Source organism: Pseudomonas sp. GL-B-26, assembly GCF_019947405.1.
Taxonomy (GTDB): domain Bacteria; phylum Pseudomonadota; class Gammaproteobacteria; order Pseudomonadales; family Pseudomonadaceae; genus Aquipseudomonas.
Genome location: NZ_JAGYGJ010000019.1, coordinates 1 through 106,797 on the forward strand (window position 1 = coordinate 1; position 106,797 = coordinate 106,797).

Annotated in this window: 105 protein-coding genes; 23 read left to right on the forward strand and 82 right to left on the reverse strand. The window is 59.6% G+C overall.

Translation table 11 applies throughout. The features are described from left to right. A partial coding sequence (locus KGB23_RS14320) for a DUF808 domain-containing protein (RefSeq protein ID WP_223431571.1) occupies positions 1-848 on the reverse strand: 848 nt, incomplete at its 3' end. Positions 849-982: 134 nt separating this feature from the next. Between KGB23_RS14320 and KGB23_RS14325 the strand changes: the two genes are divergently transcribed. Beyond that, complete coding sequence (locus KGB23_RS14325) at positions 983-1,591, forward strand: TetR/AcrR family transcriptional regulator (RefSeq protein WP_046054318.1); 609 nt, start codon at positions 983-985, stop codon at positions 1,589-1,591. 112 nt (positions 1,592-1,703) lie between these two features. Here KGB23_RS14325 and KGB23_RS14330 read toward each other — a convergent pair whose 3' ends face one another. Together KGB23_RS14330 and KGB23_RS14335 are read right to left on the reverse strand one after the other, a co-directional pair. Continuing rightward, complete coding sequence (locus KGB23_RS14330) at positions 1,704-2,162, reverse strand: REP-associated tyrosine transposase (protein ID WP_223431572.1); 459 nt, start codon at positions 2,160-2,162, stop codon at positions 1,704-1,706. A 199-nt stretch (positions 2,163-2,361) separates the two neighbouring features. Next, positions 2,362-2,802: a GlcG/HbpS family heme-binding protein gene (locus KGB23_RS14335; RefSeq protein WP_223431573.1), complete on the reverse strand. Its 441-nt coding sequence runs from the start codon at positions 2,800-2,802 to the stop codon at positions 2,362-2,364. 266 nt (positions 2,803-3,068) lie between these two features. Here KGB23_RS14335 and gcl point away from each other — a divergent pair, with 266 nt between their 5' ends. From gcl to KGB23_RS14375, 8 genes are all read left to right on the forward strand, one after another. Beyond that, on the forward strand, positions 3,069-4,844 hold the full coding sequence (gcl, locus tag KGB23_RS14340; protein WP_008145572.1) for a glyoxylate carboligase: 1,776 nt from the start codon (positions 3,069-3,071) through the stop codon (positions 4,842-4,844). A 181-nt stretch (positions 4,845-5,025) separates the two neighbouring features. Further along, positions 5,026-5,808 carry a hydroxypyruvate isomerase gene (hyi, locus tag KGB23_RS14345; protein WP_223431574.1) on the forward strand — a complete coding sequence of 261 codons (783 nt, stop codon included), beginning with the start codon at positions 5,026-5,028 and terminating at the stop codon, positions 5,806-5,808. 160 nt (positions 5,809-5,968) lie between these two features. Then, the gene (locus KGB23_RS14350; RefSeq protein ID WP_223431575.1) at positions 5,969-6,859 is read left to right on the forward strand and encodes a 2-hydroxy-3-oxopropionate reductase; all 891 of its coding nucleotides are present in this window, start codon (positions 5,969-5,971) and stop codon (positions 6,857-6,859) included. A 155-nt stretch (positions 6,860-7,014) separates the two neighbouring features. After that, positions 7,015-8,295 carry a glycerate kinase gene (locus tag KGB23_RS14355; RefSeq protein WP_223431576.1) on the forward strand — a complete coding sequence of 427 codons (1,281 nt, stop codon included), beginning with the start codon at positions 7,015-7,017 and terminating at the stop codon, positions 8,293-8,295. Beyond that, positions 8,285-9,700 carry a pyruvate kinase gene (gene pyk / locus KGB23_RS14360; protein WP_223431577.1) on the forward strand — a complete coding sequence of 472 codons (1,416 nt, stop codon included), beginning with the start codon at positions 8,285-8,287 and terminating at the stop codon, positions 9,698-9,700. Before KGB23_RS14355 ends, pyk begins: the two co-directional genes overlap by 11 nt. Positions 9,701-9,846: 146 nt before the next feature. Next, entirely contained in the window at positions 9,847-10,761 is a 915-nt protein-coding gene (locus KGB23_RS14365) for an urea transporter (RefSeq protein ID WP_223431578.1), read from the forward strand. Positions 10,762-10,782: 21 nt separating this feature from the next. Beyond that, the gene (locus KGB23_RS14370) at positions 10,783-11,607 is read left to right on the forward strand and encodes an ion transporter (protein ID WP_223431579.1); all 825 of its coding nucleotides are present in this window, start codon (positions 10,783-10,785) and stop codon (positions 11,605-11,607) included. Positions 11,608-11,721: 114 nt separating this feature from the next. Further along, complete coding sequence (locus tag KGB23_RS14375; protein WP_223431580.1) at positions 11,722-12,720, forward strand: sulfate ABC transporter substrate-binding protein; 999 nt, start codon at positions 11,722-11,724, stop codon at positions 12,718-12,720. Between the two features lie 186 nt (positions 12,721-12,906). On the opposite strand, the gene KGB23_RS14380 is transcribed toward KGB23_RS14375, so the two are convergent. Continuing rightward, positions 12,907-13,536 carry a hypothetical protein gene (locus KGB23_RS14380; RefSeq protein WP_223431581.1) on the reverse strand — a complete coding sequence of 210 codons (630 nt, stop codon included), beginning with the start codon at positions 13,534-13,536 and terminating at the stop codon, positions 12,907-12,909. A gap of 235 nt (positions 13,537-13,771) precedes the next feature. Between KGB23_RS14380 and KGB23_RS14385 the strand changes: the two genes are divergently transcribed. From KGB23_RS14385 to KGB23_RS14400, 4 genes are all read left to right on the forward strand, one after another. After that, positions 13,772-14,977 (forward strand): MFS transporter, encoded by a 1,206-nt coding sequence (locus tag KGB23_RS14385; RefSeq protein ID WP_223431582.1) that lies wholly within the window; start codon positions 13,772-13,774, stop codon positions 14,975-14,977. A gap of 247 nt (positions 14,978-15,224) precedes the next feature. Then, on the forward strand, positions 15,225-15,944 hold the full coding sequence (locus KGB23_RS14390) for an SDR family oxidoreductase (RefSeq protein ID WP_223431583.1): 720 nt from the start codon (positions 15,225-15,227) through the stop codon (positions 15,942-15,944). 147 nt (positions 15,945-16,091) lie between these two features. Then, positions 16,092-16,979 (forward strand): LysR family transcriptional regulator, encoded by an 888-nt coding sequence (locus tag KGB23_RS14395; RefSeq protein WP_223431584.1) that lies wholly within the window; start codon positions 16,092-16,094, stop codon positions 16,977-16,979. A gap of 59 nt (positions 16,980-17,038) precedes the next feature. Next, positions 17,039-17,506, forward strand: a complete 468-nt coding sequence (locus tag KGB23_RS14400) for a helix-turn-helix domain-containing protein (protein ID WP_223431585.1) — start codon at positions 17,039-17,041, stop codon at positions 17,504-17,506. A gap of 220 nt (positions 17,507-17,726) precedes the next feature. Here the strand turns inward: KGB23_RS14400 and KGB23_RS14405 are convergent, their stop codons facing one another. From KGB23_RS14405 to ccmA, 10 genes are all read right to left on the reverse strand, one after another. Then, positions 17,727-18,131, reverse strand: a complete 405-nt coding sequence (locus tag KGB23_RS14405) for a hypothetical protein (protein WP_056742060.1) — start codon at positions 18,129-18,131, stop codon at positions 17,727-17,729. A 14-nt stretch (positions 18,132-18,145) separates the two neighbouring features. Continuing rightward, complete coding sequence (gene ccmI / locus KGB23_RS14410; protein WP_223431586.1) at positions 18,146-19,348, reverse strand: c-type cytochrome biogenesis protein CcmI; 1,203 nt, start codon at positions 19,346-19,348, stop codon at positions 18,146-18,148. After that, the gene (locus KGB23_RS14415; RefSeq protein WP_008145552.1) at positions 19,341-19,814 is read right to left on the reverse strand and encodes a cytochrome c-type biogenesis protein; all 474 of its coding nucleotides are present in this window, start codon (positions 19,812-19,814) and stop codon (positions 19,341-19,343) included. Before KGB23_RS14415 ends, ccmI begins: the two co-directional genes overlap by 8 nt. Then, the gene (locus KGB23_RS14420; protein ID WP_223431587.1) at positions 19,811-20,347 is read right to left on the reverse strand and encodes a DsbE family thiol:disulfide interchange protein; all 537 of its coding nucleotides are present in this window, start codon (positions 20,345-20,347) and stop codon (positions 19,811-19,813) included. The genes KGB23_RS14415 and KGB23_RS14420 overlap by 4 nt, the downstream gene beginning before the upstream one ends. Beyond that, positions 20,344-22,332 carry a heme lyase CcmF/NrfE family subunit gene (locus KGB23_RS14425; RefSeq protein ID WP_223431588.1) on the reverse strand — a complete coding sequence of 663 codons (1,989 nt, stop codon included), beginning with the start codon at positions 22,330-22,332 and terminating at the stop codon, positions 20,344-20,346. The genes KGB23_RS14420 and KGB23_RS14425 overlap by 4 nt, the downstream gene beginning before the upstream one ends. A 3-nt stretch (positions 22,333-22,335) precedes the next feature. Further along, positions 22,336-22,791 (reverse strand): cytochrome c maturation protein CcmE, encoded by a 456-nt coding sequence (gene ccmE, locus KGB23_RS14430; RefSeq protein ID WP_056742064.1) that lies wholly within the window; start codon positions 22,789-22,791, stop codon positions 22,336-22,338. Next, on the reverse strand, positions 22,788-22,964 hold the full coding sequence (ccmD, locus tag KGB23_RS14435; protein ID WP_150655118.1) for a heme exporter protein CcmD: 177 nt from the start codon (positions 22,962-22,964) through the stop codon (positions 22,788-22,790). Before ccmD ends, ccmE begins: the two co-directional genes overlap by 4 nt. Beyond that, on the reverse strand, positions 22,961-23,716 hold the full coding sequence (locus KGB23_RS14440; RefSeq protein WP_223431589.1) for a heme ABC transporter permease: 756 nt from the start codon (positions 23,714-23,716) through the stop codon (positions 22,961-22,963). The genes ccmD and KGB23_RS14440 overlap by 4 nt, the downstream gene beginning before the upstream one ends. Positions 23,717-23,793: 77 nt before the next feature. Beyond that, the gene (gene ccmB / locus KGB23_RS14445; protein WP_008155797.1) at positions 23,794-24,462 is read right to left on the reverse strand and encodes a heme exporter protein CcmB; all 669 of its coding nucleotides are present in this window, start codon (positions 24,460-24,462) and stop codon (positions 23,794-23,796) included. Next, complete coding sequence (gene ccmA / locus KGB23_RS14450) at positions 24,459-25,094, reverse strand: cytochrome c biogenesis heme-transporting ATPase CcmA (protein WP_007894233.1); 636 nt, start codon at positions 25,092-25,094, stop codon at positions 24,459-24,461. The genes ccmB and ccmA overlap by 4 nt, the downstream gene beginning before the upstream one ends. 197 nt (positions 25,095-25,291) lie before the next feature. On the opposite strand from ccmA, the gene KGB23_RS14455 reads away from it, so the two are divergent. After that, positions 25,292-26,866 carry a flagellar hook-length control protein FliK gene (locus KGB23_RS14455; RefSeq protein WP_223431590.1) on the forward strand — a complete coding sequence of 525 codons (1,575 nt, stop codon included), beginning with the start codon at positions 25,292-25,294 and terminating at the stop codon, positions 26,864-26,866. Then, on the forward strand, positions 26,863-27,192 hold the full coding sequence (locus KGB23_RS14460) for an EscU/YscU/HrcU family type III secretion system export apparatus switch protein (protein WP_150655116.1): 330 nt from the start codon (positions 26,863-26,865) through the stop codon (positions 27,190-27,192). Before KGB23_RS14455 ends, KGB23_RS14460 begins: the two co-directional genes overlap by 4 nt. A gap of 117 nt (positions 27,193-27,309) precedes the next feature. Here the strand turns inward: KGB23_RS14460 and KGB23_RS14465 are convergent, their stop codons facing one another. From KGB23_RS14465 to KGB23_RS14780, 64 genes are all read right to left on the reverse strand, one after another. Continuing rightward, complete coding sequence (locus KGB23_RS14465) at positions 27,310-27,702, reverse strand: DUF2802 domain-containing protein (protein ID WP_056742068.1); 393 nt, start codon at positions 27,700-27,702, stop codon at positions 27,310-27,312. Then, the gene (locus KGB23_RS14470; protein ID WP_008155806.1) at positions 27,703-28,188 is read right to left on the reverse strand and encodes a chemotaxis protein CheW; all 486 of its coding nucleotides are present in this window, start codon (positions 28,186-28,188) and stop codon (positions 27,703-27,705) included. A gap of 87 nt (positions 28,189-28,275) precedes the next feature. After that, positions 28,276-29,160, reverse strand: a complete 885-nt coding sequence (locus KGB23_RS14475; RefSeq protein ID WP_223431591.1) for a CheW domain-containing protein — start codon at positions 29,158-29,160, stop codon at positions 28,276-28,278. Between the two features lies 1 nt (position 29,161). Further along, complete coding sequence (locus KGB23_RS14480) at positions 29,162-29,950, reverse strand: ParA family protein (protein ID WP_046046365.1); 789 nt, start codon at positions 29,948-29,950, stop codon at positions 29,162-29,164. 43 nt (positions 29,951-29,993) lie between these two features. Next, positions 29,994-30,884, reverse strand: a complete 891-nt coding sequence (motD, locus tag KGB23_RS14485) for a flagellar motor protein MotD (RefSeq protein ID WP_008155811.1) — start codon at positions 30,882-30,884, stop codon at positions 29,994-29,996. 15 nt (positions 30,885-30,899) lie between these two features. Then, positions 30,900-31,640 (reverse strand): flagellar motor protein, encoded by a 741-nt coding sequence (locus KGB23_RS14490; protein WP_223431592.1) that lies wholly within the window; start codon positions 31,638-31,640, stop codon positions 30,900-30,902. Beyond that, the gene (locus KGB23_RS14495) at positions 31,640-32,770 is read right to left on the reverse strand and encodes a chemotaxis response regulator protein-glutamate methylesterase (RefSeq protein ID WP_223431593.1); all 1,131 of its coding nucleotides are present in this window, start codon (positions 32,768-32,770) and stop codon (positions 31,640-31,642) included. The genes KGB23_RS14490 and KGB23_RS14495 overlap by 1 nt, the downstream gene beginning before the upstream one ends. 49 nt (positions 32,771-32,819) lie before the next feature. After that, positions 32,820-35,063 carry a chemotaxis protein CheA gene (locus KGB23_RS14500; protein ID WP_223431594.1) on the reverse strand — a complete coding sequence of 748 codons (2,244 nt, stop codon included), beginning with the start codon at positions 35,061-35,063 and terminating at the stop codon, positions 32,820-32,822. A gap of 37 nt (positions 35,064-35,100) precedes the next feature. Beyond that, positions 35,101-35,889 carry a protein phosphatase CheZ gene (locus KGB23_RS14505; protein ID WP_223431595.1) on the reverse strand — a complete coding sequence of 263 codons (789 nt, stop codon included), beginning with the start codon at positions 35,887-35,889 and terminating at the stop codon, positions 35,101-35,103. 30 nt (positions 35,890-35,919) lie between these two features. Further along, the gene (locus KGB23_RS14510) at positions 35,920-36,291 is read right to left on the reverse strand and encodes a chemotaxis response regulator CheY (RefSeq protein ID WP_003183998.1); all 372 of its coding nucleotides are present in this window, start codon (positions 36,289-36,291) and stop codon (positions 35,920-35,922) included. Between the two features lie 167 nt (positions 36,292-36,458). After that, entirely contained in the window at positions 36,459-37,199 is a 741-nt protein-coding gene (fliA, locus tag KGB23_RS14515) for an RNA polymerase sigma factor FliA (RefSeq protein WP_095080132.1), read from the reverse strand. Continuing rightward, positions 37,196-38,026 carry a flagellar synthesis regulator FleN gene (fleN, locus tag KGB23_RS14520; RefSeq protein WP_008001746.1) on the reverse strand — a complete coding sequence of 277 codons (831 nt, stop codon included), beginning with the start codon at positions 38,024-38,026 and terminating at the stop codon, positions 37,196-37,198. Before fleN ends, fliA begins: the two co-directional genes overlap by 4 nt. Before the next feature lie 116 nt (positions 38,027-38,142). Next, positions 38,143-39,471, reverse strand: a complete 1,329-nt coding sequence (flhF, locus tag KGB23_RS14525) for a flagellar biosynthesis protein FlhF (RefSeq protein ID WP_008155822.1) — start codon at positions 39,469-39,471, stop codon at positions 38,143-38,145. Positions 39,472-39,482: 11 nt separating this feature from the next. Then, entirely contained in the window at positions 39,483-41,612 is a 2,130-nt protein-coding gene (gene flhA / locus KGB23_RS14530; protein ID WP_033053491.1) for a flagellar biosynthesis protein FlhA, read from the reverse strand. A 262-nt stretch (positions 41,613-41,874) separates the two neighbouring features. Then, on the reverse strand, positions 41,875-43,014 hold the full coding sequence (flhB, locus tag KGB23_RS14535) for a flagellar biosynthesis protein FlhB (protein ID WP_223431596.1): 1,140 nt from the start codon (positions 43,012-43,014) through the stop codon (positions 41,875-41,877). Positions 43,015-43,017: 3 nt separating this feature from the next. Continuing rightward, entirely contained in the window at positions 43,018-43,800 is a 783-nt protein-coding gene (gene fliR, locus KGB23_RS14540; protein WP_223431597.1) for a flagellar biosynthetic protein FliR, read from the reverse strand. Between the two features lie 3 nt (positions 43,801-43,803). Continuing rightward, positions 43,804-44,073, reverse strand: a complete 270-nt coding sequence (gene fliQ, locus KGB23_RS14545) for a flagellar biosynthesis protein FliQ (RefSeq protein WP_007948918.1) — start codon at positions 44,071-44,073, stop codon at positions 43,804-43,806. Further along, positions 44,070-44,828 (reverse strand): flagellar type III secretion system pore protein FliP, encoded by a 759-nt coding sequence (gene fliP, locus KGB23_RS14550; RefSeq protein WP_223431598.1) that lies wholly within the window; start codon positions 44,826-44,828, stop codon positions 44,070-44,072. The genes fliQ and fliP overlap by 4 nt, the downstream gene beginning before the upstream one ends. Then, positions 44,828-45,274 (reverse strand): flagellar biosynthetic protein FliO, encoded by a 447-nt coding sequence (gene fliO / locus KGB23_RS14555; protein ID WP_149629157.1) that lies wholly within the window; start codon positions 45,272-45,274, stop codon positions 44,828-44,830. Before fliO ends, fliP begins: the two co-directional genes overlap by 1 nt. Then, the gene (gene fliN, locus KGB23_RS14560; RefSeq protein ID WP_008151080.1) at positions 45,275-45,733 is read right to left on the reverse strand and encodes a flagellar motor switch protein FliN; all 459 of its coding nucleotides are present in this window, start codon (positions 45,731-45,733) and stop codon (positions 45,275-45,277) included. A 72-nt stretch (positions 45,734-45,805) separates the two neighbouring features. Beyond that, positions 45,806-46,774: a flagellar motor switch protein FliM gene (gene fliM, locus KGB23_RS14565; RefSeq protein WP_008151077.1), complete on the reverse strand. Its 969-nt coding sequence runs from the start codon at positions 46,772-46,774 to the stop codon at positions 45,806-45,808. Positions 46,775-46,783: 9 nt separating this feature from the next. After that, entirely contained in the window at positions 46,784-47,284 is a 501-nt protein-coding gene (fliL, locus tag KGB23_RS14570; protein ID WP_033055987.1) for a flagellar basal body-associated protein FliL, read from the reverse strand. A 254-nt stretch (positions 47,285-47,538) separates the two neighbouring features. Next, entirely contained in the window at positions 47,539-48,921 is a 1,383-nt protein-coding gene (locus tag KGB23_RS14575; protein WP_223431599.1) for a flagellar hook-length control protein FliK, read from the reverse strand. An 83-nt stretch (positions 48,922-49,004) separates the two neighbouring features. Next, positions 49,005-49,373: an Hpt domain-containing protein gene (locus KGB23_RS14580; RefSeq protein WP_223431600.1), complete on the reverse strand. Its 369-nt coding sequence runs from the start codon at positions 49,371-49,373 to the stop codon at positions 49,005-49,007. Between the two features lie 30 nt (positions 49,374-49,403). Continuing rightward, positions 49,404-51,110, reverse strand: coding sequence for a fused response regulator/phosphatase (locus KGB23_RS14585; protein WP_223431601.1), 1,707 nt, complete (start codon positions 51,108-51,110; stop codon positions 49,404-49,406). Positions 51,111-51,115: 5 nt separating this feature from the next. Then, on the reverse strand, positions 51,116-51,415 hold the full coding sequence (locus KGB23_RS14590; RefSeq protein ID WP_223431602.1) for an STAS domain-containing protein: 300 nt from the start codon (positions 51,413-51,415) through the stop codon (positions 51,116-51,118). 87 nt (positions 51,416-51,502) lie between these two features. Beyond that, positions 51,503-51,952, reverse strand: a complete 450-nt coding sequence (gene fliJ / locus KGB23_RS14595) for a flagellar export protein FliJ (protein WP_150655101.1) — start codon at positions 51,950-51,952, stop codon at positions 51,503-51,505. A 6-nt stretch (positions 51,953-51,958) separates the two neighbouring features. Then, entirely contained in the window at positions 51,959-53,317 is a 1,359-nt protein-coding gene (gene fliI / locus KGB23_RS14600) for a flagellar protein export ATPase FliI (RefSeq protein WP_223431603.1), read from the reverse strand. Further along, entirely contained in the window at positions 53,307-54,116 is an 810-nt protein-coding gene (gene fliH, locus KGB23_RS14605) for a flagellar assembly protein FliH (protein ID WP_223431604.1), read from the reverse strand. Before fliH ends, fliI begins: the two co-directional genes overlap by 11 nt. Positions 54,117-54,123: 7 nt before the next feature. After that, a complete protein-coding gene (gene fliG / locus KGB23_RS14610) occupies positions 54,124-55,143 on the reverse strand; it encodes a flagellar motor switch protein FliG (protein ID WP_007894195.1) in 1,020 nt (339 codons plus the stop codon). Continuing rightward, positions 55,136-56,920, reverse strand: coding sequence for a flagellar basal-body MS-ring/collar protein FliF (gene fliF, locus KGB23_RS14615; RefSeq protein ID WP_150655099.1), 1,785 nt, complete (start codon positions 56,918-56,920; stop codon positions 55,136-55,138). The genes fliG and fliF overlap by 8 nt, the downstream gene beginning before the upstream one ends. Positions 56,921-56,934: 14 nt before the next feature. Then, positions 56,935-57,264, reverse strand: a complete 330-nt coding sequence (gene fliE, locus KGB23_RS14620; protein WP_008151056.1) for a flagellar hook-basal body complex protein FliE — start codon at positions 57,262-57,264, stop codon at positions 56,935-56,937. A 130-nt stretch (positions 57,265-57,394) separates the two neighbouring features. Then, positions 57,395-58,780: a sigma-54-dependent transcriptional regulator gene (locus KGB23_RS14625; RefSeq protein ID WP_223431605.1), complete on the reverse strand. Its 1,386-nt coding sequence runs from the start codon at positions 58,778-58,780 to the stop codon at positions 57,395-57,397. A gap of 5 nt (positions 58,781-58,785) precedes the next feature. Continuing rightward, complete coding sequence (locus KGB23_RS14630) at positions 58,786-59,991, reverse strand: sensor histidine kinase (protein ID WP_223431630.1); 1,206 nt, start codon at positions 59,989-59,991, stop codon at positions 58,786-58,788. Positions 59,992-60,119: 128 nt separating this feature from the next. Then, complete coding sequence (locus tag KGB23_RS14635) at positions 60,120-61,595, reverse strand: sigma-54 dependent transcriptional regulator (RefSeq protein ID WP_150655096.1); 1,476 nt, start codon at positions 61,593-61,595, stop codon at positions 60,120-60,122. A 169-nt stretch (positions 61,596-61,764) separates the two neighbouring features. Next, on the reverse strand, positions 61,765-62,061 hold the full coding sequence (locus KGB23_RS14640; RefSeq protein WP_150655095.1) for a flagellar protein FliT: 297 nt from the start codon (positions 62,059-62,061) through the stop codon (positions 61,765-61,767). Between the two features lie 10 nt (positions 62,062-62,071). Continuing rightward, positions 62,072-62,467: a flagellar export chaperone FliS gene (gene fliS / locus KGB23_RS14645; RefSeq protein ID WP_150655094.1), complete on the reverse strand. Its 396-nt coding sequence runs from the start codon at positions 62,465-62,467 to the stop codon at positions 62,072-62,074. A 131-nt stretch (positions 62,468-62,598) separates the two neighbouring features. Continuing rightward, complete coding sequence (gene fliD, locus KGB23_RS14650) at positions 62,599-64,020, reverse strand: flagellar filament capping protein FliD (RefSeq protein WP_223431606.1); 1,422 nt, start codon at positions 64,018-64,020, stop codon at positions 62,599-62,601. Between the two features lie 82 nt (positions 64,021-64,102). Next, the gene (locus KGB23_RS14655) at positions 64,103-64,468 is read right to left on the reverse strand and encodes a flagellar protein FlaG (protein WP_150655092.1); all 366 of its coding nucleotides are present in this window, start codon (positions 64,466-64,468) and stop codon (positions 64,103-64,105) included. Between the two features lie 73 nt (positions 64,469-64,541). Further along, entirely contained in the window at positions 64,542-65,393 is an 852-nt protein-coding gene (locus KGB23_RS14660; protein WP_150655091.1) for a flagellin domain-containing protein, read from the reverse strand. Between the two features lie 253 nt (positions 65,394-65,646). Further along, the gene (locus KGB23_RS14665; protein WP_223431607.1) at positions 65,647-65,916 is read right to left on the reverse strand and encodes a hypothetical protein; all 270 of its coding nucleotides are present in this window, start codon (positions 65,914-65,916) and stop codon (positions 65,647-65,649) included. Beyond that, positions 65,913-67,205, reverse strand: a complete 1,293-nt coding sequence (locus KGB23_RS14670) for a motility associated factor glycosyltransferase family protein (protein ID WP_223431608.1) — start codon at positions 67,203-67,205, stop codon at positions 65,913-65,915. The genes KGB23_RS14665 and KGB23_RS14670 overlap by 4 nt, the downstream gene beginning before the upstream one ends. 97 nt (positions 67,206-67,302) lie before the next feature. Further along, a complete protein-coding gene (locus KGB23_RS14675) occupies positions 67,303-68,229 on the reverse strand; it encodes a ketoacyl-ACP synthase III (protein WP_134421374.1) in 927 nt (308 codons plus the stop codon). Between the two features lie 229 nt (positions 68,230-68,458). Next, positions 68,459-69,511: a pseudaminic acid synthase gene (gene pseI / locus KGB23_RS14680; protein WP_223431609.1), complete on the reverse strand. Its 1,053-nt coding sequence runs from the start codon at positions 69,509-69,511 to the stop codon at positions 68,459-68,461. After that, positions 69,504-71,009 carry a UDP-2,4-diacetamido-2,4,6-trideoxy-beta-L-altropyranose hydrolase gene (pseG, locus tag KGB23_RS14685; RefSeq protein ID WP_223431610.1) on the reverse strand — a complete coding sequence of 502 codons (1,506 nt, stop codon included), beginning with the start codon at positions 71,007-71,009 and terminating at the stop codon, positions 69,504-69,506. Before pseG ends, pseI begins: the two co-directional genes overlap by 8 nt. Next, complete coding sequence (gene pseF, locus KGB23_RS14690; protein WP_223431611.1) at positions 71,006-71,701, reverse strand: pseudaminic acid cytidylyltransferase; 696 nt, start codon at positions 71,699-71,701, stop codon at positions 71,006-71,008. The genes pseG and pseF overlap by 4 nt, the downstream gene beginning before the upstream one ends. Before the next feature lie 6 nt (positions 71,702-71,707). Then, on the reverse strand, positions 71,708-72,871 hold the full coding sequence (gene pseC, locus KGB23_RS14695) for a UDP-4-amino-4,6-dideoxy-N-acetyl-beta-L-altrosamine transaminase (RefSeq protein ID WP_223431612.1): 1,164 nt from the start codon (positions 72,869-72,871) through the stop codon (positions 71,708-71,710). After that, a complete protein-coding gene (gene pseB, locus KGB23_RS14700; protein ID WP_223431613.1) occupies positions 72,868-73,869 on the reverse strand; it encodes a UDP-N-acetylglucosamine 4,6-dehydratase (inverting) in 1,002 nt (333 codons plus the stop codon). The genes pseC and pseB overlap by 4 nt, the downstream gene beginning before the upstream one ends. 30 nt (positions 73,870-73,899) lie before the next feature. Continuing rightward, positions 73,900-76,833 carry a TIGR00180 family glycosyltransferase gene (locus KGB23_RS14705; RefSeq protein ID WP_223431614.1) on the reverse strand — a complete coding sequence of 978 codons (2,934 nt, stop codon included), beginning with the start codon at positions 76,831-76,833 and terminating at the stop codon, positions 73,900-73,902. 51 nt (positions 76,834-76,884) lie between these two features. Then, entirely contained in the window at positions 76,885-77,622 is a 738-nt protein-coding gene (locus KGB23_RS14710) for a cephalosporin hydroxylase family protein (RefSeq protein ID WP_150655081.1), read from the reverse strand. A gap of 17 nt (positions 77,623-77,639) precedes the next feature. Further along, positions 77,640-78,710, reverse strand: a complete 1,071-nt coding sequence (locus tag KGB23_RS14715) for a class I SAM-dependent methyltransferase (protein WP_223431615.1) — start codon at positions 78,708-78,710, stop codon at positions 77,640-77,642. Further along, on the reverse strand, positions 78,700-79,557 hold the full coding sequence (locus KGB23_RS14720; protein WP_223431631.1) for an NAD-dependent epimerase/dehydratase family protein: 858 nt from the start codon (positions 79,555-79,557) through the stop codon (positions 78,700-78,702). Before KGB23_RS14720 ends, KGB23_RS14715 begins: the two co-directional genes overlap by 11 nt. A gap of 11 nt (positions 79,558-79,568) precedes the next feature. Further along, the gene (gene rfbC / locus KGB23_RS14725; protein WP_223431616.1) at positions 79,569-80,129 is read right to left on the reverse strand and encodes a dTDP-4-dehydrorhamnose 3,5-epimerase; all 561 of its coding nucleotides are present in this window, start codon (positions 80,127-80,129) and stop codon (positions 79,569-79,571) included. Beyond that, positions 80,126-81,208, reverse strand: a complete 1,083-nt coding sequence (gene rfbG / locus KGB23_RS14730; protein WP_223431617.1) for a CDP-glucose 4,6-dehydratase — start codon at positions 81,206-81,208, stop codon at positions 80,126-80,128. Before rfbG ends, rfbC begins: the two co-directional genes overlap by 4 nt. Then, positions 81,190-81,963, reverse strand: a complete 774-nt coding sequence (gene rfbF / locus KGB23_RS14735) for a glucose-1-phosphate cytidylyltransferase (RefSeq protein ID WP_223431618.1) — start codon at positions 81,961-81,963, stop codon at positions 81,190-81,192. The genes rfbG and rfbF overlap by 19 nt, the downstream gene beginning before the upstream one ends. A 225-nt stretch (positions 81,964-82,188) precedes the next feature. After that, on the reverse strand, positions 82,189-85,761 hold the full coding sequence (locus tag KGB23_RS14740) for a glycosyltransferase (protein ID WP_223431619.1): 3,573 nt from the start codon (positions 85,759-85,761) through the stop codon (positions 82,189-82,191). Between the two features lie 93 nt (positions 85,762-85,854). Continuing rightward, positions 85,855-87,420 (reverse strand): flagellar hook-associated protein 3, encoded by a 1,566-nt coding sequence (locus KGB23_RS14745; RefSeq protein ID WP_223431620.1) that lies wholly within the window; start codon positions 87,418-87,420, stop codon positions 85,855-85,857. A gap of 13 nt (positions 87,421-87,433) precedes the next feature. Continuing rightward, positions 87,434-89,500, reverse strand: coding sequence for a flagellar hook-associated protein FlgK (flgK, locus tag KGB23_RS14750; protein WP_223431621.1), 2,067 nt, complete (start codon positions 89,498-89,500; stop codon positions 87,434-87,436). A gap of 23 nt (positions 89,501-89,523) precedes the next feature. Continuing rightward, positions 89,524-90,825: a flagellar assembly peptidoglycan hydrolase FlgJ gene (flgJ, locus tag KGB23_RS14755; protein WP_223431622.1), complete on the reverse strand. Its 1,302-nt coding sequence runs from the start codon at positions 90,823-90,825 to the stop codon at positions 89,524-89,526. An 11-nt stretch (positions 90,826-90,836) separates the two neighbouring features. Beyond that, entirely contained in the window at positions 90,837-91,925 is a 1,089-nt protein-coding gene (locus tag KGB23_RS14760; RefSeq protein WP_150655399.1) for a flagellar basal body P-ring protein FlgI, read from the reverse strand. A 27-nt stretch (positions 91,926-91,952) separates the two neighbouring features. After that, the gene (flgH, locus tag KGB23_RS14765; RefSeq protein WP_150655072.1) at positions 91,953-92,648 is read right to left on the reverse strand and encodes a flagellar basal body L-ring protein FlgH; all 696 of its coding nucleotides are present in this window, start codon (positions 92,646-92,648) and stop codon (positions 91,953-91,955) included. A 52-nt stretch (positions 92,649-92,700) separates the two neighbouring features. Beyond that, entirely contained in the window at positions 92,701-93,486 is a 786-nt protein-coding gene (gene flgG / locus KGB23_RS14770; protein WP_150655071.1) for a flagellar basal-body rod protein FlgG, read from the reverse strand. A 45-nt stretch (positions 93,487-93,531) separates the two neighbouring features. Further along, the gene (locus KGB23_RS14775; RefSeq protein WP_150655070.1) at positions 93,532-94,272 is read right to left on the reverse strand and encodes a flagellar basal body rod protein FlgF; all 741 of its coding nucleotides are present in this window, start codon (positions 94,270-94,272) and stop codon (positions 93,532-93,534) included. A 335-nt stretch (positions 94,273-94,607) separates the two neighbouring features. After that, positions 94,608-96,167: a sigma-54-dependent transcriptional regulator gene (locus KGB23_RS14780; RefSeq protein ID WP_223431623.1), complete on the reverse strand. Its 1,560-nt coding sequence runs from the start codon at positions 96,165-96,167 to the stop codon at positions 94,608-94,610. A gap of 280 nt (positions 96,168-96,447) precedes the next feature. Here KGB23_RS14780 and phhA point away from each other — a divergent pair, with 280 nt between their 5' ends. From phhA to KGB23_RS14805, 6 genes are all read left to right on the forward strand, one after another. Beyond that, positions 96,448-97,233, forward strand: a complete 786-nt coding sequence (gene phhA / locus KGB23_RS14785) for a phenylalanine 4-monooxygenase (protein WP_223431624.1) — start codon at positions 96,448-96,450, stop codon at positions 97,231-97,233. A 103-nt stretch (positions 97,234-97,336) separates the two neighbouring features. After that, a complete protein-coding gene (locus KGB23_RS14790; RefSeq protein ID WP_223431625.1) occupies positions 97,337-97,693 on the forward strand; it encodes a 4a-hydroxytetrahydrobiopterin dehydratase in 357 nt (118 codons plus the stop codon). Then, positions 97,693-98,886: an amino acid aminotransferase gene (locus KGB23_RS14795; RefSeq protein ID WP_263288624.1), complete on the forward strand. Its 1,194-nt coding sequence runs from the start codon at positions 97,693-97,695 to the stop codon at positions 98,884-98,886. The genes KGB23_RS14790 and KGB23_RS14795 overlap by 1 nt, the downstream gene beginning before the upstream one ends. Before the next feature lie 292 nt (positions 98,887-99,178). Further along, positions 99,179-99,310 (forward strand): hypothetical protein, encoded by a 132-nt coding sequence (locus KGB23_RS30150; RefSeq protein WP_263288625.1) that lies wholly within the window; start codon positions 99,179-99,181, stop codon positions 99,308-99,310. Positions 99,311-99,385: 75 nt separating this feature from the next. Beyond that, positions 99,386-99,583 carry a hypothetical protein gene (locus KGB23_RS14800; RefSeq protein WP_046046420.1) on the forward strand — a complete coding sequence of 66 codons (198 nt, stop codon included), beginning with the start codon at positions 99,386-99,388 and terminating at the stop codon, positions 99,581-99,583. Between the two features lie 104 nt (positions 99,584-99,687). Further along, positions 99,688-100,902: an MFS transporter gene (locus tag KGB23_RS14805; RefSeq protein WP_223431626.1), complete on the forward strand. Its 1,215-nt coding sequence runs from the start codon at positions 99,688-99,690 to the stop codon at positions 100,900-100,902. On the opposite strand, the gene arfB is transcribed toward KGB23_RS14805, so the two are convergent. Both arfB and KGB23_RS14815 read right to left on the reverse strand, forming a co-directional pair. Further along, positions 100,899-101,312 (reverse strand): alternative ribosome rescue aminoacyl-tRNA hydrolase ArfB, encoded by a 414-nt coding sequence (gene arfB, locus KGB23_RS14810; protein ID WP_008010994.1) that lies wholly within the window; start codon positions 101,310-101,312, stop codon positions 100,899-100,901. The genes KGB23_RS14805 and arfB overlap by 4 nt on opposite strands. Positions 101,313-101,451: 139 nt before the next feature. Continuing rightward, positions 101,452-102,873: an amino acid permease gene (locus tag KGB23_RS14815; RefSeq protein ID WP_223431627.1), complete on the reverse strand. Its 1,422-nt coding sequence runs from the start codon at positions 102,871-102,873 to the stop codon at positions 101,452-101,454. 930 nt (positions 102,874-103,803) lie between these two features. On the opposite strand from KGB23_RS14815, the gene KGB23_RS14820 reads away from it, so the two are divergent. Both KGB23_RS14820 and KGB23_RS14825 read left to right on the forward strand, forming a co-directional pair. Then, complete coding sequence (locus tag KGB23_RS14820; protein ID WP_010461921.1) at positions 103,804-103,941, forward strand: hypothetical protein; 138 nt, start codon at positions 103,804-103,806, stop codon at positions 103,939-103,941. 69 nt (positions 103,942-104,010) lie between these two features. After that, positions 104,011-104,976, forward strand: coding sequence for a leucyl aminopeptidase (locus KGB23_RS14825; RefSeq protein WP_223431628.1), 966 nt, complete (start codon positions 104,011-104,013; stop codon positions 104,974-104,976). A gap of 65 nt (positions 104,977-105,041) precedes the next feature. On the opposite strand, the gene rluB is transcribed toward KGB23_RS14825, so the two are convergent. After that, on the reverse strand, positions 105,042-106,340 hold the full coding sequence (rluB, locus tag KGB23_RS14830; RefSeq protein WP_008156114.1) for a 23S rRNA pseudouridine(2605) synthase RluB: 1,299 nt from the start codon (positions 106,338-106,340) through the stop codon (positions 105,042-105,044). A 155-nt stretch (positions 106,341-106,495) separates the two neighbouring features. After that, positions 106,496-106,687, reverse strand: a complete 192-nt coding sequence (locus tag KGB23_RS14835; protein WP_223431629.1) for a DUF1289 domain-containing protein — start codon at positions 106,685-106,687, stop codon at positions 106,496-106,498. Between the last annotated feature and the right edge of the window lie 110 nt (positions 106,688-106,797).

Sequence of the window (106,797 nt, forward strand, 5' to 3'; positions counted from 1 at the left end):
ACTATCCCCGCCACCGCATTCAGCAACGTCGGCACGACAAACCCGGCACCGCCCGCCCCTGCGCTGACGCTCTCAATCCAGTGATGAACCACCGGCACGCCGTGGGTGAGAATTCCGCCACCCACCAGGAACATCGCCGCCGTGCCGATCACCGACAGGCTTTTCATCATGTACGGAGCAGCACGCAGGATCCCGCCGCCGATGCTCTTGGCCATCTGTCCAGGCTTCTGAGTCAGCCACAAGCCGAGGTCGTCGAGTTTGACGATGCCAGCCACCAGGCCATACACGCCGATGGTCATGACGATGGCAATGCCCGAGAGGACGATGACTTGCTGGGTCAGCGGAGCATCTGCCACGGTGCCGAGAGTGATGGCGATGATTTCCGCCGAAAGAATGAAGTCAGTGCGGATGGCGCCTTTGATCTTGTCCTGCTCGAACGCCACCAGATCGACCGCCGGATCAGCCACGGCCTCGACCAGCTCTGCATGCTCGGCCTGGTCTTCAGCCTTGCTGTGCAGGAATTTATGGGCCAGTTTTTCGAAACCTTCAAAACACAGGTACGCGCCACCGATCATCAACAACGGTGTGACCAGCCAGGGAATGAACGCGCTGATGGCCAACGCCGAGGGCACCAAAATCAGCTTGTTGAGAAACGACCCTTTGGCCACCGCCCACACCACCGGGATTTCCCGCTCGGCACGCACACCGGAAACCTGTTGGGCATTGAGCGCCAGATCGTCGCCGAGCACGCCGGCAGTCTTCTTGGCGGCCATTTTGGTCATCAACGCCACATCGTCGAGTACCGCGGCAATGTCGTCGATCAGCAACAGCAAACTGCTTCCTGCCATGAATCAGGTTTCCTTCTTGAATGAATGCCGCGCAGCATAGCGCGGCCAGGGACCGCACGGGGCATTCTTGAGCGCCGCGCGAGGCCGGTGCTACCATGCGCAACCGCCAGAACAGGCAAGGAACCCCCTGGTTTATGAGCACTATCCGCGAGCGCAACAAAGAACTGATCCTGCGTGCCGCCAGTGAAGAATTTGCCGACAAGGGCTTCGCTGCGACCAAAACCAGTGACATCGCAGCCAAGGCGGGATTGCCCAAGCCCAACGTCTACTACTACTTCAAATCCAAGGAAAACCTCTACCGCGAGGTCCTGGAAAGCATCATCGAACCAATTCTGCAGGCCTCGACACCGTTCAACGCCGACGGCGTGCCCAGTGAAGTGCTGAGCGGCTACATCCGCTCGAAAATCCGCATCTCCCGCGACCTGCCCTTCGCCTCCAAGGTGTTCGCCAGCGAAATCATGCACGGCGCCCCGCACCTGAGTGCCGATCTGGTTGAACGGCTCAACGGCCAGGCCAAGCACAACATCGACTGCATCCAGACCTGGATCGACCGCGGCCAGATTGCCCCGATCGACCCCAACCACCTGATGTTCAGCATCTGGGCCGCGACCCAGACCTATGCCGACTTCGACTGGCAGATTTCCGCGGTGACCGGAAAGGCCAAGCTCGATGAGGCCGACTATGAAGCGGCGGCGCAGACGATTATCCGGTTGGTGCTTAAAGGGTGTGAGCCTGATCGATAGACCGCGGCGCCCCCATCGCCAGCAGGCTGGCTCCCACAGTGGATCTCTGACACTCAGATAATCCACCTGTGGGAGCCAGCCTGCTGGCGATGGGGACGACTCGGTTTTTGGATCAAACCCAAATCGCATCCCACAGCGGATAGTCGCCAAGCCGCTCGACCAACCCGGTCCGCAACGGGTTAGCCACAACATACCGGGCAACCTTTACCAAGTCCTCTTCACGACGCAGCGCTCGATCATGAAAACCTCGCTGCCAAAGACTGGCCCTACGGCCGCCAGACAGATTCACTGCCTTGCTACTCAACGACTTGGTCCTTTGCATCAGTCCGCACAGCGACCCCCGCTGCAATTCGATCAGCCAATGAAAATGATCCGGCATGACGACCCAGGCCAGTGAGTTTGCATAACCTTGGTCCTGCGCAGCGCGAAATTGCGAGACGACTAATCTGCCCAAGGTGAAGTCCTTGAAAACAGGTTCTCGGTCGAGTGTGTTTGTCGTTAAGAGATAGATGCGGTTTTGCTCGGCACAGCGGCCGATGCGCAGACGGTTTGAAGCTGGTAAATCCGGCATTCCATTGCCCTTTTCCTAATGAAATCAAAAAGAGCCTAGTCTTGTGATGACTAAAAGGCGGGGGCAGACTTTTGGCAGGATGTGTCTGGTAGAGCACCATCGCCAGCAGGCTGGCTCCCACAGTGGATCTCTGACACTCAGATAATTCACCTGTGGGAGCCAGCCTGCTGGCGATAGCGGTAGATCAATCACCCATTAATCAAGCAGTCACCCCAGCATCCGCCGTCAACCCCAGCGCCTCAATCGCGTTGATCGCACATTGCTCATCAACATCGGAAAGATCACCGCTGATACCAACAGCCCCCAGCACATTCCCGTCCTGATCCCGAATCAATACACCGCCCGGTGCCGGCACAACGCTGCCCTGCCCCAGACTGTTCAAAGCGGCGATAAACGCCGGTCGTTGTTGTGCGTCCAGCGCCAGCAGGCGTGAGCCTTTGCCCAGGGCGATGGCGCCCCAGGCTTTGCCGATGGCGATCTGCGGGCGCAGCAGGCTGGCGCCGTCTTCACGTTGCAGGGTGACCAAGTGCCCACCCGCATCCAGTACTGCGATGGTCAATGGAGCCGCCGAGATTGCACGCCCTGCGGAGATAGCCTGATTGGTCAGGTTGACTGCGACTTTCAAGGTTAAAGCGCTCATGGTGCCGTCCTCATTTTGTTATAGGGAAAGCTGCTGGACTGCGTTTTGTTCAGAAGTCCGATGCAACAAATAGAACACAATGAGTTATTTTTTTGTATACAATAATTTTCGAAAAGCGCCACATGCGACGAAAAGCCACAGTAGATTAGGCTTCCGACGAATGAAACGGCCGCTTGAGAAAATGGATTGACCTGCGCCGTCCGCCGTGAATACACTCTGCGCAAAGCCACTTGTATACAATTACAAAACGTAAGAGGCACAAAACCATGAGCAAAATGAGAGCAATCGAAGCCGCCGTTCTGGTGATGCGCCGCGAAGGGGTTGATACCGCTTTTGGCATCCCCGGCGCCGCGATCAACCCGCTGTACTCCGCCTTGCAGAAGGTCGGTGGCATCGATCACGTCCTTGCTCGCCACGTTGAAGGCGCCTCGCACATGGCCGAGGGCTACACCCGCACCAAGGCCGGCAACATCGGCGTGTGCATCGGCACTTCCGGCCCGGCCGGTACCGACATGGTCACCGGGCTCTACAGCGCCTCGGCCGACTCGATCCCGATTCTTTGCATTACCGGCCAGGCACCCCGCGCCCGTATGCACAAGGAAGACTTCCAGGCTGTCGACATCACCTCGATCGTCAAGCCAGTGACCAAGTGGGCAACCACCGTCATGGAACCGGGCCAGGTGCCTTACGCGTTCCAGAAAGCCTTCTACGAAATGCGCTCCGGCCGTCCAGGCCCGGTGCTGATCGATCTGCCGTTCGACGTGCAGATGGCTGAAATCGAATTCGACATCGACGCCTACGAACCACTGCCGCTGGCCAAGCCAACCGCTAACCGCGTGCAAATCGAGAAGGCGCTGGCCATGCTCGATCAGGCCGAGCGTCCGTTGCTGGTGGCCGGTGGTGGCATCATCAATGCCGACGCCAGCGAGTTGCTGGTGGAATTCGCCGAGCTGACCGGTATTCCGGTGGTCCCGACCCTGATGGGCTGGGGCACCATTCCGGACGATCACCCGTTGATGGTCGGCATGGTCGGTCTGCAAACCTCGCACCGCTACGGCAACGCCACGATGCTCAAATCCGACCTGGTGCTGGGTGTCGGTAACCGTTGGGCCAACCGTCACACCGGTTCGATCGACGTTTACACCGAAGGCCGCAAGTTCATTCACGTTGACATCGAACCGACCCAGATCGGCCGCGTGTTCACCCCGGACCTGGGCATCGTTTCCGACGCCGCTGCCGCGTTGACCGTGTTCATCGAAGTCGCTCGCGAATGGCAAGCCGCCGGCAAGCTGAAAAACCGCAGTGCCTGGCTGCAAGACTGCCAGCAGCGCAAATCCAGCCTGCAGCGCAAGACTCACTTCGACAACGTGCCGGTCAAGCCGCAACGCGTTTACGAAGAAATGAACCAGGTGTTCGGCAAAGACACGTGCTACGTCAGCACCATCGGTCTGTCGCAGATTGCCGGCGCGCAGTTCCTGCACGTCTACAAACCGCGTCACTGGATCAACTGCGGTCAGGCAGGTCCTCTGGGCTGGACCATTCCGGCAGCGCTGGGCGTGGTCAAGGCTGATCCGACCCGTAAAGTTGTGGCGCTGTCGGGCGACTATGACTTCCAGTTCATGATCGAAGAATTGGCGGTGGGCGCGCAGTTCAAGCTGCCGTACATCCACGTGGTAGTGAACAACTCGTACCTGGGGCTGATTCGTCAGGCTCAGCGCGGTTTCGACATGGACTACTGCGTGCAGCTGTCCTTCGACAACCTGAACGCTCCGGAACTCAACGGTTACGGTGTCGACCACGTTGCGGTCGCCGAAGGCCTGGGCTGCAAGGCGCTGCGTGTGTTCGAACCGAGCCAGATCCAGCCTGCCCTGCGCAGGGCTCAGGAGCTGATCGAAGAGTTCAAGGTGCCGGTCATCGTCGAGATTATTCTGGAGCGTGTGACCAACATTTCCATGGGCACCGAGATCAACGCCGTCAACGAATTCGAAGACCTGGCGCTGGTCGGCAACGACGCGCCAACCGCGATTTCGTTGCTGGATTGATTTGGCTTTTAGCTCCCTCTCCCCTCCGGGGAGAGGGCTGGGGTGAGGGGCAGTTTTGTGCCGTTCGCAGGATCTGGATCACACTCTTGATCCACCCCTCACCCTAACCCTCTCCCCCTGGAGAGGGGACTGATCGCGTTTAGCCGGGCCATCTGTATTTAATCTGCACGAGGAGACCACCATGCCGCGTTTCGCAGCCAACCTGTCCATGCTGTTCACCGAGCAGGATTTTCTTGCCCGTTTTGAAGCTGCCGCCAAGGCCGGCTTCAGTGGTGTCGAATACCTGTTCCCTTACGATTTCAGCTCCGCCGAGATCAAAGCCAAGCTCGATGCCAATGGCTTGACCCAAGTGCTGTTCAACCTGCCGGCCGGTGACTGGGCCAAGGGCGAGCGCGGTATCGCGTGCCTGCCGGATCGGGTTGAAGAGTTCCGTGCCGGTGTCGACCTGGCCATCGCTTACGCGCAAGTGCTGGGCAATACCCAGGTCAACTGCCTGGCCGGTATTCGTCCACAAGGCATCGACGATGCCACCGTGGAAAAAACCTTCGTCGCCAACCTCAAGTACGCCGCCGACAAGCTGCAAGCGGCGGGCATCAAACTGGTGATGGAAGCGATCAACACCCGCGACATCCCGGGTTTCTACCTGAACAACACCGCGCAAGCCCTGTCGATTCGCGAACAGGTCGGCAGCGCCAACCTGTTCCTGCAATACGACATCTACCACATGCAAATCATGGAGGGCGACCTGGCCCGCACCATGGCCGCGCACCTGGGCGAGATCAACCACATCCAGTTGGCCGATAACCCTGGGCGCAACGAACCGGGCACCGGTGAAATCAACTACCGCTTCCTGTTCGAACACCTGGACCGCATCGGTTATCAGGGTTGGGTTGGCTGCGAATACAAGCCGCTGACTACCACTGAAGCAGGTCTGGGCTGGTTGAAAACCCATAACGCAATCTGAAATTGAAGTGGCCCTTGTGGCGAGGGGATTTATCCCCGTTCGGCTGCGCAGCAGTCGTAAAACCTGGGGCCGCTTCGCTGCCCAACGGGGATAAATCCCCTCGCCACAAAAGCTCACCGACTCAGGGTCGGGAGCAACACAAAAACAAGAGGAATTTCTCATGGCTAAAATCGGATTTATCGGCACCGGCATCATGGGCCACCCAATGGCGTTGAACCTGCAGAAAGCCGGTCACAGCCTGTTCCTGTCGGCGCACCACGACCCTGCACCTGCTGACCTGATTGCCGGTGGCGCCGTCGCCCTGGCCAACCCGAAAGAAGTCGCGCAAGAAGCCGAATTCATCATCGTCATGGTGCCGGATACCCCACAGGTCGAAGACGTGCTGTTCCGCACCGACGGTATTGCGGCCGGTGTTGGCAAAGGCAAAGTCGTGATCGACATGAGCTCGATCTCGCCAACCGCCACCAAAGCCTTCGCTGCCAAAATCAACGAAAAAGGCGCTCAGTACCTCGACGCGCCAGTGTCCGGCGGTGAAGTCGGCGCCAAGGCCGCGACCCTGAGCATCATGGTCGGCGGCGATGCCGATGCCTTCGAACGCGTTCTGCCACTGTTCCAGGCGATGGGCAAGAACATCACCCTGGTCGGCGGCAACGGCGACGGTCAAACCGCGAAAGTGGCGAACCAGATCATCGTGGCGCTGAACATCCAGGCCGTGGCTGAAGCCCTGCTGTTCGCTTCGAAAAACGGTGCCGATCCAGCCAAGGTCCGTGAAGCACTGATGGGCGGTTTCGCATCCTCGAAGATCCTCGAAGTGCACGGCGAGCGCATGATCAAAGGCACTTTCGATCCAGGCTTCCGCATCAGCCTGCACCAGAAGGACCTGAACCTGGCCCTGGCCGGCGCACGCGAGCTGGGCATCAACCTGCCGAATACCGCCAACACCCAGCAAGTGTTCAGCACCTGCGCGGCCATCGGCGGCAGCAACTGGGACCACTCGGCGCTGATCAAGGGCCTGGAACACATGGCGAATTTCTCGATTCGCGATAAGTAAGCAGCCCCGCACAAAACCTTGTGGGAGCGGGCTTGCTCGCGAAAGCGGTGTGTCAGTCAACATCTCTGTTGAATGTGAAGCCGCCTTCGCGAGCAAGCCCGCTCCCACAAGGAACCGAGTCGCCCTCCAAATAACAAGAAATCCGGGAGCCCGCCATGTCGGTCAATCCGCAACAATTGCTGCGCGAGCTGTTTGCCACAGCCATCGACGCGGCCCATCCGCAGCAAGTCCTCGAAGCCCATTTGCCCAAAGACCGCAGCGGTCGGGTGATCGTCATCGGCGCCGGCAAAGCCGCCGCGGCCATGGCCCAAGTGGTGGAGCGTTGCTGGCAGGGTGAAGTATCAGGTTTAGTGGTGACGCGTTACGGTCACGGCGCCCCGTGTGAAAAAATCGAAGTGGTTGAAGCCGCTCACCCGGTACCTGACGCTGCCGGTCTGGAGGTCGCCAAACGCGTGTTGGAACTGGTCAGCAATCTGACCGAAGACGACCGCGTGATCTTCCTGCTCTCGGGCGGTGGCTCTGCCCTGCTGGCGTTGCCCGCGGCCGGCATCACCCTGGCCGACAAGCAGTCGATCAACAAAGCCCTGCTCAAATCCGGCGCCACCATCGGCGAGATGAACTGCGTGCGCAAGCACCTCTCGGCGATCAAGGGCGGCCGTCTCGGCAAAGCCTGCTGGCCTGCCACTGTTTATACCTATGCGATTTCCGATGTACCGGGCGACCTCGCCACGGTCATCGCCTCCGGCCCCACCGTGGCCGACCCGAGCACCTCCGCCGAAGCGCTGGCGATCCTCAAGCGCTACGCCATCGAAGTCCCGATCTCGGTGCGCAACTGGCTGCAAAGCCCAGAATCGGAGACGGTCAAACCCGGCGACCTGAGCCTGGCGCGCAGTCATTTCCAACTGATCGCTCGTCCACAACAGTCGCTTGAAGCCGCTGCGGTGAAAGCACGTCAGGCCGGTTTCAGTCCGCTGATCCTCGGCGACCTGGAAGGCGAATCCCGCGAAGTGGCCAAGGTTCACGCCGGTATCGCCCGTCAGGTCGTGCTGCACGGTCAGCCACTGGCGGCGCCCTGCGTAATCCTCTCGGGCGGTGAAACCACCGTCACCGTACGCGGCAATGGCCGTGGCGGACGCAATGCCGAGTTCCTGCTGAGCCTGACCGACAGCCTCAAGGGCCTGCCCGGCGTCTACGCGCTGGCCGGCGACACCGACGGCATCGACGGCTCCGAAGACAACGCCGGCGCAATCATGACCCCGGACAGCTACGCCCGCGCCGCCGCCCTCGGTCTGAGCGCCAGCGACGAGTTGGACAACAACAATGGCTACGGATATTTCGAGGCGCTGGACGCGCTGATCGTCACTGAGCCGACCCGCACCAACGTCAACGACTTCCGTGCCATCCTGATTCTCGAGAGCCCTAAAAATGACGCCTGACAAGAAGGTTAAAATCCTCGCCACCCTCGGTCCTGCCACTAACGGGATCGACGACATCCGTGAGCTGGTGCAGGCCGGGGTCAACATCTTTCGCCTGAACTTCAGCCATGGCGATCACGCCGACCACGCTCAGCGCTATCAGTGGATTCGTGAAGTCGAGCGCCAGCTGAATTATCCCTTGGGCATTCTGATGGACCTGCAAGGCCCGAAACTGCGGGTCGGCAAGTTCGCCGAGGGCAAGGTGCAACTGCATCGCGGTCAGGCCTTGCGCCTGGACCTTGACCCGACGCCGGGCGATGAGCGCCGGGTCAACCTGCCTCACCCGGAAATCATCGCCGCACTCGAGCCGGGCATGGACCTGCTGCTGGACGACGGCAAGCTGCGTCTGCGCGTGGTCACCAAGTACTCCGACGCCATCGACACCACCGTGCTCAATGGCGGCGAGCTGTCGGACCGCAAAGGTGTGAACGTGCCGCAAGCGGTGCTCGACCTGAGCCCGCTGACCGCCAAGGACCGTCGTGATTTGAGCTTCGGTCTGGAGCTGGGTGTGGACTGGGTCGCGCTGTCGTTTGTGCAGCGTCCGGAAGACATCCGCGAGGCCCGCGAACTGATCGGCGACAAAGCGTTTTTGATGGCCAAGATCGAGAAGCCATCGGCCGTGACGCAACTGCGCGAGATCGCTGAATTGAGCGACGCGATCATGGTTGCTCGCGGTGACCTGGGCGTGGAAGTGCCGGCCGAAAGCGTGCCGCAGATTCAGAAAAACATCATCACCATTTGCCGTCAGCTCGGCAAACCGGTGGTGGTGGCGACCCAGATGCTGGAGTCGATGCGCTTCTCCCCGGCCCCTACCCGCGCCGAGGTGACCGATGTTGCCAACGCCGTGGCCGAAGGTGCGGATGCGGTGATGTTGTCGGCGGAAACTGCCTCTGGCGAGTACCCGCTGGAAGCTGTGCAGATGATGAGCAAGATCATTCGTCAGGTGGAAAATGGTCCGGACTATCAGGCGCAACTGGACGTGAGCCGGCCGAAGGCTGAGGCGACTGTTTCTGATGCGATCAGCTGCGCGATTCGTCGCATCAGCAATGTGCTGCCGGTGGCGGTGCTGGTGAATTACAGCGAGTCCGGCACCTCGAGTTTGCGTGCGGCGCGGGAACGGCCGACGGTGCCGATCCTCAACCTGACACCGAACCTGCAAACCGCTCGCCGATTGACGGTGGCGTGGGGCGTGCACTCGGTGGTCAATGACCGCCTGCGTCAGGTGGATGAAGTGTGCTCGACGGCGCTGGAGATTGCCCAGGCGCAGGGCATGGCCAAGCGTGGCGACACGTTATTGATCACGGCGGGTGTGCCGTTTGGGCAGCCGGGGTCGACTAACTCCTTGCGTATCGAGACGTTGATTTAGCGCCTGCACCGGCCTCTTCGCGAGCAAGTCGAATCGTCGCACCGCCGCTCCCACATTTAATCTGTGATCGACACAAAACTAATGTGGGAGCGGGCTTGCTCGCGAAACAGGCAACTCGGTCCCCCTGACACACCACAGACTTCATCATGCCTGCCAACCACTTCAACACCCACTGCCCCGACTGGGCGACTGCCCTGCTCAACGGTTTCAGTCAGATCTTTCTCCAGCGTCATCCGCTGTGCGGTCTGCTGTGCCTGTTGGCCATTCTTTTCACCGCGCCTGCCCTGCTCGGCGGTGCACTGCTGGGCGGTGTCGCCGGGTTACTCACCGCGCAACGACGCGGCTACGCCAAGGCCGATCGACAGGCCGGGCTCTTCAGTTACAACGGTGTCTTACTCGGCTTACTGCTGAGCCTCTACTTCCCCTGGTCAGCGATGTTGCCGCCGCTGATCATTGCCGCGGGCGGCCTGAGCGCGATGTTCACTCAACAGTGGCTCAAACGCGTCCGGGTCAGCCAATTCTTACCTGCCTATACGGCGCCCTTCGTGGGGCTGGGCTGGTTGCTGCTGTGCTTCGCCACGCCCTCGACAAATCCACACTTGATCGAAATCAACACACTGAACATGCTCGCCGCACCACTGAAAGGCCTCGGCCAGGTGATGTTCCTCGGTCATCCGCTGGCCGGCGGGCTGATTGCCGTGGGATTGCTGATCGCTGATCGCCGCGCATTCTGCTGGGCGTTGTTGGCGTCAGTCGCGGGCATGGGCTGGAGCATGCTGCATCACGACTTCTATACCGCATTGATCGGCCTCGGTGGCTATAACGCCGTACTCGCCGCCCTCACCTTCAGCTCGCAGCGCCAGAAGCCTTGGCTGCCGCTCATCGGTATTGCATCAGCGCTGTTGCTGACGCCGGTGTTTGCCGCCATCGGTCTGCCAACGCTGACCGCGCCGTTCATTCTCTCCTGCTGGCTGATCCGTACGATTGTTCAAATGCTCGGCAAGACCACTGTCGCCCGTACGCCTTGCACTCTGGAGGAGAATCAACCTAGGCTGCGCTGATCATTGGTTCAGGCGGTATCCATGGACAGCAGCAAAAACTGGCGTGAAGAGCTTTACGTCATGGTTTTCCAGAGCGACACCAAGGCCGGTCGGCGCTTCGACGGCATCCTGCTATTGATCATCCTCGCCAGCATTGTGATCGTGATGCTCGACAGCATCGACGCGGTTCACCAGAACTACGCCAACGTACTGGCGTACATCGAGTGGGGCTTCACCGTCATCTTCGCCATCGAATACGGCCTGCGGCTGTACTGCTCACCCAAGCCGTTGCGCTATGCGTTCAGCTTTTATGGACTGGTGGATTTGCTGGCGATCGTGCCCGGCATTCTTGCTCTGTATTACGCCGATGCGCAGTACCTGCTGATTATCCGGATCATTCGGATGCTGCGGATCTTCCGCGTACTCAAGCTCAGCCCGTACCTCAAGCAAGCCAACTATCTGATGTCCGCATTGCGCGGCAGCAAGCAGAAGATCGTGGTGTTTCTGCTCAGCGTCTGCACCTTGGTGACGGTCTTTGGCACCTTGATGTACGTGATCGAAGGCCCGGAGCACGGCTTTACCAGCATTCCCAAAGGGATCTATTGGGCTATCGTCACGCTGACCACCGTGGGCTTCGGCGACATCGTGCCGAAGACGCCGCTGGGTCAGGTGATTTCATCCTTGGTGATGATCACCGGTTACTCGATCATCGCCGTGCCGACGGGAATTTTCACCGCCGAACTGGCCAACGCGATGCGCGGCGAACAACTGCAACATGACTGCCCGGTGTGCAAGAAAAACAGCCACGAACATGGGGCGGCTTTCTGCTCACGGTGCGGTAATCAGCTATTCAAGAAAATGGAATAAGCAAAGTGCTTTTTAATCTTTAAAGGACTATGCGAGCCCCGTTATAGTCGCGGGCAAATTGCCTCTTTTAAATAAAAACTTTATGAACACTCTTTTTAAAACAAGGACTGCGCAGTGAAAAAACTCTTTGGCGCCTCACTTCTGGCCGCTGGCCTGGCTCTGGCCAGCGTGGCTCAGGCCGCACCGACCCTGCTTAACGTTTCCTACGACGTGATGCGCGATTTCTACAAGGACTACAACACTGCCTTCCAGAAACACTGGCAAGCCGAGCACAACGAAAACATCACCCTGCAGATGTCCTTCGGCGGCTCCAGCAAACAGGCGCGTTCGGTGATCGATGGCCTGCCGGCTGACGTCATCACCATGAACATGGCCACCGACATCAACGCCCTGGCGGACAACGGCAAACTGGTCCCGGATAACTGGGTCACCCGCCTGCCGAACAACAGTGCGCCGTTCACCTCGGCGACCGTGTTCATCGTCCGCAAAGGCAACCCGAAAGCCCTGAAAGACTGGCCCGACCTGCTCAAGGACGGCGTGCAGGTGATCGTGCCAAACCCGAAAACATCGGGTAACGGCCGCTACACCTACCTCTCGGCCTGGGGTTATGTGCTGAAAAACGGTGGTGACGAAAGCAAAGCCAAAGACTTCGTCGGCAAGCTGTTCAAACAAGCGCCGGTGCTGGATACCGGTGGCCGCGCAGCCACCACAACCTTCATGACCAACCAGATTGGTGATGTGCTGGTGACCTTCGAAAACGAAGCGGAGATGATTGCCCGTGAGTTTGGTCGTGATCAGTTCGAAGTCATTTACCCAAGCGTCTCCGCCGAAGCCGAGCCGCCAGTGTCGGTGGTCGACAAAACCGTCGATAAGAAAGGCACTCGCGCTGCTGCCGAGGAATACCTGAAGTACCTGTGGTCGCCGGAAGGTCAGGAGATTGCGGCGGCGAACTACCTGCGTCCGCGTGATCCGGCGGTGCTGGCCAAGTACACCGATCGTTTCCCGAAAGTGGATTTCCTGTCGGTAGAGAAGACCTTTGGTGACTGGCGAACTGTGCAGAAGACCCACTTCAATGATGGTGGGATCTTTGATCAGATTTACAGCGGTCAGTAACTCCTGAGCCCAATGAAAAAGGCGACCTGAGAAGGTCGCCTTTTTTGTGCCCGAACATCATGTTCGCTGAAGATCCCCTGTGGGAGCGGGCTTGCTCGCGAAAGGAGTGTGACAGTCAACATAGATGTTGAATGTTATGGCGCCTTCGCGAGCAAGCCCGCTCCCACAGGGGGCTATCACCCGCCATTACATCGGCGGTGTCACGCCGTCCTTGCCCGCCGCAATCGACTGAGCCGTCAGCGTCCCATCGGCACTCTGCGTCACAAACGTCACGATCTTCACCCCCACCTTCAGCAAGCTCCGATCCCCCGGCACCAGGTTCACGATCGGCACATCCTCCGGCACCAGAATCTTCTGCTGCCCGCCCTTGTAGTTGACGGTCAAGACCCGACCATTGCTAACCACCAGATCGCCCACGCTGCAATTGGTCATGCTACTGCCCTTCGCCAAATCAAATGGCCGATGACCGTCGCCGCTACCGGCCAGTTCCGGCGGGAAGACATGGACTTCCAGTGCCTTGAGCGTGCCGTCTTCCTGCGGTATGGCTGCCGAGCCGATGTAGCTGCCGGGTTTGATGTCTTCAATGTTGGCCAGAGTGACGGCGTGAACTTTGGTGTCTTTGCTCAGGTTGATGACCACGTTTTCACCACTGTTGACATGCACTTTCAGCGCGTCGGGACTGCCCCCTGTGATCTCGCCGCGAACGCCGATGCGCATGCCCGGCGCGTCAGCAGCCTGGGCAAGACCTGCCGTGAACAAGCCGATCAAGGTAACCACTGAAGCGCCGCGAATCAGGTGACGAAACATCGCATTCATGAAGTGCCTTCCGTTTTATGAAACGTGAATAGAGAACATAAGCACGCTATCGAACAGGATGTAAGTGAATGTATCATCGGACCTCGATATTTTGACGCAAGGTTCCTCGATGGACATCACACACGTCCGTCACTCATTCCGCAACGGAATGATTGCTATCACTCCAAACCCTCTTCTGCCCATTCCGATAGCTCTTTAGCCTGCGCGCATTCTCTTTTGCTCAGCGAGACCCGTTATGAACCCAGCGACCCAGGTGCCCCACGGCACCGCAACAATGACCCGAGGCATGGTGCTGCTATTTGCCTTCTGCTGCGGCGCCATCGTTGCCAACATTTACTACGCCCAACCGATCATCGGCCTGATCGCACCCGACATAGGCCTCACCAGCACCATGGCCAGCCTGATCGTTTCACTGACCCAGATCGGTTACGCGTTGGGTCTGTTCTTCCTGGTGCCGCTGGGTGATCTGCTGGAAAACCGTCGTTTGATGATAATCACCACGGTGGTGGCGATTGCCAGTCTGCTGGGCGCTGCGTTCACCGATCAGCCAAATGTGTTTTTGCTGATCTCGTTGCTGGTGGGGTTCAGTTCGGTGTCGGTGCAAATCCTGATTCCGCTGGCCGCGCATCTGGCACCGGAGGAGTCTCGCGGGCGTGTGGTCGGCGGGATCATGGGCGGTTTGCTGCTGGGGATTCTGTTGGCGCGGCCGGTGTCCAGCGTGGTGGCTGACCACTTCGGCTGGCGTGCGATGTTTGTGATTGCAGCGGTGTTGATGGCGGCGATCAGCATGGTGTTGGCGCTGACGATTCCCAAGCGCCAGCCTGATCACAGTGCTTCTTATGGTCAGTTGCTGGGGTCTCTGTGGACCCTGTTGCGTCAACAACCGGTGTTACGTCAGCGCGCGTTTTACCAGGGGTGCATGTTCGCCACGTTCAGCCTGTTCTGGACCGCCGTACCGCTGGAACTGGCGCGCAATCATGGCTTGTCGCAAACCCAGATCGCAATCTTCGCCCTGGTCGGGGCCATCGGCGCCATCGCGGCACCCATTGCCGGTCGACTGGCCGATGCCGGCCACACTCGCATTGCTTCACTGCTGGCCCTGCTGTTCGCCAGCCTGAGCTTCCTGCCCGCCTTCATCCACCCGGCCTACAGCGTCATCGGCCTCGCGGTCACCGGCGTGGTGCTCGACTTCTGCGTGCAGATGAACATGGTCCTCGGCCAACGCGCTGTCTACGCCCTCGACGCCAAAAGCCGCAGCCGCCTGAATGCGTTGTACATGACCAGCATCTTCATCGGCGGCGCGTTTGGTTCCTCGGTGGCCAGTGCGGTATATGAACACGGCGGCTGGTTGTGGATCGTGATTGTGGGTAGCGCGTTTCCGCTGTTGGCGTTGTTGCGGTTTTTGAGTGTTTCAGAGAAGCGTTTGTTGGCGACGGCATAGTCCACCAATAGCTTCGCGGGCAAGGGGTAGGCGCCCGCGAAGGCAATGGGCTTGATATCACTCAGTGCCGAACCAGGCCGCGGCATTCGCCCCAAGAATGAATACTTTCGCTCAGCCTGATCCGTTACCCCGAGGTCAACCCGGATTACACTCAGCGTCCTGAGCCTGACGCGATGCTGGATGCGATTCGCGGCTGAACCGATCAAATGCCGCCTGAGCCGCGACATGTTCTTTCAAGGAGTGTGTAATGACCCGACGTACCTTTCTAATCACCGGCGCTAGCAAAGGTATCGGCCGCGCGGTCGCCGAGCACCTGGACCGCGCGGGTCATCGTGTGGTCGGAATCGCCCGTTCGCCCGACCTGAGCTTTCCCGGCATTCTGTTTCCGCTGGATCTGAGCGACAGGGCACTGACTCAGGAAGTGCTGGCGGAGCTGGCCAGGACTTATGAGTTCGACGGGCTGGTGAACAACGTCGGCCTGGTGCGCCCGCAGGTGCTGGGGGAAATCGACCTCGACACGTTCGACGACGTGATGCGGGTCAACCTGCATTCGGCCTTGCAGGCTACTCAGGCACTGCTGCCGAATATGCGCGCCAAGGCCTGGGGTCGGGTAGTGAACATCTCCAGCCTGACTGTGCTGGGTATCACGCAGCGCACCGCCTACGCGGCGGCCAAAGCCGCGTTGATCAGCTTCACGCGATCCTGGGCGCTGGAACTGGCGCAAACCGGCGTGACGGTGAACGCCGTGGCCCCGGGCCCGACCGAAACCGAACTGTTTCGCACCAACAATCCACCGGGCAGCGAAGGTGAAGCGCGTTACCTGGCCGGCGTGCCGATGGGTCGGCTGGGGCAGCCGCAGGAGATCGCGGCGGCGATTGCGTTTTTGTTGTCTGAGCAGAGCGGATTCATCACCGGGCAAACCTTGTTTGTCGACGGTGGCGCATCTGTGGGCAAAGCAGCTTTCTGATAAACAACACCAATCAAATGTGGGAGCGGCGATGCGGCGATCCGACTTGCTCGCGAAGACGGACTGACATTCACCATTGATGTCGACTGATACACCGCTTTCGCGAGCAAGCCCGCTCCCACAATTCGATCTCCACAAGGACTCAAAATGGACCGCCTCGCCGCAATGGAAACCTTCGTCTACGTGGTGGAAACCGGTTCGTTTTCCGCCGCCGCCCGGCGCTTGAATATCGGCCAGCCCGCCGTCTCGAAAGCCATCGCGCATTTGGAGGCGCGCCTCGCGGTCAGGCTGCTGTTGCGCTCGACCCGAGGCCTGACGCCGACCGAGGCGGGCCTGGCCTTTTTCGAACGGTCCAAGCGTGCCATCGAAGAAGCGGACGAGGCCGACAACGCCGCTCGCGGTGCCGCCAGCGGCCTGACCGGCAACCTGCGCATCTGCGCCGCCGTGACCTTCGGCCGACTGCACATCGTTCCGCACCTGGGACCCTTTCTCGATCAGAACCCGGACCTGAACATCGATTTGATGCTGGACGATCGCAACGTCAATCTGGTGGAAGAAGGCGTCGACATCGCCCTGCGCATGGGCGCCTTGAGCGACTCCGGCCTCACCGCCCGCAAGATCGCCGAGTGTCGGCGCATGGTGCTGGGCACGCCCACCTATTTCGAAAAACATGGCGAGCCTACCTGCCCTGCCGATCTGAGCAAACACCATGCAATCGTCTACACCTTGGGTGGCGGAGCCGATTGGCAGTTCCGCAACGGGACAGATGATCAGTCAGTCATCATCAGCGGGCGAATCCGCGTCAACGCCGCCGAAGGTCTGCGTGCAGCCGTGCTCGCCCATCAAGGGCTGACCATGGCGTCCGAATGGATGTTTGCCCCGGAACTGGCCAACGGCGCGGTCAGGGAAGTGATGAAGGATTGGACATTGCCGAATCAGGACCTTTGGGCGGTGTTTCCCACGGGCAGAATGGCCAGTGCGAAGGCCCGGGCGTTTGTGGAGTATGTGCAGGGGTTGTTAGCGAAAGAGACCTGATGTTTCGATTAATTCGAATAGCCTGCCAACTTCGATTATTCAGAATATTGGAAACCGCCATGTCGCCTGTCATCCACCCGCCGATTACCTTGCCTATGGAGCGCGAAGTACAAGCTGCCATCGAGGGGCAGCGCGCCTTGGCGGCCTATCTTGCGACTCAATTCGAAACTCAGCACATCCAGATTTTCGACGAGCAGAATGAAGCTCATACCGTCGAACTGCCCACCTCAGCCCTCAGGTTGTTGGTCGACATTCTGGCTGAGCTAGCAGCAGGCAACGCCGTCAAAGTGGTCCCGGTTCACGCCGAATTGACCACCCAGGAAGCCGCCGACCTGCTTAACGTCTCACGCCCACACCTGATCAAGCTGCTTGAATCCGGCGAGTTGTCCTACCACAAAACCGGCAAGCACCGACGTGTGCGCTTTGCCGATTTGATGGACTATAAAAACCGGCGCGACACTGCCAGCGAGCAAGCAATGACGCTTCTCGCCGAGCAGGCACAAGCATTAAGGACAGGATACGAGTGAGGCACTCCTCTTTTACCGCTGTATATGACGCCTGTGTTCTGTACCCCGCACCCCAGAGCTACGCAATCAAGATCAAAAGATCGCAGGCTTCGCCAGCGCCTACCTTTACCGCATGCACCCGCCGGTCTCTGTCGTACACGATCCTGTAGGAGCTGGCGAAGCCTGCGATCTTTTCAGACGCCAAAAAGCAAAACGGCGATCCTTAGATCGCCGTTTTTGTTTACTGCCCGAATTGCCGTCCCAACCCGCCCGGCACGCCATGGATGTCTGTCTCTTCCCATGGCCCGTTCGGGCTGATCGACCGGCTCCAGCCGTTATCCCAGCGGTAGTACGTACGCTGGCGGTAGAAGGTGTTGGTCTGATCATCGAGTACGTACACGCCGAGCTTGGCGTCCCAATGGCTGTTGCCACCCGGTGGCGGCGCGAAGCTGGCGGAGGTGCGTGGCAACGGTTTGGCGGGCTTGGCCGGAATGCCCGGCTTGCCCGGTGTCGGTGTCGTGGACGGCGTCGGACGCGGCTGCGACGGCGGGATCGGTGGCAGCCGTTCAGGCTGCTGCGGTTGGACCACGCAAGCGCTTAACCCCAAAACCATACTGAGCAGGGTGATACGAGCGATGGCGGTCATAGTGGCGATTCCTGTCATTTGTCCGGGCTGTCGATGGTCAGTGTTTGCGGCGCAGTGGTGCTGCTGGCCAGAGGCTGGCTGCGACCGATCCATTCGCCGGCAGTGGGTTTGCCGGCGCGGGAGACGCGTGCAACCAGTTGGACTTCAGGGAAGTTCGACAGTTTCAACTGCGGCATCATTGCGTCGGCGTCGCCCAGTTCAACGGTCGCCGGCAAGTCGGCCACGGTCAGCCGTTTGGCGGCCAATGGCGCAGGAGGCCCTGCGGTGGCGCGGGCGAAAATGAATACGCTGTCGCCCGGCTGGACCTTGGCTTTCAGCTCTGGCGCCAGATCCACGCGCACCTTGAGCAGTGCCGCCACCTTGGCGGCGGGCGCCTGGGCCACCTTGCCGCCGCTGGCTTCGAGTTTCTCGGTGGCCCGAGTGATGCCGCCTTGCAGCGCGGCGCGGGAACTGTCCTCCGGTGGCAGTTGCACCAGCAGGCGATTCCAGTAGTCGATGGCGTCCTGATAACGCTGGCTTTCAAAGGCAGCAATACCGAGTAACCCAAGGCTGGTGACTTCTTTCGGATCGGCTTTCAGTGCTTCGTCGGTCAGGGCCTGAACCTTGTCCGACCACTTCTTGCCGTCGGCGAAGTACTGGGCCTGCGCCCATTGGCCCAACAGTTCCGGCTGACGACCGGCCAGGTTCACCGTGCGTTCGAAGATCTTCGCCGCATCGCCAGGACGATCCTGAGCCATGTACGTGCGACCGAGGAAATACAGGCCTTCAGCCGAATCCGGCTGAGCCGCGACTGCACGCTCCAGGCGGCGGGTCATCTCTTCCATCGACTGCGGCGCCTGGGAGAATTCGCGGGTCAGTTCGACCTTGTCGCTCGCCCCGAAATGCAGGTACAGACCGAGGCCCAACACCGGCACCAGAATCGCCGCCAGCAACGGCCACGGCTTGCCCAGGCGGGACACGCGCGGCGCCTCGACGCCTTCGGTGTCGGCGAGCAACTCACGGGCGGCTTCGGCGCGACCGGTGTCCATTTGCGCGGCGTCGAGAACGCCCTCTTCCTGCTGAGTCTGCAACTCAGCCACGCGTTCCTGATACAGCGCGACATTCAGGGCCGTACGATCCTCTTCAAGCTGGGCGCGGCGGCCACGCAGAACAGGGATCAGCAGAAAACTCAGGGCAACCAGAAGTAGCAGACCTGCAGCGAGCCAGAAATCAATCATTCTTGGTTTTATCCAACAGGTGGTCGAGGCGCTCACGCTCCTCGGCGGAAAGCTCATCCTTGGTGTCAGCGCGTTGCACGCGACGACGGCGGACGATCACGGCGATGATCACAAAACCGCCCAGCAACAGGCCGGCAGGGCCGAACCAGAGCACAGCAGTCTTGGCGTTCAGAGCGGGTTTGTAGCGGACGAAATCACCGTAGCGGTCGACCATGAAGTCGATGATTTGCTGGTTGTCCTTGCCCTCGCCGAGCATGCGAAAAATCTCTTTGCGCAGGTCGGCGGCGATCGGTGCGTTGGAATCGGCAATGTCCTGATTCTGGCACTTGGGGCAACGCAGCTCTTTGGTCAGCTCGCGAAAACGCTCGCGATCACCTTCTTTTGCGAACTCGTAGGTGTCGATGGCCGCGTGCGCCACGCCGGCCATGCTCAAACCCAATACCGCGGCGGCTATCCAGCGCTTCATGGCTTGGCCTCATCAACCAGCGCCTGATACTTGGCCGCCAGTTTTTCGCGCCAGACCTGTTCGTCGATCACGCCAACGAACTTGTCGCGGATGATGCCCTTGGCGTCGATGAAGAAAGTTTCCGGAGCGCCATAAACGCCGAGGTTCAGGCCCAGGGTGCCTGCATCGTCACGAATATCCAGCTGATACGGATTGTGGAATTCCACCAGCCACTTCAAGGCGTCAGCGTTAACGTCCTTGTAGTTGATGCCGTAGATCACCACGCCCTTCTCGGCCAGTTTGTTCAGCACCGGGTGCTCGACCCGGCAAGAAATGCACCAGGTGCCCCAGACGTTAACCAGCGCTGGTTTACCCAGAATATCCGCCTTGGTCAGGGTTTTTTCGCCCTGCACGGCCGGCAGGGAAAACTCCGGGAACGGCTTGTTGATCATCGCCGAAGGCAGCTCGGCCGGGTCCAGATAGAGCCCGCGGTAAAGGAAAACAGCCACCACCAGAAAAATCACCAGTGGCAACAGCATCAACCAACGTCTCATGCCGTGGCTCCCGTCATGCCCAGTGCTTCACGCACACGGCTGTTCACCTTGACCCGGTAACGGCGATCCAACGCCGCCAGCAACCCGCCCAAACCGGTGAGCAGACCACCGAACCAGATCCAGCGCACGAACGGTTTGACGTGGACGCGAACGGCCCAGGCGCCATCGCCCAACGGTTCGCCGAGTGCGACGTAGAGGTCGCGGGTGAAACCGGCGTCGATCCCGGCTTCGGTCATCACCGAGTTCTGCACGGTGTAGAGGCGTTTTTCCGGGTGCAGCACGCTGACTTCCTTGCCGTCGCGGATCACCCGAACGGTGCCCTTGTCGGAGGTGAAGTTCGGGCCTTCGAAATGCTTGGCGCCTTCGAACACGAAGTGGTAACCGGCCAGGTCCATGGACTCGCCCGGCGCCAGACGCAAATCGCGCTCGGCACTGTTCTGGCTCGACAGCACGACGCCGAGGGCACACACGGCGATGCCGAGGTGAGCGACCTGCATGCCCCAATAGCTGCGGGTCAGGGTCGGCAGGCCTTTGATCAGGCCTTTGTGGCGAGTCTTGTCGACGATGTCACGCACACCGGCCAGCAACACCCAGGCCGCGAGCATGAAGGTCGCGATCACCGCCCAGTTGAAATCGCCATAAGCAACACCCGCTACCACGGCTAAAGCGGCGCTGCCGAGCAACACCGGGGTCAGCATGCTCAACAGCCATTTGACCGGAGTGTCTTTCCAGCGCACCAGCATGCCGACTGCCATCACCATCATCAGCAAGGCCATCAACGGGATGAACAGTGCGTTGAAGTACGGCGGGCCGACCGACAGCTTGGCGCCGGTCATCGCATCGAGAATCAGCGGATACAAGGTGCCGAGCAGAATCATCGAGGCCGCCACCACCAGCACCAGGTTGTTACCCAGCAGCAGGGTTTCCCGGGACCAGAGGTTGAAGCCAACGTGGCTCTTCACCACGGGAGCGCGCAGGGCAAACAGCGTTAGCGAGCCACCGACCACGAACAGTAGGAAGATCAGGATGAACACACCGCGCTCAGGGTCGGACGCAAAGGCGTGAACCGACGTCAGCACGCCGGAACGCACGAGGAAGGTCCCCAGCAAGCTCAACGAGAAGGCAGCGATGGCCAGCAACACGGTCCAACTCTTGAACACGCCACGTTTTTCCGTGACCGCCAACGAGTGAATCAGCGCCGTACCCACCAACCATGGCATGAAGGAGGCGTTTTCCACCGGGTCCCAGAACCACCAGCCACCCCAGCCGAGTTCGTAGTACGCCCACCACGAACCGAGGGTGATGCCGATACCGAGGAAGGCCCAGGCGACGATGGTCCACGGACGGGACCAGCGAGCCCACGCCGCATCAAGACGACCGCCCAGCAGTGCAGCGATGGCGAACGCGAACGCCACGGAGAAACCGACATAGCCCATGTACAACATCGGCGGGTGAACGATCAGGCCGATGTCTTGCAGCAGTGGGTTGAGATCACGACCGTCCGCAGGAATCTGCGGCAGGATCCGTGCAAACGGGTTGGACGTGAGGATCAGGAACAGCAGGAAACCGGTGCTGATCATGCCCATCACCGCCAAAACCCGCGCCAGCATCACTTGCGGCAACTGCCGGGAAAACACCGACACCGCGAAGGTCCAGCCGCCGAGAATCAACGCCCAGAGCAGCAACGACCCTTCGTGAGCGCCCCACACCGCGCTGAACTTGTAGTACCACGGCAAGGCGCTGTTGGAGTTGCTGGCCACATAGGCGACGGAGAAATCGTCGGACATGAAGGCGTAAGTCAGGCAACCGAAGGAGAACAGCAGAAACGCGAACTGGCCCCAAGCCGCTGGTTGAGCGAGGCTCATCCACAAGCGGTCACCGCGCCAGGCACCAAGCAACGGCACCACGGCCTGAACCAGCGCGAAACACAGCGCCAGAATCATGGCCAGATGGCCGAGTTCAGGAATATAGAGTCCGGACGTCATCGATCAACCCTCCTTCGCGGGCGTTGGAGCAGATTGACCGCTGTCTTTCAAAGCCTTGGTCACTTCTGGCGGCATGTACTTCTCGTCGTGCTTGGCCAGCACTTCGTCAGCCACCACCACGCCGTCGGCGTTGAGCTTGCCCAGGGCAACGATGCCCTGCCCTTCGCGGAACAGGTCCGGAAGGATGCCGCGGTAGCTGATGGTCACGGATTTACTGAAGTCGGTGACGACGAATTTCACGTCCAGCGAATCGCCGGAACGTTGCAGCGAACCTTTCTCAACCATGCCGCCAGCGCGGATACGCGTGTCTTGCGGGGCTTCGCCGTTGGCGATCTGGGTCGGGGTGTAAAACAGATTGATGTTCTGCTGCAGGGCACTCAGGGCCAGGCCGACGGCAGCGCCGACACCGACCAGGATCGCGAGAATGATGATAAGACGCTTTTTGCGCAGCGGATTCACTTGCCGTTCTCCCGGCGCAGACGACGCGCCTCTTGTTGCAGATACCGCTTGCGGGCCAGGATCGGCGCCGCCACGTTGAGGGCCAGCACCGCCAGGCTAATGCCATAGGCTGACCAGACATACAGGGCATGATGGCCCATGGCGAGGAAGTCGCCGAATGAAGCAAAACTCATCGAGCGGCCTCCAGACTGTTCTGCACTTCGGCCTTGACCCAACTGGCGCGGGCTTCGCGTTTGAGCACTTCAAGACGCATGCGCAGCAGCAATACCGCGCCGAAGAAACAGTAGAACCCCAGCGCCGTCAGCAGCAGTGGCAGCCACATCTCGGCGGGCATCGCCGGTTTTTCGGTGAGGGTGAACGTCGCGCCCTGGTGCAGGGTGTTCCACCACTCCACCGAGTATTTGATGATCGGGATGTTGATCACGCCGACAATCGCCAATACCGCGCAGGCCTTGGCGGCACTGTCACGATTGCTGATCGCATTGCCCAGCGCAATAAGACCGAAGTACAGAAACAGCAGAATAAGCATGGACGTAAGTCGTGCATCCCAGACCCACCACGAGCCCCAGGTCGGTTTGCCCCAGATCGCGCCGGTGACCAGCGCCACGGCGGTCATCCAGGCGCCGATGGGCGCCGCGCATTGCAGGGCGACGTCGGCCAGCTTCATCTTCCACACCAGCCCGACGATGCCGCACACAGCCAGCATCACGTAGATGGACTGGGCCAGCATGGCGGCCGGAACGTGGATGTAAATGATGCGAAAGCTGTTGCCCTGCTGGTAGTCCGGCGGCGCGAAGGCCAGGCCCCACACTACACCAACGCTGATCAGCAGCAACGCCGCGACACTCAGCCACGGCAGCAGTTTGCCGCTGATGCCGTAAAACCATTTGGGCGAGCCGAGCTTATGAAACCAAGTCCAGTTCATTACTGTTTCCATCACGGTTGCTGCTCGCCATCACGAGCAGCCAGGGTCTTTACTGGTTAAAAAACAACCAGACCTCATTATTCGCCGACGCTGATCTTCAGGCCAGCAGCTATTGCAAAAGGTGTCAGGGTTATCGCCAGGGCGGTCAGGCTACCAAGCCACAGGAGATAACCGGTCGCCGGCATGCCCTGCAATGCCGCCTGCAAGGCGCCACTGCCGAGAATCAACACCGGGATGTACAACGGCAGAATCAGCAGCGCCAGCAACAGGCCACCGCGCTTCAATCCCACCGTCAGGGCTGCGCCCACCGCACCGAGCAGGCTCAGCACCGGTGTACCCAGCAACAAAGAAAGCAGCAACACCGGCAGACAGGCGGTTGGCAAACCGAGCATCAAAGCCAGTAATGGAGCGAGCAAAACCAGTGCCAGGCCAGAGAAGGACCAGTGTGCCAGTACCTTGGCCAAAACCAGAAGAGGCAGGGGGTGCGACGAAAGGACCCACTGCTCAAGCGATCCGTCTTCGAAATCACTGCGGAAAAGCCCGTCCAGCGAGAGTAAAACCGATAAAAGGGCCGCTACCCAGACCAGTCCCGGAGACAAGGTTTGCAACAATTGAGACTCGGGTCCGACCGCCAACGGGAACAGGGAAACCACGATCGCGAAGAATACCAGCGGATTGGCCAGTTCCGCAGGACGGCGGAACAGCAATCGGGCTTCACGGGCGACCAACAGGCCGAAAACACTCATACGGCCCAATTCCCCAGATCAATGTCGCGATAGCCGGCCGGCATCCGGGTCAGCGTGTGGTGAGTGGTCAAGACCACCATGCCACCGCGCTCGCAGTGTGCGGCCAGGTGTTCTTCGAGTTGCGCCACGCCTTGTTTGTCGAGCGCGGTGAACGGTTCATCGAGGATCCATAGCGGTGGGCTTTCCAGGTACAACCGCGCCAACGCGACCCGGCGTTGCTGCCCGGCAGACAGCGTGTGGCAAGGAACATCCTCGAAACCGCGCAGTCCGACAGCCGTCAGCGCCTGCCAGATCGCCTCATGGGAGGCCGGTTGATGCAAGGCGCACAGCCAGCTCAGGTTTTCTTCCGGCGTCAGCAGATCCTTGATCCCGGCGGCATGGCCGATCCACAGCAGGTTGCGCGCCAGCTCAAAGCGTTGCTCGTTCAATGGCTGGCCGTTGAGCAGCACCTGACCGGCAGTCGGCTGCATCAGACCGCAAAGCAGACGTAAAAGGCTGGTTTTGCCACTGCCGTTGGGGCCACTGATTTGCAACATTTCGCCACTGGCCAGTCTCAATTCGAGATTTTCGAAGAGCAGCCGAAGGTCTCGCTCACAGGCGAGGGCAACGGTTTGCAGGACAGGACTGGTCAAGAGATCACGGGCCTTTTGGGTTCAAGTCGGCAGTGGAGCGGCCGTTAAAGATATGCAGGATAAATGCATTGGCGGCCCGTTCTAAGGAGCTGGATCAAGTATTTGAAATGTTTTCAGCGCCCCGGATACAACGGGGCGGCATTATACATGCCATGCCCTACTCTAAAGAGGGCAATTTCCTCAGGTTGTGACCGCGTATGACAGGCGAAATGAACATCCTCCCGCTACCGCAAACCACGCCCGTGACTTCGCGGCCGCTGGTGGTGAGTGGCGACCTGCTGAAGTTACTGACGCCAATGGAGGGCCTGATCACTGCGGGCCAGACCGCCAAGGCCGAAGTGCTGTCGCTCAAGCAGGCGGATCAGACCTTTCAACTGTTGCTCAAGGTCACCCTCGACAGCGGCCGTCAGACCACGGTCCAGGCCACCAGCACGCAACCGCTGCCTCAGGGCACCAGCCTGGCGATTACCCAGCCGTCGGCGGGTAATCTGGCCGTCACCGTGCAACAGGCCATCGCCTCCAGCGTTGCCACCCTCACCCGTATCGACACCGCGCAACTGCCGGTCGGCACGCTGCTGCAAGGCAAAGTGCTGACCTCTCAGGTGTTGCCGCAAGTGCCGGGCCAGCCGACGGTGTTTCGCTCGATGGTGACTTTGCTCAACACCGCGTTGAGCGGCAGCACCCTGAACATCGACAGCCCGACGCCGCTGCGCATTGGCACCTTGCTGAGCGCGCTGGTGCAGGACACCCAAACGCTGAAGTTCGTGCCATTGAGCAGCCGCCAGGAGCAATTGGCCGTGACCCAACAACTGGTCAGTCAACAGAGCCGCCAAGGTTCGCTGGATGGCTTGCTCAAACTCCTGCAAAACCTGCCGTCCTCAAACCAGACGTCCAGTGATCTGCGTGCCGCCGTCGACAAGTTGCTTGCCGGCCTGCCCGATATTCAACAACTCAGCACACCAAAGGGACTGGCCCAGGCACTGGCCAATAGCGGACTGTTTCTTGAAGCCAAACTGCTCAGCGGTCAGAACCCGACACTGGCCCCAGACATGAAAGGCGATCTGCTCAAGCTGATCGCACAACTGACGCCAGGCCTGCCGGCCAACACCAATCTCAACGCGATCATTGCCGCCAACACACTGGCCCAGGTCATGCCGAACTTTGTACGCAGCGCCCTCGGCATGCTCGGTCAGGTCAGCGCCAAACCGCAGCCAACCAGCTTCCCGTTGCCCGAGCGCCTGCTACAAAACATGGACGGCGAAGGCGATCTCGAGCACTTGCTGCGTTTGGCAGCAGCGGCTGTTTCGCGCCTGCAAAGCCATCAACTGTCGAGCCTGGAACAGACTGGCGTCACCGACGACGGACGGTTGATGAGCACCTGGCAACTGGAAATCCCGATGCGCAATCTGCAGGACATCGTGCCGTTGCAGGTCAAGTTCCAGCGCGAAGAAGCGCCCGAGAAGGAACAGCAAAACGAACGCCGCGACGAGCGCGAACCCAAACAACAATTGTGGCGAGTGGACCTGGCGTTCGATATGGAACCCTTGGGCCCGCTGCAAATTCAGGCACAACTGATCAAAGGCAGCCTGTCCAGTCAGCTGTGGGCCGAACGCCCGTACACCGCGAGCCTGATCGAAAGCAATCTTGCTGAACTGCGCCAGCGGCTGCTGGCGTCCGGCCTGAATGTCGGCGATCTCGATTGCCATCTCGGCACACCGCCACAAGGCCCTCAAACCCGTCTTGAACAACGCTGGGTCGACGAAACCGCATGAAAAACCCCAACACCCCGCGCCAAGCCATCGCTCTCAAATACGACGGCAGCCACGCCCCTACCCTCACGGCCAAAGGTGACGAAGCACTGGCCGAAGCCATTCTGAAGATTGCCCGCGATTATGAAGTGCCCATCTACGAAAACGCCGAGCTGGTGAAACTGCTGGCGCGGATGGAATTGGGGGAGAGTATTCCGGAGGAGTTGTATCGCACGATTGCCGAGATTATTGCGTTTGCGTGGAATTTGAAGGGCAAGTTCCCCAAGGGGCAAGATCCGGATGCGCCGATGGTGGAGAAAGATATTACTGATCGCGGGGATGATTATTGAATCTTTGTTGAATGCAAAAAGATCGCAGCCTCGTTTCACTCGACAGCTCTTACATTGGAATGGTGTACGCCCTGTAGGAGCTGTCGAGTGAAACGAGGCTGCGATCTTTTGATCTTCTCAGTTCTTGTGCAACTTGCTCATCAACTCCGCCTCAGCCTGGGTCAAGCCACAAGACTGAGTCAGTTCATCGACGCTCGCGCCCATACCGACCAGTTTTGCCGCCTGGGCAAACGACAGGCTCGACGGATCGCGCTGTTCCAGCTGAGCCAGTTTGTCCGGCAACGGGCCAACCACCGCGCGCAGTTCGTGCAGGTCTTCACCCATGCGCACGTTACCGCTTTGGTAGTCCTCAACGCGCTTAGCCAAGTCCTTGATGCGCTGATCGCGCAGCGCATCGCCCTGGGCCTGTTGCGCGGCGATCAGTCGTTGGCCTCGTATGTACGCCAGAAACATCGCCAGCGTGCCTGCCCAAAAGAGGAACAGGACAATGACCGCTACCTCAAGAATCAATCAGATGTTCTCCAGGTCCGACCATTCTTCTTCGCTCATCATCTTGTCCAGCTCGACCAGGATCAGCAGTTCGTTGTTCTTGTTGCACACGCCTTGAATGAACTTGGCGGATTCTTCGTTACCGACGTTCGGCGCGGTTTCGATTTCCGACTGACGCAGGTAAACCACTTCGGCCACGCTGTCGACCATGATCCCGACCACTTGCTTGTCGGCTTCGATGATGACGATACGGGTGTTGTCGCTGATCTCGGCATTCATCAGGCCGAAGCGCTGACGGGTGTCGATCACGGTGACCACGTTACCGCGCAGGTTGATGATGCCCAGCACGTAGCTCGGGGCACCCGGGACCGGGGCGATCTCGGTGTAACGCAGGACTTCCTGAACGCGCATCACGTTGATGCCGTAGGTTTCATTGTCCAGTTTGAAGGTTACCCATTGCAGGATCGGATCTTCAGAACCTTTTGCATTCGTCGCTTGATTACTCATACCTGACCCCTCGAAAAACCGCTTCTGGCGGTGTGTGTTCTGTAGGCGGCATTCAACAATGCCGTCGCATACTTGTTATGTCGGCAGTTATGTCGGTTTGTGTAGCGGCTTGCTGCCGCCCATGTGCTTTGCCCCGCCGCTGGCGATCAACTCGGCCAGGGCGGAAACGTCCAGCAGCGCACACATATGCTCAATCACCGTGCCGGCGAGCCATGGCCGCTGACCTCGATGACTTCTCCATTTGATTTCGTTCGGGTCCAGGCGCAATGAGCGGCTGACCTGATGCACCGCCAGCCCCCACTCGTAGCCCTGAACCGAAATAACGTATTGCAGGCCCTGACGGAAATCGTCGCGGTAGCGGTCGGGCATGACCCAACGCGCGGTGTCCAATACTTTCAGGTTGCCGGCCTGGCTTGGCAGGATCCCGAGGAACCATTCCGGCTGACCGAACAGCGGTGTCAGCTCGTGGCCGGCCAAAGAATAAATCGAGCCCAGGCACACCAGCGGCACGGCCAGGGTCAACCCGGCGACATCGAACAACAGGCATTCGAACGGCTCGGCGGCCCAGGACGGACGACCCTCGGTTTCCACTGGTGGTGGCGTGTTGCTCGGTGGCAGGTGGACTTCGACCACCGGCGGCACCAAGGCTTGCAGCAGGGGGGCGATGGTCGAGACCGGCGCGAGAACCGGCGCGGGTGCTTCGATCACGGCAACCGGGGCTTTCGCCACGGGCGCGGCTACCGGCGCGGCAACCACGGCGGGTTTCTGCGCATCGCGAGCCTGCTCTTCGAGCACCGCTGCCTGGAACTCGTCCAGCGCAGCTTCAACTTCGACCGCTTCAACAACCTCAACGATTTCAACCAGCGCTTCGATTTCCGGCGGCAACTCTTCAGTCGCCTCCATCAGCAAGCTGTCCAGATAGGACTGCAGCGCCAGTTGCGGGCGCGAGGTGATTTTTACAGGGCGGTTCATCTCAAGCCACCTGCGGGACAAGTTGTGCCGCCAGCAGGTGCTTGAGCAGTGCGCGGTACGCGAGAACACCACGGCTCTTGCCGTCGAACTGCGAAGGCGTCACGCCGGCCCGGCTGGCATCGCGCAAGCGGGTATCGACCGGGATGTAGCCCTGCCAGATTTCTTCCGGATACTTGTCGCGCAACACCCGCAGCGTGCCGAGGGACGCCTGCGTGCGGCGGTCGAACAGGGTCGGCACGATGCTGAACGGCAGCGCCTGTTTACGCGAACGGTTGATCATCGCCAGGGTATTGACCATGCGCTCCAGGCCTTTGACCGCAAGGTGTTCGGTCTGCACCGGAATCACCAATTGCTGGCTCGCCGCCAAGGCATTGACCATCAGCACGCCGAGCAACGGCGGGCTGTCGATCACGGCGTAATCGAAGTCCTGCCAAAGTTGCGCCAGGCTCTTGGCAATCACCAGGCCCAGGCCGCTCTGCCCCGGCGACTGGCGCTCGAGGGTCGCGAGTGCGGTGCTTGATGGCAGCAGGGAAATACTCTCGTGGCTGGTGGGCAACAGCAACTGACCGGGCAAGCCTTGCGGCACACTACCCTTGTGCAGGAACAGGTCGTAGCTGCTGTGTTCCAGGCTGTCGGGGTCGTAACCGAAGTAGCTGGTCATGGAGCCGTGGGGGTCGAGATCGACCACAACCACGCGCTTGCCCGCCTCGGCCAGCAAACCGGCTAAAGCGATAGAGGAAGTGGTTTTACCAACACCACCCTTTTGATTGGCGACTGCCCAGACTCTCATTCGGATTGTTCCTCCCGGTCGAAATGGTCGACCGAGGAAAAGCTCAACGTATTAATGCGGGTGACGGAGAATTGACGGCACTCTCTCGTCCCGGCGACTTGACCGGGGTCGGTGCAGTTTGTGTGCCAGCACGCTTCAACGCGGCATCCGGTTTCGCGTTGGCGGTTCCGGTACCCGTGAGGCTGCGGCGTACATCGAGATTTCGCGACACCACCAGCACCACGCGACGGTTACGCGCCCGACCCTCGGCAGTGGCGTTGTTGGCCACTGGCTGGAACTCGCCGTAACCCACCGACGCCAGGCGACCGGGGTTCACACCCTGCATCGCCAGCATGCGCACGATGCTCGCGGACCGGGCCGAGGACAGCTCCCAGTTGGTCGGGTATTGCGCGGTGCGGATCGGTTGATCGTCAGTGAAGCCTTCGACGTGAATCGGGTTGTCGAACGGCTTCAGAATCGCGGCAACCTTGTCGATGATGTTGAACGCGATGTCGCTGGGCATGGCGTCGCCGCTGCCGAACAACAAACTGGAATTGAGTTCGATCTCGACCCACAGCTCGTTGCCGCGAATGGTCATCTGGTTGGAGCTGATCAGGTCGCCGAACGCCGCGCTGATGTCGTCGGCGATGCTTTTGAGCGGATCGCTGGCACCCGCGATACCGGCGTCGACCTGCTCGGCGTCTTTAACCAGCGGCTTGGCCGGGGTCACGGTCTTCGGTCGCTCGTCACCGATCGGGATCGGCTTGAGGGCGCGATCGGAGTCGGTGAAGACCCCGATCAACGCTTCGGAAATGACCTTGTACTTGCCTTCGTTGATCGAAGAAATCGAGTACATCACGACGAAGAAAGCGAACAGCAACGTAATGAAGTCGGCGTACGAAACCAGCCAACGTTCATGGTTTACGTGTTCTTCAGGTTGGCGACGACGTGCCATGGTCCATGTCTCCCATCAATCCATGAAGCCCTGAAGCTTCAACTCAATAGAGCGAGGGTTTTCACCTTCGGCGATCGACAGAATGCCTTCCAACAACATTTCGCGATAACGCGACTGCCGCAAAGCGACGGACTTGAGTTTGGCGGCAATCGGCAGCAGCACCAGGTTGGCACTGGCCACGCCGTAGATGGTCGCGACGAAGGCCACGGCAATGCCGCTACCCAGTTGCGATGGATCGGCCAGGTTGCCCATCACGTGGATCAGGCCCATCACCGCGCCGATGATGCCGATGGTCGGCGCGTAGCCGCCCATGCTTTCGAAGACTTTGGCAGCTTCGATGTCGCGGCTTTCCTGAGTGTAGAAATCCACTTCCAGGATGCTGCGGATCGCTTCCGGCTCGGCGCCGTCCACCAGCAGTTGCAGGCCTTTGCGCGAGTAGTTGTCAGATTCGGCGTCAGCCACCCCTTCCAGACCCAGCAAGCCTTCCTTGCGCGCGGTCAGGCTCCAGTTGACGACGCGATCGATGCCACCGGCGAGGTCGATGCGCGGAGGAAACAGGATCCAGGCCAGAATCTGCATGGCGCGCTTGAAGGCGCTCATCGGCGCCTGCAACAGCGCCGCACCGATGGTCCCACCGAGTACGATCAACGCCGCCGGGCCGTTGGCCAGGGCGCCGAGGTGACCGCCTTCAAGGTAGTTGCCGCCAATGATGGCGACAAACGCCATGATGATCCCGATAAGGCTTAAAACATCCATCAGATACAAGCCTCGACCAGATGCTTGCCAATATCGTCCAGGCCGTAGATCGCATCGGCGAGTTCGGCTTTGACGATTGCCATCGGCATGCCGTAGATCACGCAGCTGGCTTCATCCTGAGCCCAGATTGCACTGCCGCCCTGCTTGAGCAGACGCGCGCCTTCGCGACCATCGGCGCCCATGCCGGTCAACACGACCGCCAGAACTTTGTCACCGTAAGACTTGGCCGCGGAACCGAAGGTGATGTCCACGCACGGCTTATAGTTCAGACGTTCGTCGCCCGGGAGGATTTTCACCGCGCCACGGCCGTCGATCATCATTTGCTTGCCACCCGGCGCCAGCAACGCCAGGCCCGGACGCAGGATGTCGCCATCCTCGGCTTCCTTGACGCTGATGCGACACAGCTTGTCCAGACGCTCGGCAAAGGCCTTGGTAAAGGCGGCCGGCATGTGCTGGATCAATACGATCGGTGCGGGGAAATTGGCCGGCAATTGGGTCAGAACCCGCTGCAAGGCAACCGGACCACCTGTGGACGTACCAATGGCAACCAGTTTGTAGGCTTTGCGTTTCGGCGTCGGCGACGACGAGGCTGGCGCGTGCGTACGCGCCGGAATCGGAGCCGGTGCCGGACGCGCAGGCGCGCTGCTACCGTAGCTGCTGACGCTCGAAGGTGCAGGCGTCGGGGCGGGGGTGGCGACAGGTGCCGGAGCGCTGTAAGTGTTGGCGCGACGGTTACTGCGCGAAATGCTGAGAATCTTCTCGCACAGCAGTTGCTTGACCTTCTCCGGGTTGCGGGAGATGTCTTCGAAATTCTTCGGCAGGAAATCCACCGCGCCGGCGTCCAGCGCGTCGAGGGTTACCCGAGCGCCTTCGTGCGTCAGCGAGGAGAACATCAACACCGGGGTCGGGCAGCGCTGCATGATGTGCCGCACCGCCGTGATGCCATCCATCATCGGCATCTCGTAGTCCATGGTGATCACGTCTGGCTTGAGGGCCAGCGCCTGATCAATCGCCTCTTTTCCGTTGGTCGCCGTGCCGACGACCTGGATATTCGGATCCGCTGAAAGAATTTCCGAGACGCGGCGGCGGAAAAACCCCGAATCGTCCACCACCAGGACTTTAACTGCCATAAACACTCCGTTAGACGGAGCGAGGCTCAGTCGCCCCGCTCCACCAGAATCAAATACGCCGTGCGGCGTAACGCTTGAGCATGCTCGGAACATCGAGAATCAGCGCAATGCGGCCGTCACCGGTGATGGTGGCGCCGGACATGCCCGGGGTTCCCTGGAGCATTTTGCCCAATGGCTTGATGACCACTTCTTCCTGGCCCACCAGTTGATCGACGACGAAGCCGATCCGCTGAGTGCCCACCGAAAGGATCACGACATGGCCTTCGCGCTGCTCTTCGTGAGCGGCAGAGCTGACCAGCCAGCGTTTGAGGTAGAACAATGGCAGCGCCTTGTCCCGCACGATCACCACTTCCTGGCCGTCCACGACGTTGGTGGTCGACAGGTCGAGGTGGAAGATTTCGTTGACGTTCACCAGCGGGAACGCAAACGCCTGGTTGCCCAGCATGACCATCAGCGTCGGCATGATCGCCAGGGTCAACGGGACCTTGATGACGATCTTCGAGCCCTTGCCCTTGGTCGAATAGATATTGATGGTGCCGTTGAGCTGGGCGATTTTGGTTTTCACCACGTCCATGCCCACGCCGCGTCCGGAGACATCGGAAATTTCGGTCTTGGTCGAGAAACCCGGCGCGAAGATCAGGTTGAAGCAATCGGATTCGCTGAGGCGATCGGCTGCATCCTTGTCCATCAAGCCTTTCTTCACGGCAATGCCGCGCAGAACATCAGCGTCCATGCCCTTGCCGTCATCGGAGATCGACAGCAGGATGTGGTCGCCTTCCTGTTCAGCGGACAGGATCACCTTGCCGCTGCGAGGCTTGCCCATCGCTTCACGTTCGGCCGGCTCTTCAATACCGTGGTCGACCGAGTTGCGCACCAAGTGGACCAGCGGGTCGGCCAGGGCCTCGACGAGGTTCTTGTCGAGGTCGGTTTCTTCGCCGACCAGTTCCAGGTTGATCTCTTTCTTGAGCTGGCGAGCCAGGTCGCGAACCAGGCGCGGGAAGCGCCCGAAGACCTTCTTGATCGGTTGCATCCGGGTCTTCATGACCGCGGTTTGCAGGTCGGCCGTGACCACGTCGAGGTTCGACACGGCCTTGGACATGGCTTCGTCGCCGCTGTTGAGGCCCAGACGGACCAAGCGGTTACGCACCAGTACCAACTCGCCAACCATGTTCATGATTTCGTCGAGACGCGCGGTGTCGACCCGCACGGTGGTCTCGGCTTCGCTGGCCGGTTTTTCCGGTGGCGGCGCGGACGGGGCACGCGCCGGAGCCGGTGCTGCAGCTGCGGCAGGCTTCGGCGCTTCGGCTTTAGGCTCGGGCGCTTTGGCAACGGGTTTCGCAGCCGGTGCTGGCGCCTTGGCGACAGGAGCAGAAACCACTGCGCCAGTGCCAACCTCGGTGAACTTGCCTTTACCGTGCAATTCGTCGAGCAGTGATTCGAACTCGTGATCGGAGATCAGATCGCCGCCAGCCGCTTTAGCGGTTGGCGCAGCCGGGGCCGGGACCGCAGCAATGGCCGATTCCAGCGCATCAACGGCAAAGTTGCCCTTGCCGTGCAGCTGATCGAGCAGTGCTTCGAACTCGTCGTCGGTGATATCGGAGCTGTCGCCTGCCGCTTTCGGGGCAGCCGGTGCGGCTGGCGCCGGGGCTACCGCATCGACGGCGAACTGGCCTTTACCGTGCAGTTGATCGAGCAACGACTCGAACTCGGCATCGGTGATTTCGTCGCTGGTCGCCGCATTGCTGCTCGGCGCTGGCACGGCTGCCGGGGCTTCTGCCTGAGCCTTGACGGCGTTCAGCGAGTCCAGCAGTTGTTCGAATTCGTTATCGGTGATGTCACCCGATTCGCTCTCGGCGGCAGGTTCTTCCACCACTTCGGCGACCGGTGCCGTTTCATCGGCGGTTTGCGGCTCGGCCAGACGGGCCAGTGCCGCAAGCAATTCTGGCGTGGCAGCCGTGATCGGGCTGCGCTCGCGGACTTCGGTAAACATGCCGTTCACCGCATCCAGCGCTTCGAGAACCACGTCCATCAGTTCCGAGTCGACGCGGCGTTCACCCTTGCGCAGGATGTCGAACACGTTCTCGGCGATGTGACAGCACTCCACCAGCTCGTTGAGCTGGAGGAAGCCGGCGCCTCCTTTTACAGTGTGAAAACCGCGAAAAATTGCATTGAGCAAGTCCGCATCATCAGGTCGGCTTTCAAGCTCGACCAGCTGTTCGGACAGTTGCTCTAGAATCTCGCCGGCCTCAACCAGGAAATCCTGAAGGATCTCTTCATCGGCGCCGAAGCTCATTAAGGGGGTGCTCCTAAAGGTCTAAAAACCTAAAAACCTAAAATCCAAGACTGGATAGCAAATCGTCCACATCGTCCTGACCGGACACAACGTCTTCTCTTTTATCGGCATGAATCTGCGGACCTTCACCCTGAGAGAGATGTTTTTGCGGATCTTTTTCTGCAAGCATCGCTTCACGGTCATGTTCGATGCCCGCAAAGCGGTCCACATGACTGGCCATAAGCACGAGCTTGAGCAGGTTGCTTTCAACTTCGGTGACCAATTGGGTCACACGCTTGATCACCTGACCGGTGAGGTCCTGGTAATCCTGAGCGAGCAGAATGTCGTTGAGGTTGCTCGACACAACGCGATTGTCTTCGCTGCTGCGTGTCAGGAAACCGTCGACTCGCCGGGCCAGCTCGCGGAACTCTTCAGCCCCGACTTCGCGGCGCATGAACCGTCCCCAGTCGTTGCTCAAGGCCTGGGCTTCGTTGCTCAGGCCGTTGACCAGCGGCGTGGCGTTTTCCACCAGGTCCATGGTGCGGTTGGCAGCCGCCTCGGTCAGCTTGACCACATAACCCAGACGCTCGGTGGCATCCGTGATCTGCGAGACTTCCTCGGCTTGCGGCATGTGCGGGTCAATCTGGAAATTGACGATCGCGCTATGCAGCTCGCGAGTGAGCTTGCCCACTTCCTGATACAGGCCACGGTCACGGGTCTGATTGAGCTCATGGATCAGTTGCACAGCGTCGCCGAACCTGCCTTTTTCAAGGCTTTCGACCAGTTCGACCGCGTGTTTTTTCAGAGTCGATTCGAAATCGCCCTGTGAAGACTCGTTATGCTCCATAGCTCCCCCGTGGCGCAGTGGCTTCGCACATCAACCGATGCGTTCGAAAATCTTCTCGATTTTTTCTTTTAACGCCTGGGCCGTGAAGGGCTTGACCACATAGCCGTTAACTCCGGCCTGGGCTGCCTCGATGATTTGCTCGCGCTTGGCTTCAGCGGTCACCATCAGCACCGGCAGGTGCTTGAGCTTTTCATCGGCACGCACGTGGCGCAGCAGGTCGATACCGGTCATGCCAGGCATGTTCCAGTCTGTTACCAGAAAGTCGATGCTGCCGCTGTTGAGAACCGGAATGGCAGTAGTGCCATCGTCGGCCTCGACCGTGTTGGTGAACCCAAGGTCACGCAACAGGTTTTTAATGATCCGCCGCATCGTTGAGAAGTCATCAACGATGAGGATTTTCATGTTCTTGTCCAATTCGACCTCCAAGCAGTCTTAAACGCGCCCAGCACCTGGACGCGCCATTTCAATCAATCCGGCAAAGCACTCAATGACTGTCTGGAGCACAACAGATCGGGACCGGTACGGTTCAACACCCCACCAGCCGCGTTCGCAGTGTCCCCACACTGCCTTCAGCGCGCTCGCCACTCCCCCAAACGCCCCCGCAAACGGGCCGCGCACTGGCTGTGTAACTGGCTGACCCGAGATTCGCTGACCCCCAGGACCTCACCGATTTCCTTGAGATTCAACTCTTCGTCGTAGTACAGCGCCAACACCAGTCGCTCACGCTCCGGCAAATTGGCAATCGCGTCCGCCAGCGCCGCCTGGAAGCGTTCATCTTCCAGATCGCGTGACGGCTCGAGATGAGCACTGGCGCCATCCTCGTGCAGCCCTTCGTGTTCGCCGTCCTGCAACAGATCGTCGAAACTGAATAACCGGCTGCCCAGGGTGTCGTTCAAAATCCCGTAATAATCGTCGAGACTCAATTGGAGTTCGGCCGCAACCTCGTGATCTTTAGCGTCACGACCGGTTTTAGCTTCAATCGAGCGAATGGCGTCGCTGACCATCCGGGTATTGCGGTGGACCGAACGTGGCGCCCAGTCCCCCTTGCGTACTTCATCGAGCATCGCGCCACGGATTCGAATGCCCGCGTACGTCTCGAAACTCGCGCCTTTGCTGGCGTCGTATTTGGTCGACACTTCAAGCAGGCCGATCATCCCGGCCTGGATCAGGTCTTCGACCTGGACACTGGCCGGCAGACGCGCCAGCAAGTGGTAGGCAATGCGTTTAACCAGTGGCGCGTAACGCTCGATCAGCTCGTACTGCGCGTCACGTGCCGAATTCTTGTAGAGGTTGTAGCCACTGGCTGTCATAGCACCGGTCCTGCGGTTTGTTGCACGAGGCGCTCGACGAAAAACTCCAGGTGCCCACGCGGGTTGGCAGGTAGCGGCCAGGTATCGACCTTCTGTGCAATGGCTTTGAACGCCAGTGAGCACTTGGACCGCGGGAAGGCTTCGTAGACGGCGCGCTGCTTCTGCACAGCCTTGCGCACACTTTCGTCGTAAGGCACCGCGCCGACGTATTGTAAGGCGACGTCAAGGAAGCGATCCGTGACCTTGGTCAACTTGGCGAACAGGTTGCGCCCTTCCTGCGGGCTCTGGGCCATGTTGGCCAGGACGCGGAAACGGTTCATGCCGTAATCGCGGTTCAGCAGTTTGATCAGTGCGTAGGCATCGGTGATCGAGGTCGGTTCGTCGCAGACCACCAGCAAGACTTCCTGCGCTGCGCGAACGAAACTGACTACCGAGTCCCCAATGCCCGCAGCGGTGTCGATCACTAGCACGTCGAGGTTGTCGCCGATATCGCTGAACGCCTGGATCAGGCCGGCGTGTTGGGCCGGACTTAAATGAACCATGCTCTGTGTGCCGGACGCGGCCGGGACGATGCGAATGCCGCCAGGGCCCTGCAACAGTACGTCGCGCAGCTCGCAGCGGCCTTCGATCACGTCGGCCAAAGTACGTTTGGGTGTCAGTCCCAGCAGGACGTCGACGTTCGCCAGCCCCAGATCAGCGTCCAGCAGCATGACGCGCCGGCCGAGCTCAGCTAGAGCCAGGGACAAGTTCACTGACACGTTAGTCTTCCCGACGCCACCTTTGCCGCCGGTCACCGCGATCACCTGTACGGGATGCATGCTGCCCATGAATTTTCTTTACCTTGTCTTACTTAGACGGAGGCCACATTACTGGCTGCGCGTTCAACAACTGAACAATGCATGGCAGACCATCGATGTAGGTACAAAAACTGTTCATTAATACCTCAGCCAACCTGCTTGGTCGGGCTGTGGTAAATATCAGCGAACATGTCAGCCATGGCTTCTTCGCTGGGTTCTTCTTGCATTTGCACGCTTACGGCGCGACTGACCAACTGATGACGACGCGGTAGATGCAAATCATCCGGAATCCGCGGGCCATCGGTCAGGTAGGCCACCGGCAATTCATGACTGATGGCCAGGCTCAACACCTCGCCCAGACTTGCCGTTTCATCCAGTTTAGTCAGGATGCAGCCAGCGAGCCCACAACGCTTGTAACTGTGATAAGCGGCCGTTAGAACCTGTTTCTGGCTGGTGGTTGCCAAAACCAGGTAATTTTTTGATTTGATGCCACGACCGGCCAGGCTTTCGAGCTGCATGCGCAGTGCCGGATCGCTGGCCTGAAGGCCCGCGGTATCGATCAGCACCACGCGTTTGCGCAGCAAAGGCTCCAGCGCCTGCACCAGCGATTGGCCCGGATCGACATGCGTCACCGACACATTGAGGATCCGGCCCAACGTCTTGAGTTGTTCCTGAGCACCAATACGGTAGCTGTCCATGCTGACCAGCGCGATATTTTGCGCGCCGTACTTGAGCACGTAACGGGCCGCGAGTTTGGCCAGGGTGGTGGTCTTGCCCATGCCGGCAGGGCCGACCATGGCAATCACGCCGCCCTCTTCCAGAGGCTCGACTTCCGGTGTGGCGATCATCCGCGCCAGATGTGCCAGCAACATGCGCCAGGCCTGACGAGGTTCTTCAATATCGGTAATCAGCGCCAGCAAATCGCGCGACAACGGGCCGGACAGGCCGATGCGTTGCAGGCGACGCCAAAGATTGGCCTGGGCCGGACGGCTGCCTTGCAGCTGATTCCAGGCCAGGGAGCCGAGTTGCACTTCCATCAGTTCGCGCAGGCTGTTGAGTTCGAAACGCATCGAGTCGAACGCCCGTGGGTCGACGCCACCGGAGGCAGGTGCCGCAGCGGGTGCAGGACGACGGGGTTCGGTGTAGGTCGGCTCGATCAGCGGCTCGGCGGCGGTCAGTGGCAGGCCGGCGAATAACTGGCGATTGGTGGACTTGTCGCTCTCGCCATCGCTGCGCAGGCTCAGTTCGGCCTGGGCGGTGACGATCCGCGATTGGGTCTTGCGCAGCTCGTCTTCGAGTTCCATGTTCGGAACGCGCGGAGCCAGCGCCGACAACTTGTAATCCAGGGCAGCCGTCAGCTCGACACCACCGGCGATCCGGCGGTTGCCAATGATGGCGGCATCAGCGCCCAGCTCATCACGAACCAGTTTCATGGCCTGACGCATATCGGCGGCGAAAAAACGCTTAACTTGCATAAACCACTACCTCAGCCGTTGGGCCCTACTGTCGCAACGATGGTCACTTGCTTGTTGTCAGGAATTTCCTGGTAAGCCAACACATGCAAACCCGGGACTGCCAATCGGCCGAATCGCGACAGCATCGCGCGAACCGGACCGGCTACCAGCAGAATCACCGGCTGACCTTGCATTTCCTGACGCTGCGCCGCATCGATCAACGAGCGCTGCAGTTTCTCAGCCATGCTTGGCTCCAGCAGAACACCCTCTTCCGAGCCTTGTCCTGCCTTCTGAAGACTATTGAGCAATATTTGTTCCAACCTTGGCTCCAGCGTGATCACTGGTAGCTCGGAGTCAGTCCCTACAATGCTTTGGACGATTGCGCGGGATACGCCGACGCGCACCGCGGCCACCAGCGCGGCAGTATCTTGACTCTTGCTGGCATTGTTCGCGATGGCTTCGGCAATGCTGCGAATGTCCCGTACTGGCACCTGTTCGGCCAGCAATGCCTGCAATACTTTGAGCAGCTGCGACAGAGACACCACACCCGGCACCAGTTCTTCGGCCAGTTTTGGCGAGCTTTTGGCCAACAATTGCATGAGTTGTTGCACTTCTTCGTGACCGATCAACTCGCTCGAGTGCTTGTACAAAATCTGGTTCAAGTGGGTTGCCACCACTGTACTGGCATCGACCACGGTATAACCGAGGGATTGTGCCTGGGCACGCTGGCTGATTTCGATCCAGACTGCCTCCAGACCGAAAGCCGGATCTTTGGCGGTAATGCCATTGAGCGTACCGTAGACCTGCCCCGGGTTGATCGCCAGTTCGCGGTCCGGGTAAATTTCCGCTTCAGCTAGGATCACCCCCATCAGGGTCAGGCGATAGGCACTCGGCGCCAGGTCGAGGTTGTCACGGATATGCACGGTCGGCATCAGGAAGCCCAGGTCCTGGGACAGCTTCTTGCGCACGCCCTTGATCCGCGCCAGCAACTGACCACCCTGATTGCGGTCCACCAGCGGAATCAACCGGTAGCCGACTTCCAGGCCGATCATGTCGATCGGAGTGACGTCGTCCCAGCCAAGCTCTTTGGTTTCCTGAGCGCGAGCCGGTGATGGCAGCAGTTCCTGTTGACGCTTGACCTCTTGCAAGGCCTGAACCTTGACCACGTTCTGCTTCTTCCAGAACAGGTACGCACCGCCGGCCGCCAGGGCCGCCATGCTGAGAAAGGAGAAATGCGGCATGCCCGGCACGAGGCCCATCACTGCCATCAAACCTGCCGCCACGGCCAACGCTTTGGGCGAGGCGAACATCTGGCGATTGATCTGCTTGCCCATGTCTTCCGAACCGGAAGCACGGGTCACCATGATCGCTGCAGCTGTAGATAAAAGCAGTGATGGCAATTGCGCCACCAAACCGTCACCGATGGTCAACAAGGCGTACACCCGACCGGCATCGCCGAAGGTCATGCCGTGCTGGAAGATACCGACTGCCATGCCGCCGATCAGGTTGATGAACAGAATCAGCAGGCCGGCAATGGCGTCACCGCGAACGAACTTGCTGGCACCGTCCATGGAACCGTAGAACTCGGCTTCCTGGGCCACTTCCATCCGGCGCAGTTTGGCCTGGTTCTGATCGATCAGGCCGGCGTTCAAGTCGGCGTCGATGGCCATTTGTTTACCGGGCATCGCATCGAGGGTGAAACGCGCACTCACCTCGGAAATCCGCCCGGCACCCTTGGTCACCACGACAAAGTTGATGATCATCAAAATCGCGAAGACGACGATACCGACCACGTAGTTACCGCCGATCACCACCTCGCCGAAGGCCTGGATCACCTTGCCGGCGGCGGCATGACCGTCCTGGCCGTGGAGCATCACCACCCGCGTGGAGGCCACGTTCAGCGCCAGTCGCAGCAACGTCGCCACCAGCAGAATGGTCGGGAACACCGCAAAGTCCAGTGGCCGCAACGCGTAAACACAGACCAGCAAGACGACAATCGACAACGCGATGTTGAACGTGAAGAACACATCCAGCAGGAACGGCGGCACCGGCAACATCATCATCGCCAGCATGACCAGCAGCAACAACGGCACACCCAGATTGCCCCGACTTAAGTCGGCAACGTTTGTGCGAGCACTGTTGAGTAACTGAGAGCGATCCACCGGTATTCCCCATCCCTTGAAGCAAACTTTTTGACGCCTGAAGCAGGCGCAGAGCCGCTATTGCAAGAAGCCTTCCAACTTTTGCCGAGACAGGGAATAGAGGGTTCTATTGAGTCTCGTAGCAGCTGTCGAGCCTGCGAGGCTGCGTTCGGTTTGGGCCGCATTCGGACGCAGCAGTCGTAAACCTTTTGCGAGGACTTCGGTCGAGCGCGACCCCGGCTCGAACGCAGCCTCGCAGGCTCGGCAGCTGCTACAGGCGCAATCAGGAATCGCGTCGCAGGTCCGGCGGAATCGGCAGGTCGTCCTTGAGCGGATCCGGGCGTTTGCCCTTGCCGGCGCGGTGCTGGCGGATCTGGTAGACGTAAGCGAGCACTTGGGCGACGGCAAGGTAAAGCCCGCCGGGAATTTCCTGATCAAGCTCGGTGGAGTAGTAAATCGAACGCGCCAGTGCCGGCGACTCAAGCAGCAGCACTTCGTTGGCCACAGCGATTTCACGGATCTTCAAGGCCAGGAAGTCGCTGCCCTTGGCGATCAGCATCGGCGCCCCACCCTTGTCCGGATCGTACTTGAGCGCTACGGCGTAGTGGGTCGGGTTGGTGATGACCACATCGGCGTCGGGGATCGCCGCCATCATCCGGCGCTGGGACATTTCGCGCTGCAGCTGACGGATCCGTTGTTTAACCTCTGGCTTCCCTTCCTGATCTTTATGCTCGTCACGCACTTCCTGCTTGGTCATCAGCAGTTTCTTGTGGCTTTCCCAAAGCTGCACCGGTACGTCCACCGCGGCAATAACGATCAGCCCGCAAGACATCCATAACGTACTCCAGCCCACCACCTGCAGGCAGTGAATGACGGCCAGCTCCAACGGTTCGTGGGCGATGCGTATCAGGTCATCGATGTCTGACGATAACACCTGCAGGGCCACAGCCAGGATGATCAAAAACTTCGCAAACGCCTTAAGCAACTCCGCCACCGCCTTGAACGAAAACATTCGCTTGAGGCCGGCGGCAGGGTTCATCCGACTGAATTTCGGTGCCAGGGAACCCGCTGCGAATAGCCATCCACCAAGGGAAATCGGCCCGATCAACGCTGCCAGCACCAGGGTGATCATGATCGGCTGAATCGCCAGCAAGGCCGTCAGCCCTGAACTCAACAGGTAAGTGCTCATGGAGCGCTGATCGAGAATGACTTCACGCGACAGGGAGAAATTCTGCCGCATCAATTCCATCAAGTCTTGCGCCAGCGCCCCGCCGAAAATCAGCAGCGCACCGGAACCCGCCAACATGATCGCCAGCGTGTTGAGCTCTTTGGAGCGCGCGATCTCGCCCTTCTCGCGAGAGTCCTTCTTGCGCTTCTCGGTGGGGTCTTCTGTTTTGTCCTGACCGCTTTCGCTCTCAGCCATGACTCAGCGCGCCCGTGCCAGTTCGCGTAACAACTGCAAGGCCTCGGAGGCCAGCGGTTGATACTGATTGATAATGTCCGCCAGCCCGACCCAGACGATGAATAGCCCAAGCACCAGCGTCAGCGGAAAGCCGATAGAAAAGATGTTCAACTGCGGCGCAGCCCGGGTCATCACGCCAAAGGCAATGTTGACCACCAGCAACGCAGTAATCGCCGGCAACACCAGCAACAGCGCGGCACCGAGAACCCAGCCGAGCTTGCCGGCCAGTTCCCAGAAATGATTGACCATCAACCCGCTACCGACCGGCAGCGTAGTGAAGCTTTCAGTGAGGACTTCGAACACCACCAGATGGCCGTTCATGGACAGGAACAACAGCGTCACCAGCATGGTGAAGAACTGCCCGATCACGGCCACCGACACGCCGTTGGTAGGGTCGACCATCGAAGCGAAGCCCATGCCCATCTGGATGGAGACAATCTGCCCCGCGACCACAAAGGCCTGGAAGAACAACTGCAAAGAGAACCCCAGCACTGCACCGACGAGGATCTGCTCGGCAATCAGCAGCAGCCCGCTCAAGTCCAGCGCATTGACCGGCGGCATCGGCGGCAGGCCGGGAGCGATGACCAACGTAATCGCCAGGGCGAAATAAAGGCGCACTCGCGTGGGCACCAGGGTCGTGCCGAACACCGGCATGACCATCAGCAAGGCGCCGACGCGAAACAGCGGCAGCATGAACGTCGCCACCCAGGTACTGATCTGGGTATCGGTCAGTTGGAGCAGCGACATGGTTTAGCCGATGACCTGAGGAATACTGCCGTACAACTGCAGGATGTATTCCATGAAGGTCTGCACCAGCCATGGACCGGCGACGATCAACGTCACCAGCATCACCAGCAGGCGCGGCAGGAAGCTCAGGGTCTGTTCGTTGATCTGCGTAGCGGCCTGGAACATCGCCACCAACAGGCCCACGAGCAAACTCGGAATCACCAGCACGGCAACCATCATGGTGGTCAGCCACAGTGCTTCCCGGAAGATGTCTACCGCAACTTCTGGCGTCATGGCGATACACCGCCGAAGCTGCTCGCCAGCGTACCGATGATCAACGCCCAGCCATCCACCAGTACGAACAGCATGATCTTGAATGGCAGGGAAATGATCAGCGGCGAGAGCATCATCATACCCATGGCCATCAGGACACTGGCCACGACCAGGTCGATGATCAGGAACGGAATGAAGATCATGAAGCCGATCTGGAACGCGGTTTTCAGTTCGGAGGTAACGAACGCCGGAACCAGAATCGTCAGCGGCGCCTGATCGGGCGAGGCGATATCAGTGCGTTTGGACAAGCGCATGAACAACTCCAGATCGCTGCTGCGAGTCTGGGCGAGCATGAAATCCTTGATCGGCACCTGCGCCTTGGCCACGGCGTCTTGAGCGGTGAGTTTCTCCGCCAGATACGGCTGCAAGGCATCCTGATTAACCCGGTCGAATACCGGCGCCATGATGAACAGGGTCAGGAACAGCGCCATGCCCGTGAGGATCTGGTTCGACGGCGTTTGTTGCAGGCCCAGGGCCTGACGCAGGATCGAGAAGACGATAATGATCCGGGTGAAACTGGTCATCAGCATGACGAACGCCGGGATAAAACTCAGCGCAGTCATGATCAGCAGGATTTGCAGGCTGACCGAATACTCCTGAGCGCCGTTGGCATTGGTACCCAAGGTAATCGCCGGGATCGACAACGGATCGGCGGCGAACACCAACGGCGCGGCCAGCATCAGGGCCAGCGTCAAGACGATGCGTAGCGCACCCATTACTTCTTATCCTTATGATCCTTGCCCATCAGCTCCATCAGGCGCTGGGCAAACTCGGGGGTCGCTTTTTCAGTCCCGCTGGGCACTTGCACCGGCTCCTTGAGCACGTGCAACGCGGTGATGGTGCCGGGGCTCAAGCCAAGCAGAATCTGCTCGTTGCCGACCTGCACCAGCATCAGACGGTCACGCGGGCCCAGCGCGCGGGAACCGATCAGCTCGATCACCTGCCCCTTGCCGGCCGGTCCGGCCTGCTGCACCCGTCGCAGCAACCAGGCGAGGAAGAAGATCAACCCCAGCACCAGCAGCAAACCGAACACCAACTGCGTCAATTGCCCGGCCACACCGCTGCTGACCGCGGGTGCGGCGGCCGCAGTAGCGGTCGCTACCGGCTCGGCTGCCAAAACACTGAACGGCAACGCCAGCACAAACCCCAGAACCTTTTTCACTCAGCGCAGCTTCTTGATGCGTTCGCTTGGGCTGATCACGTCAGTCAGGCGGATGCCGAACTTCTCGTTGACCACCACCACTTCACCGTGAGCGATGAGCGTGCCGTTGACCAGTACGTCCAGCGGCTCACCGGCCAGACGATCGAGCTCGATCACCGATCCCTGGTTAAGCTGCAGCAGGTTGCGGATGTTGATGTCAGTGCTGCCGACTTCCATGGAAATCGACACCGGAATGTCGAGGATCACGTCCAGGTTAGGACCGTCGAGGGTGACCGGATCGTTATTTTTCGGCACGCTGCCGAACTCTTCCATCGGCAGACGGTTGGACGGCGAACTGGCGGCATCGGCGGCCAGCAAGGCGTCGATATCGTCCTGCCCGGCGTCGCCGGTTTCTTCCAGGGCCGCAGCCCATTCATCGGCCAGCGCCTGGTCGTCCTGGGTGTTCATATCGTTAGCCATCAATTTGTCCTCGGCGGGCATCCATTCAATCAGGAGCCGTCAGTTAAAAGCACAGGGGGGTTGGAGCGCCGATCAGCGGCGCTCGATCGGCTCGATCACTTGCAACGCGAGGTTGCCTTTGTGCGACCCCATCTTGACCTTGAACGCAGGCACGCCGTTGGCGCGCATGATCATCTCATCCGGCATCTCGACCGGGATAATGTCCCCCGGCTGCATGTGCAAAATGTCCCGCAGGCGCAACTGGCGACGGGCAACCGTGGCACCGATCGGCACGTCTACGTCCAGCACGTCCTGGCGCAAGGCGTTGACCCAGCGCTCGTCCTGATCGTCGAGATCCGACTGGAAGCCGGCGTCGAGCATTTCGCGTACGGGTTCGATCATCGAGTACGGCATGGTCACGTGCAGGTCGCCGCCACCGCCATCGAGTTCGATGTGGAAGGTCGACACCACAATCGCTTCGCTCGGGCCGACGATATTGGCCATGGCCGGGTTCACTTCCGAGTTGATGTACTCGAAGTTCACTTCCATGATCGCCTGCCAGGCTTCCTTCAAATCGACGAAGGCCTGTTCCAGCACCATGCGCACCACACGCAGTTCTGTGGGGGTGAATTCACGCCCTTCGATCTTCGCGTGACGGCCGTCGCCGCCGAAGAAGTTGTCCACCAGTTTGAACACCAGTTTGGCGTCGAGGATGAACAACGCGGTGCCGCGCAACGGTTTGATCTTGACCAGGTTGAGGCTGGTCGGCACGTACAGCGAGTGCACGTATTCGCCGAACTTCATCACCTGCACGCCACCGACGGCAACGTCCGCCGAGCGGCGCAGCATGTTGAACATGCTGATGCGGGTGTAACGGGCGAAACGCTCGTTGATCATTTCCAGGGTCGGCATACGTCCACGGACGATGCGATCCTGGCTGGTCAGGTCGTAGCTTTTGACACTGCCGGGTTCAGCAGCGGTATCGGTCTGTACCAGACCATCGTCGACGCCATGCAACAGCGCATCGATCTCATCCTGGGACAGCAGGTCCTGCACGGCCATGTCGTGTTCCTACTGCAGTACGAAATTAGTGAAAAGCAACTGTTCGATGACCACTTTGCCGAGTTCTTTCTGCGCCACTTCCTGGACGCTGGCCGTGGCTTTCTGACGCAACATTTCCTGGCCGACCGGCGACGCCAGGGTGGCGAAGTCCTGTCCGGAGAACAGCATGACCAGGTTATTGCGGATGACAGGCATGTGAACTTTGAGCGCTTCCAGATCAGCTTGATTGCGACCCTGCATGGTGATGCTCACCTGCATGTAGCGCTGACGACCGTTCTGGTTGTAGTTGGCCACGAAGGCCGGAGCCATGGGCTCGAAAATCGCTGGCTGCTTGCCGACCGGGGCGGTTTCGGCTGCGGCGGCAGGCTTGCTCTGGGCGCTGTGCATGAAGAACCAGGTCGCTCCCACGGACAAGCCGATCGCCAGCAGCAGGGCCACCACGATCACAATGATCAGCTTGAGTTTGCCTTTGGTTGCGGGGTCTTTTACTGCTGCTTCGCTCTTCGCCATGCCAATAATCCGTCACTATTCGGGTTTTCACAGTCGCACGGCAAGGCAAGAGCAAGTGTTATGCCAGAAGTGTCTGGAGACATGGGAGACGGCGGATGACGACCCACCACAAAACAAATGTGGGAGCGGCGGTGCGACGATTCGACTTGCTCGCGAATACGGTTGAACATTCAACATTTCTGTTGTCTGACACACCGCCTTCGCGAGCAAGTCGAATCGTCGCACCGCCGCTCCCACAGGGGTTTTGCGTTTGATCAGGCGTAGTAGTCGACTGCGCTGGAGCCGATGACGCTGGTGGTGCTGGCCACTACTTCGGTAGCTGTTGGCGCAAGCTCCTCATCCATGGAATCGAGGCGACCACCGCTGGCGTTAGTGCGTCCGCCCTGGCCTTGACCTTGTTGAGCCTGTTCCTGCCCTTGGCCCTGCCAGCCACGGGACTGGTCGGACACATTGACGTCGACCTGACCCATGCCCTGCTGCGCAAACATGTCACGCAGGCGATGCATCTGCCCGTCCAGCGCTTCGCGAACACTTGGATGGGCGCTCATGAACGTCACCTGGGTCTGCTGATCCGGAACCATGTTCACCCGAATGTCCAGGCGCCCCAGTTCAGCCGGTTGCAACTGGATGTCGGCGGCCTTGAGATTGGCACTGGACAGGTACATGACCCGGTTCACTACTTCTTCGGTCCAGCCACTCTGATGCATGGCGATCGGTTGATTCACCGGCAATGCGTTGGCGGTTTTCGGCGTGGCCGCCTGGGTCAGTGCCGCCAGACGGTTGGCGAAATCGTCGACCCGGGTATCGCTACTCGCGGACTTCAGGTCCTTGAGACCGTCATCGATAAGACCACCGAAGGCCTTGTCGCCGCCCTGGCCGGTGCTGTCCTTGTCGGCTTGCACATCGAGCATGCTCGCCATGCCTGCGGCGAAGGTCTGCGCCGAGGTTGACTCGCCGTCGGCCTGGGCCTGGGCCTGGGTCGGTGCCTGGGTCGGCGCCGCTTTGGGCTGAGCCTGACTCGCAGCCGAAATATGGCCGCCCCGCTCCATGGCCATACGCACGGCCGGCAACGCATCGAGAGGATCGGCTTCGGGATCGAAATCGCTATCCACCGTTGCAGCAGCAACTGGCGCCGCAGTCACTGCCGCAGCAACTGGCGCTTCGACCTGCGGCGCCACGGTGACGACCACTGGAGGGGCTTGCGGAACGGGGGTTGCCACCACTGCCTGCAACGGTGGCAGTAACGAAGGATCGAGGGCTGGATCAACCGGCGCGGTGTCGACTACCGGCGTTTCGGCAGCCTCCGACGCATCATCGCTGGCAGTCTTGTCGTCAGCCTGCGCCGGTTTATCGGCGGGCAAGGATTTGCCGCTATCGGCAACCGCAGGTTCCGGGGCGGCAGACGTGTCGTTGCTGACGTCCTTTTTATCAGGGCTGTCCGGCGCTTTATCGCGTATCGGCTTGGCCGATCCATCACCCACCGCAGAGGGTTTGTTCCGGGCTTGATTGGCGTAGACCTGAGCGAAGCTGGATGCCTTGTCCCCAGGCTCAGCGGCCAGCGCCGGTGTATTGGCGGAAGCGGCTTGAGTCTTGGCCTGCGCGGCGGCCTGAAGAAGCATATTGGGAGTAACGGGCATGGAACGGTCTCCGCTGCACTGGGATCGTAGGTACAGTTGACGGAGATTAGTGCAAAGGTCGCGCCAGGTTTGAGTGATAGGCGCTAAAAGCGCCGGACGGTCTCATTGGCAGAGAGAGAACGCTGACGCTCGGCCTCATAGAGCGGCCGGACAAACGCAAATTCGTCATCAATTTCGCCCACCAGTTTTTCAATGCCGGCGAGACTTTTTTGCTTGGCGCGCTGCTCCAGCTCATGGCACAACTCAGCCAGGCGAATGGCGCCCATGTTGCTGCTGCTGCCCTTGAAACTATGGGCGGCATTCATGAGCTGCGCAGCATCTTCAACCTTTCGCAAGATGCGCAAACGCTCTTCGGAATCGGCGAGAAAGGTATCCAGCAACGTCGGATACTCATCCTCCATGACCTCTTGCAACGCGTTCAGTACGTCGCGGTCCAGGTGTGTGTCAGCCACTTGCTCACTCCTTGATCAAGAATGCGTGGATTATGCCAGAGCCTCCCAGAAAAACTCCACGCGGGCACTTCGACCATCGTCGGACCAACTCGCATTGTGGCCCAGCTGACGGATCAGACTGACGCCACGTCCCGACAGACGGACACCATCCACGGGCAGCTCCATCACCCGCGCGACATCGAAACCCTTGCCACTGTCTTCAACCCGAACAGCCAGGCACCCGCCATCGCCCTTGGGTGTCACCTGCAAATGCACCCGCACGAAGCCGTCCTGCAACTCGTCCAAGCGTGTATTGCGTTGTTGATAATAGCGGGTAAAACCCGAGGCATCACGCTTGAGCGCCGAATCCAGCCCCAGCACTCCATGCTCCAGGGCATTGGAATACAGTTCGGCCAACACACTGTAGAGCGCCCCGCTCTGAGCCCGCAGACCGTGGACCTCAAGCAGCAATTGCAGAAGATACGGCAGCGGATTGAAGCGTTTGAGCGTGGCGGCGCGGAATTCGAAACTCACTGACCAGTCCAGCGGGCAGGACTGACCACTGTCGGAATACACCAGCGCCGGCGGGCTCAGTTGTGCGGCCTCCAGCAGACTGACCTCGACCATGCTCACGTCATCACGGGCCTCGCCGCGAAAGTCCCGCAACGCCTGCTCGATCTCTTCGAACAACTCATCAGGCTGACGATTGGCCGCAAACACCTGCTGCAATCGCTCCACACCAAACAACTGTTCGTTGGCATCGCAGGTATCGATCACCCCGTCGGACAACAGGAAGATCCGATCCCCGACCGCCATCGGAAACACCTCGGTGCGGTCATCAAAGGATTGCGGGCTCAGCACGCCAAGCGGCAAATGCCGAGCCGTCAGGGGCGTGCGCTCACCGCTGGCGATGCTGTGCAGATATCCGTCCGGCATTCCGCCGTTCCACACCTCCACCGAGCGTCGCTGAAAACTCAGGCACAGCAGCGTTGCACAACAGAACATGTCCACCGGCAGGATGCGCTTGAGCTTGGCATTCATCTCGCGCAGGGTTTCGGACAGGCCGTAACCCTTGGCGGTCATGCCATAGAAAACTTCGGCCAAGGGCATGGCACCGACCGCGGCCGGCAAACCGTGACCGGTAAAATCGCCGAGCAGCACGTGCATGTCGCCGGCCGGGGTGAACGCGGCCAGCAGCAGATCGCCGTTGAACAACGCATAAGGCGATTGCAGGTAGCGGATATTGGGTGCATTCAGGCAGCCGGAGTGGGCCACCTTGTCGAACACGGCTTTGGCCACCCGCTGCTCGTTGAGCAGGTAGTCGTGGTGCCTGGCGATCTGGTCGCGCTGTTGCAACACCGTGGCCTGCAACCGCCGCAAGCGGTCCATCGCCTTGATCTTGGCGGCGAGGATCACCTGGTTGTAGGGCTTGGCCAGAAAGTCATCGCCCCCAGCCTCCAGACAGCGGGCCAGCGCTTCGCTTTCGGTCAGCGACGTCAGGAAGATGATCGGCACCAGGGTTTCCCCGGCCAATACCTTGATCTGCCGCGCCGCCTCGAAACCGTCCATCACTGGCATCATCGCGTCCATGAGCACCAGTTGCGGTCGTTGCTGACGAAACGCTTCAACGGCTTCGGCACCGTTGGCGGCCGTCAGCACCTCATGCCCCTGACGACGGACGATGGTCGACAGCAGCATGCGATCGGCCGCGCTGTCTTCAGCGATCAGGATCGTCAGCGGTTCGAACGGCGACTGCATGCCGTTCAACTGATGTCGAACAGTTTGTCGAAATTGGAGATGGCGAGGATCTTCTTCACGTCGGTGCTGCTGTTGACGACGCGAATATCGGAACTGTCGCCACCCGCGTGATCACGCAGCAAGAGCAACATGCCCAGCGCCGAACTGTCGAGGTAGGTGGCATCTTTCAAGTCGACGACAACTGCGGAGAGCTTCTTGTCCTCATAGGACTCACGAAACTCCTGATGCTTGGCGAAATCGAATCGCCCCTTGACCGATATCGTCAGCTTTTGCCCATCTTGGGATACTTCTGTAACGACTGGCATTTAACGGCTTCCTTGTCATTGGTGAGCGTACGTGTACAAGGTTTAGCACTTGGCTGGGGCTGGAGCAAGATCAAAAGAAGGCACCACTCAATAAGGATCCTGACGCGGCAACCGCTGGGACAACTCATCCAGCAGCTTTTGCTCGCGCCGGTCTTCCAGCCGCCGCGCCTCATCCATGTAGCGCAACACCAGTTTGCGCAAGCCTTCGACCCGGGCAAACGCCTCCTGCCAGGATTCCCGCGCCTTGTTCAGGTTGTTTTGATGCCATACCAGGCTTTGTCGCTGCTGGTCGATGGCGGTACCCAGTTGCGCGAGGAAGCCTTGATAACCCAGCAGCCATTGGCCCGACACGCCACTGCTGCCGCGCACGATCCACTGCTCTTGATAGTCGAGACGAAAGGCTTCGAGGTCGGCGAGTTTGCTTTCTGCCAGGCGGACTTGCCCCTGGAAGTGCCCGAGACGCAGGACCGCGGTTTTCTCGGCCTTTTCGGCCATTTCGACCACGGGGGCCAGGCGCGAGGCTCGGCTCTGGGCCATGGCCGGTTAGCCGCCGGCCGCGGGAGCGAAAATCGTGCCGAGATAGGCTTCGCTTTCGCCCAGGCTGATGCTGTCGTTCAGGCCCTGGCGCAGATATTTCACCAACTGCGGTTGCAGGGAGATCGCCAGGTCGGTTTCCCGATCACCACCGGCCACATAGGCGCCCACGCTGATCAAGTCACGACTCTGCTGATAACGCGACCACAACTGCTTGAAATACTGGGCGCGCATCATGTGTTCGGGCGTAACCACCGACGGCATGACCCGGCTGATGGACGCTTCGATATCAATGGCCGGGTAATGACCTTCCTCGGCCAGGCGCCGGGACAGCACGATGTGCCCGTCGAGTACGCCTCGCGCGGCGTCGGCAATCGGATCCTGCTGGTCATCGCCTTCGGACAGTACGGTGTAGAACGCGGTGATCGAACCGCCGCCCTTCTCGGCATTACCGGCCCGTTCCACCAGTTTCGGCAGTTTGGCGAACACCGATGGCGGATAACCCTTGGTCGCTGGCGGCTCGCCGATGGCCAGGGCGATTTCCCGCTGGGCCTGGGCGAAACGGGTCAGGGAGTCCATGAGCAGCAGGACGTTCTTGCCCTTGTCGCGAAAATATTCGGCGATTCGTGTGCAGTACATCGCCGCGCGCAGACGCATCAGCGGCGCATCGTCCGCCGGGGACGCCACCACCACCGAACGCTTGAGCCCTTCTTCGCCGAGGATGTGTTCGATGAATTCTTTAACTTCACGACCCCGCTCACCGATCAGCCCGACGACGATGATGTCGGCCTCGGTGAAGCGGGTCATCATGCCCAGCAGCACACTCTTGCCCACGCCCGTACCGGCGAACAGGCCCAAACGCTGACCGCGACCGACCGTCAACAAACCGTTGATGCTGCGAATGCCCACGTCCAGCGGCTCGCTGATCGGTTCGCGCTTGAGCGGGTTGATGGTCGGGCCGTCCATCGGCACCCAGTCTTCGGCCTTCATCCCGCCCTTGCCGTCCAGCGCGCGACCGGCGCCATCGAGCACCCGCCCGAGCATGCTCATGCCCATCGGCAGACGGCCGGTATCAGCCAGAGGAACCACACGGGCACCGGGAGCGATGCCGGCAACGCTGCCGACCGGCATCAGAAACACCTTGCTGCCGGAGAAGCCCATGACTTCGGCTTCGACCTGCACCGGGTGATAACTGTCGTCGTTGATGACCATGCAGCGGCTGCCCATGGCGGCGCGCAAGCCCTCGGCTTCGAGGGTCAGGCCGACCATGCGCAGCAAGCGGCCCTCAAGGATCGGCGCACCTTCCAGCTCCGTGGCCTCGGCGTAGCCGCCGAGGCGCTTGGCGAAGCTGGTGCGATCAAGGCGCATCGGGAACGTCCAGTTCAGGTTCGACCGGCGCGACCGCTGGCTTGTCGCTGATCGGCAGTTCCAGGCTCAGGTCCGGCGCGGCCGGGTGCAAGGCCTGTTCGTGCAACTGATCGAACAGCTTGTCCATGACCCGCGCAACGCGGGTTTCGACCGTGGCGTCGATACGGCTGTGTTCAGTCTCGACCCGGCAACCGCCGGGCAACAATGCCTCGTCCTCGACGATGCGCCAGGTTTCTTCATGGCGCTCGCGCAGGGCTTTGACCTGTTCGAAATCTTGCGGATTGATGTACAGCCGCACATTGCCCACGCCCAGCGGCAAGAGTTTGAGAGCCTCGCGCATGACGTGTTCGATCTGCGTCGAGTCGATGGCGAGTTCGCGCTGAATCACCTGTTTGGTGATGTGCTGCACCAGGTCGACCAGGGACTTTTCGATCAAGGTGTCTTGCTCGGCGATAGGCTCGAACAAATGCCCCATCAATTGCTCCAGAGCAGCAATCTTGGCGGCCAGCGCCACTTCGGCTTCCTGACGAACCTTGAGCGTGGTGCTGTGGAAACCTTCTTTCTCGCCCGTGGCGAAGCCTTCGTTGTAGGCCTCCTGGCGAATGCTTTCGAGTTCTTCGAGGGTCAGTGGCTGGACTTCATCCAGTGGCACTTCTTCCATTTCCGGCGGCTCGGGCTCAGGCTCGGGCTCAGGTTCCGGCACGAACGGATCGAAACTGGGCAGCGACCAGACGTCGAAACCACCGACGTCTTTGCCACGGATCAGGTCGGTGTTGGACTCATCATGTTTGGACGACATAGTGACCTTAGATCATCTCTTCGCCGCCCTTCCCGCCGAGAACGATTTCTCCGGCTTCGGCCATACGGCGGGCAATGGTGAGGATTTCTTTCTGCGCCGTTTCCACGTCGCTGACGCGCACCGGGCCTTTGGCCTCGAGGTCGTCGCGCAACAGTTCGGCCGCCCGTTTGGACATGTTCTTGAAGATCTTCTCTTTGACGCCTTCGTCCGAACCCTTGAGGGCCAGCACCAACACGTCGGAGGACACTTCGCGCAACAGCGCCTGAATGCCGCGATCGTCGACATCGGACAGGTTGTTGAACACGAACATGAGGTCTTCGATCTGACCGGACAGGTCTTCGTCGACTTCGCGGATCGAGTCCATCAACTGACCTTCGATCGAGCTGTCGAGGAAGTTCATGATGTCCGCCGCGCGCTTGATGCCACCCAAGGTGGTGCGCGAGGCATTCGAGTTGCCAGAGAACTGCTTCTCGAGAATCTGGTTGAGTTCTTTCAGGGCCGCCGGCTGCACGGTGTTCAGCGAGGAGACCCGCAGAATGATGTCCAGCCGCACCTTGTGGTCGAAGTTGCCGAGCACTTCGCCCGCCTGGTCCGGATCGAGATACGCCACCACGATCGCCTGGATCTGCGGGTGCTCGTAACGGATCACGTCGGCGACGGCGCGCGGCTCCATCCACTTCAGGCTGTCGAGGCCACTGGTGTTGCCGCCCAGCAGGATCCGGTCGATCAGGCCGTTGGCCTTGTCTTCGCCCAGGGCCTGGGTGAGCATTTTGCGCACGTAGTCATCGGAGCCGACGCCGAGGCTGGTCTGGTCGCCGACGATGTCGACGAACTCGCTCATCACCTGCTCAACCTGCTCGCGGTGCACGTTGCCCATCTGGGCCATCGCCACACCCACACGCTGGACCTCTTTGGGCCCCATGTGGCGCAGCACTTGCGCGGCATCGGTGGAACCGAGGGACAGCAGCAGAATCGCGGCTTTGTCGACCTTGGTCAGTTTGGCGGCAACGGCTCGGTTATCACTCATCTGCGTTAATCCACTCTTTCACGACCTGGGCCACGCGCCCCGGATCTTCTGCCACCAGACTCTTGATTGCGTTCAACTGTGCGTCATAGCCTTCGCTCGGGCTCGGCAGCAGAATGCTGGTCGGGCCACCGAGACTGACGCGGTCGTTGGCCAGTTCGCCGTCCAGGCCGCCCATGCCACCCAACTCGACGTCGCTGCCAATGCCCAGCTGTTTGTCTTTGCCGCCGCCGGTGATGTTGTTAAGCACCGGACGCAGCACACCGAACACCAGCACCAGGATGAACAAGACACCCAGCACTTGCTTGACGATGTCCCAGAACCACGGCTGGGAGTAGAACGGAATTTCGGCAATCACTTCCCCGCGCTCGGCGGAGAACGGCATGTTGATCACGCTGACGCTGTCGCCACGGCTGGCGTCGAAGCCGACGGCGTCCTGTACCAGGCGAGTGAAGCGCGCCAATTCATCGGCGGTCCACGGCGCACGGGTGGTCTCACCGTTGGCCGCGTTGATCTTGACCTGGTCATCCACCACCACCGACACCGACAGGCGATTCAAGCGGCCCTGCTGTTGTTTGGTGTGGCTGATGGAACGGTCGAGTTCGAAGTTCTTGGTGGATTGTTGACGCTTGTCCGCCGGATACGGTGCAAGCATAGGCTGGCCGGTGGCCGGGTCCATGATTTGCTGACCGTTGGCATCCAGCAGTGGCTGGCCTGGCTGCACCATGCCGGCCGACGCGGTAGCGCCACCGGTAGTTTGCGGCGCAGAAGCTGGCGCGGGCGGCTGGTTGCTCAGGGCACCCGGCACACCTTGTGGGCCATTGCTGGCGGTACGTTGTTCGTTGACCGACTGCTCGCTGCGCAACGCCGGTTGGTCCGGGTTGAACTGCTCGGAGGTCGATTCGACGGCACTGAAATCCACATCGGCCGAGACTTCGGCTTTATAGCGATCGTTGCCCAGCACCGGTTGCAGAATGTTGTGCACGCGCTGAGTCAGCATGCTTTCCATGCGACGGCTGTAATCGAATTGCTTGCCGGCCATGGTCAGTTCGGAATTTTCCGCCTGATCCGACAGCAGGTTGCCCTTCTGGTCGACGACAGTGATCTGGGATTTGCTGAGTTCGGGAACGCTGGTGGCCACCAGGTTGATGATCGCCAGTACCTGACCCGGCTCCAGCGAACGACCGGAATACAGCTCCACCAAAACCGAGGCGCTCGGCTTGCGCTCGTCGCGCACGAACACCGAACTTTTCGGAATCGCCAGGTGCACGCGAGCACCCTTGACGTTGTTCAGGCTGGAAATGGTGCGGGCCAGTTCGCCTTCGAGACCACGACGATAACGGGTCGCTTCCATGAACTGGCTGGTGCCGAGGCCCTGGTCCTTGTCGAGAATTTCAAAGCCGATGTTGCCGTCGCTGGGAGTGACACCAGCGCCCGCGAGTTTGATTCGCGCACGGGACAGGTCATCGGCCTTGACCAGCAAGGCACCGGAATTCGGTTCAACGGTATAGGGAATGTCGGCTGCGGCCAGGGTATCCATGACCTGTTTGGCGTCCATACCGGCAAGGCTGCCGTACAGAGGCCGGTAGTCCGGCTGCTGGGACCACAACACCACGGCAAAGCCAATCGCCACGCTCGCAGCCAGGCCGACCAACAGGCCCACCTGACGCAACATGGTCATCTCGGAGAGGTTTTCCAGAAAGGACAACCCGAACAGCGGCGGCTTGCCGTCTATTGGAGTGGCCTTGGCCGGAACATTATCGGCGACTGCTTCTGCCATGACTCAATTCGTCCTTAAACCGGCATCTGCATGATGTCTTGGTATGCCTGAACCAGCTTGTTGCGTACTTGGGTCAACGCTTGAAAAGACACGCTGGCCTTCTGCGAGGAAATCATCACGTCCGTCAGGTCGACGCCGCTTTTGCCAATCTCGAAGGCACTGGCCAACTGACTGGACGCCTGTTGGGTGTCGTTCACTTTATTGACGGCCTGACCGAGCATGTCGGAAAAGCTGCTGCCACCCATTTCAGGAACTGCGGCAGTCGATTTCGACGCAGACATGGCATCCATTTGCATGGAACGCATGTCCAGCATCAATCGATTAAATTCAATACCTTGGCTCATGGTCTACTCTCTCTGGCGACCCGCAATTTTTTGACACTCACTCGGCGGGTAGTGAGGTGTTAGCAACAAGGGTGCCAGCTCCGTGGCCACTCCAAACAAAAGCCGTCCCGGGCTTTGCATAGCTAACGAATCAAGTGGCGAACAAATAAGCTTCCACGTCCATTCCGGCATCTCGCATCTGCGCCAGCTTGTAACGCAGGGTGCGCGGGCTGATGCCCAAGCGCTCGGCGGCCTCTTTGCGACGACCGCGCTCGGAACGCAAGGTGTCGATGATCATCTGGAATTCACGGCGACGCAGGTCATCACCCAGCGCCCCGCCCGACTCGGATTCGACCTCCACAGTTCGCACGGACGTCGACACCAAGGCTGGCAACGGCGCACAGGCGACCGGCCCGGCCAGACAGAAATCCTCAGGCTGTATCAATCCGCCCTGCTGCAGGATCAGCGCCCGCTGAATCGCGTTATCCAGTTCACGCACATTACCTGGCCATGGATAACCGATCAGGCACGCCTGAGCCTCAGGCGACAGACTTGCCGCGGCATGCTTCATTTTATTGACGTACTTGGCCAGAAGACGCTCGGCCAATGGCAGGATGTCGGCGGTACGTTCGCGCAACGGACGCCAGGCCAGCGGAAACACCGACAGGCGATAGTAAAGGTCTTCGCGAAAACGTCCCGCTGCCACCTCACCGGCCAGGTCACGGTTGGTGGTCGCGACCACTCGAATGTCCAGCGTGATCGGCTTGCGAGCGCCGACTCGCTCAACTTCGCGCTCCTGCAAAACTCGCAGCAACTTGGCCTGGAGCCCGAGAGGCATTTCGGAAATTTCATCGAGCAGGATCGTGCCGCCATCAGCTTGCTCGAACTTGCCGGCCTGCGCCGCGATGGCGCCGGTGAACGAGCCCTTTTCATGACCAAACAACGTGGCTTCGAGCATGTTGTCGGGGATGGCTGCGCAGTTGATCGCAATGAACGGCTGACTGGCACGGTGAGAGTGCTGATGGATGTAACGCGCCAGCACTTCCTTGCCGGTCCCGGACTCGCCGGAGATCAATACCGTGGAATCACTGCGCGCCACCCGTGCGGCCAATTCCAGCAATTGCGCACTGGCCGGCTCGAACGCTACAGGCCCCTCGCCCTCGGTCGTGCCGAGACTGCCCAGCGCATGACGCGCCACCAGATCGAGCAAGGCTTTGGGCTCGAACGGTTTGACCAGGTAATCCGCCGCGCCCTGGCGCATCGCATCGACTGCCCGCTCCACGGCGCCGTGAGCCGTCATCAGCAACACCGGCAACTGCGGCTGACGAGTGCGCAGCAATCCGAGCAGTTGATGGCCGTCCATGCCCGGCATGTTGACGTCACTCAGCACCAGGTTGAACGCCTCATTACCAACCGCCGCCAGCGCTTCTTCAGCCGAGCCTACCGCCGTGTAGTCGTGCCCCGCGAGCAGCAGCGTATCCGCCAGTGCTTCGCGTAGCGCGCGGTCATCCTCGACCAGTAAAACCTTGATTGCCATGTCCTTCACTCCGCTCCCTGAGCGTGGGGCTTTTCACCGGAAAAAAGCGGCAGGATGACCTGGGCACACGTGCCGCGACCGAGCCGCGAGCGCAGCTGCAATTCTCCTTGATGAGCACGCGTCACTGCCTTGACCACGGTCAGGCCGAGGCCGGTTCCGGTGGTTTTAGTGGTAAAGAAGGGTTCCCCCAGGCGCGCCAGTACTTTCGTATCGATGCCACTACCGCTGTCGCTGACCGCTACACGCAGGTTGTTGTCACGGGTATAGAAATGGACTTTCAAACGCACATCGCCGGCACCGGCCTGGATGGCGTTCTCGATCAGGTTCAGGATCGCCCCGACCAGGGTGTCGCGATTGCACAACAACTCGCCGGAATGACTGTCGCACTGCCAGCGAATTGGCAGGTCCTGCACATGGGTCAGCGCGGCCGCCTGCAGCGACTGCATCAGCATTTTGGGCGTGACGCGATCGGTCAGCGGCAGCTCGCCGCGCGCAAACACCAGCATGTCGCGAACCTGATGCTCCAACTCATGCAGACGCTCTTTCAGGCGTCCGGCAAAACGTTGCTGGGTCTCGACCGGCAACGCCTGTTCAGTCAAATGACTGGCGTAGAGCAAGGCAGCGGACAAGGGGGTACGAATCTGATGAGCCAGCGAAGCGACCATTCGGCCGAGGGACGACAGACGTTCGTGGCGGGCCAGCTGATCTTGCAGATGACGGGTTTCAGTCAGGTCGTTGAGCAACACCAACTGACCGGGCTCGGCATCCAGCGAGCGAGTGGAGATCGACAAACGCCGACCGTCCTTGAGCGAGATTTCGTGACCGTCGTCTTCACGGGGCGCAAAGCAGCGGGCAATGACATGACGCCACAGCTCGCCTTCGAGGGGCAGACCGAGCAGTTCGCAGGCAGCGGGGTTGGCTTCGCGCACGATGCCTTGGGCGTCGATGACGATGACGCCGCCGGGCAACAGATCGAGGAGGTTTTGCAGCCGGTTGGCCAGGCGTTCTTTTTCCGCGAGCTCCTGCATGCGCTGAGCGCTGACCACCGCCAGCTCACCCTTGAGCTCGGTGACCCGGGCTTCGAGCATGCTGTAGGAGTCGGTCAATTGGCTCGACATCTGGTTGAACAGTGCAAACGCCTGCTCAAGGCCAAGCCGGCTCGCCTGCTCTACGGACGACGGTTGTCCCGCAGCGTCAGGGACAGGTGACATCTGGGCGGCTTGGGGCATCGTGCTCTCTCGCTTGGCTGACCGTCAGTTAAACGGAACGTTGCGAGGGATCTAGCAATACCCGTGCCTAAAAAAAACCGCCTACAAATGAAGGGTTTGAAAAACAGGCGTCAATCATCCGCCTGTTCATCACCGTCACGACGGCTCATGCCGTACTTGCGCATCTTTTCCACCAGCGTGGTGCGACGAATGCGCAGGCGTTCAGCGGCGCGCGCCACGATGCCATTGGCATCATCCAGCGCCTGCTGAATCAGCCCTTGTTCCAGACCACCGAGGTAGTCCTTCAGGTCCAGGCCTTCCGGCGGCAGCATGGCGCCGACAGAGAAGTCCGGAGTATGACCGTTGATGGCCACCCGTTCTTCAAGATCGCTGCGCAAGCTGTCGACCAGTTGCTCGTCTTCATCATCGACGTAACGGAATTTCTTCGGCAACTCGACCACGCCGATCACCCCATACGGATGCATGATCGCCATGCGCTCCACCAGGTTGGCGAGTTCGCGGACGTTGCCCGGCCAGCCGTGACGGCACAGCGACATGATCGCTGCGGAATTGAAACGGATCGAACCACGCTTCTCGTGCTCCATGCGCGAGATCAACTCGTTCATCAGCAACGGAATGTCTTCGACACGCTCTCGCAGTGGCGCCATTTCGATCGGGAACACATTCAGGCGGTAGTACAAGTCTTCGCGGAAGGTGCCGATCTCGATCATGCTTTCGAGATTCTTGTGGGTCGCGGCGATGATGCGAACGTCAACGCTTTGGGTCTTGTTGCTGCCCACGCGCTCGAAGGTGCGTTCCTGCAATACCCGCAGCAACTTGACCTGCATCGGCAACGGCATGTCACCGATTTCATCGAGGAACAGCGTGCCGCCATTGGCCAGTTCGAAACGCCCGGCGCGGCTGGTGATTGCCCCGGTGAAGGCGCCCTTCTCGTGGCCAAACAGTTCGCTTTCCAGCAACTCGGCCGGGATCGCCCCGCAGTTGACCGGTACGAACGGCGCATCACGACGCTTGGAGTGATAGTGCAGGTTGCGCGCGACCACTTCCTTGCCGGTCCCGGACTCACCGAGGATCAGCACACTGGCGTCGGTGTCGGCGACTTGCTGCATCATCTGACGGACGTGTTGAATCGCCCGACTGGTGCCGACAAGACTGCGGAAAAGATTGGGTTCACGGTGACGGCCGCGCTCGCGGGCCTGGTCATACATCTCGCGATAGACCTGGGCACGGTGCAGGGAGTCGAGCAATTTGCTGTAGCTGGGTGGCATTTCGAGGGTCGAAAGCACTCGGCGACGCTGGTCTTCAGGCAAGTCAACGGAAGAATTATCACCCATTAACAAAACCGGAAGGAACTCATCCCAGGTTGAGAGTGTCTTTAACAAGCCCACGAGTGCACCAGGAGCATTGACCGTCCCGATGAGGACACAGATTACTTCACGACTTGATGACAATGAGCCGACAGCCTGCTGCCAGTCATGGCTACCGCAGGGTAAATTTTCTTCGCCAAGAAAATTTAAAATCACCGCCAAGTCGCGGCGGCGGACGCTATCGTCATCAATCAGCAGAATTTTGGTTTCACGCCACATGCAATAGCAACTTCCCTAGTCAACTCAATGCCCAAAATGATGGGGCAAGCTAGACGCTTGCAGACACGTTATGCCTGTAGACGCCTGAAATCTGGAACCAGCCACTAGTTAAGTCAAAAAACCGTGCACAGTCAAATTTATGGCGCACTATGTTTGGATTAACCGGGGATTAACCAAACAGATGGTAAACCTTTGCCGCGTTCTGTGCTTGGTGGATCTGCGACATCTCTTCAACTATCGCTTGCCGCTCCCCTGTCGCCGCCTCAAGAAGCTGTTTATACACCCCCAACAACTCCTCAAGATTATCGCGTAACGCGGCCTCGTCCACCGAAGCTTCACTCAAGACGTCTTCCATGCAGGAACGGCAAGCCAGGTCCAACTCGCCAATGGCTTCCCAGTTACGCTCAGCCAAAGCACCGACCAGGCCTTCACGGGTTTGTTCGATTCGCTGCAATACAAGACTCATGGTGATCTCCTTAAAACTGCGGACCCGGCGCGGCGATAGCATCCCAGCCGTCTTTGACGGTGCGAAGCAAATCAGCGACTTCGTCGAGAATCTTTGGATCTGTCTTGATGTTGGCCTCGGCCAGACGCTTCATCATATAGGTGTAGAGATTATCCAGCTCACCCACCGACTCGGCCTGGTTTTCCAGATCCAGACCTTCACGCAGACCACCGATGATGCCGATGGCCTTGCCGATCAGAACGCCTTTATTGGCGATATCCTTGCGCTCCATCGCACCTTTGGCCTGCGCAATACGGTCAAGGCCACCCTCCATCAGCATCTGCACCAGACGATGAGGGCTGGCTTCGGACGTTTGCGCCTGAGCGCCAATCTTCTGGTATTGGCGAAGGGCTAACATTGGATTCATGTTGTACCTCATCAAAAATCTGTGGTTCGTATAACCAGTGTATCGACGATGCGTCAAAAAACTTTAGTCGCAAAAACACAAAAGCCCGGAGCGTTGAACGACGCTGCCGGGCTTTTGGCGCTACTGGGTTATCAGCTGTTCTTCTGCTGCGCAGCTATCGCTTCGAACATCGAGGTGATGTTGCTGGCCGTGGCTTTCAGCTTGCCGACGAGTGTATCCATGTCGTTGTATTTTTTGGTCAGTACCGCGGTCAGGGTCTCGATACGACGATCCAGGGCTGCCTGGTCGTTGGTCAACTTGGTCTTGGTTTTGTTCAGACTGGTCGTACGCTGATCCAGAATACCGCCGGTATCTGCAAACGGTGCGACAGCCTTCGTCATCCGTTCCAGCAGACCGTTATTACCCGTGAACAACTCCTGAACTTCACCGCCCAGTTTTTTGTCATTCATCGCAGCAGTGAACTTGGTGCTGTCAAAATCGAGCGCACCGGTCTTCTGATTGGTGGTAATACCCAACTGCGCGAGCACAGTGAGCTTGTCACCTGAACCGGTTTCCGACAGAGGCGAGCGAATAGCCGACAGGATCGAACGTGGCAGCGCATCACCGGTCAATGCTGCCGGAACGGTCAGCTTGCCATCATCATCGAGCGAAGACTTGGTCAACGAGGTGACGCTGTTGGCGATAGCGTTGTAGGCATCGACGAACTTTTGGATCGACGCCTTCAGGCCATCGGTGTTCGTCGCCACGGTAACAGTCGAGGTCCCTACAGCCACCAGGTTAAACGTCAGGCCGGAGACCGCCTTATCCACGGTATTGCTCTTGCTGGTCAGTGCCATACCATCGACGGTGAAATTTGCATCAACAGCCAAAGCACCAATAGAACCAGCAGAAGCGGCGGTCATTGGAGAGGCAGTAGTACCCACGACTTGCGTGCCGTCGATGGTCAGCTCAGGGATGCCAGTGACGGAAATATCCGAGCCGACTCCTGTAGTGGTCGAACCCAACACCAGACGCGACCCAAAGGAGTCAGTCACGATATTGGCGCTGATACCGGCGCCCTTGAGCGAGGCATCGGCGTTGATCGAATCTCGAACCGATTGCAGTGTAGCGCCGGGTTTTATATCGAGATTGAATGTCGCGGTACCCTGCTTGATGGTCATCGGGCCATCAGTAATAGCGCTGGTCGTACCGCCAGCAAACGCAGCACTGGTCACTTTGGACGACGTGGCCAGGTTGCCGACGTTGATGACGTAGTTGCCGCCCACGGCCGAGTTACTGGCGGTGGCTGTGACAAATTTCACATCAGAGGAAGTCGCAGCAAAGCCGGGAAACTGCGGGTTGGTTTTGCTACCCAAATCAGTCATGGATTTGGTAAACGCAGCCATCAAGGACTTCAAGGTGCCAATACCGGAGATGCTTGCGGTGTTAACCTTAGTCCCGCGGTCGATCTGACCTTGCTTGGCCGCTTTGTCAGCGTTCACCAAGGCTTTGACGATAGCACCGGTATCAAGGCCTGAGCCTAAACCCGTGCCCGGTAGAATTGGACTTGCCATGTGGAACTCCCTTCAGTGTGTCGCCGGCCTTTTGACCACTACAACGCCCAAAAGAACATAGCAACAAAATTCATGCCAGCTGTCAGACTTTTGCGCTGAACAACAGGCTGCTTGCATCATTCAAGCTATTGGCCAGCTTAAGGACTTCTTCGTTGGGGATCTGACGAATCACCTCACCGGAGTCACTGGCAATCACTTTTACCACAACTTTGCCTGAAGGCTCGTCAATCGAGAACTCCAGGTTGCGCTTGACCGACTGAACAAACTTTTCGATTTCCTGAACGGCCATCTTCAGTTGTTCCTGCTCGGTTTGAGTGCCTTTACTTTCTTCCTTGACGGCAACCACTGGTGCAGTTTCCGCTAGAGGCTTCTGCGCCGGCTTATCGGCAACAGTCGTCGCCTGCTTGGCCGCAGGATAAGACAAGTTCAGCTTCACGCTCATATCCATGTCCATCACCTCTTAAACTAAAAAAGCGAGAGAGCGCGACGTGCGCACTCCCCCGCCAAAACTCACCCAGCTATTACTGAAGCAGTTTCAGTACAGCGGATGGCAGTTGGTTGGCCTGAGCCAGAATTGCGGTGGAAGCTTGTTGCAGAGTTTGTTGCTTGGTCAGCTGTGCAGTTTCCGAAGCGAAGTCGGTATCTTGTACGCGACCCAGTGCAGCGCTGGCGTTTTCGTTGATGTTCTGCAGGTTGGAGATGGTGCTGGTCAGACGGTTCTGGGCAGCACCGAGGTCCGCACGGCTGGTGTTGATGGTTTTCAGGGCCGCGTCGATTGCGTCGATTGCAGCAGCGGTGCTGGCTTCTGCAGTGGCGCTGTCGTTACCGGTGATGGCGACGGCAGCAGAGTCAACGCTCAGGGTGGCAGCATCGAAGCCGCTATCCAGAGTGATGGTGATCTGGTTGGTAGCGCCGGTGTTGGAACCGACCTGGAAGGTCATGGTGCCAGCGGTGCCATCGATCAGGTTTTTGCCGTTCAGGTTGGTCGACTTGGCAATACGGGTCAGTTCGTCCGACATGGTTGCGAACTCTTTGTTCAGAGCAGCACGGTCGTCGGTACCGTTGGAATCGTTTCGGGATTGAACAGCCAGTTCACGCATACGCTGCAGAATGTTGGTCGATTCTTGCATCGCGCCTTCAGCAGTCTGAGCGATCGAGATACCGTCGTTGGCGTTTTTGATCGCCATGGTCTGACCACGGATCTGCGAGGTCATACGGGTAGCGATTTGCAGGCCGGCAGCGTCGTCTTTAGCGCTGTTGATTTTCAGGCCGGAAGACAAACGGGTCATCGAAGTCGACAGAGCATCAGAAGCCTTGTTCAGGTTTTTCTGTACGTTCAACGATGTAACGTTAGTGTTTACTGTTAAAGCCATGACGAATTCCTCGTTGGTTGGGTACTGCGGCTTCCGGCCCTGGCAACCGCCGGGTATGGCCTAGAGAACCTTCGTAATAGTTATCGTCGGGATTGCAACTTGCTTTAGGGGATTTTCAAAAATATTTGCCATCACGTTGCCACCCCCCGTAAACAAAGGACTTGGCCACACTCAAGCAGCGAAAAAATGACGTCAGGGAAATGCCGGCGACAGGTTGGCGAAGACTCGCCGGCGCCGGCAGAAGAGAAACTGTTTAAAAGGACAGAGTGTCGGTCATCAGCTGGACCAATTCGTATTCGAGGTAATCCGCCAGGGCGAGCCAGTTTTGTGCTTCCTGGCAACCGAGCATCAGGCCGAGCAAAAATACCCATTGTTGCTGAGCATCCTTTGACGCCTGATCGAAGGACACCTGCACCGTCGAGATCAGTTCGATCATCGCCAGCCCCGCCTCCACATCACACCCCAACCGAAACAACGCCGCACACTGCTGCGAACCGACGATAAAAGACTGCAGCCCGCTCATACCGTCAACTCCGGGTGAAACACCGCACCGGCGATCATCGCCCCTGCCCGGCTGCTGTTATAGAAACGCACGTGAGGGTGGCCGGCGATAAAACGCTCCAACTCACACAGGTAGCTACGGAAGTTAAGTTGAGTTTTGATTCGTTGGCCGCGACCATCAAGTACCCAGTGTTTGGCCACACCCAGTTGCGGGCCAAGGTCGCCATCGTTCCAGCCGGCATGGGTCTTATCCCCGGGGAAGGCAAAGTCGGCGCCGAACAGGGTGATCTGCGCTGCGCCCATCTTCACTGCAAGGTCCACTGCCGGGTGAATCACACTCCCCCCCCCATACAGCTCCCCCTTGGGCCATTGCTGACGCAACTGTTGATAGATCGGGCTGGCGGAGTAACTGGCATAGCGCGGTCCCTGCCAGGCTTCAAGCACCAGGGGATCAACCATGGGCATGTACGCCAGGATGATATCGGCCGTACCTTCAGGTGGTAGATGCCGAGCCGAGATGCGCTGGTCGATACTGACCACCACATCAGGGCGGACCCCGTGATCGAGCAGCGGTCGGTAGGCCGTATCGACACAAATGAACAACGGTCGCTCGGCCTGATTGCGAATCGCGCGCAAGGTCTCGAAGTGCTGCTCAAGGCTAGGCCCCGTGGCAATGACGAAAATCTCTTGCCCCTTGCGCGAATCGAACAACTCGGCCACGTCGCAATCGGCTTGCACAAGCTCCAGACTCGCCTGCAAGCGCTCGACGATGTCTGGGGCCTGAGGATCGAACTCACGATTATTGAAGGTCAGATGGGTTTCGCTGATCAGGCGATCACGGATCTTGGCATTGAAGTCATCCGCCAATACCAGCTCGGACGGCAAGGCGAAAAACGGCAGTTGGATTTCCGCCAGATCGCCGGCGTACATCAGCTCGACCCGCGGATCGCCGAGCCACTGTTGCTGATCCAGCAGTTGCAGCACCAGCGCAAACACCGCGCCGTTGAGGATGTGCACATACAAATGCTCAAGCCCGGCGCGCGCCAGCAGCTCCATTTGCAAATCACCAAGCCCGGTGCCATAGACATGCACCACGGGGCTGTCGATCGGCAGGCTGCCAGCCTGAAGCCTGGCCTCGCGGGTGCGGTCATGGCGACTGGTCAGCTGAATGCCGTTGATGCTCAGCGTCGAGCCCAGGCCTTCCACCAGCTCAGCCTGTAACAGGCTTGTGTTCTCAACCAGCAAGCGCGCAGACAGCATTGGCCAGCGGTGCTGTATGACGTCGACGTTGCGCTCAAAGAACTCGCTCATGAAGCCTCGCTTTTCATTCGGGCAAAAAAATAGCGCTCAAGGTTACACCTTGAACGCTTTTTTTGTGCCTGGCATTCTTTGGCTAAAGAGCCGAGGCTCAAGGGCGATAGATGATCGCCGAACCCCACGACAAACCAACGCCGAAACCGCTCAACGCCACACGCTTCCAGGTGGAGTCCAGCACATGTTTTTCCAGCAGAAGCGGGATGCTCGACGACACCGTGTTGCCGGTCTCGACCATGTCCTTGATGAACTTCTCCGGCTCGCCTTCGAAGCGTCGTGCCACCGCGTCGACAATCGCGGCACTGCCCTGGTGGATGCAAAAGGCATCGATATCGTCAGCGGTCAGTTGCGAATCGGCCAGCAACTCGTGCAAATGCGCCGGAACTTTAAGCAGCGCAAAATTGAACACCTGACGGCCGTTCATGAAGAACACGCCATCGGTCACCTTCAGGTGCGGTGCGCCGGAACCATCGGTGCCGAACTTGGCCTTGCCCAACTGCCATGGCGCGTTTTCACCCATCCAGGTGGCGGTGGCGGCATCACCAAACAGCATGGTGGTGTTGCGGTCTTCCGGGTCGACGATCTTCGAGTACGGATCAGCTGTGATCAGCAGGCCATTCTTCAAGCCTGCGGCTTCCATGAAACCCTTGATGGCGTAGATGCCGTAGACGTAGCCGGAGCAGCCCAGGGAAATATCGAACGCGGCCACGGTAGTCGGCAGGCCCAGTTTGTCCTGAACGATGGCAGCCGTGTGCGGCAGGCCTTCTTCGTCGCCGTTCTGGGTGACAACGATCAGCACGTCGATGTCTTCACGTTTCAAGTCGGGATTGTTGGCGAACAGCGCATTGGCTGCTTCGACACACAGGTCCGAGGTTTCCTGCCCGGCGTCTTTGCGCGGCAGGAAGGCCGAACCGATCTTGCCCAGGATGAACTCTTCATCCTTTTCGAATTTTGCACCTTGTGCGTAATTGTCCACGCCGGCTACAGGAACGTAGCTCGCAATGCTTTTTATGCCAATCATTACGGCTTCCCAATAATAAACAGCCCAATACCACCGCTCGTAATGATTCGAGGGGCGCCGACAAACAGAGAAAAATGTCGCCCCGAGGGAGCGACGGACGGGAAGAATAAAAGGCTATCACCGGGTCAAACAGACACCAGGCGCCACCTCCCCGATTAATACAATACAGTGAAGATGCGCGTTATGACTCGCAGGTCACGCTATTTTGCCGAATCTGGCCGATAAGACGTTATTCGACCAACGACCAATCCAGCGGTGTTCCGCGCTTGATGGCCTGGCAGGCGCGGCGCCCCAGAAGGGTTTCAGCGTGTTTAGGCGCCAGCCCCAAGCCAGGACGGATGGCCCGCAGATTGGCGACGGTGAAGGGCTCGCCGGCCGCCATGTCCTGAGTCACATACAGCGAACGGCGATACACCACGGACTTGCGCTCGGCTTCAGTCACGCCGTAATGCACATGGCCCATGGCCTGCCAGGCGCGCTCAGTTTCGATCACCAGACTGGCCAGTTCAGCAGGCTCCAGAGAGAAACTGGCATCCACACCACCCGCAGCTCGATCGAGGGTGAAATGTTTTTCCACCACCGTTGCCCCCAGTGCCACCGCGGCCACAGACACACCGACGCCCATGGAGTGGTCAGACAGCCCGACTTCACAGCCAAACAATTCGCGCAAATGAGGAATCGTCCGCACGTTGCTGTTGGCGGGTGTCGCCGGGTAAGTGCTGGTGCACTTGAGCAACACCAGATCCTTGCAACCGGCCTCGCGGGCGGCACGTACGGTTTCGTCGAGTTCAGCGATGCTGGCCATGCCGGTAGAAATGATCAATGGCTTGCCGGTCGCAGCGACGCGCCGAATCAACGGCAGGTCGGTGTTTTCGAAACTGGCAATCTTGTAGGCCGGTACGTCGAGGCTTTCGAGGAAGTCCACCGCGGTGTCATCGAACGGTGTGGAGAACGCGAGCATGCCCAGCTCTTTGGCCCGGGCGAAAATCGGCGCGTGCCATTCCCACGGTGTGTGGGCCTTCTCGTACAACGCGTACAACGAAGAACCGGCCCAGAGGCTGTCAGGGTCCTTGATGAAGAACTCACCTTCGGACAGGTCCAGGGTCATGGTCTCGGCGGTGTAGGTCTGTAGCTTCAAGGCATGAGCGCCGGCCTTGGCCGCGGCTTCGACGATCTGCAGCGCCACCTCCAGAGACTGGTTATGGTTGCCACTCATCTCGGCAATGATGAACGGTGGCGCATCGGCACCGATGGAGCGATGGCCAATCTTGAAGCTAGTCATTGCGGTGATCCTTCAATATGCGCGTGAACGCGCAAGCACGCTGGGTGAATCCTGCCTCGCGAAACAGCTTCAGCGACGGCTGATTCGCCGGCAACACTTGAGCGGTGATGACATTCAGTTGCGGCCAGTGGGTGGTCACGAAGGCCTCGCCCCGCGCCAACAGTGCCCTGCCCCACCCCAGACCGAGGCGGCCTTCAAGCAGGTAGATCGAGACTTCGGCTTCAAGTCCGTCCAGGTCATAACGCAGTACTCCGACCGGGCCATCGTCCGCCTCGGCAATCAACAGTAATCGCCCTGGGTTGCTCAGGCTCGCGGCCAGCCAGTCTTGATGCCGTTGCCAATCGATGACCTGCGTGTCCAGCGAGCAGCGCCGCACCGACTCGGCATTGCGCCCCTCGAACAGCAGCTGCGCATCGTCCAGGGACGCCTTGCGAACCTGCAGTACCGCACCGGCGAGCGCTGCCGCAACCCGCTGTGCACCCCGCCCATCGACCAACCGACGCGAGTGTTCGGCCAGGCTTTGGCGTAACCCCTGATTGCCCGCGAGAAAAGCAATGGCCTGACGCAACTGCTCGACGCTTACGTTCGAGCGGGGGCCCAGATACACATGGGAACCTGAGGTCGCCATCATTTCGGCGTTGGCCTGCTGATTATTCGAGACCGCGATACAGATCGTCGGCAATCCCATGGCCGCCCGCTCCCAACTGGTGCCACCGCCGGCACCGACAAACAGGTCGGCCTCGGTCATCAGTCGGTAAAAGTCACTGACAAAACTGTGCAAGCGCCAGTTCGGACGACTCGCCGCCAAGGCCTGCATTTGTGCCCAGTCCGGGTTGTCGGCACCGGCGACGAAATCGACTTCGAGCTCATGCAAATCCGCCATTGCCAGCATCGCGTGATGGGTTTGCATCGCCGCATCGAAGCCACCGAAATTCACCAGCACTCGCCTGGCGTGGGGCTTGACCGGAATCGCCGGGCAGCAGAATTCATCGCGCAGCAAGGCAAAACGTGGGCCGAGCAAGGTCTGGCAACCGGGCGCCAGCAGCGAAGCATAGGCTTGTGGCGTACCCGACAAATTCTGGTTGAGCAGCAGATCGACGCTGTAGGTTCGAGTGGCGAGATCGTCCACAGCGGCAATCCGTGGTGCCCAGCGGCGGGCCGCGATCTGCCAGTGATGGTCGAGGCCGTAGTGGTCGACGATGACCCAATCGAAGGCCGGATGATTGCTCAACGCTTGCCCGAGCGCGGCGATGTCCGCCTGCCACGGCAGCAGGGATTCGATCGCCTGCTGCGGGTCTTCATCGGGATAGCGATCCGGCAACGCGAAGGTTTCAAAGCCCTCGGCTTGCAGTGCATCCAGTCGATGGCCCTGCAACAGGCGGCACGCGAAAGCCACCTGCGCGCCTTGCTTGCGCAAGACTCTGGCCAGGGTCAAACAGCGAGCGATGTGACCGCTGCCAATGGTCGGCGACGCGTCGGCGCGGATCAGTACTCTCATTGCAGCTCTCCGCCAGCCTTCAACGCGGCGTAGAGGTATTCGGCACGCTTCCAGTCTTCGAGGGTATCGATGTCCTGCACCAGATGCCGCGGCAGAATCACCGGCAGGCTCGCCGGCGAAAACAGCACATCGCCGCGCAACCAGGCTTCTGTGCGCCCCCAATAGAACTGGCCGGCATCCTGATAGGCTTCAGGCAAATCCTGTGAGCGGGTAGTGCGAAACTCCGGATAGAGCGAGGTCAAGGCACCCTGTTCATCAAGGGTCAAGGCACGTTGCACCGGGAAGCCGAAACCGGCCACGGAAAAAGCGAACGACTTGTCCGGATGCTGCACCAGCAATTCATGCCCCTGACGCAGATAGCGTGCCTGCAACAGCGGTGCAGTAGCGTAGATGCAGCAGACGTAGTCGAAGATCGGCAATTGGCTCAAGGCATGTACGATCACCGCAGCTGTCCCGGTGAAATCATCAGCCAGTTCGACAGGCCGCACGAACGGCACCTGTGCTCCATGAGCCCGGGCGACGTCGGCAATTTCTTCGTCATCCGTACTGACGACGACTTGATCGAACAACCCGCAATCGAGCGCCGTACGGATCGAACGGACGATCATCGGTACACCGTCGAACGGTTTGAGGTTCTTGCGCGGGATACGCTTGCTGCCACCGCGGGCTGGAATGATTGCAACGCAGCTCAAATGTCACTACTCCTCAAGAACCAACCGACGCAGTTGCTCGACCACGAAGTCCTGTTGTTCATCGCTCAGCAGAGGGAACAGCGGCAGGCTGATGGCCTCGGCGTAATAACGTTCGGCCTGCGGGAAGTCTCCCTCGGCAAACCCGAGATCACGATAGTACGGCTGCAAATGCAGCGGAATATAGTGCAGGTTCACCCCGACCCCGGCCGCCCGCAACCCTTCGAACACCTGCCGATGGCTGAGGCTGATCCGATCAGGCTGCAACCGCACCACGTACAGATGCCATGCTGACTCGGCGTCTGGTTGCGCGCTGGGCAAGGTCAACGGCAGGTACGCCAGCAATCGGTCATACCGCGCCGCCAGTTCACGACGACGTTCGATGAAGCCATCGAGCTTGTTCAGTTGTGACAGACCGAGCGCCGCTTGAAGATCGGTGATCCGGTAGTTGAAGCCCAATTCCACTTGCTGGTAGTACCAGGGACCATGGCTGGATTCGGTCATCTGCTGCGGATCGCGGGTCATGCCGTGGCTGCGTAGACGTCGCAGGCGCTCGGCCAATTCCGGGCGATTGGTCAGGACCATGCCGCCCTCGGCACTGGTGATGATCTTCACGGGGTGGAAACTGAACACCGTCATCGCCGCAAACTCGCCGCAACCCACCGGACGCCCGGCATAGGACGCGCCGACCGCGTGGGACGCATCCTCGATCACCGTAAAGCCATAGCGTTCGGCCAACTCGGCGATCATGCGCATGTCGCAGCTTTGACCGGAAAACGCCACGGCCACCAATACCTTCGGCAACGTGCCGTCGCGCTCGGCCTGCTCAAGTTTCGAGGCCAGGGCATAGGCATCGAGGTTCCAGGTCAGCGGATCGATGTCGACGAAGTCCACTTCGGCGCCACAATAGCGACCACAATTGGCCGAAGCCAAAAAGGTGTTCGGCGTGGTCCACAACCGGTCGCCCGGCCCGAGTCCCGCCGCCAGGCAAGCGATGTGCAACGCGGCGGTGGCATTGCACACCGCCACTGCGAAATCAGCCTGGCAACGCCCGGCCATGGCCTGTTCGAAACGCTCGATGGTCGGCCCCTGTGTCAGCCAGTCGGACTGCAACACGGCGACCACCGCATCGATGTCTGCCTGATCGAGGCTTTGCCGACCGTAGGGAATCATGCCGACAGCTCAGCGTGCAGATCTGCGATCTGGCCTACCGACAGGAAGTGCGGGTTGGTGTCGGAGCGATACTCGAAATCCTCGCTCACAGGTTTGCCCTGCTCGCCCAGTTTGTCGACGGCAAAATCCACGTCGACGCTGGTGAAGCGGATCGACGGCTGAATGGTGTAGTGATCATCGAACTCCAGGGTCATGCGCGCGTCGTCCAGCGGCACCATCAACTCATGGAGCTTTTCTCCCGGACGAATGCCGACGTTCCTGTGCGGCAAATGTTCTGCCATACCCAACGCCAGATCGACGATGCGGATCGACGGAATCTTCGGCACAAACACTTCACCACCGTGCATGCGGGCGAAGCTGTCGAGCACAAACTGCACACCGTGATCGAGGGTGATCCAGAAGCGCGTCATGCGCTCATCGGTGATCGGCAATTCTGGCGCGCCCTCGGCAATCAGCTTGCTGAAAAACGGCACCACCGACCCCCGCGAGCCGGCGACGTTGCCGTAACGGACCACCGAAAAACGGGTGTTCTGGTCACCGGCAATGTTGTTCGCGGCGACGAACAATTTGTCCGACAGCAACTTGGTGGCGCCGTACAGATTGATCGGGCTGGCGGCCTTGTCGGTGGACAGCGCGACGACTTTTTTCACGCCGTTATCGATGGCCGCGGCGATGATGTTCTCCGCGCCGTTGACGTTGGTGCGGATGCATTCGGTGGGGTTGTATTCCGCCGCCGGCACTTGTTTCAGCGCTGCAGCGTGCACCACGTAATCGATGCCGCGCATGGCCTGACGCAAACGCTCGGCATCACGCACGTCACCGAGGAAGTAACGCATGCACGGCGCATTGAACGTCTGCTGCATCTCGTACTGCTTGAGTTCATCGCGGGAGAACACCACCACACGCTTGGGCTGGTATTGCTCCAGCAACCGGCGGATGAAATTGCGCCCGAACGAGCCGGTGCCGCCAGAGATGAAAATCGATTTACCGTTGAACATGCCTTGAGTCCTTGTACCTGTCAGTCAGGCTTAAGCAAGCAGCTGCGACCAGTTCACACTGGAGGCGTCGCCGAGGGTAAAGCCCTTGCCGGTCAGGGAAAGATTCTGGTTGTAGGCCACATCCTGAGCGAAGCGCGCCTGCCACTTGTCACGCAGGGCAGCTGCCAGTTGTGGAGCATCCGGCAGCAGGCCCGGGTGCAGCAACTGCGCCTGTGGGCACCAGACCGTCAGGTAGCCGGCATCGGCGACTTTCAGGCACAGGTCGATGTCGGCAAACGCTTCCTGGAAATGCTCTTCGTCCAAACCACCCACTGCGTCGAACAAGTCCTTGCGAATCATCAGGCAGGCGCCAGATACCGCCGAATAGTTCTGCTCGACTTGATGGCCGTTCAGATAACCCATGGCATCTTTGCGCTCGCCGACAAAGGCCGAGCCGAGGCTGCCATTCAAGCCGAGGATCAGCCCGGCCTGGGTGGTAACACCACGAATGTCTATCAGTTTGGCGCCAACGATGCCGACTTCCGGGCGCTGGGCCTGGTTGAGCATGGCGTCGAGCCAGTTGGCATTGAATACCTGCGCTTCGGCCGACAGCATTACCAGGTACTCACCTTTGGCCTCGGCGCTTGCGACGTTGTACAACGCCGAGGCACTCAAGCGCTCAGCGGTACGCAGCACACGAATGCGCTCGCCCTTGCCTTCCAGGTTACTCAGCCATTCGGCCAGCGCTGGTGACTGGCTGTGATTATCGGCAATCAGCACTTCGTGGCGCTGATAGCGAGTGCGCTGCAGCACGCTGACCAACGCACTTTTCAGGTGCTCAAGGTTGTCCTGACTGTGCAGGATGATCGAGACCATTGGCCGTTCAGCGTGCTGATAATTGATCTGATACGTCTGCGGCAACGACGAACTGACCTGGCCACGATAGCCACGGTTGGCCAGGTGTCGGGTCAATACCTGGCGTTCCTGCGTGTTTTCTTCTGTGGCCGGTGCGTTGCAGATCAGCAACGGTTCGGACAAATGCGCCAACCCACCCAACCCGCCGTCTTCGATCAGGCGCAGCAACAGGTCGAATTCCAGGGCCTGGGTGTGCTCGGTCGAGAAGCCCTTGGCCTGGACCAATACGTCACGCTGGATCAACCAGTGCCGTGCCATCAGCGACGGTACGGTTTGCAGCAGGTCCAGGTTGACCCCGGGACGGAATACATCCACCAACGCGCCGTTGGTCTGACGCTGAATTTCGTCCATGGCCACCGCGCGCACGCCTTCGGCGCCCATCAGCTCGAGGCTGGCACGCAACAACCCGCTCGGGGTGAACTGATCTCCGGCCTCGGCCAGCAGCAGCCAGTCAGCGGAGGATTGCGCGATGACCTGATTGATCCGGTCCACGTAATGGGTTGTACTGACTTTGACGAAGTGCACGGTGTCCCGGATGCTGGTGGTGGCCGGTAACTCGCCTGTGGTGAACACCACCACGTTGAATGTCTTGCAATGTCCGTTGACCAGGCTGTCGAACGTTGCCTGCAACTTGAACATGTCGGCGTCCAGATCCAGCAGCAAAATGGCGAACTGCGGGCCGCCATCATGCTTGCCCAGATACCTGGTGATATCTGAAAGCTGGGCGGCATCGGGGTTGCGTGCTTCAAGCCAGTCAAGCAAACGCCCGGACGGCATGCTCTGCAGCAACGTGCCCTCGCCCTGCCCCGGTAGCGAATCGAGGCGCTCGGCCCACGCCTGCAACTTCAGCCCCTCGCCTGCTTCCTCTGTACCTTTGAGCGACTCTGCCAGGCGTTTGACCACCGAACGATTGAACACGCCAAGACTCAACGCCTCCCAAAGACGGGCACGAATAGTGCGCTCGTTGTCGTTGGGATGGATGCGCATCAGTTCGTGCTGCTTGAGCAGGACGCCTTCCAGCTCCTGCAATTGCAGGCGACCGGCCGGCATCGCGTGCAACAGAAATTCGAACTCGGTCAGCAGGTCGAACATCGGCTTGTTATAGAACGGCATTTCGACGAACTGCTGGGGGGCGAACGAGCGAACCGGCGCTTGCCCGGCCTCGATCCAGGCCGAGCGAAAGATCATGGCGCCTTTGAGCGAGCGACCTGCGAGCAAGCACTCGGCCATGGCGGCAAAACTGTCCAGTGCGAACTGTTTGGCCCCGGCCGGATTCTTGTCGCTTAACCGGGTAAGAATCGAAGCCAGGAACTCGGCAAACTGCTCGCGCTCGGCGACGGTTTTCGCGTCCTTGTACGTGAGCACGGTCAACACGTTGGTGTTGTGATCCGAGGCGCCGTAGTTGGCCTCCCGCACGGCGTAGGGAATCGGCAGAATCCGCGCCTTGGCACAGGCCAGCAGGTAAAATGCGTGGCCGATTTCCTGCCACTCGAAACTGGTGCCCGCAGGCAGCTGGCTGTACCACTGCTGCAGCAGGTCGGTGCGGGTCACCGCATAAAACGGCGGCAGGAACTGCCCCATGAACTCAATGACCCGATCTTCAGGCTGCTGCGAGTTGTAATCCTCTTGCACCCTGCAGTCACGGCGGTAGTAGTTAACTTCGGTGGCGCGGGCCAGGTACATCATTCCGTAGCCATGGCACATGCCATAGTCGGGATTGGCTTCGAGAAACTCCAGCGACTCGGTCAGTGCGCCGTGCAGCAGAAAATCATCATCGGCAGCAAACACCATGTAAGGCGTGGTGACTTGGGTGACGCCATAGGTGAGTTTTTCCTGAAGCCCTTGATAGGTGTACTGAGGCAAATGGCGATAGTCGACCGACGGGAAGTCTCGGGCGATGCTCTCATCGCCTGCAACAGACGAGTCCAGAACCAGCACCGTGCAGGGATAGTTGCTGTAGTACTGCAGGGTCCGCCGCAGGAACGCGTTCCGGTTGTGGGTGATCACCACGACCGTGAACCGCTCGTTCAGCGGTGCAACGTTGTTATGAGTACTGTTTTGAACCTGCATATCTCTATCCCCGCAACCGGCCAATGGCCAATAACCCGATCCAAATGTTGATTAACGAACGCGACGCAGGTAACCGTCGGGCGCCACGGTGATCAGCAGCTTGTTTTGCAGCTGCTGGTCGATTTCAAAGTTCTTGTTTTCTTCCAGGTACTTCCACACGGCAGTCTTCGGGTTGTCACCCGGGCCCCACGGACGATCTGGAAAGAAATCGGCCGGCATGTCTTCGACCACGGTGTCCATGACCACGCAGTAGCTGTCCACCGAGACCAGTGGCGCATAAAGACGAAGCTCTTCAAGCACGTGATCATGGGTATGGTTGGAATCGAGCACCAGAATGACTTTTTTGCCTTCGGCCAACGCGCGCACTCGAGCGGCGATGGCCGGGTCCGTGCTCGAACCTTCGATCATGGAAATGCGTTTGCTCATCGGGTGGCTTTCGATGGCTTCGCGGTTGTGCGCACGGATGTCGAGATCGATGCCCAGCACTTCACCGTGGCCCTGCAGCTCCAGAAGCGAGGCGTAGTAAATGATCGAACCACCATGGGCGATACCGCATTCGATCACCAGGTCCGGTTTGACCTGCCAGATGATTTCCTGCATCGCCATCATGTCTTGCGGCAGCTGGATGATCGGTCGCCCCATCCACGAGAAGTGGTAGCTGTATTTGTGCTTGGCCGATTTATTGAAGAAATCCTGGGCCAGAGCGGTCAGCTCCTGGTCGTCGCCCTGACGGGCGATTTCTGCCTGACATTCCGCTTCGAAGGCTTTATGGATCGTGTTGTCGGTCATTTTTGTAATCTCAATAGTCACTGGAACGAAGCGCTGTCGACGGCGTGATAGACGTAGCGTCCACCGGTCATCCGCTTGATTTCTTCGAGGTAGTTGGAGTTCATCACAAACAGATTCGCACCTTCAGGCAGACCGTCCAGGGCCTCTTGCGGCGAAGAGACACGTACCCCGCTCAGCGGCAGATAACGGCCCTGCTTGGACGGGTTGATGTCCACCACATGCTCGACAGTCACACCGGCGCGCTGCAGGAACAGCGAATAGATCACGCCCTTGGATGAGGCTCCCCAGATGCCTGCGCCCTGAGTGCCGCTGGCGCGAATGATCTGCACCGCTCGCCCGATGCTGGCGGTGAAATTATCCGCGAGCGTGAGCAGTTGCGGCGCCTCGACCGGTGCTCGGCGCAAGGTCGACAGGTCCGCGACGATGTACAGGTACTGCCCGCCAAACAGGTGCCCCGACTCGTGCACCGTGCCGAACAGACCGCGCAGATCCGCAAGACGGAAGTAATTCACATGTTCGTAGAACACATCGAACCAGGCGTTATGTTCGACAATCCAGTCGAAGCAAGGCACCTCGATGTAAATCTGCCCACCCTGATTGGCGCTGGCAATTTCAGCCAGGAAGCTCACCGGATCGCTGATATGTTCCAGAACGTGGCGCAAAACGATAGCGTCGGCGGCCAGCCCCAGCTCCTTGGTGAAGGGGGCCTTGATGACTTCGACGTTGTCACCTTCGTAGGAGGGGTCGATACCGGTGATGGCATAGCCCAGCTCGCGCAGCATCTCCAGGAAATAACCTTTACCGCAGCCGACTTCAATCAGGCTTTGCCCTTTGAAATGATGAGCAAGAATGGCCTCGACATCATTCAAGTGCTGCTGGAACTGAACCGAATGGGCCTGTTCGTTTTGATAGTCGGCGTCGTAGCTGAGCTTGCTGGCGTCAAAGGCCTGGTTGAAGATCAACCCGCTCTGGCTGTCCTGCACCAGCACGATATCGGCGCTGCCCGAAGCCCGGGCCTGCTCGGCGCTGGCAAATGTGCGGTTCTGGAGTACCGGCAGCCCGGCCACTCGATATAGCTCACGCTGCATGTTCTTCTCCTGCCAGTTTCGAAATCCGCTGGGCCACGCCCCAGAACGCCATGGGTTCATGGGCGGAGTAACCGTAGTGCCCCAGATTCAGGGCGATGGACGATTGACGCTGACGAACATGCTGCTCAACCAGCGCCCTGACGGAAACCGGTTGCCCGCTGCAGCAATTGATGACGCCTTCCACATCGCGACGGGCGATGAGCATCGCCAACAGACCCGCGGCCTGCCTGATTTCCAGGTAGTCACGCAGCTGGTCGCCCGCCGACATATTGAACTGAGCGTCACCGGCGTCGATGGCCCGGTCGAGGCTGGCCAACAGGCTGTTGGGGTTCTGTCCCTCGCCATGCAGATAGAACAGCCGCGCCCACTGCAAGGTGAACGGACGCTCACGCTGCAAGGCTTCAAGAAACAACCGCAAGGTGTGTTTGGCCAAGCCATAGGGGGTGTTGGGTTGTGCCGCCACCGCCTCGCTCAAAGGGCCACTTTGCAGCCCGTACTCGAAACAGGTTCCGGTGACCAGCACCTGGCTGACGCCGGCCTCGACCACTCGTTTGAGAAAAGCGTAATCCAGCGGCAAGTTGCGCTCGAAATGGAACAGCGCCTGATAGTTCGGCAAGCCGGTCCAGGCCAGGTGCGCGATGGCATCGACCCCCTCGGCCAAAGCCGTCACATTCAGATCCGGGGACTGGATATCAGCAGCAACGAATTCCACGTCGCCAAACCACGGCATCGCACGGGCCGCTTCGATGTTTCGCGACACGGCCCGAACCTTGAAGCCTTTGGCAAGCAAGGCACTGACCAGATGTCGCCCCACAAAGCCACTGGCGCCGGTGACCAGCACTTTCATTGCGCGAGCTGTCACAGCACGACACCGCTGAAATGGTCATCCAGCAGTGGATGGCCGGCATCCTTGGCCGACAAGTTCTTGACGGGCAACGGCCAAGGTATGGCCAATGCAGGGTCATTGACCGAGAGGCCGGCTTCATGGGCGGGGGCGTAATCCGCATCCGTCAGATAGAGCACTTCCGAGTCGTCGGTCAAGGATTGAAAACCATGGGCGAAACCCGCCGGGATCAGCAGGCTGCGCCCATCGTCGGCACGCAGCTCTTCAGCGTGCCAGTGCAAATACGTGGGCGACTGCGGGCGCAGGTCTACCACCACATCCCAGACCGCGCCGCGTATGCAGGTAATCAGTTTGGACTCGGCGAACCCGGCTTTTTGGTAATGAAGGCCTCGAACGCTGCCCTTCTCGGCAGTACGCGAATGATTGATCTGGCGGATAGCGAAAGGTCGGCCCTGCACCGTCAGGCTGGTCTGGCAAAACAGGCGGGCAAACCGGCCTCGATCATCACTGAACACTTTCTGCCGAATCAAAAACAACCCTTCCAGTTCCAGCGCCTGGAGCGTGAGTTCGTTCATGACCGTTCCTTGTAAAGATTCAATTGATTCAGGGTGACCGCACGCATGTCCTCGCCATTCTTCCAGGCCAGATGCCAGTCCAGCGTATGTTCAAGACACTGCCGCAGCGACCAGCAAGGGCGCCAGCCGAGCAATTGCTGCGCACGACTGCTGTCCAGTCGCAACAGGCCGGCCTCATGCAGGTCGCTGGCCTCGATACGCAGCCCGGGTGCCTGCGGCCAGCGGCTGGCCAGCCGCTCCACCACTTTTCCGACGGTACACATATCGGCATCACCCGGGCCGAAGTTCCAGGCCCCCGAATACGCCGGGCCCTGCTCGTACAAGCGTTCAGCCAACAACAAGTAACCGGCCAGAGGCTCCAACGCGTGCTGCCAGGGACGTACCGCTTGTGGGTAGCGCAAGGTGACCGGTTCATTCGCGGACCAGGCCTTGAGTACATCCGGGATCAGCCGCTCCGGGGCGAAGTCACCACCGCCCAGTACATTGCCGGCACGGGCAGTCGCCAGGGCCAGGCCATGCTCGTCATAACGTTCGGCGGCGAAGAATGAGGCGCCGTAGGATTGCGCCAGCAGCTCGCAGCAAGCTTTGCTGCTGCTATAGGGGTCATGCCCGCCCAACGGTTCGTTTTCACGGTATGGCCACAGCCATTCCTGATTGGCGTAAACCTTGTCGGTGGTCACCAGCACACAGGCACGGACACCACCGACCTGACGAATCGCTTCGAGCAGGTTGAGGGTTCCCATGACATTGCTGGAATAGGTGCCCAACGGGTCGCGATAACTTTCACGCACCAGCGGCTGGGCCGCCAGATGCAGGACGATCTCCGGTTCGGTTTCGGCGATGACCTCAAGCAAGGCACCCAAGTCACGCAGGTCGCCGCGCTGGTCGTTGATGCCTTCGTGAACACGCGCCAGTTCGAACAGGCTCGGTTCGGTGGACGGATCAAGCGAAAACCCGCTGACCTTCGCACCGAGGCTTTGCAACCACAACGTCAGCCAACTGCCTTTGAAACCGGTGTGGCCGGTGATCAGGACTCGCTTGCCCTGCCAGAACTCCGCGTTCAGTCCCACTGCTTCCATGGGGCCTCCCCGCTCTGCCACAACGCTTCCAGATGATTCTTGTCGCGCAGGGTGTCCATTGGATGCCAGAAGCCGTCGTGCTGGAACGCATGCAATTGTTCTTCGCCCGCCAGTCTAGTCAGCGGTTCGGCTTCCCAGGAAGTTTGATCATCTGCGATGTAGGGCAGCACTTTGGGTGACAGCACGAAGAAGCCGCCGTTGATCCAGCCGCCGTCGCCGCGAGGTTTTTCGGTGAAGCCCAACACCGTGTCGCCATTACGCTCCAGGGCGCCATAACGGCCTGGCGGTTGCACAGCGGTCACTGTCGCCAGCCTGCCATGAGACCGGTGAAAATCTACCAGCGCTCCGATGTTCAGATCCGACACACCGTCTCCATAGGTGAAACAAAAAGCTTCTTCGTTTTCCAGATAACGCGCGGCACGGCGCAAACGCCCGCCGGTCAGCGTCTCTTCACCGGTGTCGATCAGGGTGACACGCCATGGTTCGCTGTAATTCTGGTGAACATCCATGCGGTTTTCACGCATGTCGAAGGTGACATCGGAGGTGTGCAGGAAGTAGTTGGCGAAGAAGTCCTTGATCGCATAGCCCTTGTAGCCAAGGCAGATCACGAAGTCATGAATCCCGTGGGCCGAGTACTGTTTCATGATGTGCCAAAGAATTGGCTTACCACCGATCTCGATCATCGGCTTGGGCTTGAGGTGCGACTCTTCGCTGATCCGCGTACCGAGACCACCTGCCAGAATTACTGCCTTCATCGCTGTCCTCTTGCTCTTCGCGCGGCCCGTACCCCGCAGGGGTAGGCGAACCGTCAGATGCACATCATTTGCCCGCAGCCAGTGGTCGTTCACGCCCTTGGGGTGAAGGTTTTATGGCGATATACGGGTGACTTGCAGGAAGTGAGCCAATTGCGCAGGACAAAAAAAACGTCCGAGTACGGGTTACGTTCGGACGTCTTTTAAGGTTGAGGGTCAGCGACGAAATCAGTCCGGCAACCAACCCCACAGCCAATGCTGAAGGTTGTCGCCACGCAGCATGAAATCACGATGCACCGCTTCACGCAGTTCGTCGCCCATGCGGTAGCTGGCATCCGGATCGGCCAAGTGCATGCGGATCGCTTGCAGCCATTCGTCCGAGCTGTTGCTGTAGACCTTGGTGCACGGCAAGTGGCCGCGATAGGCCTCGGTGTCGGTGCAGATCACCGGGTAACCGCAAGCACCGTACTCCAGTAACCGCAGATTACTTTTGCAGTCGTTGAAGATGTGGAATTCCAGTGGTGCCAGTGCCAGGTCGAGGTTCAGGCTCGCCAGTTTGAACGGGTAGCTCTGCAAGCCGACGGAGGAATGAAACTCGTGGATGTACGGGCGCAAGGCGTCAGGGCACATGCCAAAGAACACCCACTCGACCTCGTTCGCCAACTCGCGCACGACCTCGGCAATGATCTCCAGGTCCCCGGTATGACTGGTGCCGCCACCCCAGCCAACGCGCGGCTTGCTGGAGGTTCGGCGGCGGCTGGTCAGTGTCGCCCACGGGTCCGGCGACAGCATGTTCGGTACTACGCGAATCTCGCTGTGCATGCTCGATAACGCGTCGGCCAGCGGCTGGGTCGTCACCACCACACGATCACACAGTGCGATGCCTTCGCGCAGCATCTGTTCAGTGTTGACTGGCTTGTTGCGGGTGTGGGTGTTTTTCTTCGGCGCGCTGACAACGTAGTCGTCCAGTTCGAAAATCCGAAGTGCACTGGAGTATTTCTTTATGCGCAAAATGTCACTGACAGCACCTTCACTGTAGCGACATTGCAGGATGATGGTGTCCGGGGATAACCGCTCGATCTCCACCGTCGATGGAGACTCATAGGCGAAGCGGGAAATCACTCGTCCCGCCGCCTCGAGTTCCTTCATTGGCCCGGTGACACGATAGTGTCCGACCGCAGTGCTGTTGACCGGCAATCCCAGAATCAGCGGCAAGGCACGGGTGCAAAAAGGGTTCCAGTTGTCGCGCAACGACGTCTCCAGGCTGAAACTGGAAAACCCAAGGCTCAGCGCGGGACTGTAAGCCGGATCCTTGGCGATCTGCGGCAGCCATTTGCTGTAGAACGCGTCTTCCTCACGCTCGCGTAGCGCAGTCGTCGAAGTCGACCGTGACGCACCGGCCTGCGACGCCAATACCACGCTGGCATAGGGCGTCCAGACCACCAGATAGCCGTCCTTGCTCGCCCGCAAACACAAATCGACATCGCTCAAGCCGAGGCTGAACGTGGCCTCGTCCAGTCGGCCGAGTTCTTCAAAAACGTGTTTACGTACCATCAGGCATTGACTGCTCACGGCACTCCAGCTCTGGGTGACCTGCAAACGCTGCATGTAACCACGACCGTTCGCGGCCTCGCCAGCAAACGGCGAACCGACCGGCCCGGCCAGCCCCAGGATCAACCCGGCACTGACGATGGCTCCCTCGGGACTCAGCAGCCTGGCACCCACCACGCCCACTTCGGGACGCTGAGCATGGTTGAGTAACTCGTCCAGCCAGTCGCCATCGCAAATCACGGCTTGCGCATCGAGCAGCACCAGGTAATCGCCCCGCGCCTGACTCGCCGCGAAATTACGAATGGCCGCTTCGTTGGCCTCCCCAGCGTAATTCAGCACCCGCAACATGGCGGCACCGAGTTGCGCCATTGCCGCCAGCCACTCGATCATCGCCGGCTCATCACTGCCGCTGTCGACGATCAGGATTTCGTACTGAGCGTAAGCCGTACGCTCAATCAGGCTTTCGGTACAACGTTGCAACGCATACAACGAGCCACCGGCCTGGATGATGATCGATACCAACGGACGCGCGACGTGCAGGTAGTCGATGCGATTGATCAGCGGCAGCGCTTCGTGACGTATCCTGTGCGGCACGCCGATACGATCCAGATGAGCCCCAACCATACCGGCGTTGCGCTCGATCACCTCGGGCAGCGACAGCCAATCGGCAAAGGCCAGACTCGACTCCACCTGAATCTCGGCGATGTGCTCGACGATCTGTGGCCCGGCCTCTTCAACCAGACGCCACAACAGATCATGGGGCGCCAACTCACCGTGAGCCGAATCAAAACCGCCCATCGCCATGAAGCGCTGGCGCTCAAACGCCAAGGTTCGGCCGACGTAGGGATAAGCGCGCATCAGGTCAAGGTTGAAATCCGGCTTGAACACCGGGTCGACCGACTCGCCATCGGTCAACTTACCTTCATCGCTATAGGCGCACAGAATGCCGGGCGACCCGGCGATACGCTCAGCCAGAACCAACAACGCCGACTCGCGTAAGGTGTCGCCCGCCCGCAATAAGTAAAACCAGTGAGTGCCCTCCAGTTGGGGCACCACGGCATTGAGCTGTTGCGCCCAGTCTGCCTGGAATGGCAGCTGCAGGAGGCGCTCATCAGTGTCGCAATGAGCATCAGATACCACCACCACCGCCTGCGGCGCATAGAGCTGGGCACGAAGGCTCTGCAACGTCATGTCCAGCGCAGCCACGTCAGCGTCTCTATCAATCACGATCGGTACGATTTGCGGACGCGACGACCAACTGTCGATGCGCTGCGGCATCAGGCGTTGCTCGACCTGCGAAAACCTCCGGATCGCCAGCCATTCACGATAAAAATCTTCGTAGCTCTCACTCTCTCCGCCCACTCGGCCACTGACCACCGTGTTGCGGTTACCGAGAATGCGCGTGACGCACAGCTCTTGCCATGCGTGAGGTTGATCCGTGACATTGGCCAGGTCGATGTAACGGACCCAGCCCGACGCCGGTGCCGATTCGCCGCTGCGTACCGCGAGCATCTGCGCCAGCCAGCTCCACTCCACCGCAGCGGCCTTGAGCATCTCCGGGGTTTTGCTGAGTCGTTGCGGGTACAACCGCTCGGTGCTCAGCACCGTGTTGAGCGACACCAGATTGCCGCGACGCATCAGACACACAAACAGGGCGAAATCGAGCATGGCGACGAAACCAGCGCCTTCCTGAATCAGCGCCGGCAACAACTCCAATACATCGGCCCGACGTATCAGGGTCGAACTGAAGTTGCCGAGGAAATTCTTTGGCGTACCTTCGAAGATCGCCAGCATGTCGTCGCCTTTCAGCAACGCATCGTTCGGCGAGAAGCGGCAGTTGTCGATCCGCGGCGGCAGGAGGAAATTACCGGCATCGCTGAGCATCCGCAGGGCAAACACCACATTGACATCGGCATGGTCGATCAACACCTGAGCCTGCAAGGCAATACTCGGCGCAAACAGACGGTCGTCGTCACACAGCACTTTGATGAACTCGCCCCGGGCTTCTTCTACGCAACGCAGCACGTTTTTCTGCAAGCCCAAACGGTGTGGATTACGCAGGTAGCGAATCGGGTGCGCCGGCTCGACAAAGCTGTCAACGATGTCGCGGATCTCGTCGCTGGAGGAGTCATCGCAGATGACGATCTCGATCTGCTCGTAGGTCTGGGCGAGCGCACTTTCCAACGCCTGGCTGAAAAAGCGCGGGTTGAAGGCAGGGATGACGATACTGACGAGGGGGCGTTGATTCACGACGGGAAACTCTCGAGCGGCGGGCCTCCCCCTTTCAGGTAGAGGCCACGGAACCGCTTAGGAAAAGACGGTTACAGCTCGACTGGCACAGACTCAGACCTTGTTGAACAAGCCCAGCTGAGCAATCTTGCTGAAGGCCAGTTGCGAGGCTTGCAACATGGTTTGTTGCAAGGTCAGACGGGTCATCACTTCAGCCGGATCGGAATCTCGGATCGACGATTGAGTCTGGGCATTGGCCAGGATCAGACTCTGGTTGGTATCGCTCTGGGTGGCCAGGGCTTGGCCACGCCCCCCCACCGAACTCAACGCGCTGGACAATTGGTCAGTGCCGCTGGCCAGGTTGGCATTGCCCGCAGCCAGCGACGCTTGCAGCTTCTGGGTTGCGATCGCATTGCCATTGGTTGGCGTGTTCAGCGCAGTTTTCAACTGGCCCACGGTGTCCAGAATGTTCTGGGTTTCGTGGGTGTTCACCGCAATACTGAACTGATCACCCGCACCCGGAGCACCGGTCAGCGAAAAACTAACGCCCGATGCAGTCGCCACACCGGCAGCCACAGAACCGGAAGACACCGGTGTGCTGCTGGCAGTCAACGGCGCCGCGTACAAGTCAAATGCGGTGGCGCTGGTGAACTTCAGGATCGCCGAGCCACTCGGGAAACTGGCGTGGTAGCTCGCAGGGTTAGTGACGCTGCTGCCGCTGATCTGTGTCGCCGACGGGTTACCCGGGCTACGGGTCGCGGTGAAGGTGTCGGGCTTGGCCGCCAGGGTAAAGCTGTGGCCCGGCAGCACGGTCGCCGCAGTATCACCGACGCCCAGATTGATATTGAGGGTCAGCTCGACGCCGCGGAAAGTGACCGCCTGACCCGCTGCGGTGGATGGATCGAACGCGCCGCCCTGACTGGCTTCGGCGGTCACGTCGGTGCCGGCCGAGTCAGTGATTTTCAACTGGGTGCCGCTGACGAAGTCCACGGTGTACGGCTCGCCGCTACGGAACTTGTTGTTGTAGGTGATGTTTGACGACACCTGGCCGTTGGACAGGGTGACGCGGCCGTCATCCACGGCCGGCGCGGTCATGGTGACCTGGCTGCGGCTCGTATTGATCGCCTGCTGGAACGCATCCCAACCGGTGCTGTTGGTTGCCATCGACATGGTGTCGCCGATTGCCAGATCCAGTGTTACCTGATCGCCGTTGTAGCTGTAGGTACCGTCGTTGTTGCGCGAGAACGGCGCGGTATCACCCTTCGAGCCGGAGAAGATGTACTTGCCGTTCTCGTCCTTGCTGTTCATCAGACTCAGCAATTGCTCTTCGATCTGACCCAACTCCGAAGCTGTGGCCTGGCGATCGGCGTCGGTGTACCCGGCATTGCCGGCACTGACAGCCAATTCCTTGGCGCGGGTCAGCACGTTGTTGATGCTGGTCATCACCGCCTCGGTCGTACCCAGGGTCGCCTTGAGGGTGTTGGTATTGGCCGCGTACTGATCGAGCATCGAAGCCTGTTGACCCAACTGCAGCAAGCGCGAAGCGCCGACCGGATCATCAGCCGCCGTGTTCACGCGAACCAGGCTGCTCGCCTCTTCGCTGCTCTTGACCACGTTGGCGAAGTTTTTCTGGTAATTGGCAGCCGAGGACTCGTAAAACTGGGCGGTAGAAATGCGCATGGACTACGACTCCTTAAATGCTGTTGATCAATGTGCTGAAGATTTCCTGCGCAGCCTTGATGATCTGCGAAGAGGCGGTGTAGTACTGCTGATACTTGACCAGGTTGCCGGTTTCCTCGTCGAGGTCGACACCCGACAGCGAGTCGCGCGCACCTTTGGCGTTCGCCAGGATGGCTTCGGTCGCGGCGCTGTCGAGCTTGCCCTGGGCGGCCTTGGAACCAACGCCTTCGACCAGTTTGCCGTAAGCGTCGTTCAGCGAAATACCTTTGCTGGCGGAGCCGGTGTCCACGGTCTGTGCGGTTTGCAAGCCGGCCAGTGCGGTGCCGTTACGGTTGTCCAGGCTGCCCGGCTGACTGAGCGAGACGTTGATCCCGGCGCCGTTGCTGGGGGAGCCGGCGATGGTCATGCTGAAGGCCGCGGTGTACTGAGTGGCAGGCGCAGGCGGGATCGGCGCACCCGTGGCGTCCTTGAGCGGAATGCTCAGGCTCAGGGTGTTGCTTTCACCTGGCTTGATGGTGCCGCTGCTGATCAACCCGCCCTTGGCATCCAGGAACTGGTAGGTCTGACTGGTGCCGTCGGCGGACACCGCACCAAATACAACCTTGGTCGGCGTGGAGTTTTTCAGGCCGTTCTGCATCGCGGTGGTGGTCGCCGCGTCGTAGATATCGAACTGGGTGGTCAGGGTCGGTTGACCGCTGGCCGGGATCGTCAGGGTGCCGCTGCCACTGCCGCTCGCCGCAATAGCCGCACCCAACGGTGCCGCGATGGCCAGACGTTTGGAGTCGGTCATCTCGGTCTTGATGTTGGCGGCCGCATTGCGGGTCGGGGTGATCTTGAAGGTATCGCCTGCAGCCGCGGTGCCACCGGTAAGATTCAACGAGAAACCGTCGATCACCGGCGCTGGTGTGGTCAGCGTGCTGTAGCTGCCAATAGACGAATTGTCTGGCAGGCGCTGCACGGTGTAGTCGGTGGCGCTGGTGAACGTCACCTTGTAATCGTTGATGGTCAGCTTGCCGGAGTCTTCGATGCTGACATCGAAGTTGCCCGAACCCACGCTGTTATTGCCGGAGGCGATGCTGCGCTGAGCCATCTGCGCGGCACTGTTGATGCTGTTGAACAGGTTCGAACCGAAGTCACCGTTCTTGTCGATGCCCTGGGCCTGAATGCTGTTCATCTGATCGGCGACGACTAGAGCGACGCGACCCAGTTCGTTCATGGCCGGGTCGAGCACGGTGCTGCGATAGCGCAGCAAACCGCCGATTTCGCCACCGGTCATGATCGACGTGATATCGATGGTGCTCGAACCACGATTGAGTTGCAGCGCCAAGCGGTTCGGGTCGTCTTTGCCCGGCACGACTTCGAGTTTGTTGACAGTGTTGCCCATGACCAGCGGCTGGCCGCTGCCCAAATAGATATCGACGTTACCTTCGCGTTCGACGATCTGCGCGCCGGTAAAAGTCGAGAGCTGGCGTACGGTCTCGTTACGGGCGTCGAGCAGCTCGTTCGGCATGCCGCCGGAGCTGGAAATCTCGGCAATCTTCTGGTTCAACTGCGCCACGGTGGTGGCCAGTTTGTTGACCTGATCGGCCATGTTCGTCAGGTTGCCGTTGATGTTCGCGTTTTGCGCGTTCAACTGGCTGGACACCGAATTGAAACGGTTGCTCAAGGCCTGGGCATCGCTGAGCAGCAACTGGCGCGACGCGTCGTCGCCCGGCTTGGCGTTGACGTTCTGCACCGAGGCGAAGAACTTGGTCAGTGCGCCATTGAGGCCGGTGCCGCTGTCGGACAGCAAGGTATCCAGTGGCGTGACCTGACCCAGATACGCCGCCGAATCGCTGTTGAGCGAGGTGGTGGTCTGCAGTTGGGCGTCAAGGTAGCTGTTGTACACCCGGCGTACATCGGCCAGCGTCGTGCCGGTGCCAATGTAGACATTGCCGAACTGCTGCGAGGCTTTGGTGCCCTGCACGGTCTGCTGACGCGAGTAACCCGCGGTATCGGCGTTGGCGATGTTGTTACCCGTGGTCATCAACGACGTTTGGCTGGCTGACAGCCCCGACATCCCGATATTGAGCAAACTCATGGTTCAGACCTTATAGCTTATGCCTATAAAGGCGTAGTGGTAGCGCCCGCCGCAGCGTAGTTCTGGTAACTCGTCATCTGCTTGGCTATCTGCGAAATCTTGCTTGCGTAGTCCGGGTCGGTTGCGTAACCGGCCTTTTGCAACTCGCGCACAAACTGTTCTGGGTTATCGGCAGACTTCACAACATCTTGATAGCGATTGTTGGTTTGCAGCAGCGTCACAAGGTCATGGAAGCTGTCCTTGTAAGAGTCATAGGAACGGAACTCAGCCGTCTCCTTGACCATCTCGCCATTCCTGAATTCGCTGGTGATTGCCCGCGCCGATTCGCCCTTCCAACTGCTGCTGGCCTTGATGCCGAACAGGTTGTGACTGCTGCTGCCATCCTGAGCACGCATGACCGATTTGCCCCAACCGGTTTCCAGGGCGGCCTGCGCCACCAGGTAACGCGGATCGACACCAATGCGCTCGGCGGCCTCCTTGGCCATTGGCAGCATGGTGTTGACGAATTCGTCGGCGGAACTGAACGCTTTCTTCGCCGGCGCCAGCGGTATTTGCGCCATGGCACGACCATAAACCTGCAGGCGCCCGCTGGATGTCGTATCCGTTTGCGAAGCCAGCCAATCGCCGTTGTACAGAGGACCGGCACCGGTCTTGGTGGTCTGCGGCATTTGGATGCTGTTCTGCGCCGTCGCGGCCGTCGCGGCAGTGGTCGATGCCGACGGCACCAGCCCTGCGAGCAAGCGGTCGGCCAGTTTCGGCGGCAGCGCCAGGCGTCGCTGATTGATCAACGCCATATCATTGCGATGAGTGCCCTCGCCCGCACTGGCCGACGACTTCACCGAGCGCGAAGCCCACAACGGACGCTCGCCATTGAGGCGCGACAGCGGCCCATTGGTGGCGACCGTACCGGCGGCAATCGGGGTTTCCACGGCGGCTTTCGCGGCAGCTTGCTTGGCGGCTGACGCAGCAGCAGCCTCGCCCGGAGCCAGCGGTTTGTTCTTCGACATCTGACGCATCAGCACGTCGGCCAGACCAATACCACCCCCCTCGCGGGACATGGAAACGGCCAACTGCTGGTCGTACATTTCCTGGTATTGCTTGGCTGCGGGCGTGTTGAGCGGATTGTCCTGGCCCAGCGCGTCGGTGGCCGAGCGCATGGACTTGAGCATTTCACCGAGGAACAGCGACTCGAATTCCTGCGCAACCTTGCGCATGTTCGCGTCACTGTCCTTGTCGCCGACCTTGAGCTGGTTCAAGCGATTCAGGTCCGAATAGGAACCCGAATCGTTGCTGCTGACCCCCAATCCGCCCTTGCGCATATCCATGGTCGCCGTCCTCAGATCACGATCAGGTCGGCTTGCAACGCGCCGGCCTGTTTCAGTGCTTCGAGGATCGCCATCAAGTCACCCGGTGCCGCGCCGACCTGGTTCACCGCACGCACGATTTCGTCGAGGGTGGTGCCCGGGCCGAACTTGAACATCGGTTTGGCTTCCTGCTGGGCGTTGACCCGCGAGCGCGGCACGACCGCCGTCTGCCCATTGGACAGAGGGCCGGGCTGGCTGACGATCGGGTCTTCGGTGATGGTCACGGTCAGGCTGCCGTGAGTCACGGCGGCCGGGGAAACCTTGACGTTCTGGCCGATCACGATGGTGCCGGTCCGCGAGTTGATGATGACTTTCGCCACCGCCTGACCCGGGTCGACTTCAAGGTTCTCGATGATCGACAAATAGTCGACGCGCTGACTTGGATCGAGTGGCGCGCTGACACGAATCGAACCGCCGTCGATGGCCTGGGCAACGCCAGGGCCGAGCATATTGTTGATCTTGTCGACGATGCGCTTGGCCGTGGTGAAGTCCGAACGATTGAGGTTCAGGGTCAGGCTGTTGCCCTGATTGAAACCGCTCGGCACCGAACGCTCCACCGACGCACCGCCCGGGATACGACCGGCCGACGGAACGTTGACAGTGATCTTCGAACCGTCACGACCTTCGGCATCAAAACCGCCGACCACCAGGTTGCCCTGAGCGACCGCATAGACGTTGCCGTCGATACCCTTGAGCGGCGTCAGCAGCAAGGTGCCGCCGCGCAGGCTCTTGGAGTTACCGATGGACGATACGGTAATGTCGACCTGTTGACCTGGCTTGGCGAACGCCGGCAAATCAGCACTGATCGACACTGCCGCGACGTTCTTCAACTGCACGTTGCCCGAACCGGCCGGCACCTTGATACCGAACTGCGAGAGCATGTTGTTGAAGGTTTGCAGGGTGAACGGCGTCTGCGTCGTCTGGTCACCGGTACCGTTAAGCCCGACCACCAGGCCGTAGCCGATCAATTGGTTGGAACGTACGCCGGAAATACTGGCGATATCCTTCAGCCGCTCGGCTTGAGCGTTGAAGGCCGCAGACAGCAACAGTGCGGCCACCATCAGGCTTTTGAAATTCAACGTGGCCACCTAGAAAGGGAACAGCGGGCTGAGGAAGAAACGGTCGAACCAGCCTGGCTGACTCGCATCGGCAAACGAACCGGTGCCCGAATAGGTGATGCGTGCATCGGCGATGCGTGTTGACGAAACCGTGTTATCGGTCGCGATGTCATCGGCCCGGACGAGGCCGGCGATCCGTACCAGTTCATCACCGGTATTGAGGGTCATCCACTTCTCGCCGCGCACGGCAATGATGCCATTGGGCAAGACGTCGGCGACGGTCACGGTGATCGAACCGGTCAGGCTGTTGCCCTGCCCGGCCTTGCTGTCACCCTTGGTCGCGCGGTCGCCGCTGTAACTCGCATTCAGCGTCAGGTCACCGTCACCCAATGGATCGTTGACGTGAGGGATTGTGCCGAACAGCGACGTCAGGCCAATGCCGGCCTTACTGTTCTTGGCCACTTGCGAGTTGGCGTTTTTACTGGCCTGGGTTCTTTCGTTCAGGGTGATGGTGATGATGTCACCGACCCGGAACGCCTTGCGGTCGCTGTACAGGTTCTGTTCGAAACCGGCCTGGTAGATCGAGCCGTTATTCGCGGCGGCCGGCAACGGCGTACGCGGCAATACCGGGGCGTAGTAAGGGTCATTGGGCTTGGGCGTCGGACCGACGCAACCCGAAAGCGCGGCGATCCCACTCAGTGCCAGAACAGATACATAGCGATTCATGACCCTACCTCACGGTGTTGCAGGCGGCCTCATGGCCGCCTCATAGACTTGATTACAGATTCTGCGTTACGAACGAGAGCATCTGGTCGGCAGTGGAGATCACCTTGGAGTTCATCTCGTAGGCGCGCTGAGTGGTGATCATGTTGACCATCTCTTCAACGGTGCTGACGTTGGAGGTTTCCAGGGTGTTCTGCAGCGTGGTGCCGAAGCCGGCCAGGCCCGGGGTGCCGACTTGCGGCGCGCCGCTGGCAGCGGTTTCCAGGAACAGGTTGTTGCCCACAGCCTGCAGACCGGCCGGGTTGATGAAGTCGGCGGTTTGCAGGTTGCCGATCACCTGGGATGCCGGGTTGCCGGCAACGGTGATGGACACGGTGCCGTCGCGACCGACCGTGAAGGTCTGGGCATCGTTCGGGATGACAATGGCCGGTTCCAGGGCGAAGCCGCTGGCGTTCACGATCTGACCGTTGGAATCCAGGTGGAACGTACCGTCACGGGTGTAGGAAGTCGTGCCATCCGGCTGCAGAATCTGGAAGAATCCGCGACCGTCGATGGCCATGTCCAACGGCTGTTCGGTGGTTTGCAGGCTGCCGGCGGTGAAGTTTTTCTGGGTGCCGATAATGCGCACACCGGTACCCAATTGCAGACCCGACGGCAGTTCACTGTCCTGGGTCGACTGGGCGCCTGGCTGGCGTTTGATCTGGTAGAGCAAGTCCTGGAACTCGGCGCGGTCACGTTTGAAACCCGTGGTCGACACGTTGGCCAGGTTGTTGGAAATGGTCGTCAGGTTGGTGTCCTGGGCGGACAGACCTGTTTTGGCAACCCATAGAGCCGGAAGCATTCGATTCTCCTCGTGCGCCTGTTTTACGGCGCGACGTTCTGATAATTAGCTGATCTGCAAGACCCGAGCCATGGCCTGGTCATCGTCTTTGGCGGTGTTCATCATCTTGATGTGCAGCTCGAACTGCTTGGCCAGGGCCAGCACCGAGGTCATCTCTTCCACGGCGTTGACGTTGCTCGATTCAAGGAAACCGGACACCAGTTTGACGTCGGCATCGGCTTGCGCCGGCTTGCCGTCCTTGGTGTGGATCGAACCGTCCAGGCCTTTGGTCATGTTCTTGAAGTCAGGATTAACCAGCTTGATGCGGTCGACTTCCGCCATCACGCGAGGACCTTCGCCCATCGCACGAATGCTGATGGTGCCGTCCTCGCCCACTTCGATTTGCTGCTCGGGCGGCACGGCAATCGGCCCGCCATTGCCCATCACCGGCATACCGTTGCCGGCCCGCAGCACGCCCAGGGCGTCGACGTTCAGGCTGCCGGTGCGCACGTAGCTTTCACCGCCGTCCGGGTTCTGCACGGCGATCCAGCCATTGCCTTGCACCGCGACATCGAGGTCGCGACCGGTTTCCACCAATGCGCCAGGGGAGAAGTCGGTGGCCGGACGTTCGGACAGGGCAAACGCACGCGCCGGAAAGCTGTCACCAAACACCGGCATCGAACGAGCCTGCTCCAGGTCTTTCTGGAAGCCGTTGGTGGAGATGTTCGCCAGGTTGTTCGCATGAGCCTTCTGCGCCAGTGCATTCTGGCTGGCGCCGGTCATTGCCACATAAAGGTACTTGTCCACACTCTTTCCTCTGCATGCCGGACGTTTGCCGCCCACTGCTGTACTGCTGAGCCATAAGCAATTTGCAGACCAACTTTTTTCTGGCGGCGCAGGGCCCGGCAAACAAAGGACTTGAGGGGTTCAGGAGGGATTGGAGGATTGTGTCGAAGACGAAAAACCGGCGGTGTTATGCCGGTAAGTGGCAACTCTCAGCCTTGGCAGAACCCTGTGGCGAGGGGATTTATCCCCGTTCGGCTGCGAAGCAGTCGTAAAGCTGCCCGATGCGGTGTGACTGAGAGAATACCGGGGCGGCTTCGCCACCCAACGGGGATAAATCCCCTCGCCACAGTTGGATCTCAACCCGGTTCTTTGCCGACCTCATACTCACGCAACTTGTTGGCAATGGTGGTGTGCGAAACCCCCAACCGCTTGCCCAGCTGCCGACTGCTCGGGTGCTCGGAATACAGGCGCTCCAATACCGCTTTCTCGAAACGCCCGACAATCTCGTCCAACCCGCCCTCGAGCGAGAAATCGCCAAGCGGCTGACGCACGCCGTAGTCCGGCAGGCGAATATGTTCGGCCTTGACGGTCCCGCCCTCGCACAAGGAAACCGCCTGGAACAATACGTTTTCCAGTTGCCGAACATTGCCCGGCCAATGGTAGTGACTGAGCCGCTCCATCGCCGCCGGCGCCAGTTTCGGCAGCGGGCAACCGATCTGCCGACTGGCCTGATCGAGGAAGTGTTCCACCAGAGGCGTCAGACCATCGAGGCATTCACGCAGTGGCGGGATGTGCAGCGAAAGCACGTTCAAGCGGTGATACAAATCCTGGCGAAACTCGCCTCGTGCGCACAATTCCGACAGGTCAACCTGCGTCGCGCAGATCACCCGCACATCCAGATAAACCTCCTCATCACTGCCCACACGACGGAAGCAACCGTCCTGCAGGAAACGCAGCAATTTCACCTGTAAGCGCGGGCTCATTTCCCCGACGCCATCGAGAAACAGCGTACCGCCCGCCGTCAGCTCCAGCAGCCCGAGCTTGCCTTCTGCCCGCGCCCCTTCGAAAGCGCCGGGGCCGTAGCCAAACAACTCCGTCTCAGCCATGGATTCCGGCAGACCGGCGCAGTTGAGCGCCATCAACGGCGACTGCCCTCGCGGACTGGCCAGGTGACAGGCGCGCGCCAACAACTCTTTACCCGTACCGGTTTCACCTTCTATTAATAGCGGCGCATCCAGCGGCGCCATGCGTCTGGCTTCGCGCACCACCGCGGCCATCACCTTCGAGCTTTGGAAGATGCTGTCGAAACCTCGCAGTTCCTGCTTGCGCACGTTATAGATGCGCTCACCGACCCGGTCGGCGCGGTGTAGCGTGAGTACCGCGCCGGCCATGGCTTCGCTGTCGTCATGCTCCGATTGCAGTGGCGCGATGTCGGCGAGAAACACGTCGCCCTTCACCTTCACCCGCAAGCCATTGATCCGTGACTTGTTGGCGCGCACCAGTTCCGGCAAGTCGAAATCCTCGGCGTAACGCGACAGCGGAATCCCCGGCACCTCATCCACCCGCACGCCGAGCAACTGCGCCGCCGCGCGGTTGGCCGCGACGATCGAGCCGCCCATGTCGATCGACAGCACCGGAAACTCCAGGGCGCCGAGCAACGCATTGAGTTCCATGTGCCGACGTTCGCTGGGCATCAGCCCTACGCGCTTGACGCCGAAGACCCCGGCAATCGACTCGAATTTCGGACGCAATGCCTGAAACTGAATGTTGATCAGGTTCGGGCAATGCAGGTAGATCGCGTTGCCTTGCTCACCGCCGACCTCGCCGCGAGCGACGTTGATCCCGTACTCGACCAGCAGGTTGAGAATGTCGCGCAGAATGCCGATGCGGTTCTGGCAGTGGACTTTGATACGCATATAAAGGCCCGAAACAGGAGAGATCGAGGGCCTGAGCAAGGATTTTTCTGCACAGGCGCCAACTTAGTCGTCAAGATTATGTGACACCTGCACGCCATTTCAAACCCGCAAATCTCAATCCCTGCGCCATAGCCGCCGATCCGTAACGAATACTTTACAAAAATCGATGATTTTTCCTACGCACAGCCCGGCTCACGTGCTGCAACGCCGCATTTCTTGAGGTATTTCTAGGTCCATAGCAGGACATAACAAGAACGAAATCCCCTAGCAGGAGAGCAGCATGAAGCAGACGCAATACGTGGCTCGCGAGCCCGATGCGCAAGGTTTTATCGACTACCCCGCCGAAGAACACGCGGTGTGGAACACGCTGATTACTCGCCAACTGAAAGTGATCGAGGGTCGTGCGTGCCAGGAATACCTGGACGGTATCGAAAAACTCGGTCTGCCCCACGACCGCATTCCGCAACTCGGTGAAATCAACAAAGTCCTCGGTGAAACCACCGGGTGGCAGGTTGCCCGGGTACCCGCACTGATCCCCTTCCAGACCTTTTTCGAATTGCTCGCCAACAAGCAGTTTCCGGTGGCGACGTTTATTCGTACCCGCGAAGAGCTGGATTACCTGCAAGAACCGGACATTTTCCACGAGATCTTTGGCCACTGCCCGCTGCTGACCAACCCTTGGTTCGCCGAATTCACCCACACCTACGGCAAACTCGGCCTACAGGCTACCAAGGAAGAACGCGTGTACCTGGCGCGTTTGTACTGGATGACCATCGAGTTCGGCATGGTCGATACGCCAGAAGGCCTGCGCATCTACGGCGGCGGCATTCTCTCCTCGCCGAAAGAAACCGTTTACTGCCTGTCGGACGAACCTGAGCATCAGGCCTTCGATCCGCTGGAATGCATGCGCACGCCGTATCGCATCGACATCCTGCAACCGTTGTACTTTGTCTTGCCGAACCTCAAGCGCCTGTTCGACTTGGCCCACGAAGACATCATGGGCATGGTCAAGCAAGGCATGCAGCTAGGCTTGCGCACCCCAAAATTTCCGCCAAAGGCTGCGTGATCCGCAGCTTTTAGAATCAAGTGAGCCTGTCAGGAACCGACGCTTTGGTTTAGCGTGGTGAATTGACGGCCGAATTCCAATAATTCGATTTCAGGAACCCATCATGTCCACATTGAACCAAGCCCATTGCGAAGCCTGCCGCGCCGATGCCCCTCAGGTCAGCGACGAAGAACTGCCGGTACTGATCAAGCAGATCCCGGACTGGAACATTGAAGTGCGCGACAGCGTGATGCAGCTGGAAAAAACTTTCCTGTTCAAGAACTTCAAGCACGCACTGGCGTTCACCAACGCCGTCGGTGAAATCTCCGAGGCTGAAGGTCACCACCCGGGCCTGCTCACCGAGTGGGGCAAAGTCACCGTGACCTGGTGGAGCCACTCCATCAAGGGCCTGCATCGCAACGACTTCATCATGGCCGCGCGCACTGACGAAGTGGCCAAGGACGCCGAGGGCCGCAAATAATGCATTTCGACGCCATCGGTCGAGTACCCGGCGACCCGATTCTCGGCCTGATGGAGGCCTATGCGCAGGACCCCAACCCGCGCAAATTCGACCTCGGCGTGGGCGTCTATAAAGATGCCCAGGGCCTGACACCGATTCCCCAGGCCGTGAAGCTCGCCGAGCAGCGCCTGGTGGATCGGCAGACCACCAAAACCTACATCGGTGGCCACGGCGAACCGGCGTTCGGCAAGGCCATCGTTGAATTGGTGCTGGGTGCCGATTCCCCGCTGATCGCCGAACAACGGACCGGCGCGACGCAAACGCCGGGCGGCACCGGCGCGCTGCGCTTGAGTGCCGACTTCATCGCCCAATGCCTTCCGGGCCGTGGCGTGTGGCTGAGCAACCCGACCTGGCCGATCCACGAAACCATCTTCGCGGCGGCCGGGGTCAAGGTCAGTCATTACCCGTACGTCGGCAGCGATAACCGCCTCGACGTCGAAGCGATGCTCGCGGTACTCAATGAAGCGCCGAAGGGCGATGTAGTGCTGCTGCACGCTTGCTGCCACAACCCGACCGGTTTCGATTTGTCCCATGACGATTGGCGCCGAGTGCTGGACGTAGTGCGCAGTCGCGATTTGGTGCCACTGATCGACTTCGCCTACCAGGGCTTCGGCGATGGCCTGGAACAGGATGCCTGGTCGACGCGGTTGTTCGCTGCCGCGTTGCCGGAAGTGCTGATCACCAGTTCCTGCTCGAAGAACTTCGGCCTGTACCGCGACCGCACCGGCGCGCTGATTGTCTGCGCGAAAACCGCTGACAAGCTGGTGGACATCCGCAGCCAACTGGCCAACATCGCCCGCAACCTGTGGTCGACACCGCCGGATCACGGCGCTGCTGTGGTAGCGACCATCCTCGGTGATCCAGAGCTGAAAAGCCTCTGGGCCGACGAAGTGGAAGCCATGCGTTTGCGTATCGCCCAACTGCGCAGCGGTTTGGTTGAAGCGCTTGAACCTCATGGTTTGCGCGATCGCTTTGCGCACATCGGCGTGCAGCGCGGGATGTTTTCCTACACCGGTTTGACGCCGGACCAGGTCAAACAACTGCGTGATCATCATAGCGTTTACATGGTGGGCACTGGTCGGGCGAACGTCGCCGGAATCGATGCCACACGCCTTGATTTGCTGGCCGAGGCAATCGCCGAAGTCTGCAAATAACCATCAAGCACTGCAAGTCCCCCTGTGGGAGCGGGCTTGCTCCGGTCGGCGTTCCGACGAAAGCGGAGTGTCAGTCGACATCATCGTTGCCTGACACACCGCTTTCGCGAGCAAGCCCGCTCCCACATTTGTTCTGTGTCGCCCCCTCTTGCAGACCTGTCTAGACAATCCCATCCGTCGCAACAATTGGATATAAAAGTCTGATTGTCATTTTTACTGCTGTATCCTGCCCAAGCTTTTTTAAAAGCGCGGATCTACCAGATCTATCAACAGACTTTGCGAGGAGCGCGATATGCACGAGATCCCTAATCTCCCCTTCCCAAGCCTGCACGAAACTGAGCAGACGCCCACGCAACAAGCCGGTGCCCGACAGCCCGAGCCAAAAGAAGCCACTGAACGCCGCAAGGCCGACAGCGAAGACTGATTCACCTGCAATGCCAGACCGTGTGGAAAGCGCTAACATGCGCTTTCCACACCGCCTGAACCCTTGAGCCCCACCATGACCGACGACTTCACCCCTCCTTTTGATGAAGAGCTGCAGGCCAGCGTCCTGATCGGTACTACCGAGAAGATGATCGATATCTGGAATCGCCTGTCCCCCGAGAAACGCGCCGCGCTGCTCGCCCGTTTCGGCAGCGAAGAAAACGCCCTGGCCGCCCTGGTCACCACGCACCTGGTCGCTCCCGCCAAACCCTGATTCACCCCTCCCGGCAAATAGTTTTACTTTTTCCACGACCCGCAGCCGCTTGCGCCGCTATCATAAGCAGCCTATCTATCCTGCTTTCCCGTGGATCTTTACCCATGTCTGAAAACCAGCGCCCCCTGGCGGTCACGCTGCAAGTCGTTTCCATCGTCCTGTTCACCTTCATCGGCTACCTGAATATCGGCATTCCCCTGGCCGTGTTGCCGGGCTACGTCCACAGCGATTTGGGTTTCGGCGCGGTCATCGCCGGCCTGGTGATCAGCGTGCAATACCTGGCCACCCTGCTCAGCCGTCCTTATGCCGGGAAAATCATCGACAACAAGGGCAGCAAACTCGCCGTGATGTACGGCCTCGCCGGTTGCGGTTTGAGCGGTGTGTTCATGTTGATTTCGGCCTGGACCCAGAGTCTGCCGACCTTGAGCCTGATCAGCCTGTTGATCGGCCGCCTGGTGCTCGGCAGCGCGGAAAGCCTGGTGGGCTCCGGTTCGATCGGCTGGGGCATCGGCCGGGTCGGCGCGTCGAATACCGCCAAGGTCATTTCCTGGAACGGCATCGCCAGTTATGGCGCACTGGCGGTCGGCGCACCGCTGGGCGTGCTGCTGGTGAATCAGCTGGGCTTGTGGAGCATGGGCGTGAGCATCGTGTTGCTGGCCGTCCTCGGTCTGGTGCTGGCCTGGCCGAAAACCGCTGCGCCGATTGTGGTCGGTGAGCGCTTGCCGTTCATGCATGTGCTGGGGCGCGTGCTGCCACATGGTTGCGGCCTGGCGCTGGGCTCCATCGGATTTGGCACCATCGCCACCTTCATCACCCTGTATTACGCCACGCAACACTGGGACAACGCGGTGCTGTGCCTGAGCCTGTTCGGCGCCAGTTTCATCGGTGCGCGCCTGCTGTTCGGCAATCTGATCAACCGCCTCGGCGGCTTTCGCGTGGCGATTGCCTGCCTGTCGGTGGAAACACTGGGGCTGTTGCTGCTGTGGCTGGCGCCGGACGCTCATTGGGCATTGGCCGGTGCGGCGCTAAGCGGGTTCGGTTTCTCACTGGTGTTCCCCGCGCTGGGGGTGGAAGCGGTCAACCTGGTACCGGCCTCAAGTCGTGGCGCGGCAGTCGGGGCTTATTCGTTGTTCATCGATTTGTCGCTGGGGATTACCGGGCCGCTGGCCGGGGCGATTGCGGCAGGCTTTGGTTTTGCATCGATCTTCCTGTTCGCCGCCCTGGCCGCCCTGAGCGGTTTGGCACTGAGTGTTTACTTGTACCGGCAGGCGCCGAAGCATCTCAATGAAAAGTACCGGGAAGAGCGCCAAGCCCGCTAAAAATCGACCTTGCCACGTCCGGCCTTGATGCTGCCGCGCTTGGTCTTTGACTCCAGCCGACGCTTCTTCGAACCGAGGGTCGGTTTGGTCGGACGACGTTTCTTTTCGACCTTGGTGGCACTGAGGATCAGCTCGGTCAGCCGTTCCAGTGCATCCGCGCGATTGGCTTCCTGCGTGCGGTATTGCTGGGCCTTGATGATCAACACCCCTTCGCTGGTGATGCGACTGTCGCGCAGCGCCAGCAACCGCTCCTTGTAGAACTCGGGCAAGGACGAGGCCGGAATGTCGAAACGCAGGTGCACCGCGCTGGAGACCTTGTTAACGTTCTGCCCACCGGCGCCCTGGGCACGAATGGCGGTCAACTCGATCTCGGCATCCGGCAGATGCACGTTGTTGGAAATCACCAGCATGGAAAAGCGTCCGTATTCAGAGTGCGCAGGATACCGCGAATAAGCTCTCCGGCACGCCGCTCCCACAGGGGTTTTGTGTGAACCCCATAAATGACAAACCCGGCACAGTGGCCGGGTTTGTTGTTTCTGCGCTCGGCGCTTACTTCGCGCTGGAGCCTGTTGCCTGCAACGCGTGTTGGGCGCTGCGCTTGTTCTTGATGCCGTAGCAAATCCACATGAACGCGACCCACACAGGAATCGCATACACCGAGATCTGAATCCCCGGAATCAGCAGCATGACGCCCAGAATGAACACTACGAACGCCAGACAGATGTAGTTCCCGTACGGGTACCACAGGGCCTTGAACAACGGCGTTTGTTTGGTCTTGTTCATGTGCTGGCGGAACTTGAAGTGCGAGAAGCTGATCATCGCCCAGTTGATCACCAGGGTGGCAACCACCAACGACATCAACAGTTCCAGCGCGTTTTGCGGAATCAGGTAGTTCAGCAATACGGCAATCAATGTCACCGCCGCCGAAGCAAGGATCGAACGCACTGGCACGCCGCGCTTGTCGATCTTCGACAAGGCTTTCGGCGCATCGCCCTGCTCGGCCATGCCCAGCAGCATGCGGCTGTTGCAGTAGGTGCCGCTGTTGTACACCGACAGCGCCGCGGTCAGGACCACGAAGTTGAGGATGTGCGCAGCGGTGTCGCTGCCGAGCATCGAGAACACCTGCACGAACGGGCTGCCGCTGTAGGAATCACCCGACGCGTTCAGAGTCGCCAACAGGCTGTCCCATGGCGTCAGCGAAAGCAGGATAACCAACGCACCGATGTAGAAAATCAGGATCCGGTAGATCACCTGGTTGATGGCTTTCGGGATCACGGTTTTCGGCTTGTCGGCTTCAGCTGCGGTGAAACCGAGCATTTCCAGGCCGCCGAAAGAGAACATGATGATCGCCATGGCCATCACCAGACCGCTGACACCGTTCGGGAAGAAGCCGCCGTGGGCCCACAGATTGGTCACCGACGCTTGCGGGCCGCCGTCGCCGCTAACCAGCAGGTAGCTACCCAGCGCAATCATGCCGACGATGGCCACGACCTTGATGATCGCGAACCAGAACTCGGCCTCACCAAAGACTTTGACGTTGGCCAGGTTGATCAAGTTGATCAGGACGAAGAAGCCGGCTGCCGAGACCCAGGTCGGGATGTGTGGCGCCCAGTAGTGGATGTATTTGCCGACCGCGGTCAGCTCCGACATGCCCACCAGAATGTACAGAATCCAGCAGTTCCAGCCCGACAGAAAGCCGGCGAAACCGCCCCAGTATTTATGGGCGAAGTGGCTGAAGGAGCCGGCGACTGGCTCTTCGACGATCATTTCGCCGAGCTGGCGCATGATCATGAAAGCAATGAAGCCGCAGATGGCGTAGCCGAGGATCATCGACGGGCCGGCGGATTTCAGTACGCCGGCCGAGCCGAGGAACAGCCCGGTACCGATCGCGCCACCGAGGGCGATCAGTTGAATATGGCGATTTTTCAGGCCGCGTTTCAGCTCGCCTGAATGCGAGTTTTGTCCACTCATGAAAAGGGTCTCACGCAAGGTTTGATGATGTTCGTTAGACGTTGCTGCTCGGTTGCGATTTCAAGCAGCGCCGATCAAACCCCAGCGAAGGCAAAAGGAGTTCAGCGTTTTTACAACGGTCATGCGTCACCTGTTTGTTTTTATCTGTGACGAAATCGAACCCGACACGCTTGTGGCGCGGCGGAGTGAACAAGGCGGATAGCCTTGAGGTTTGCGCAGATGCGCAGGAGGTCACAGTTAAAACGCGGCGCATTGTACACCTGTAACCCCCTGCCGCCAGACACCGCTGGATCAGCGTGTCATTTGCCGGGATTGCCTGTGTCCGCCTCGAAGGTCTCGGGCGGCTGCAAAAATAGAGTCAGACCTTTGCGGGTCATCGACGGGAGCGACGGAAAAATCGCTCCACGGGGAGAGATGGAGATGAGTCACGGCGTACATTGCGCCTCCTTCTTGTTATGCACCTGCACGACAGGCATGGGACGCATCTCACCCTTCAACCGCGCCTGAAACAAGCGGGCCAGAGCCCTGCGCAAGGGTTAGTTGGCTGTTAGGCGGAAGGTTTTCCTTACATCTCTTCCGCAAGCGTCAAACCATGGGCTTTGAGGCTTGATTTCGTCAGCATTTCTTTACATGCCGTAACGTAAATTTGCCGAATCAGATCTGGCTGTAGGCTGACTGCAAATTGACGGTAGGACGTTTCCTTAGGAAAAGGTCGAGTTAGTTTTTTGTTTTTTATCAACAAATTTCTTAATTAAAAATAGAATAAAAAGTTCAAACAAATCTTATTTGATTATTTTTTTGCAATTTAAAAATCTCTGAACTAGGTTTTCAGCGACTTGCTGAGACGCATCAATCAGCAAGTTGGCGGGTTATTCAATGATTGAAAACGCGCCGCAGCACTTACCAAAAAAGTCATCTAGGAGATTCACAATGCAAGCACTTGAAAAAGACTTGGAAACTGAACTGCAACTGGACGATTGGTTTGAAGCACCGACCCATGAAGCCGCCGTTGAAATGATGCAAGCCGATGCGGTTGTTCCGTTCGGCACGGCGATGTGGCCTCTGTAAGACATCCCGGCAGGCACGATCCGGCCGGTGGTGCCTGCCACTTTTTCTCGGTTTGTCAGGGAGGACTACATGGATAAGCAACGCGCCATTTCGCATTTCCTTTACTACCTCGCACATCACCCTGCCCTTGTCGGCATCAACCCGGCGAAGGTCTTGCTCGGCCACACGGCTGATTACCAGGCACTGACGGGCGCCATCGCCGAACAGGTCAGCAACAGCCCACGGTTCAGCTTCAGTGCGATGCGACTGGATCTGGAATCCACAGAATTGCTGGCCAAGGCTATTGCCGACAGCGATCTGTACATTTTCTTCTACGACTCTTCCACCCTGCCCAACCCACGCCCCGACGGCCCGGAATTTGTCCGCGCGCTGCAAGGCGTCATGGCCGAGAACTGGAAGAAGTCGCTGCTGTTCAAGGATTATGGCGATTACTTCTACGACACGTTCAGTGTCACCCCGCAGCGCATTGCCGGGTTGAACAGCCACTTGATCCAGCGCATGTCCCATGCCACCACGTTAAGTTTCAAAGATGATCACGGCTCGTGGTTCGACACACCGTTGAGCAGTATCAAGAAGTGGACCGACATCAACGGTGTCGGCAACTTCGATCTGGCGCCTGGTGAAATTGCCACGCACAGCGAGGCCATTAACGGCCGGGTCAAGTTCATGGGGACTTTTCTCAGCACCATTCCATTTGCCCGCAAATACGGGGTGCTGGAGTCGCCGCTAGAGTTGTGGATCGAGAACTCGACCATCAGCAAAATCGCCACCGAGGTGCCGGGGCTGGAACATGACTTCAACAAGTACCTGGAGGCCAATCCATCCAATCGGCGGATTGAGGAGCTGGGAATTGGCACAAATGAAGGCGTTAAGGCGTTGTATGCGCGCAATGCCGGGTTCGAGGAGCGTCATTGCGGGCTGCATCTGGGATTGGGGGGTGGCGCGAAGGGTAGCCATCATCTGGACCTGATCTTCTCCAGCGGCGTGTTGGCGCTGGATGATGAGCCGGTGTTTGATGGGCGGTTTGTGTTTTAGCCACAAAGACAGACCAAAAAAAACGCCAACCCGAGGGTTGGCGTTTTTCATGTGCCGCTTACCGATTACTCAGGCTTGCGACGACCGAAGCCCGGACGCTGGCCCGAACCGGCTGGCGCACCACGGCGCTTGCCCGATGGCGCGTCCTTGTCGACCAGAACGATGCCTGGACGCTTCTTCGCCGGTGCCTTGGCCGGGCGCTTGGTGTCGGAAGGACGGTCTGCCACCGGCGTACCGCGACCCGACTCACCACGAGACTCACCACGACCGGCTGGAGCACCGCGATCGCTACGACCACCGCTTGGTGCACCACGGCCTTCGCCGCGCTCAGTGCGACCATTGGCCGGACGTGGCGTGCGTGGACCGCGCTCGCCGTCAGCACGAGGTGCTGCTGGTTTGCGGGCTGGACGCTCGCCTTCGATATGCGGTTCACGAGTATCACGTGGAGTAGCCGCTGTCTGGTTGCCGATCGCTGGACGCAACGAACGCACGCGCTCGGTCTTGCCCATTGGACGCGACGATTTACGCTGCATGCGGTCGAGCTTGTCTTTGCTCTTGGCATTCATCTGCGGCATGGCCACAGGCGTCAGGCCAACTTCAGCACTCAGAATGTCGACTTCGTACTGGCTCATTTCGCGCCAGCGACCCATCGGCAGGTCGGAGTTGAGGAACACCGGACCGAAACGCACGCGCTTCAGACGGCTGACCACCAGGCCCTGGGATTCCCAGAGACGACGGACTTCGCGGTTGCGACCTTCCATCACCACGCAGTGATACCAGTGGTTGAAACCTTCGCCACCCGGCGCTTGCTTGATGTCGGTGAACTTGGCCGGGCCGTCTTCGAGGACGACGCCTGCTTTCAGACGCTCGATCATCTCGTCATCGACTTCGCCACGCACACGTACCGCGTATTCACGGTCCATTTCGTAGGAAGGGTGCATCAGGCGGTTGGCCAGCTCACCGTCGGTGGTGAACATCAGCAGACCGGTGGTGTTGATGTCCAGACGACCGATGTTGATCCAGCGACCTTCTTTCGGGCGCGGCATCTTGTCGAAAACGGTCGGACGGCCTTCCGGATCAAGGCGGGTGCAGATTTCGCCGTCCGGCTTGTTGTACATGATCACGCGGCGTACCGACTCGGCGGCTTCTTCGCGCTTGATCACCTTGCCATCAATGGTGATGGCGTCGTGCATGTCGACGCGCTGCCCGAGGGTGGCGTCTTTGCCATTGACCTTGATGCGGCCGTGGCTGATCCAGGCTTCTACGTCACGGCGCGAGCCGACGCCGATACGGGCGAGGACTTTCTGCAGTTTTTCGCCTGCTGGGCCGATTTCCTGGTCGTCTTTCTGGTCGTTGATACTCATCTGGGCACCTCCCGGTGTGGTCTGTTCAGGCAGCTCTGAAGTGAGGGTCCTGAAGAGTTGAAAGCTGGTTCTCGGGCGAAGGGATCGCCGAAGGGTCGCGAATCATACGCTCATGGGAGCGTTCGCGCATCAGAGACTAGCTGATCAATGGCGACTTACCTGGATTTCCGCCGACCGGTGGCGCCGAGTTTGGTTAGCCGCAGCGACGCTTCGGCCAGTACCGTGCGCTTGTCGACCTTGTCGAGTTTCTTCCACGCCTTGATCTCGCGCTTGCTGCGGCCACAGCCGATGCAGATGTCGTCGGTGAATTTGCAGAGGCTTATGCAGGGGTCTTTGGTTGAGCTCATCGATAATTCCAGGCAACACCACAAAACCACTGTGGGAGCGGGCTTGCTCGCGAAGGCGGTGGGTCAGTCGACATTATTGTTGCCTGACCCACCGCCTTCGCGAGCAAGCC

Coding starts and splice junctions, on each gene's coding strand:
- KGB23_RS14325 (WP_046054318.1), top strand. CDS start 983: ATGAGCACTATCCGCGAGCGCAACAAAGAACTGATCCTGCGTGCCGCC.
- KGB23_RS14330 (WP_223431572.1), bottom strand. CDS start 2,162: ATGCCGGATTTACCAGCTTCAAACCGTCTGCGCATCGGCCGCTGTGCC.
- KGB23_RS14335 (WP_223431573.1), bottom strand. CDS start 2,802: ATGAGCGCTTTAACCTTGAAAGTCGCAGTCAACCTGACCAATCAGGCT.
- gcl (WP_008145572.1), top strand. CDS start 3,069: ATGAGCAAAATGAGAGCAATCGAAGCCGCCGTTCTGGTGATGCGCCGC.
- hyi (WP_223431574.1), top strand. CDS start 5,026: ATGCCGCGTTTCGCAGCCAACCTGTCCATGCTGTTCACCGAGCAGGAT.
- KGB23_RS14350 (WP_223431575.1), top strand. CDS start 5,969: ATGGCTAAAATCGGATTTATCGGCACCGGCATCATGGGCCACCCAATG.
- KGB23_RS14355 (WP_223431576.1), top strand. CDS start 7,015: ATGTCGGTCAATCCGCAACAATTGCTGCGCGAGCTGTTTGCCACAGCC.
- pyk (WP_223431577.1), top strand. CDS start 8,285: ATGACGCCTGACAAGAAGGTTAAAATCCTCGCCACCCTCGGTCCTGCC.
- KGB23_RS14365 (WP_223431578.1), top strand. CDS start 9,847: ATGCCTGCCAACCACTTCAACACCCACTGCCCCGACTGGGCGACTGCC.
- KGB23_RS14370 (WP_223431579.1), top strand. CDS start 10,783: ATGGACAGCAGCAAAAACTGGCGTGAAGAGCTTTACGTCATGGTTTTC.
- KGB23_RS14380 (WP_223431581.1), bottom strand. CDS start 13,536: ATGAATGCGATGTTTCGTCACCTGATTCGCGGCGCTTCAGTGGTTACC.
- KGB23_RS14385 (WP_223431582.1), top strand. CDS start 13,772: ATGAACCCAGCGACCCAGGTGCCCCACGGCACCGCAACAATGACCCGA.
- KGB23_RS14390 (WP_223431583.1), top strand. CDS start 15,225: ATGACCCGACGTACCTTTCTAATCACCGGCGCTAGCAAAGGTATCGGC.
- KGB23_RS14395 (WP_223431584.1), top strand. CDS start 16,092: ATGGACCGCCTCGCCGCAATGGAAACCTTCGTCTACGTGGTGGAAACC.
- KGB23_RS14400 (WP_223431585.1), top strand. CDS start 17,039: ATGTCGCCTGTCATCCACCCGCCGATTACCTTGCCTATGGAGCGCGAA.
- KGB23_RS14405 (WP_056742060.1), bottom strand. CDS start 18,131: ATGACCGCCATCGCTCGTATCACCCTGCTCAGTATGGTTTTGGGGTTA.
- ccmI (WP_223431586.1), bottom strand. CDS start 19,348: ATGATTGATTTCTGGCTCGCTGCAGGTCTGCTACTTCTGGTTGCCCTG.
- KGB23_RS14415 (WP_008145552.1), bottom strand. CDS start 19,814: ATGAAGCGCTGGATAGCCGCCGCGGTATTGGGTTTGAGCATGGCCGGC.
- KGB23_RS14420 (WP_223431587.1), bottom strand. CDS start 20,347: ATGAGACGTTGGTTGATGCTGTTGCCACTGGTGATTTTTCTGGTGGTG.
- KGB23_RS14425 (WP_223431588.1), bottom strand. CDS start 22,332: ATGACGTCCGGACTCTATATTCCTGAACTCGGCCATCTGGCCATGATT.
- ccmD (WP_150655118.1), bottom strand. CDS start 22,964: ATGAGTTTTGCTTCATTCGGCGACTTCCTCGCCATGGGCCATCATGCC.
- KGB23_RS14440 (WP_223431589.1), bottom strand. CDS start 23,716: ATGAACTGGACTTGGTTTCATAAGCTCGGCTCGCCCAAATGGTTTTAC.
- ccmB (WP_008155797.1), bottom strand. CDS start 24,462: ATGAGTGTTTTCGGCCTGTTGGTCGCCCGTGAAGCCCGATTGCTGTTC.
- KGB23_RS14455 (WP_223431590.1), top strand. CDS start 25,292: ATGACAGGCGAAATGAACATCCTCCCGCTACCGCAAACCACGCCCGTG.
- KGB23_RS14460 (WP_150655116.1), top strand. CDS start 26,863: ATGAAAAACCCCAACACCCCGCGCCAAGCCATCGCTCTCAAATACGAC.
- KGB23_RS14470 (WP_008155806.1), bottom strand. CDS start 28,188: ATGAGTAATCAAGCGACGAATGCAAAAGGTTCTGAAGATCCGATCCTG.
- KGB23_RS14475 (WP_223431591.1), bottom strand. CDS start 29,160: ATGAACCGCCCTGTAAAAATCACCTCGCGCCCGCAACTGGCGCTGCAG.
- KGB23_RS14480 (WP_046046365.1), bottom strand. CDS start 29,950: ATGAGAGTCTGGGCAGTCGCCAATCAAAAGGGTGGTGTTGGTAAAACC.
- motD (WP_008155811.1), bottom strand. CDS start 30,884: ATGGCACGTCGTCGCCAACCTGAAGAACACGTAAACCATGAACGTTGG.
- KGB23_RS14490 (WP_223431592.1), bottom strand. CDS start 31,640: ATGGATGTTTTAAGCCTTATCGGGATCATCATGGCGTTTGTCGCCATC.
- KGB23_RS14495 (WP_223431593.1), bottom strand. CDS start 32,770: ATGGCAGTTAAAGTCCTGGTGGTGGACGATTCGGGGTTTTTCCGCCGC.
- KGB23_RS14500 (WP_223431594.1), bottom strand. CDS start 35,063: ATGAGCTTCGGCGCCGATGAAGAGATCCTTCAGGATTTCCTGGTTGAG.
- KGB23_RS14505 (WP_223431595.1), bottom strand. CDS start 35,889: ATGGAGCATAACGAGTCTTCACAGGGCGATTTCGAATCGACTCTGAAA.
- KGB23_RS14510 (WP_003183998.1), bottom strand. CDS start 36,291: ATGAAAATCCTCATCGTTGATGACTTCTCAACGATGCGGCGGATCATT.
- fliA (WP_095080132.1), bottom strand. CDS start 37,199: ATGACAGCCAGTGGCTACAACCTCTACAAGAATTCGGCACGTGACGCG.
- fleN (WP_008001746.1), bottom strand. CDS start 38,026: ATGGGCAGCATGCATCCCGTACAGGTGATCGCGGTGACCGGCGGCAAA.
- flhF (WP_008155822.1), bottom strand. CDS start 39,471: ATGCAAGTTAAGCGTTTTTTCGCCGCCGATATGCGTCAGGCCATGAAA.
- flhB (WP_223431596.1), bottom strand. CDS start 43,014: ATGGCTGAGAGCGAAAGCGGTCAGGACAAAACAGAAGACCCCACCGAG.
- fliR (WP_223431597.1), bottom strand. CDS start 43,800: ATGTCGCTGCTCCAACTGACCGATACCCAGATCAGTACCTGGGTGGCG.
- fliQ (WP_007948918.1), bottom strand. CDS start 44,073: ATGACGCCAGAAGTTGCGGTAGACATCTTCCGGGAAGCACTGTGGCTG.
- fliP (WP_223431598.1), bottom strand. CDS start 44,828: ATGGGTGCGCTACGCATCGTCTTGACGCTGGCCCTGATGCTGGCCGCG.
- fliN (WP_008151080.1), bottom strand. CDS start 45,733: ATGGCTAACGATATGAACACCCAGGACGACCAGGCGCTGGCCGATGAA.
- fliM (WP_008151077.1), bottom strand. CDS start 46,774: ATGGCCGTGCAGGACCTGCTGTCCCAGGATGAGATCGATGCGCTGTTG.
- fliL (WP_033055987.1), bottom strand. CDS start 47,284: ATGGCGAAGAGCGAAGCAGCAGTAAAAGACCCCGCAACCAAAGGCAAA.
- KGB23_RS14575 (WP_223431599.1), bottom strand. CDS start 48,921: ATGCCCGTTACTCCCAATATGCTTCTTCAGGCCGCCGCGCAGGCCAAG.
- KGB23_RS14585 (WP_223431601.1), bottom strand. CDS start 51,110: ATGCAGTCGCCGTTCGAACCGCTGACGATCCTGATCGCTGAAGACAGC.
- KGB23_RS14590 (WP_223431602.1), bottom strand. CDS start 51,415: ATGCCAGTCGTTACAGAAGTATCCCAAGATGGGCAAAAGCTGACGATA.
- fliJ (WP_150655101.1), bottom strand. CDS start 51,952: ATGGCCCAGAGCCGAGCCTCGCGCCTGGCCCCCGTGGTCGAAATGGCC.
- fliI (WP_223431603.1), bottom strand. CDS start 53,317: ATGCGCCTTGATCGCACCAGCTTCGCCAAGCGCCTCGGCGGCTACGCC.
- fliH (WP_223431604.1), bottom strand. CDS start 54,116: ATGTCGTCCAAACATGATGAGTCCAACACCGACCTGATCCGTGGCAAA.
- fliG (WP_007894195.1), bottom strand. CDS start 55,143: ATGAGTGATAACCGAGCCGTTGCCGCCAAACTGACCAAGGTCGACAAA.
- fliF (WP_150655099.1), bottom strand. CDS start 56,920: ATGGCAGAAGCAGTCGCCGATAATGTTCCGGCCAAGGCCACTCCAATA.
- fliE (WP_008151056.1), bottom strand. CDS start 57,264: ATGAGCCAAGGTATTGAATTTAATCGATTGATGCTGGACATGCGTTCC.
- KGB23_RS14625 (WP_223431605.1), bottom strand. CDS start 58,780: ATGGCAATCAAGGTTTTACTGGTCGAGGATGACCGCGCGCTACGCGAA.
- KGB23_RS14630 (WP_223431630.1), bottom strand. CDS start 59,991: ATGTCACCTGTCCCTGACGCTGCGGGACAACCGTCGTCCGTAGAGCAG.
- KGB23_RS14635 (WP_150655096.1), bottom strand. CDS start 61,595: ATGTGGCGTGAAACCAAAATTCTGCTGATTGATGACGATAGCGTCCGC.
- KGB23_RS14640 (WP_150655095.1), bottom strand. CDS start 62,061: ATGAGTCTTGTATTGCAGCGAATCGAACAAACCCGTGAAGGCCTGGTC.
- fliS (WP_150655094.1), bottom strand. CDS start 62,467: ATGAATCCAATGTTAGCCCTTCGCCAATACCAGAAGATTGGCGCTCAG.
- fliD (WP_223431606.1), bottom strand. CDS start 64,020: ATGGCAAGTCCAATTCTACCGGGCACGGGTTTAGGCTCAGGCCTTGAT.
- KGB23_RS14655 (WP_150655092.1), bottom strand. CDS start 64,468: ATGGATATGAGCGTGAAGCTGAACTTGTCTTATCCTGCGGCCAAGCAG.
- KGB23_RS14660 (WP_150655091.1), bottom strand. CDS start 65,393: ATGGCTTTAACAGTAAACACTAACGTTACATCGTTGAACGTACAGAAA.
- KGB23_RS14665 (WP_223431607.1), bottom strand. CDS start 65,916: ATGAGCGGGCTGCAGTCTTTTATCGTCGGTTCGCAGCAGTGTGCGGCG.
- KGB23_RS14670 (WP_223431608.1), bottom strand. CDS start 67,205: ATGAGCGAGTTCTTTGAGCGCAACGTCGACGTCATACAGCACCGCTGG.
- KGB23_RS14675 (WP_134421374.1), bottom strand. CDS start 68,229: ATGATTGGCATAAAAAGCATTGCGAGCTACGTTCCTGTAGCCGGCGTG.
- pseI (WP_223431609.1), bottom strand. CDS start 69,511: ATGACTAGCTTCAAGATTGGCCATCGCTCCATCGGTGCCGATGCGCCA.
- pseG (WP_223431610.1), bottom strand. CDS start 71,009: ATGAGAGTACTGATCCGCGCCGACGCGTCGCCGACCATTGGCAGCGGT.
- pseC (WP_223431612.1), bottom strand. CDS start 72,871: ATGATTCCCTACGGTCGGCAAAGCCTCGATCAGGCAGACATCGATGCG.
- pseB (WP_223431613.1), bottom strand. CDS start 73,869: ATGTTCAACGGTAAATCGATTTTCATCTCTGGCGGCACCGGCTCGTTC.
- KGB23_RS14705 (WP_223431614.1), bottom strand. CDS start 76,833: ATGCAGGTTCAAAACAGTACTCATAACAACGTTGCACCGCTGAACGAG.
- KGB23_RS14710 (WP_150655081.1), bottom strand. CDS start 77,622: ATGACCGACAACACGATCCATAAAGCCTTCGAAGCGGAATGTCAGGCA.
- KGB23_RS14715 (WP_223431615.1), bottom strand. CDS start 78,710: ATGCAGCGTGAGCTATATCGAGTGGCCGGGCTGCCGGTACTCCAGAAC.
- KGB23_RS14720 (WP_223431631.1), bottom strand. CDS start 79,557: ATGAAAGTGCTGGTCACCGGCGCCAGTGGCTTTGTGGGGCGACATCTG.
- rfbC (WP_223431616.1), bottom strand. CDS start 80,129: ATGAACGAACTCACGCTCCAGGCGCTGGAACTGGAAGGGTTGTTTTTG.
- rfbG (WP_223431617.1), bottom strand. CDS start 81,208: ATGGAAGCAGTGGGACTGAACGCGGAGTTCTGGCAGGGCAAGCGAGTC.
- rfbF (WP_223431618.1), bottom strand. CDS start 81,963: ATGAAGGCAGTAATTCTGGCAGGTGGTCTCGGTACGCGGATCAGCGAA.
- KGB23_RS14745 (WP_223431620.1), bottom strand. CDS start 87,420: ATGCGCATTTCTACCGCCCAGTTTTACGAGTCCTCGGCTGCCAATTAC.
- flgK (WP_223431621.1), bottom strand. CDS start 89,500: ATGAGTTTGCTCAATATCGGGATGTCGGGGCTGTCAGCCAGCCAAACG.
- flgJ (WP_223431622.1), bottom strand. CDS start 90,825: ATGGATATGCGCAAGGGCGGATTGGGGGTCAGCAGCAACGATTCGGGT.
- KGB23_RS14760 (WP_150655399.1), bottom strand. CDS start 91,925: ATGGTGGCCGCACTGTTGCTGTCTGCGGCCTTCAACGCTCAAGCCGAG.
- flgH (WP_150655072.1), bottom strand. CDS start 92,648: ATGAATCGCTATGTATCTGTTCTGGCACTGAGTGGGATCGCCGCGCTT.
- flgG (WP_150655071.1), bottom strand. CDS start 93,486: ATGCTTCCGGCTCTATGGGTTGCCAAAACAGGTCTGTCCGCCCAGGAC.
- KGB23_RS14780 (WP_223431623.1), bottom strand. CDS start 96,167: ATGCGTATCAAAGTCCACTGCCAGAACCGCATCGGCATTCTGCGCGAC.
- phhA (WP_223431624.1), top strand. CDS start 96,448: ATGAAGCAGACGCAATACGTGGCTCGCGAGCCCGATGCGCAAGGTTTT.
- KGB23_RS14790 (WP_223431625.1), top strand. CDS start 97,337: ATGTCCACATTGAACCAAGCCCATTGCGAAGCCTGCCGCGCCGATGCC.
- KGB23_RS14795 (WP_263288624.1), top strand. CDS start 97,693: ATGCATTTCGACGCCATCGGTCGAGTACCCGGCGACCCGATTCTCGGC.
- KGB23_RS30150 (WP_263288625.1), top strand. CDS start 99,179: ATGCACGAGATCCCTAATCTCCCCTTCCCAAGCCTGCACGAAACTGAG.
- KGB23_RS14800 (WP_046046420.1), top strand. CDS start 99,386: ATGACCGACGACTTCACCCCTCCTTTTGATGAAGAGCTGCAGGCCAGC.
- KGB23_RS14805 (WP_223431626.1), top strand. CDS start 99,688: ATGTCTGAAAACCAGCGCCCCCTGGCGGTCACGCTGCAAGTCGTTTCC.
- arfB (WP_008010994.1), bottom strand. CDS start 101,312: ATGCTGGTGATTTCCAACAACGTGCATCTGCCGGATGCCGAGATCGAG.
- KGB23_RS14815 (WP_223431627.1), bottom strand. CDS start 102,873: ATGAGTGGACAAAACTCGCATTCAGGCGAGCTGAAACGCGGCCTGAAA.
- KGB23_RS14820 (WP_010461921.1), top strand. CDS start 103,804: ATGCAAGCACTTGAAAAAGACTTGGAAACTGAACTGCAACTGGACGAT.
- KGB23_RS14825 (WP_223431628.1), top strand. CDS start 104,011: ATGGATAAGCAACGCGCCATTTCGCATTTCCTTTACTACCTCGCACAT.
- rluB (WP_008156114.1), bottom strand. CDS start 106,340: ATGAGTATCAACGACCAGAAAGACGACCAGGAAATCGGCCCAGCAGGC.
- KGB23_RS14835 (WP_223431629.1), bottom strand. CDS start 106,687: ATGAGCTCAACCAAAGACCCCTGCATAAGCCTCTGCAAATTCACCGAC.